Below are 96,718 nucleotides of genomic sequence, written 5' to 3'. Positions count from 1 at the left end.
TCTCACCCCAAACCCTAGGGCAAAACCCAGACACAAGCGGCTTCAGCCGCGAAGCTTCTCGCGAAGAGCTTCGCGGCTGAAGCCGCTCCTACAGGATAGCCGGCGGGAGCCGGCACGCGGATGGCGGGTGGGCGCCCGCGAACGGGCGCCCGTGCCTCAGGTCTGCGGCATCGGGCCGCCGAGCGGCGCGGCCGGGCCCGGGTCGTCCTTGGAGAGGCGGCCCGACTTGGCCCAGTCGGCCGGCGGGCCCGGGCGGCGGCCTTCCATGATGGCGTCGATCTGCTGCGCGTCGATGGTTTCGTAGGTCAGCAGGGCCTCGGCCATGACGTGCAGCTTGTCGAGGTTGTCGGTGAGGATCTGCTTCGTACGACCGTAGGCGCGGTCGAGGATGCCGCGCACGACCTCGTCGATCTTGCGGGCGGTGTCGTCCGAGACGTTCTTGTGCTGGGTGACCGAACGGCCCAGGAACACCTCGTCCTCCTCCTCGCCGTAGGCGATCGGGCCGAGCTCGTCCGACAGGCCCCACTTGGTGGCCATGTTGCGGGCCATCTTGGTGGCGCGCTCGATGTCGTTGCTGGCGCCGGTGGTGACCTTGTCGGCGCCGAAGATCAGCTCCTCGGCTACGCGGCCGCCATACAGCGAGCACAGCATCGATTCGATGGCGGTGCGGTTGAAGCTGTACTTGTCGCCTTCCGGCAGGTACATGGTGACGCCCAGCGCGCGGCCGCGCGGGATGATGGTGACCTTGTACACCGGGTCGTGCTCGGGCACGACGCGGCCGACGATGGCGTGGCCGGCCTCGTGGTAGGCGGTCAGGCGCTTCTCGTCCTCGCTCATGGCCATCGAGCGGCGCTCGGCGCCCATCAGGATCTTGTCGCGGGCGCGGTCGAAGTGCTCCATGCGCACGGTCTTGGCGTTCTCGCGGGCGGCGAACAGGGCGGCCTCGTTGACCAGGTTGGCCAGGTCGGCGCCGCTGAAGCCCGGGGTGCCGCGGGCGATGGTGGCCGGCTCGACGTCGGTGTCGAGCGGCACCTTGCGCATGTGCACCTTCAGGATCATCTCGCGGCCGCGCACGTCGGGCAGGCCCACGGTGACCTGGCGGTCGAAGCGGCCCGGGCGCAGCAGCGCCGGGTCGAGCACGTCGGGGCGGTTGGTGGCGGCGATGACGATCACGCCCTCGCCCCCCTCGAAGCCGTCCATCTCGACCAGCAGCTGGTTCAGGGTCTGCTCGCGCTCGTCATGGCCGCCGCCCAGGCCGGCGCCGCGGTGGCGGCCGACGGCGTCGATCTCGTCGATGAAGATGATGCAGGGCGCGTGCTTCTTGGCGGTGTCGAACATGTCGCGCACGCGGCTGGCGCCGACGCCGACGAACATCTCGACGAAGTCCGAGCCGGAGATCGAGAAGAACGGCACCTTGGCCTCGCCGGCGATGGCGCGGGCCAGCAGGGTCTTGCCGGTGCCCGGCGGGCCGACCATGAGCACGCCGCGCGGGATCTTGCCGCCCAGCTTCTGGAACTTGCCCGGGTCGCGCAGGAACTCGACCAGCTCGCCCACTTCCTCCTTGGCTTCGTCGCAGCCGGCGACGTCGGCCAGGGTGACCTTGATGTCGTTCTCGCCCTGCAGCTTGGCGCGCGACTTGCCGAAGCTCATGGCGCCCTTGCCGCCGCCCTGCTGCATGTTGCGCATCATCCAGAACCAGAAACCGATGATCAGGGCCACCGGCAGCAGGTTGAACAGCAGCGAGAGCATCATCGAGCGCTCGGCCGGCGTTTCCTGCGTGGTGCTGACGCCGTTCTCGAACAGCGTGTCCACCAGGCGGTTGTCGCGCGGGTTCGACGTGGTGAAGCGGCTGCCGTCCTTGCGGGTACCGGTGATGGCCAGGCCGTTGTCGGCGATGGTCACCTCGGACACGCGGCCGTCCTTCACCTCGTTGATGAACTGGTTGTAGGTCAGCTCGGTGCTGGCGGCCCCCGGCGTGGAGAAGCTGTTGAACACCGCCATCAGCACGACGGCGATGACCAGCCAGAGCAGGAGGTTTTTAGCCAGGTCGTTCATCAGTTCGTTCCTCGGCGCTTGCCGGTGGCCAGCGCATAGACTTCGTTCGAGCGGCGCCGTGACGCCGCGGGCTTGCGGATCACCAGCTTGTCGTAGCGGGTCCTGAGGTCCTTGACGTAGGCATCGAAGCCTTCGCCCTGGAACAGCTTGATCAGGAAGGTGCCACCGACCTTCAGGTGCTTGTCCGCGAAATCGCGGGCCAGTTCCGAGAGGTACATCGCCCGGGCCTGGTCCACGGTATCCACGCCGGTCATATTGGGGGCCATGTCGGAAAGCACAAGGTCCACCGGGGTGCCGCCCAGCAGGGATTCCAGCTGGGACAATGGTCCGTCCTCTCTGAAATCGCCGTGAATAAACTCGACCCCGGCGATGGGGGGCATGTCCAGGATGTCCAGGGCCAGCACCCGGCCGCGGTCGCCCAGGTCGCGGCGCACCACCTGCGACCAGCCGCCCGGGGCGGCGCCCAGGTCCACCACCACCATGCCCGGCTTGAGCAGGCGGTCGCGTTCGATCAGCTCCTCGAGCTTGTAGGCCGCGCGCGAGCGCATGCCCTCGGCCTGCGCCTTCTTCACGAAGGGGTCGTCGAAGTGTTCCTTGAGCCAGCGGTGGCTGCTGCGGCTGCGGGCCATGGGGCGCGTGTGACCGGGAGGGGGAGTCGGGGGCCATGATACCCTAGACCCCCTTTTCGCCCCGTCCGGAACGTCATGGCCGCCGCACTTTCCAATCCCCAGAAGCGCTACCTGCGCGGCCTGGCCCACGACCTCAAGCCGGTGCTGCTGGTCGGCGCCAAGGGCATCACCGACAACCTGGTGGCCGAGGCCGGCATCGCGCTCGAACACCACGAGCTGATCAAGGTGAAGGTGGCCGCGGGCGACCGCGAGCTGCGCGACCAGTGGCTGGCCGAGCTGTGCGAGCGCGCGGACGCGGCGCTGGTCACCCGCATCGGCAACATCGGCGTGCTCTACAGGCGCAGCCAGGACAAGCCGCTGATCGTGCTGCCCAAGGGCTGAGCCCCGCCGTGCAGCTGTCGCAGGAAAACCCGGACTTCACCTACGTCCTGCGCGGCGCCAGCGCCGGCGGCGTGCTGGTGAACCAGCAGTTGCTGGAACGCAGCTTCCTGCTCTCGCCCAACCGCCTCGTCGAAGGCTGGCGCCCCGCCTCGGCGGCCGACCTGCTGCCCGAAGACATGGACGCCGTGCTCGCGCTGCAGCCCTCCGTGGTGCTGCTGGGCACGGGGCCGCGCCAGCGTTTCCCCAGCGCCGCGGTGATGGCCGCGATGCTCACGCGCGGCGTGGGCATGGAAGTGATGGACAACGCCGCCGCGGCGCGCACGTTCAACGTGCTGGCGACCGAGGGGCGCACGGTGGTGGGGGCGTTTTTGCTGCCGGGGTGAGGCTTCGGGGCGCAAAGCTTCGCGGCTGAAGCCGCTCCTACAAAGCGGGATCAGGGGCGTGGGAGGACCTGCAGCGGGTCCACGGGCTTGCCGTTGCGGCGCACCTCGAAATGCAGCATGTCGCGGCTGGTGCCGGTGCGGCCCAGTTCGGCGATCTGCTGGCCGGCCCTCACCTGCGCGCCCTCGCCCACCAGGCGGCGGCGGTTGTGCGCGTAGGCCGACAGCCACTCGTCGCTGTGCTTGACGATGATGAGTTCGCCGTAGCCCACCAGGCCCGCGCCCGAATACACCACCACGCCGTCGGCCGCCGCCAGCACGGGCTGGCCGGCGTTGCCGGCGATGTCGATGCCCTGGCGCTTGGGGTCGCCGGCGACGAAGCGGCCGATCAGCTGTCCCTGGGCCGGCCAGCGCCAGCCGGCGGCACTGACCGCGGCCGGCACGGCGGGCGCCGGCGCAGGCGTAGCCGGCGCGGGCGTGGCCGCGGGCGGTGTACCTGCCGGCGAAGCCGCCGGGAGCGTGCCCGCGGCCGTGCCCGCCGGCGGCGCGCTGGCCACGGCGGGCGAAACCTCGCGCGGCGCATTCGCGCCGGGGCGATTGGACACGGTGCCGGTGGTGCCGCTGCGCGGCGGCGGCATGCCCGTCACCGGGCGCGCCGGCGCGGGCGCTGCGGCCCGCACCGGCCCGCGGGCCGGCGCGGCACCCTTCAGGCGCAGGCGCTGGCCCGGGTAGATGGTGTACGGCGGCGGGATGCGGTTCCATTCCGCCACTTCGCGGTAATCCAGGCCGTGCCGGAAGGCGATGCCGTAGAGCGTGTCGCCGCGGCGCACCTCGTAGCTGCCATCGCGCGGCACCGAGGCCGCGGCGGGCCGCGGCGGCGCCGGGCGCGAGCCCTCGCGGCGCACCACGCGCGACTGCCCGCAGGCCGCCAGCAGGGCCAGCACCAGGGTCGCGACGACGAGGCGGGCGAAGGCGGACCGCATCAGAGCGTGCCCGGCAGCAGGGGCACGAACACCACGGCGCCGAGGTCTTCCTGCACCAGTTCGCTGTTGATGCGGCGCAGGCGCAGCAGGCGCTGGCCCGAGGGGCCGCCGATGGGCGCCACCAGGGTGCCCCCTTCCGCGAGCTGGTCGAGCAGGGCCTGTTCCATGGCGGCGGCGCCGGCGGTGACGATGATGCCGTCGAAGGGCGCGTATTCCGGCCAGCCGGCGCGGCCGTCGTCGTGGCGGGTGCGCACGTTCAGGCCCTGGTGGCGGAAGCGGCGGCGGGCGATGCGCAGCAGTTCCTCGATGCGCTCGACGCTGTAGGTTTCCAGGCCCAGCGTGGCCAGCACCGAGGCCTGGTAGCCCGAGCCGGTACCCACTTCCAGCACGCGGCCGGGCATGCCGTGTTCGATCAGCGCCTCGGTCATGCGCGCCACCACCCAGGGCTGGGAGATGGTCTGGCCGTTGCCGATGGGCAGCGCGGTGTCCTCGTAGGCGCGGCTGGCCAGCGCCTCGTCGATGAACAGATGGCGCGGCACCGTGCGCATGGCGGTGAGCACGCGTTCGTCGGCGATGCCGCCTTCGCCGCGCAGGCGTTCGATCATGCGGTCGCGGGCCCGCTGCGAAGTCATGCCCAGGCCCTTCGCCTCGGGCTGGGTGAGGTAACGGGGCATCATGCGGGGCGCGTCATCCCTTCGCGCAGGCCGCCCACCCAACTGGCCACCTTCTCCAGCGCCTGGTAGCGCGTGAGGTCGACGTGGATGGGGGTGATGGAAATGTGGCCGGTGCGCACGGCGTGGAAGTCGGTGCCGGGGCCGGCGTCCTGCTCGGGGCCGGCCGGGCCGATCCACCACATGGGGCGGCCGCGCGGGTCCACCTGCTCGATGCAGGGCTCGGCGCGGTGGCGGTGGCCCAGGCGGGTGACCTCGTAGCCGCGCACTTCGGCCCAGGGCAGGTCGGGCACGTTGACGTTGAGGATGGTGTCGGCCGGCAGCGGGTCCACCAGCAGGCGCGCGGTGATTTCCAGCGCGGCGCGGGCGGCGGTGTCGTAGTGGCGGCCCGAGTTCTCGTCGGTGACCAGCGACATGGCGATGGCGGGCAGGCCCAGGAAGCGCCCTTCCATCGCCGCGGCGACGGTGCCCGAGTAGATCACGTCGTCGCCCAGGTTGGCGGCGGTGTTGATGCCGGAGACCACGATGTCCGGGTCGCGCTCGAGCAGGCCGGTGAGCGCCAGGTGCACGCAGTCGGTGGGCGTGCCGGAAACGCGCCAGGTGCGCTCGCCCAGCGGCTTGACGCGGATGGGACGGTCCAGCGTCAGCGAATTGCTGGCGCCGGAGCGGTCGCGGTCGGGCGCCACCACCGTCACCTCGTGGCCGGCGGCGCGCAGCCCCTCGGCCAGGACGCGGATGCCGGGGGCTTCCACGCCATCGTCATTGCTCACCAGTACGCGCATCGGGGGTCCTGCAGTAAGGACCCCATGATAACGGATGCGCCCACCGCGGCATCACCCGTCCCGGGTTAGTCTTTCGCGCATGGCCAAGCGCAAGCCACCCGTTCCGGTCGTCAGCGAGGACGACGCCGCCCTGTTCCGGGAGGCGATCGGCGGGGTGCGCCCGCTGGAAGCGCCGCCGCCCGCACCGGAAAAGCCCCGCCCGGCCCCGGTGCCGCGCATGCGCGCGCTGGACGAGGCCGAGGCGCTGGCGCAGTCGCGCGGCGCCGGCTGGTTCGAAGCCACCATCGAGGCCGCCGAAGCCCTGGCCTACCGCCGCGACGAGGTGCCCGAGAAGGTGCTCAAGGCGCTCAGGCGCGGCCAGTACAGCGTCGGCGGCGAACTCGACCTGCACCAGATGCGCGCCCCCGAAGCCGAGCGCTGGCTGCGCGAGTTCCTGGCCGAGTCACGCGCCGGCGGCCACGCCTGCGTGCGCATCATCCACGGCAAGGGGCTGCGGGCCGCCGCCGGCGGCTCGGTGCTCAAGGCCCTGGTGGACCGGATGCTGCGCCAACGCGCGGACGTACTCGCCTTCGCCTCCGCACCGGAAGCGATGGGCGGCACCGGCGCGGTCCTGGTGCTGCTGGCCCGGAAACGCCCGGGCGAGCAGCTTCCCGGCACCGGCTGAGCTCAGTCTTCGCCGCGCTTCTTGGGCGGGTGCACCCAGACCACGCGCACGCCGGCCGGCTTGGCCTTCTGTTCGACGGCAAGCACGTAGGCGATGTCGGTGTCGATGCTGGCCTTGCTGCCGGCGAGGGCGGCGGTGTCGGTGCTGGCGCAGGCGGGCAGCAGCAGGGACGCGGCGGCAAGGGCGAGGCACTTGCGGGCGGTAACCATGGCGACCTCCTAGGTAGGAAAACCGCAGCGCCAGATTACGCCTGCCTCCGCCCCGTGCAAGTGCCGCCTCAGCCGGCCCGGCCGGCCTCCCGCACCTCGCCCAGCTCGGCCAGCAGGCCGGTGGCGTAGGCGCCCGGCGGCAGGGTGAAGGCCAGCGCCAGCACGCCGTCGGAGGGCCAGTGCCAGGCCAGGTCCTGCACGCGCACGCGCAGGGCGCGGCGCTCCTGCTTCAGGCCGGCGGCTTCCAGGCCGGCGCGCAGGTCGGCGAAGGGTTCCAGCGCGGCCAGCTCGAGCTCCCGGGTGGCGCTGGTGCAGCGCAGCTCGCCGGTGCCCCAGAGCGGGCCGGTGGGGTGGATGTCCATGCGGGCGGCGCGGGCGGCCAGTTCTTCCGTGGCCGGCTCGGGGCCGAACACGCTCTGGGTGCCGTCGAGCATCCACACTTCGCCCTCGCGGCCCGTGGCCCAGTCGCCGGCGGCGATGCGCGCGGCCAACACGGCGTTGAACATTTCCGAACGCGCGGCCGAGAGGTAGATCGAGCGCTGGTCGCGGTGCACGCGCTGGCCGGCGAACATGCGCCGCGCGGCCTCGACGTTGTCGCCCTCGCGGCCGAAGCGCTGCACGCCGAAATAATTCGGCAGGCCGCCGGCGGCGATGGCGGCCAGGCGCCGGCCGATGGCATCCGCGTCGCCCGCCACCTCGCGCAGCACCAGTTCGAAGCGGTTGCCCTTGAGCGCGCCGCGCGGCAGCTTGCGGTTGTGCCAGGCGCTGTCGAGCACGCGCAGTTCCTCGTCCTGCAGCGCGGCCAGGTCGGGCGCCACGCGCTTGGGCAGGTGCACGGAAAAACGCTGGCGGGTGACCGCGTGGCGGTCCTTCAGGCCGGCGTAGCCCACGCCCATTTCCGGGATGCCGGCCCAACGCGCCAGGCGCTTGGCGATGTGCGCGGTGTTGGCGCCGCGCTTCTCCACGGTGAGCAGCAGGTGTTCGCCCTGCCCCGTGGCTTCAAAGCCCGGGATTTCGTTTACCACGAAATCCTCGGGCGTGGCGCGGTAGAGCGCCGACAGCACCGGCGCGCCGAAGCCGCCCGGCAGCGCGCTCACGCGCGCACCAGCAGCGCCACGGCCATGGCGGCCAGGCCTTCGCCGCGGCCGGTGAAGCCGAGCTTTTCCGACGTGGTGGCCTTGACGCTGACCGCGTCGACGGCGATGCCGAGGTCGGCGGCCAGGTTCGCGCGCATCGCCGGCGCGTGCGCGGCCACCTTGGGCCGCTCGCAGACCACGGTGACGTCGGCATTGCCCACGCGCCAGCCGCGTTCGGCCAGCAGGGCCTGGCAGTGGCGCAGGAACACGCGGCTGTCGCAGCCCTTCCAGCGCTCGTCGGTGGGCGGGAAATGCACGCCGATGTCGCCCAGCGCCAGCGCGCCCAGCAGCGCGTCGCACAGCGCGTGGATCACCACGTCGCCGTCGGAATGCGCCAGCACCCCGCGCTCATGCGCGATGCGCACGCCGCCCAGCACCACGTGGTCGCCCTCGCCGAAGGCGTGCACGTCGTAACCCTGGCCGATTCGAATGTCTGTCATATTTAATTTTTGCCACGGATGACACGGATAAGAGCCGATAAACACGGATAAAGCGGAATAGAAGGGTAAGACACAAACGCCGGACGCCGATTCTGAACCCAAACCGCTCTATCCGTGTTTATCGGCTCTTATCCGTGCAAATCCGTGTTCAAGCTTTTTAAGCCCCACGCGCCAGGAGGAATTCGGCCAGGGCGAGGTCGGCCGGCGTGGTGATCTTCAAATTGTCTTCGCTGCCTTCGACCAGGCAGGGCTTGAGGCCCAGGCGCTCCATGGCCATGGCCTCGTCGGTGACCTTGAGGCCGGCGCCGAGCGCGGCCAGCAGGGCGCGGGTGAGGCCGCCGCGGCGGAACAGCTGCGGCGTGAGCGCGCGCCAGAGCCATTCGCGCGGCTCGGTGGCGGCGCTGCGGCCGGCCTGGTCGGCGCGCTTGAGGGTGTCGCGCACGGGGGCCGCCAGCAGCGCGCCCACCGGGTCGCCCTGCCCCACGGCCAGCAGGCGCGCCAGGTCCTGGCGGCGCAGGCAGGGGCGCGCGGCGTCGTGCACCAGCACCCACTGGTCGTCGCTGACCGAGGCCGGCAGCGCCTGCAGGCCCGCCAGCACCGAATCGGCGCGTTCGCCGCCGCCGATGCAGGTGATCACCGGCTTGCCGCCGATGTCGCGCCAGCCCGGCCAGTCGTGGTCGTCGGCGGCCAGGGCCACCACCACGCCGTCCACGTCGTCGTGGTCGAGCACGGCGCGCAGGCTGTGTTCGATGACCGGGCGGCCGGCCAGCATCAGGTATTGCTTGGGGGTTTCGGCGCCGAAGCGGGTGCCGCGGCCCGCGGCGGGCACCACCGCCCAGGTCACGGACGGGGCTCCTGCTCGACCGGCGGCACCGACACGGTGGGCGGCGCGCCATCGGGCCCGGCGGGCTCGACCACGCGGTAGAAGGTTTCGCCGGGCTTGATCATGCCCAGCTCGCTGCGCGCGCGGTCCTCGACCGCGGCCTCGCCCGACTTCAGGTCCTCGACCTCGGCCGAGAGCGCGTCGTTGCGCTGCTGCAGCCGGGCGTTCTCGCGCCGCTGGTCCTCGACGCGCACTTCAAGCTGGCGCGCCTCGCGCATGCCGCCGTCGCCCCACCAAAGCTTCGCCTGCAGGCCCGCGAAGGCCAGCAGGAGCAAGGCATAGAGCCACCAGCGACGCAAGGGCGTGGCTCAGCGCTTGAGGCTGGTGAAGGCGTCGCGGCCGGCGTAGCGCGCCTTGGCGCCCAGCGCTTCCTCGATGCGCAGCAGCTGGTTGTACTTGGCCACGCGGTCGCTGCGGCAAAGCGAGCCGGTCTTGATCTGGGTGGCGGTGGTGGCCACGGCGATGTCGGCGATGGTGGTGTCCTCGGTCTCGCCCGAACGGTGCGAGACGATGGCCGCGTAGCGGGCGCGGTCGGCCATGGCGATGGCCTCGAGCGTCTCGGTGAGCGTGCCGATCTGGTTCACCTTGATCAGGATGGCGTTGGCCACGCCCTGGTCGATGCCCTCCTTGAAGATCTTCGGGTTGGTGACGAACAGGTCGTCGCCCACCAGCTGCACCTTGCCCGAGAGGCGCTCGGTGAGCAGCTTCCAGCCGGCCCAGTCGTGCTCGGCCATGCCGTCCTCGATGGTGATGATCGGGTACTGCGCGCTCCAGCCGGCCAGGAAGTCGACGAACTGCTCGGGCGAGAGGCGCTTGCCCTCGCCCACCAGGTTGTACTTGCCGTTGTCGAAGAACTCCGAGCTGGCCACGTCCAGGCCCAGCAGCACGTCTTCGCCGGCCTTGTAGCCGGCCTTGCCGATGGCCTCGAGGATGACCTCGATGGCTTCCTCGTTGCTCTTGAGGTCCGGCGCGAAGCCGCCTTCGTCGCCCACCGCGGTGCCCAGGCCCTTGCCCTTGAGCACGGACTTGAGCGAATGGAAGATCTCGGTGCCCGCGCGCAGCGACTCGGCGAAGCTGTCGAAGCCCACCGGCAGCACCATGAATTCCTGCATGTCCACGTTGTTGTCGGCGTGGGCGCCGCCGTTGATGATGTTCATCATCGGCACCGGCAGCACGGCCTCGCGGCCGGCGGCCAGGTGCGCCCACAGCGGCATGCGCTTCGAGGCGGCGACGGCATGCGCGTTCGCCAGCGACACGCCCAGCAGCGCGTTCGCGCCCAGGCGGCCCTTGTTCTCGGTGCCGTCGAGGTTGATCAGCTTCTTGTCGAGGCCGGCCTGGTCGGCGCCGTCGAAGCCCTTGATGGCCTCGGCGATGGTGGTGTTGACGTTGGCCACGGCCTTGCGCACGCCCTTGCCCAGGTAGCGGCTCTTGTCGCCGTCGCGCAGCTCCACGGCTTCCTTGGTGCCGGTGGACGCGCCCGAGGGCACCATCGCGCGGCCGAAGCTGCCGTCGGCGAGGGTGACCTCGGCTTCGAGCGTGGGGTTGCCGCGGCTGTCGAGGATTTCGCGGGCGTGGACGTGGCTGATCGTGGTCATGTCGGCTCTTGGCAAGGTTTCAGGGGGTTTCCTGCATCTCGAGGAAGCCGGCGCGCTTGGTGGCGCGGTCGAGTTCGAGCAGGGTTTCGAGCAGGGCGGCCATCTTCGGCAGCGGCCAGGCGTTGGGGCCGTCGCTGAGGGCCTTCTCCGGGTCCGGGTGGGTTTCCATGAACAGGCCGCTGATGCCCACCGCCACCGCCGCGCGCGAGAGCACCGGCACGAATTCGCGCTGGCCGCCGCTCTTGCCGCCGGCGCCGCCGGGCAGCTGCACGCTGTGGGTGGCGTCGAACACCACCGGGCAGCCGGTGTCGCGCATCACGCTCAGCGAGCGCATGTCGGAGACGAGGTTGTTGTAGCCGAAGCTGACGCCGCGCTCGCAGGCCATGATCTGCTGGTTGCCGGTGGCGCGCGCCTTTTCGGTGACGTGCTTCATCTCCCAGGGCGAGAGGAACTGGCCCTTCTTGATGTTCACCGGCCTGCCGGCGCTGGCCACCTTCTGGATGAAGTCGGTCTGGCGGCACAGGAAGGCGGGCGTCTGCAGCACGTCCACCACCGCGGCCACTTCGTCCATCGGGGTGTATTCGTGCACGTCGGTGAGCACCGGCACGCCGAGCTGGCGCTTCACTTCCGCCAGCACCTTCAGGCCGCCCTCCAGGCCCGGGCCGCGGAAGCTGGTGCCCGAGGTGCGGTTGGCCTTGTCGAAGCTGGACTTGAAGATGAAGGGAATGCCGAGCTTGCCGGTGATTTCCTTCAGGCGGCCGGCGGTTTCCATCTGCAGCTCGAGCGACTCGATGACGCAGGGACCGGCGATGAGGAAGAAGGGCTGGTCGAGCCCCACCTTGAAACCACAAAGTTCCATCAGGCCTGGGCCTCCTTCAGGAGCCGGCCGCCGGCCTTGTGCTCGCGGGCGGCGCGGATGAAGCCGGTGAACAGCGGGTGGCCGTCGCGCGGCGTGGACAGGAATTCCGGGTGCGCCTGGCAGGCCACGAACCACGGGTGGCCCGGCAGCTCCACCATCTCCACCAGCAGGTCGTCCATGGACTTGGCGCTGATCACCAGGCCGGCGTCCTCGAGCTGGGTGCGGTAGCGGTTGTTGAATTCGTAGCGGTGGCGGTGGCGCTCGCCCACCACGTCCTTGCCGTAGAGCTCGCGCGACTTCGTGCCGGGCTTCAGGCGCTGCTCCTGCAGGCCCAGGCGCATGGTGCCGCCGAGGTCGGAGTGCTCGTCGCGGCGTTCGATTTCGCCGGTGGCGGTGCGCCATTCGGTGATAAGGCCGATCACCGGGTGGGCGCAATTGCGGTCGTTCTCGGTGCTGTTGGCGCCGGCCAGGCCGGCCACGTGGCGGGCGTAATCGACCACCGCGGCCTGCATGCCGTAGCAGATGCCGAAGTACGGGATGCCGTTCTCACGCGCGTGTTTCGCCGTGAGCACCTTGCCCTCGAAGCCGCGGTCGCCGAAGCCGCCGGGCACCAGGATGGCGTCCACGCCGGCCAGAATGCCGGTGCCTTCCTTCTCGACCTGCTCGGACTCGAGCCACTTGAGCTTCACGCGGGTGCGCTGGCGCAGGCCGCCGTGCTTGAGCGCCTCGGACAGCGACTTGTAGGCGTCCTGGTGGTCGATGTACTTGCCCACCACGGCCACCGTGACCTCGTCCACCGGGTGCTCGACCGCGTCCACCACGGCCTCCCACTCGGAGAGGTCGGCGGCGCGCGCCTTGTCCTCGAGCCGCAGGCGTTCGACCGCGATCTCGTCCAGGCCCTGGCTGTGCAGCCACAGCGGCAGCTTGTAGATGTTGTCCACGTCCACGCAGCTGATGACGGCCTTCTCGGGCACGTTGGTGAACAGCGCGATCTTGCGGCGCTCGCCGTCCGGCAGCGGCTTTTCGCTGCGGCAGACCAGGATGTCGGGCTGGATGCCGATCGAGCGCAGTTCCTTCACGGAATGCTGGGTGGGCTTGGTCTTGAGCTCGCCGGCGGCGGCGATGTACGGCACCAGGGTGAGGTGCATGAAGATGGCCTGGTCCGGGCCGCGCTCGGTGCGGATCTGGCGGATGGCCTCGAGGAACGGCAGCGACTCGATGTCGCCCACGGTGCCGCCGATCTCGACCAGGCCCACGTCGAAGCCGTCGGTGGCCTCGAAGATGCAGCGCTTGATCTCGTCGGTGATGTGCGGGATCACCTGCACGGTGCCGCCCAGGTAGTCGCCGCGGCGCTCCTTGCGGATCACGTTTTCGTAGATGCGGCCGGTGGTGACCGAGTTCTTGCGGCTCAGGCGAACGCGCAGGAAGCGCTCGTAGTGGCCCAGGTCGAGGTCGGTTTCGGCGCCGTCGTCGGTGACGTACACCTCGCCGTGCTGGAACGGGCTCATGGTGCCGGGGTCGACGTTGATGTAGGGGTCGAGCTTCATCATGGTCACCCGCAGGCCGCGGGCCTCCAGGATGGCCGCCAGCGAAGCCGCGGCGATGCCCTTGCCAAGCGAGGACACCACGCCACCGGTAACAAAGACGAGACGGGTCATGGGATTTGGGGGCGCTGGAAAACCGTATTCTACCGGCTCGACCGCCCGGACGCGAATTACCGCCCCTTATCAAGCACTTGCGCGGCCCCGGGGCGCGCCGACGCGCCGGGCTTGATGGAACCGGGGCGGCCCGCCATTCTGGGCGACCCGCCGACACCCCCGAACCGCAGGCCCCCGGAACCGAATGAACACCCGCTACAACGCCGCCGACATCGAAGTGCTCTCGGGCCTGGACCCGGTCAAGCGCCGCCCCGGCATGTACACCGACACCACCCGCCCGAACCACCTGGCCCAGGAGGTGATCGACAACTCGGTGGACGAGGCCCTGGCCGGCCACGCGAAGACGGTGGAAGTGGTGCTGCACGCCGACGGCAGCGTCGAGGTGGCCGACGACGGCCGCGGCATGCCGGTGGACATCCACCCCGAGGAGAAGATCCCCGGCGTCGAGCTGATCCTCACGCGCCTGCACGCCGGCGGCAAGTTCAGCGGCAAGAACTACACCTTCTCCGGCGGCCTGCACGGCGTGGGCGTGAGCGTGGTGAACGCGCTGTCGAAGAAGGTCGAGGTGCTGATCCGCCGCGAGGGCCAGGAACACCGCATGGAGTTCCGCGACGGCGACCGCAGCTCGCCGCTCGAGGTGGTGGGCACCGTGGGCAAGCGCAACACCGGCACCCGCCTGCGCTTCTGGCCGGACCCGAAGTACTTCGACACGCCCAAGATCGCCGTGCGCGCCCTGCGCCACCTGCTGCGCGCCAAGGCCGTGCTCTGCCCCGGCCTGACCGTGAAGCTGTTCGACGAGGCCAGTGGCGAGCGCAACGAGTGGTTCTACCAGGACGGCCTGCGCGACTACCTGCGCGGCGAACTGGCGGGCCGCGACCTGCTGCCGGCCGAACTGTTCGTGGGCCACCTGTCCAAGGACACCGAGGTGGTGGACTGGGCCGTGGCCTGGGTACCGGAAGGCGAGCTGGTGCAGGAAAGCTACGTCAACCTCATCCCCACCGCCCAGGGCGGCACCCACGTGAACGGCCTGCGCTCGGGCTTCACCGACGCGCTGCGCGAGTTCTGCGACTTCCGCAACCTGCTGCCGCGCGGCGTGAAGCTGGCGCCCGAGGACGTCTGGGACCGCGTGAGCTACGTGCTGAGCCTGAAGATGACCGACCCGCAGTTCAGCGGCCAGACCAAGGAACGCCTGAGCTCGCGCCAGGCCGCCGCCTTCGTCGAGGGCGCGGCGCACGACGCATTCTCGCTGTGGCTCAACCAGCACGTGGAAACCGGCCTGCAGATCGCCCAGCTGGCCATCGATCGCGCCGCGGCGCGCCTGAAGACCGAAAAGCAGGTCACCCGCAAGAAGATCACCCAGGGCCCGGCCCTGCCCGGCAAGCTGGCCGACTGCATCAGCCAGGACCTGGGCCGCACCGAGCTGTTCCTGGTGGAAGGCGACTCGGCCGGCGGCAGCGCCAAGCAGGCCCGCGACAAGGAATTCCAGGCCATCCTGCCGCTGCGCGGCAAGATCCTGAATACCTGGGAAGTGGAATCGGGCGGCGTGCTGGCCTCGAACGAGGTGCACGACCTGGCCGTGGCCATCGGCTGCGACCCGGGCGTGGAGGCCATCGACGGCCTGCGCTACGGCAAGGTCATCATCCTGGCCGACGCCGACTCCGACGGCCTGCACATCGCCACCCTGCTCTCTGCCCTGTTCCTGCGCCATTTCCCGGCGCTGGTGCGGGCCGGGCACGTGTTCGTGGCCATGCCGCCGCTGTTCCGCGTGGACGTGGGCAAGCAGGTGTTCTACGCCCTGGACGAAGAGGAAAAGCGCCTGCTGCTCGACAAGATCGAGCGCGAGAAGATCCGCGGCCAGGTCAGCGTCACCCGCTTCAAGGGCCTGGGCGAGATGAACCCCTCGCAGCTGCGCGAGTCCACCATCCACCCCGACACCCGCCGGCTGGTGCAGCTGACCGTGGACGACGCCGAGCAGACCCGGGCCCTGATGGACCTGCTGCTGGCCAAGAAGCGGGCCGGCGACCGCAAGGCCTGGCTGGAGGCCAAGGGCGACCTCGCCTCGCTCGAGGTGTGAATGAAGACGCCGGCCGGCCTTCGGCTATAGTCCGGCGGCAAGGGGATCAACCGGGGAGCCGTTCGTGGAACTGACCGCATTTCTCAGCCTGATGGCGCAGAAGAACGCCTCGGACCTGTTCCTGAGCGCGGGCGCGCCGCCGAGCATCAAGATCGAGGGCCACACCCGGCACATCGGCAACCAGATGCTCACCGGCGAAGAGGTCCGGAACATGGCCTATTCGGTCATGAACGAGCGGCAGATGAAGGACTTCGAGGCGAACTGGGAGATGAACCTGGCCATCGCCCTGGGCGAGATGGGGCGCTTCCGCGTGAACGTCTACCGCCAGCGCGGCGAGATCGCCATGGCGGTGCGCTTCATCACCAACAAGATCCCGTCGATCGAAAGCCTGAACCTGCCGCAGATCCTCAAGGAAATCATCATGATGCCGCGCGGGCTGGTGCTCGTGGTCGGCTCCACCGGCTCGGGCAAGTCCACCACCCTGGCCTCGATGATCGACTACCGCAACGAGAACCGCACCGGCCACATCCTCACCGTCGAGGAACCCATCGAATACGTGCACACGCACAAGATGTCGGTGGTGGACCAGCGCGAGATCGGCCTGGACACGCAGAGCTACGCCAACGCGCTCAAGAACGCCATGCGCGAGGCGCCGGACGTGATCATGATCGGCGAGATCCGCGACCGCGAGACCATGCAGGCCGCCATCGCCTACGCCGAGACCGGCCACCTGTGCCTGGCCACGCTGCACGCCAACAACGCCAACCAGACCCTCGACCGCATCATCAACTTCTTCCCGGAAACGGCCCGCCACCAGCTGCTGATCGACCTGTCGCTCAACCTCAAGGCGGTCATCGGCCAGCGCCTGCTCAAGGGCGTGAAGACCAAGCGGGTGCCGGCCATCGAACTGCTGCTGTCCTCGGCCTACATCTCCGACCTGATCGAGAAGGGCGAGATCGCCACCATCCGCGAGGCCATGAAGCAGGGCAACGAACAGGGCATGCAGACCTTCGACCAGGCCCTGTACAAGCTCTACGCCGCCGGCGAGATCACCTACCAGGAGGCCCTGGAGAACGCCGATTCCCGCACCGACCTGTCGCTGCGGGTGCGCCTGGAAGGCCCCGCGCCCCAGGGTGGCGACGCCGCCGGCCTGCGCCTGGAAGACCTGCAGGACATGCTGGTGGACCCCAGCCACAAGCACTGGAAGGGCTGAGCCCCAAGGGCCGCTCCGGCCCCTCCCCGGCCGAAACTGTGACCTGCCGCCCGGAAATGTGACGCTGCGCGTCACAATTCTGCCCCGCATCGTCCCCGCCTGACCCGGAAAAGCGGCCGCCCGTCGGCCGGACGGCCGGTAAGCGCCCCGGTTTGCGTCGGCCCGGGCCTTCACATACTGTGACGTAGTGCGCAATTCACGGCGTTTACGCGCCCGTCACCGACCTGAACCCCCGGGTTGGCACGGTTCATGCATTTGACTCCCTGCCCGCTGTTTGCGTGCCCCTGGTCGGTGAGCCGGCCCGGAATGTCTACCCAACAATCCAGTCGTTTCACCCTGCAAACAACACCTTAGGAAACCTGCTCATGAAGAACGTCCGTGCTTTCCGAGGCCTCGCCCTCACCGGCGTGGCGGCCCTCGGCCTGATCGCGATGACCCCGGCCATGGCCGAGTCCGATTTCGTCACCGGCAACGGCGCCATCGCCGCCAACGCCGCCGTTGACTTCGAGATCAACGTTCCCCGCTTCATCCGCTTCCAGGTCGGCAGCAACGGCGCCACCCAGGACCTGGTGAGCTTCGACGTCCCGGCCGCCACCATGGGCGACGACGCCGACATCGCCGCCACCTCCAACGGCACCCTCGCGGTCTCCCTGCTGGGCAACGTCGGCGACATCAGCCTCGACGCCACCACCACCGGCCCGCTGAGCAACGGCCCCGACACCCTGTCCTGGGCCGAGATCCTCGCCACTTCCGACGACGCCGCCCTGGACGTCCCGGCGATCGTCGACGGTGCCACCGGCGCCGCCGAGACCATCACCGCCAACGTCGGCAACAGCGTCGTCAACCGCAGCGCCGACTGGACCTTCGCCTACAGCAACACCGACATCATCGGCGCCGGTACCTACACCGGCTCGGTGACCTTCACCGCCTCGAACCCGTAACCGGGCCCCGGCGTTGAATGCGCGGGGCGGGCCCAGGCCCGCCCCGCGACCCCCACCCCCTGCACGCCCGCCCATGACCCCTGTCCGCGCGACCACCGCCGTGCTCCTGTTGGCCGCCCTGGCCGGGGCCGGCGAGGCGCATGCGTACATCGTCACCATCAACAGCGGCGACCGGGCGGTCTACCTCCGGGTGGGCGACGGCCGTTTCTCCGGCCGCTACTCCAATGGCGGCACGCCGCTGTCCGGCGGCGCCATCTCCCGCGTCGCGGTCACGGTGCCGGCGGCACAGGTCGGCAACGGCACCTCCCTGCCGATGGCGGCCAACGGCCGCACCACCAGTGACTGGGACGGCTACCAGTTCTGCAACGCCGGCCAGCTCTATGTCGGCGGCTTCTTCCGCCGCCCGGGCAACGCCCAGGGCGGCAGCCTCGACGCCATCCTGACGGTCACCGCCCCGGCGACGCTGACCAATGCCAACGGCGACACCATCCCCATCTCCGAGATCAGCTGGACCAGCAGCGGCAACGGCGACGGTGGCGCCACCCAGCCGGTCCTCGCCGGCACCTTCCAGGGCGGCCAGCAGACGCTGCAGACCAACTTCTTCCGCAACACCTGGCGCGAAAGCTGCCTGAGCTTCCGCTACGCCAACAGCCAGATCGTCGGCGCCGGCACCTACACCGCCCGTATCACCTACACCCTCACCGCGCCATGAGCCGCGCCCTCGCCTTCCTCCTGCTGCTGGCCGCGCTGGTCGCGCCGCTCCCGGCGATGGCCCAGGCCCAGCGCGTGGACGACAGCGCCAGTCAGGTGCTCAGCCCGCTGGTGCGCATGAAGTGGGAAGACCTGGCCCCGGGCGGCTCCGACGACCTCGTCGGCCAGGTCACCGTGCTGGTGCGCCTGGACGTCTCGCCCTGGCGCGGCCGCAACGCCCGCATCTACCACGTGCTGGCGCCGCAGCCGCAGGGCCGCGTTCTCGCCAGCTGGACCACCCGCGGCGTGCTGCTCGCCGGCGCGGTGCGCGACGGCGAGCGCACGCTGGTGTACTCCGGCCCGATCACCACCGACCTGCTCGAAGACACCTTCGTGATGCAGCTGCGCGCCGATGGCGACCAGATGGTCCGCCCGGAGCAGCTCGAGTTCTCGTTCGAAATCGAAGCGGAGGGCACCTGATGCGGCTGTCGGCGTGGCTTCTCGCCCTCTTCCTGCTCGCCCCGGCGCCCGCGCTCGCGCAGGGCTTCTCCGCCCAGATCATGCCGCCGCGCTTCGAGGAACGGGCGCAGCCGGGTGGCGTCTTCCGCGACGTCATCGAAGTCTCGAACATCTCGCCGGTGGCCTCGCGCATGAAGGTGAGCACGGCCGACTGGGTGCTGGACGAGAAGGGCACGGCGCAGTTCTCCTCCGCGCTCGCGCCCGGCAGCTGCCGCCCCTGGACCGCGCTCGAAGCGACCGAGATCGAAGTCCCGCCCAACGGCCGGCGCCGCTTCCGCTTCGAAGTGCGGGTGCCCGCGGATGCCCCCGACGGCCAGTGCCGCTTCGCCATCATGTTCGAGGGCGAGCCGACGCCGGTGCCGGGCATGGTGCTGCCGGTGGCGGGCCGCATCGGCATCATCGTCTACCTCGACATCGGCAAGGGCGCCGCGCGCCTGCGGCTGGCCGGCAGCGGGGTCACCGAACTCAACGGAGTGGACGTGCCGTACCTGCGGGTGCGCAACGAGGGCAACGCCCACGGCCGCCTCGACGGCTTCGTCGACGGCGTCGACGCCGAGGGCAAGCGCTGGACGCTGGCCCCCACCAGCGCGCCCATCATGCCCGGGCTGGAGCGCGAGATCGCGCTCTATCCCATCGTCAACGAAGGCGAGCCGGTCCGCATTTCCTTCCCGGTCCAGCTCAAGGGCCGCCTCGACTGGCGCACCGAGCGCCTCGACATCGACCTCGCGGCGGGGCGCTGACCGTGGCGGGCGCGCCTCCCCACCGGCGACTGGCCGCCAGCATCGCCGCGGCGCTGCTGTTCGCCCCGTCCCTGGCGCTGGCCGCGCAGGATCCGGTGACGGGCGAGGAAGAAGAGGCCTGGCAGGACCAGGTGATCGCGCCCGACCAGCTGGCGCCGCTGCCGCCCGACGAGAGCGAGGGTTTCGACGCCACCGGCCTGCCGCGCTCCTTCCGGCTCGAGGCCCTGCTCAGCCGCACCGAACGCGGTGACGAGACCTTCAACGAGGGCGGCCTCAGCTTCAGCGGCTTCCGGGAAACCGAGGCCTACGGAAACCTCTCGCTCGACGCATCCCTGATCCACTCCAACCGCAACACCGGGGGCGAAGGCGCCATCGGCGGCATCGCCACGCTCTGGCAGCGCGGGCTGTTCATGGGCGGCGGCTGGCGCGGCAACAACGGCCTGGGCGTGCTCAACACGCCGTCGCCGGACCTGGCGCGCGAGCAGTTCCGCTTCTTCCTGCCCAGCGTGCCCTTCGCCGGCGCCAGCACCGAGTGGCGGCAGTCCGAGCGCGGGCTGCAGCTGCAGGCGGCGCTGGGTCGCGCCGGCGTGTTCGAAGGCGCGCGCGTGGTCGGTTTCGACCTGGCCGACGGCAATGTCGGCGCACTGGGCGCGCAGTGGAAGTGGTCGCGGCACTGGCGGGGCGCGGTGTCGGCGCTGGCCACCGACGGCCGCCTGCTCCCCGACGACCTGGGTGGCACGCTTTACCAGGACGCCCGCACCGAGGCCGTGCACTTCGCCACCGGCTGGGAGGCGGGCAAGCACGCCCTGAACTTCAACCTGCAGTCCAGCGACGGCGACCTCGGCGGCGCCTGGGGCGCCTGGGCCGACGGCCGCCTGCAGCAGGGCCGGATTACCCACCGCTACGGCGTGTTCAACCTCGAGCCGGCCCTGGCCTGGGGCGCCCAGCCCATCGCCAACGACAGCCGCGGCGCCTACTACCGCGCCGCCTACCAGCACGCGCGCTGGAACTGGAGCGCGGGCATCGACCGCATCACCAGCATTTCGGGCAACAGCTTCGACGGCTGGTACGGCACCGGCTACGCGCGCTACCAGGCCACGGCGACCACCGGCTACGGCGGCAACCTGGCCGTGCGCCGCTCGGGCTCCGCCGAAACCTTGTCGGGCCAATGGTTCATGGACCGCGGCAGCCGCTGGGGCACGAGCCGGCTGCAGTTCGAGCACACCAGCAGCCGCGGCGCCGACCAGGGCGACGACAGCTGGCGCGTCACGCTCGACCAGGCCCTGCCCATGCGCCGCGGCCAGCGCCTGTCGCTCAGCGCGGCCTATGGCGAGCTCGCCTACGACGGCCTGCCCGCCACCGGCGTCGCCACCCTGTCGGCCTATGGCGGCTTCGACATCGGCAGCCGCCTCACCATCGACGGCACCGCGCGCTGGAACCGCAGCAGCGGCGGCGACGAATTCCGCGGCACCGACCTCAACCTCAACCTGGCCTGGCGCGTCGCCAACCGCTGGTGGCTGGTGGCCACGGTGTACGAGAACCAGGGCACGCGCCGCTCGCCCTTCATCATCGACCCGCTCGCCACCGAACAGCCCTTCGTGGCGCTGCCGCGCGACCGCGCCATCTTCCTGAGCCTGCGCTACGAGCGCGAAGCCGGCACCAGCGCCGGCGTGCTCGGCGGCGCGCCGGGTTCGGCCTTCGGCAGCATCACGGGCAGCGTCTTCCTGGACGAGAACGGCGACGGCGAGCGCGCCGCCTCCGAGTTGCCCGCGAGCAACGTCACCGTGCTGCTCGACGGCCGCTACTCGGTGCGAACCGACAGCCAGGGCAATTTCGAATTCCCGCGCGTCGCGGTGGGTGCGCACACCATCGAAGTGGTGCCCGACAACCTGCCCCTGCCCTGGTTCCTCGACGAACAGGGCGACCGCCGTGCGGTCGAGGTGCAGGTGCGCGACGCGGCGCGCGTGGACATCGGCGCGAGGCGCCAGCGATGAAGCCGCGCATCCCGCACCCCAAGGGCATCGTCCTGCGCCTGGCCGGCCTGGTGGTGGCGGCCGCGCTCGCGGTGGGCCTTCAGGCCAGCGAGGGCCGCGCCGCGAACTCGCCGGCGCCGGCCGCCAAACCGGCCCCCGTGCTGCCCGAAGCCTGCGGCGAGCCGGCCGCCGCCCGCGCCGCCCGGGTGCTCAGGCACCCGGCGCTCGTCCCCGCGGCTCAGCCCAGCGCGGCGCGCAGCAGCGCTTCCAGCAAGCCCTGCAGCCTGCCCGCGCGCTCGCGGTCGTAACGCCCCGTCGCTTCGTCCATGTAGGTGGACTGCGCCAGCTCGAGCTGGATCGCCTCCACGCCCGTCGCCGGCTGGCCGTAGTGGCGCGTGATGTAGCCGCCCTTGAAGCGGCCGTTGCACACGTGGGTGTAATCGCCCTGCCCCGCCAGCACCGCCTCCAGCCGCGCCTGCGTGGCCGGTGTGCAGCTGGCGCCGCCGGCGGTGCCGAGGTTGAGGTCGGGCAGCCGGCCCTCGAACAGGAAGGGCACCACGCTGCGGATGGAGTGGCCTTCCCACAGCACGGCGCGGCCATGCGCCTGCTTCAGGCGCGCGAGTTCGCCGGCCAGCGCGTCGTGGTAGGGGCGCCAGTAGCGCTGCACGCGCGCCGCCACTTCGTCCGGGCCGGGCGCCTGGCCCTCGAGGTACACCGGGTCGCCGCTGAAGCGCACCGCGGGGCACAGGCCGGTGGTGTTCTGGCCCGGGTACAGCGACACGTCGTCGGGCGGGCGGTTGAGGTCCACCACGTAGCGCGAGTACTGCGGCACCAGCACCGAGGCGCCCAGGCCGCGCGCGAAGTCGTACAGGCGGCTGACGAACCAGTCGGTGTCGGGCACGCCGCGGGCGGCGTCGGTGACGCGGACGGCGATGTCCTCGGGCAGCGCGATGCCGTCGTGCGGCAGACTGATGAGCAGCGGCAGCGAACCGCGGTGCAGCGTGTAGACGTCGTCCATGCCCCGAGTCTAGCCGGCGAAGCGGGCGGGCGCGTACGGCGCCGGGTCGATCGCCGGCGCGCGGCCGGTGACCAGGTCGGCCAGCAGGCGGCCGGTGCCGGCGCTCATGCCCATGCCCATCATGCCGTGGCCGGTGGCCAGGAACAGGTTGTTGAAGCCGGGCGCGCGGCCCAGCAGCGGCAGGTCGTCCCAGGTCATGGGCCGCCAGCCGCACCACTCCTCGCGCTTGGCCGGACCCACCGGTTCGAGCAGGTATTCGCCGGCGCCGCGCTCGAGCGCGTCCAGGCGCGCGCGGTTGAGGCTGTCGTCGTAGCCGCTGAATTCCATGGTGCTGCCCAGCCGGTAGCCGTCGCCCCAGGTGGTGACGCAGACGCTGCGCTCCTTGAGCACCAGCGGCCGGCGCGGCGGCGCGGCCGGGCGGTCGTAGGTGATCGAATACCCCTTGCCCGGCTGGATGGGGATCTGCAGGCGCAGCATCTGCGCGAATTCGGTGGACCAGGCGCCCAGCGCCATCACCACGCGCCCGCCGGTGCGGCGGCCTTCGCTGGTGTGCACCGCCTCGATGCCGTTGCGGCCACGCTCGAGCCCGGTGACGCGCACACCCTCCTCGATCACGCCGCCGTCGGCGCGCACCACGCGGGCCAGCTCGGCGGTGTAGCGGTCGGGCCGCAGCTGGGCGTCGCCCGGGAAGAACACCGAGCCGGCCAGACCCGGCCGCAGCGCCGGTTCGTCGGCGGCCAGCGCGGCGCCATCGAGCACGCGGGCGGGGATGCCGAGCTCTTCGAGCAGGGGCAGGTCGCGGCGCTGCTTCTCCAGCGCGCGTTCGGTGCGGAACACGTAGTGCAGGCCGCCGGCCTCGAAGCCGCAGTCCAGGTCCTGGCCGTAGACGAGGTCTTCGATGAGCGCCCGCGAATACTTCAGCAGCGCGCCCTTGGCCAGGCCGCTCTCGCGCCAGTCGCGGCGGTTGCAGCGGCCGGCCACCTTCGCCAGCCAGCGCATCAGCGCCGGGTCCCAGCGCGGCTTCACGTACAGCGGCGCCGAGGGGCTGAGCATCCAGCGCAGCGCCTGCCCCACCATGCCCGGCGCCGCCAGCGGCGCGGCGTGGCTGGGCGTGAGCGTGCCGCAGTTGCCCCAGGAGGTGGCGGCGCCGACGCGCCCGGCCTCGAGCACGCGCACCGAGCGCCCCTCGGCCAGCAGGTAATGGGCGCAGGCGAGGCCGATCACGCCACCGCCGAGGACCAGCACATCCGCATCTTGGCTCATGCGGCGATTCTACCCGGCGGCCGCGCGGGCGGCGCGGCTCAGCGCCGCATCGGCGGCAGGCTGCCGTAGGTGGCCGCGCGCCAGAGCCATTCGGCCGGGCCGAAGCGGAAGCGCGCCAGCCACCAGTGGCTCAGCGCCACCTGCACGGCGAAGAAGCCCAGCACCAGCAGCGGCTGCCAGGCGCGCGGCAGCTGGTCGAAGCAGCCCAGGCCGTAACCGAAGAACACCGTGGTCATCACCAGCGACTGCATCAGGTAGTTGGTGAGCGCCATCCGCCCGGCCGGCGCCAGCAGATTCAGCCAGCCCGCCACGGCGGGGCAGCCCAGCCCGCGCACCACCCAGCCCAGGTAGCCCAGGGCCATCACCGCGCCACCCAGCATCTGCAGCACCTGGGCCGTGGAGGCACGCAGGTCGAGGCGCCCGAAGTCCAGCGTCGGCTCGAGCCAGAACGACACCAGCACCATGGCTATGCCCACCGGCAGCGCCACCCAGCGCAGCCGCCAGTGCACCCGTTCGAATTCGCCGGGGCGCGCGATGGCGCCGCTGCGCGCGAACCAGGCGCCCACCAGGAACAGGCCCAGGATGAAGGCGCCATAGATGAGGATGAAGCCGATCATGCTGGTGAAGTCGTGCAGGCGCTGCACGGTGGCCTCGGCGAAGCTGCCGCTGCCGTAGGCCTGGCGCTGCGAGTCGATTTCCGCCGCCATTTGCACGGCCTGCTGGGCCATGGCCTGGTCGAAGCTGGCGCGCGCCTCTTCCGGCATCGCCTGCATGGCGCTGCCGAGCAGGCCGAACGACAGCGTCAGCACGGTCGGAACCAGCATCAGCGCCACGCCCCACTTCGGCAGCCGCGACTGCGGCGTGCGCCGAAAGAACAGCAGGAGCAGGAAACCCATCAGCGCGTAGGTGACCAGGATGTCACCCGACCACACCAGCAGCGCATGCGCCAGGCCGATGGCCAGCAGCGCCAGCACGCGGCGCAGGTACAGGCCGAAGAACGGCCGTTGCGCCGCCTCGGCGCGCATCAGCATGACGGTGAAGCCCATGCCGAACAGCAGCGAGAACAGCGGGAAGAACTTGCCCTGCACCAGCAGGTAGATGGCGCCGTCCACCCAGCGGTCGGCGCCGGTGAGCTGCGGGTCGAGGCCGGTCATGGAGGCCATCAGCGGCCCGGCCATGCCCTCGATGTTCATCAGCAGGATGCCCAGCAGGGCGAAGCCCCGGACGACGTCCAGGGCCTGGATGCGTTCGACGCCGGTGACCGGCGCCAGCGAAGCGGGTTCGTTCATGGCCCGGGGCCTCCCCGCCCCGGCGCCACTTTACCTAATTCAGTGCTGCACGCCGCCGTCGCCGTGCACGTGGCCATGCTCGATCTCGACCGGCTCGGCCGCGCGCACGCCCACCACTTCCACCTGGAACTGCAGGGTCTTGCCGGCCATGGGGTGGTTCAGGTCCACGTCCACCACGGTGGCGCCCACCTTCATGACGGTGACCGCGCGCGGGCCCATCGAGGTGTTGATGATGACCTGCTGGCCCGGCTTGAGGCGGGTTTCGCGGATGTGCTTCTTGGGCACGCGCTGCACGAAGCCCTCGCGGCGCTCGCCGTAGGCCTCTTCCGGGCCGACGGTCACTTCGAAGCTGTCGCCCTCGGATTTGTCCATCATCGCGGCCTCGAGGCCCGGGATGATGTTGCCGTGGCCGACCAGGATGGCCAGCGGCTCGCGGTCCTTCGAGGTCTCGATGGCCGGCTGGCCCGGCTCGGAGACGGTGTAGTGGAAACGGACGACGTGGTTCTTCTCGATCTTCATGGGGATTCCGTGGAGGGGCCGGTGACGCGACCGGCGGGATGGGGCACACTCGGCCCGTGACAGCGAAAGCGCATTATCCCGGCCCCTCCCGCCCGGCGCCAGTTCCCCGGGGCCGGTTCGCACTCCCCCTGCTGCTGGCCCTGCTGGCAGGGTGCTCCTCAAGCCCCGAACGCCCCGCCGCACAGGCCGCCGCGCCGCGCGCGCTGCAGGTGGTGGACGTGGCGCCCGCCGACCCGCTGCGCGCCAACGACGTGCTCATGCGCGCGCTCGGCCTGGTGGGCACGCCCTACCGCTGGGGCGGCAACACGCCCGACGGCGGCTTCGACTGCAGCGGCCTGGTGGGCTACGTGTTCCTCGACGCGGCGAAGGTCTACCTGCCGCGCACCACCCGCGAGATCGCGAAGGTGGAAGCCCGGACGCCGCCGCGCGACCGGCTGGCGCCGGGCGACCTGGTGCTGTTCGGCGACCGCGGCGCCATCTTCCACGTGGGCATCTACGTCGGCGAAGGCCGCTTCGTGCACGCGCCCAGCACCGGCGGCACCGTGCGCCTGGACCGCCTGGACGGGCCCTACTGGGGCCGGCACTACGCCGGCGCCCGCCGCGTGCTCGACTAGTTCGCCGGCGGCTCCGGCCGCAGCCACAGCCAGGTGCCCACCACCGCCATGATGGCGGTGCCGGTGGCGGCCATCCACCATTTCGGCGCGGTGGCGAACATCAGCAGGCTGCTGGCGGCCATGGTGCCGATGGCCCACTGCTTGGCGCGCCGGTTCACCGAACCGGTGGCCTGCCAGTCGCGGATCATCGGGCCGTAGACGCGGTGCGCCAGCAGCCAGTCATGCAGGTGCCGGGAGCCGCGCGCGGCGGCGAAGGCCGAGAGCAGCACGAAGGGCGTGGTGGGCAGGCCGGGCACGAAGATGCCGATGATGCCCAGCGCCAGCGCGGCGTAGGCCAGCAGCAGCCACATCCAGCGGCGGACGTGGACGAGCGGGCTCATCCGGCCGGCGCGGTGGCCGCCTTGGCCGCGGCGGCGACCATGGCCTCGCGCACCCGGCGCCGGCGCATGCGCGCGTGCAGGCGCTCGCGGGTGCGGGCCAGGGCCCGGGCCAGGGCGATGCGTTCGTCGCCGCCGCCGGCGTCGGGCTGGGCGCCGCGGGCGGTGCAGAACTCGGCATAGGCCGCCACCACGTGGCGGATCTGGCGCAGCAGCAGCTCGAGCATGATGGCGTCGTCGAGCAGGCCTATCACCGCCACGTCGTCGGGGATCAGGTCCTCGGGGTCGCTGAAGTAGGCCAGCAGCTTGAGCACCTCGGCGCGCTCGACCTGCGGCAGGGCCCAGGCTTCGTCCTCGAGCATGTCCACCAGCCGGGCCACCTCCTGCATGCGCCGGCGGATGTAGCCGGGCGCGCAGTCGATGGGCAGGGTCTCCAGGCTGTGCCGGGCAGCGGCCACGATGTCGCACTCGTCGGCGCTGGCCACGCGCCGGTCGGCCCGCTCCAGGGCCTCGTGGAAGCGTTCGATGTCGCCGGGCTCGAGTTCGAAGGTGATTCGCATGGCCGCCATCGTACGCCAGCCTGAACACGATATTCACGCCGCCTGCACGCGAACTGGCCGGCGGGGCGGATTTCGCGTAGAGTGCACGGCGTTTGCTGCACCGGCTGACCGTTTTCCCCCGGTATGCCCCGCCGCCAGGCCCCGAGCCCCGCTCCCGTCCTGCGCCAGGCCCCACTCCGCACGCCTTTCGCTGCGCAAACCCGCCAGGCCCATCCGGCCCTGGCGTCAAAACTTGAAGCACTACTCGCAGCGCGGTTTCAGGGAACGCTCCGGGTTACACAACGGAGCAAAACTCATGTCTTTCCAGTCCCTTGGGCTCGCGCCCGAGCTCGTCCGTGCGCTGTCGGACGTCGGCTACACCACTCCCACCCCGATCCAGGCCGAGGCGATCCCGCTGGCCCTGGCCGGCCATGACCTGATGGGCGGCGCCCAGACCGGCACCGGCAAGACCGCCGCCTTCGCCCTGCCCCTGCTGCACCGCCTGGCCCAGGCCGGCCCGCAGCGCGGCCCGCGCAAGCCGCGCGCGCTGGTGCTGGTGCCCACCCGCGAACTGGCCGTGCAGGTCAGCGACAGCCTGCGCGCCTACGGCAAGCACCTGCGCCTGAGCGTCGCCACCGTGTACGGCGGCGCCGGCATGCAGCCGCAGGTCGAAGCCCTGCGCCGCGGCGTCGACATCCTGGTGGCCTGCCCGGGCCGCCTGATCGACCACCTGCAGCAGCGCACCGCCGACCTGTCGGCGGTCGAGGCGTTGGTGCTCGACGAAGCCGACCGCATGCTCGACATGGGCTTCCTGCCCGCGATCAAGCGCGTGCTGGCCAAGGTGCCGCCGCAGCGCCAGACCATGCTGTTCTCGGCCACCTTCGAGGACGCCATCAAGAAGCTCGCCATGGAGTTCCTGCGCGACCCGCGCGAGGTCCAGGTGACCGTGCGCAACGCCGTGGCCACCAGCGTCACCCACGTGGTGCACCCGGTGGACGCGTCGCGCAAGAAGGACCTGCTGATCGAGATCCTGAGCAAGCGCTACCAGGACCAGATCCTGGTGTTCGGCCGCACCAAGCACGGCTGCAACCGCCTGGCCGAGCAGATCGAGAAGGCCGGCATCAACGCCGTCGCCATCCACGGCAACAAGAGCCAGTCGCAGCGCCTCAAGGCCCTGCGCGACTTCAAGTCGGGCCAGGCCCGCGTGCTGGTGGCCACCGACGTCGCCGCCCGCGGCCTCGACATCCCGCTGCTGCCGCTGGTGATCAACTTCGACCTGCCGATGGTGGCCGAGGACTACGTGCACCGCATCGGCCGCACCGGCCGCGCCGGCGCCAGCGGCGAAGCCGTGTCGCTGGTGGGCACCGACGAGGGCGGCCTGCTGCGCGCCATCCAGCGCCTGCTCAAGGCCGACATCGCCCTGGTCGAGGTCGAAGGCTTCGTGCCCAGCCGCGGCATCCGCATGGGCAACGACAACGCCTCCAACGGCCGCCCGTCGGGCAACCGCCCGCCGCGCCGCGACGGCGACCCGCGCCAGGGTCGTCGCCCGCACGCCGGCGGCGATGACCGCCACGCGCACGCCGGCCCGAAGGGTACCGGCGGCCGCGGCGGCGAGCGTCGCCGCGAGGCCACCGCGGCGCGCTGAACAGCACCCGCTGCAAATGAGAAGGGCCGCCCCAGGGCGGCCCTTTCCATTTCAGGTCGCGCACGGCGCCGTCACCTGGCTTCGGTGAATTCGCCGTAGTCCGCCAATTGCTCCATCACCGCCTTGTCGCCCACCACCACGATCGACTGCTGCGCCGGCACGAAGTACTTCGCGCCCATCGCCTGCACCTGCTCCGCGGTGACCGCGCGCACCTTGGGCACGTACTCGCCCAGGTATTCGGGCGGCAGGCCCACCAGCCAGTTCGAGGCCAGGCTGCCGGCCACCGAGGCCTGCAGCTGGTTCGACACCAGGTAGCTGCCGGCGACGTAGCGCTTGTTCATCTCCAGCTCGACGGCCGGCACCGGTTCGCGGCCCAGGCGCTCGAATTCGGCGAAGAACTCCTTCAGCGCCGCGCCGGTGACCTCGTTGCGCACATCGGCATTGGCCACCAGCGCGCCGCCCGCCGCCAGGCTGCGCTGGCCCAGGCCGGCGCCGTAGGTGTAACCCTTCTCCTCGCGCAGGTTCTGCATCAGGCGGCTGCTGAAGCTGCCACCGAGCACGGTGCTGGCCAGGCGCAGCGGGATGGCGTCCTCGTGCGTCGCCGGCACCGCCGGGCGGCCCAGGCGCAGCGTGGACTGCACGCTGCCGGGACGGTCGAGGTGCACGCGCGCGGGCGGCGCCTCGGCGCGCGACGGCGCCGTGGCGGCCAGCGGTTCGCCTTCGGCCTTCCAGTCGCCGAAGTGGCGCTCGGCAAGCGCGAAGGCGTCGTCGGCGCTGATGCGGCCGGTCACCACCAGCAGGCCGCGGTCGGGCCGGATGCGGCGTGCGTATTCGGCCTGCAGGCGCGCGCGGTCCACCGCGGCAATGCCGGCCTCGGTGGACTGGGTGCGCGAATACGGGTGGTCGCCGTACAGCGCCGCGAGCATGGCGCGCTCGGCGCGGAAGCCCGGCTGCGCCTCGGCGGCCTTCAGGCCCTGCAGCGCGTTGGCCTTGGCCAGGCGCACTTCCTCCTCGGGGAAGGCGGGCGAACGCGCCACGTCGGCCAGCAGGCCGGCCATGTCGGCCGACTTCGAGGCCAGGGCATTGGCGCTCAGGCTCAGGCCGTCGTTGCTGGCGAAGGCGCCGACCGAACCGCCGAAGGACTGCGCGGCTTCGGCGATGGCGCGCGAATCACGCGTCGCCGTGCCTTCGGGCATCAGGCCGGCGAGCATGGACGCGAAGGCCGGCGTGGCCGGGTCGTCGGCGGCCAGGCCGGCGCCGCGGAAGGCCAGCACGAAGTCCACGCGCGGCACACCGTCGCGCGGCACCACCCACACCTGCAGGCCGTTGGCGAGCGTCTTGCGCTCCACCTGCGGCACCGGCAGCGGTTTGTCGGCGGCGAAGGCCGGCAGGCCGGCGGGCATGGCGGGCGGCTCGGCGGCGGCCAGGGCCAGCGGCGCGAGCGCGGCGGAAACGAACAGGGCGATCAGGGTCTTGGTCATGGTCGTCTCCTCACTTGCCCGCGTCGGCGGCGGGCGCGGCCAGCATGGCGGCGGGCTTGCGGTCGATCACGGTGCGGTTGGCCACCGTGAGGTAGGTGCGCGCGACGCGCTGCAGGTCCTCGGAATCCACGGCCTCGATCCAGCCGGGGATGCGGTTGGCCACGGTGGCGTCGCCCCAGATCGCCTGCAGGCGCGCCAGCGTGTCGGCGCGGCCGAGGTAGCTTTCCATGCCGTTGTTCCAGTCGGCCAGCATGCGGGTCTTCACCCGCGCCAGCTCCTCGTCGCCAACGCCATCCCTGGCGATGCGGGCGATTTCCTCGTCGAGCGCGGCCAGCACCTGGTCGGCGTCGTACTGCGGCTTGTAGAGCGCGAACAGCGTCAGCAGCGTGGGGCCGTCGAACTCCCAGGGGCTGGTGAGGCCGAACAGGTACTCGCCGTTGATGGCCATCTCGCGGCCCTTCACCAGGCCCTGGTAGACGCGCGAGGCGTCGCCGCCGGCCAGCACTTCGGCCAGCACGGCGGCAGGCGCGTGGTCGGGGCTGCCGCGCTCGGCGATCTTCCAGCCCACCGCGAGCGCCGGCACCTGGGCCAGCGCGTCGGGCTGGGTGACGCGGATCTCCTTCGTGTTCAGCGGCTCGGCCACGTCCGGACGCGGCGGCGTGGGACGCGCGGCGACCTTGCCGAAGTATTTCTCCGCCAGCGCGAAGCCCTGCTCGGGCGTCACGTCGCCGGCGATCGAGAGCACCGCGTTGTTCGGGCCGTAGTAGTCGCGGTGGAAGGCGGCCACGTCGGCGACGGTGGCGCCCTCGAGGTCCTCGAAGCTGCCGTAGCCGTCGTGGTTGTTCTCCCACTTCGAGAAGGCGGCCTGGTTGATGTCGAGCCACATGAAGCCGCCATAGGGCTGGTTCTTCACGTTCACGCGGATCTCTTCCTTCACCACGTCCTGCTGGTTGCGCAGGGTGCGCTCGTTGAAGTCGAGCGTGGTCATGCGGTCCGCCTCGAGCCACAGGATGGGCTCGAGCGCCGAGGCCGGCGCGACCTCGATGTAGTTGGTGAAGTCGGGGCGGGTGGATCCGTTGTTGCGGCCGCCGCCGGAGGTGATCACCTTGTCGAACACGCCCTCGCCCGCCACCGGCGTGCCTTCGAACATCAGGTGCTCGAACAGGTGCGCGAAGCCGGTGCGGTTGCGCGGCTCCTGGCGCATGCCCACCTTGTAGACCACGCTCACGCCCACCACCGGCGCGCTGGGGTCGGGCGAGACCACCACGGTCAGGCCGTTGTCGAGGGTCTTCACCGACACCGGGATTTCCCAGCGGTCGGGGTTGTCGGCGAAAGCCGGCGCGGCCAGCAGCAGGCCGAGCCAGAGCAGTCGGCGGTTCATCGTTCGCATGGGGCGTCCTCGCAGCGGGTAAGCCCCCGAGGCTACCGGTCCCGGGCGCGGGCTCCCACCGTGCAGGAAGTCATGGGTCGCGGCCGGCCCGCACGCTCAGCCAGGCGCCGAGCAGCAGCAGGAACACCGCCACGGCCTGGGTCCAGTGCGGCTGGGCGCGGCCGAAGGCCAGCAGCAGGCCGGTGGACAGCAGCGGTGCCGCGTACGACAGCGTGCCCAGCACGGCGATGTCGCCGCGCTTGGTGCCGATGTCCCAGAGCCAGAAGGCGACGCCCGTGGGCCCCAGGCCCAGCGCGACGATGGCCAGCCACTGCACGGCCGTCGGCGCCACCGTGGTTTCGACCGCGGCATGCGCCGCCGCGCCCAGCAGGCCCACCGCCAGGCAGGCGCCGGCCATGGCGCTGCTGGGCACGGCCTCGAAGCGCCGGTTGAGCACCGAGTACAGCGCCCAGATCACCGCCGCGCCGAGAGCGGCGAGGTAGCCGGCCAGGTGCGCCGGCGCCAGATCGAGGCGGCCGCCGCGCAGCACCAGCAGCGCCGCCGCGGCCAGGCCCAGCAGCGTGCCCAGCCACTGCCCCGCCCGCACGCGCGCGCCGCCCAGCAGCGCCGCGAACACCACGATCAGCAGCGGCCACAGGTAGTTGAGCAGGTTGGCTTCCACCACCGGCGCGCGCTTGAGCGCGAGGAAGAACAGCGCGTGGTAGCCGAACAGCGCGCCGATGCACAGCACGCCCGCCGCCAACGGCTGCCGCAGCGCCGCCAGCCCCGGGCCGCCGGGCCGCAGCAGCAGCGCCACGCCGGCGACGCCGGCGATGCCGAAGCCGAGGGCGAGCAGCTGGAACGGCGGGATGCCGTCGGTGGCGGTGGTGAGCACCGCCAGCGAGGACCACAGCAGCACGGCGGCGAAACCCGCCGCGGTGGCGCGCGTGCGCGGCGTCATCGCGGGTCCCCGGCCTCCAGGCCGACGTTGCTCGGCGCGGCGTCGTACACCGCCTGGTCGAGCAGGCCGCTCTCCTTCGCCACCAGCACCGGCACCAGCACCTGGCCGGTGACGTTGGTCATCGTGCGCATCATGTCGAGCACGCGGTCGATGGCCAGCAGGTAGCCCAGCCCTTCCAGCGGCAGGCCGGCGGCGCTGAGCACCACCGTGGCCATCACCACCGCCGTGCCCGGCACGCCGGCGGTGCCGAAGCTGCCCAGCACCGAGGCCAGCAGGATGATGAAGTACTGCGAAACGCTGAGCTCGATGCCGAAGTACTGGGCGACGAACAGCGAAGTGAGCGCCGGGTAGATGGCGCCGCAGCCGTCCATCTTGATGCTGGCGCCCAGCGGCACCGCGAACGCGGCGTACTCCTGGCGCACGCCCAGGTTGTGCACGGCCGCGCGCAGCGACACCGGAAGGGCGCCGAAGCTCGACGCGGTGGCGAAGGCCACCTGCATCGCCGGCGCCGCGCCGCGGAAGAACTTCAGCGGATTCAGGCCATGCGCCAGCAGCAGGCCGCCGTAGACCACCACGATGTGCAGCGCGCAGGCCAGGAAGATCGCCGCCACGAAGCCGCCCAGCGGCAGCAGCCGCTCGAAGCCGTAGGTGCCGACCAGCGCCGCGATGAGACCGAAGGTGCCGATCGGCGTGAACTCGAGCACGAAGCGGGTCACCTGGATCATGGCGTCGCTGGCCTCCGCGGCCAGCGCGCGCAGCTTCGCGGTCTTCTCGCCCAGCTTCACCAGCGCGAAGCCGAGCAGGCCGGCGAAGAAGATCACCTGCAGGATGCGTCCCTCGGCCAGCGCCGCGAACGGGTTGGCCGGCACCACGTCCAGCAGCACCTGCACCGGGCCCGGCACCTGGCGCACCTGGTAGTCGGCGGCCATGGCCAGCGCACCCAGGCCTTCGCCGGGCTTGAGCAGCAGGCCGACGCCCAGGCCCACGCCCACCGCCAGCGCCGCGGTGGCCGCGAACCACAGGAAGGTGCGGCCGCCCAGCGCGGCGATGGAGCGCTGCCCGGCCAGGCCGGACACGGCGTTGATGACCGCGAAGAACACCAGCGGCGTCGCGATCATCTTGATCAGCGTGACGTAGAGCGTGCCCAGCGGCTGGAACCAGGTGGCCGCGGCGCCGCCCAGGGCCCAGCCGGCCAGCGCGCCCAGCGCGAAGCCGGCGAGCACGCGCTGCCAGAACGGGATGCGGAACCAGGCGGACACCAGGGCCATCGGCGGACTCGGGGGTGGGACGAAGGCCGACGATAGCGGCCCCCCGCCCCCCGGTCACGCCTTTCGTCACCGGCGGAAACACACCGTTGCGTGATAATGGCGGCCTGCCCCGGAGACCCCATGACCCTCGTCCTTTTCCTGGCCGGCCTGGCCCTGCTGATCGTCGGCGCCGACCTGCTCGTGCGCGGCGCCTCGCGCCTTTCCCTGCGCCTGGGCATCGCCCCGCTGGTGGTTGGCCTCACCGTGGTCGCCTTCGGCACCAGCGCGCCCGAACTCGCCATCTCGCTCAAGGCGGCCTTCGACGGCCAGACCGACCTGGCCCTGGGCAACGTGGTGGGCAGCAACATCTTCAACGTGCTCTTCATCCTGGGCGTCTCGGCCCTGCTGGCGCCGCTGGTGGTGGACCGCCAGCTGGTGCGCCAGGAAGTGCCCATCCTGATGGGACTGAGCCTGCTGGTCGCCTGGATGGCACTCGACGGCGGCATCTCGCGCGCCGACGGCCTGCTGCTGGTGGCGCTGCTGGTGGCCTACACCGTGCTGCTCTACCGCCAGGGCACGAAGGCGGCACCTGCCGAGGTGGCGGACACGCTGGTGACCGAGCCGCCTTCGCCCTGGCTGTCGCGGCTGCCGGTGCAGCTGGCGCTGATCGTGGTGGGCCTGGCGATGCTGGTGCTGGGCTCGCGCTGGCTGGTCGAGGCGGCCACGGTATTCGCCACGATGCTGGGCGTGAGCCCGCTGGTGATCGGCCTGACCATCGTGGCCGCGGGCACCTCGCTGCCGGAAGTGGCCACCTCGGTGATCGCCGCGCTGCGCGGCGAACGCGAGATCGCCGTGGGCAACGTGCTGGGCAGCTGCATCTTCAACCTGGTGTGCGTGCTGGGCTTCAGCGCGGTCGTCGCCAAAGGCGGCCTCGGGGTGCCGGGCCCGCTGATGGCCTTCGACCTGCCGGTGATGGTGGCGGTGTCGGTGGCCTGCATGCCGGTGCTGTTCACCGGGCACATGGTGGCGCGCTGGGAAGGCGCGCTGTTCCTGGCCTACTACGTCTTCTACACCGCCTACCTCGTGCTTTACGCCCAGGAGCACGATGCCCTGGACGAGTTCACGCTGGTGATGCGCACGGTGGTGATCCCGCTCACCGTGGTCACGCTTTCCGTGGTGGCCTGGCGCGAACTTCGCACCCGGCGGCGCGGGTGAAACTCAGAACGGCTTGAAGTAGACCAGCCACAGCACCGGGATCGCCAGCAGCAGCGGCACCTCGTTGAACCAGCGCAGCGTCGTCGGCGACGGCAGCGGCGCGCCCGTGCCGGCGCGCTTGATCCAGCGGCCGGTGAAGATGAAGTGCGCCAGCATCAGCGCCACCAGGGTGAGCTTGGCGTGTACCCAGCCGCCGCTGCGGTCGAAGTGCAGCCACAGGGTCAGGCCCAGCAGCAGGGCGAAACCGAACATCACGTGGCCGAAGCGGTAAAGGCGCCGGCCCATCAGCGCCAGCCGGTCGCGCACGGCCGGCTCGGCGCCGGCTTCGGCCAGGTTCACCAGGATGCGCGGCAGGTAGAACACCGTGGCCATCCAGGAAATCACGAACAGCACGTGGAAGAGCTTGGTCCAGAGGTACATGGGAAGTCCTTTTCGGGGCCGCGTCAGCGGCAGTTGGGCTTGCGGCCCGCGGCGCGGGCCTGGTCGTAGGTGGCCTGCAGGCCCGGCGCGGCGGCCTTGAGCGAAGCGATGCGCTGCTGCGGGTCGGGATGGGTGGACAGCCAGGTCGGCGTGCGGCTGCCGCCCGAGGCGCGGATCATGTTCTCCCACAGCGTCGCGGCGGCGTGAGGCTGGAAGCCGGCCTGGGCCATGTAGCGCTGGCCGAGCACGTCGGCCTCGCTTTCATGCTTGCGCGAGAACGGCAGCAGCACGCCGGCCTGGGTGCCCACGCCGAGCAGGCCCAGCAGCTGGCGGCGCTCGCCGCCGGTGGCCGAGTCCAGCGCCCGCAGCGCCGTCTCGGCGGCGAACTGCTGCGAGACGCGCTCGGCGGCGTGGCGCGAGATGACGTGGCCCAGCTCATGGCCGACCACCGCGGCCAGCTGGTCCTGGTCGGTGGCCACCTTCAGCAGGCCGGTGTGCACGCCCACCTTGCCGCCGGGCAGCGCGAAGGCGTTGGGGGTGTCGTCGGCGATCAGCACCACTTCCCAGGCCTGGCGGCGCGAGGATTCGGGCAGCACGGCGATCAGCGCGTCGGCGACGCAGCGCACGTAGCGGGCCCTGGCCGGGTCGTTGGCGAGCTTGCCGCCGGCCTTGATCTGGTCGAAGGCGCTGGCGCCCATCTTGTCCATGTCGCCGTCGCTCACCAGGATCAGCTGGGAGCGCCCGGACGGGGCGGTGGCGCAGGCGGCCAGCAGCAGGCCGGCCAGGGCGGTCGTGAGGCTCGCGTGGATGGCGCGCATCGTCGTTCTCCTCGGCTCGCGGGGCCCCCATGATTCCGGCATCGGGCCGGGGCCGCAATACCGTTGGGGTTCAGGCGCTTGCGTCCGTTCTGGGGTACAATAAGCGCGTTTCCTTCGTGTCCGTGGTGTGCCGGCATGCGAAGCGCCCCGAATTCCACCGGAACTCCCATGACCGACCCCACGAACGTGGCGCCGAACGCGCCCCTGCTTTTCCGCGACCTCGACCTCGGCGAAGGCCTGCTCAAGGCCCTGGCCGACGTCGGCTACGAGTCGCCCTCGCCGATCCAGGCCGCGACCATCCCGCACCTGCTGGCCGGCAAGGACGTGCTGGGCCAGGCCCAGACCGGCACCGGCAAGACCGCCGCGTTCGCGCTGCCGCTGCTGGCCCGCCTCGACCCGGCGGTGAACTCGCCCCAGGCCCTGGTGCTCTGCCCCACCCGCGAGCTGGGCATCCAGGTCGCCGAGGCCTTCCAGAAGTACGCCGCGCACCTGCCGGGCTTCCGCGTGCTGCCGATCTACGGCGGCCAGGGCTACGGCCCGCAGCTGCAGGCGCTGCGCCGCGGCGTGCACGTGGTGGTGGGCACCCCGGGCCGCATCATCGACCACCTGGACAAGGGCTCGCTCGACCTTTCGCACCTGCGCACCCTGGTGCTCGACGAAGCCGACGAAATGCTGCGCATGGGCTTCATCGACGACGTCGAGGCCATCCTCAAGAAGATGCCGGCGGTGCGCCAGACGGCGCTGTTCTCGGCCACCATGCCGCACGCCATCCGCCGCATCGCCCAGACCTACCTCAAGGACCCGGTCGAGGTCACGATCGAGGCCAAGACCCGCACCGCCGACAACATCCGCCAGCGCAGCTGGGAAGTCAGCGGCCTGCACAAGCTCGACGCGCTCACCCGCATCCTCGAGGCCGAGCCCTTCGACGCCATGATCGTCTTCGCCCGCACCAAGCAGGCCACCGACGAGCTGGCCGAGAAGCTGCAGGCGCGCGGCTTCTCCGCCGCCGCCATCAACGGCGACGTGGCGCAGGCGCAGCGCGAGCGCACCATCGAGCAGCTCAAGACCGGCAAGATCGACATCCTGGTCGCCACCGACGTGGCCGCCCGCGGCCTGGACGTGGACCGCATCAGCCACGTCGTGAACTACGACGTGCCCTACGACACCGAAAGCTACGTGCACCGCATCGGCCGCACCGGCCGCGCCGGCCGCAGCGGCGAGGCCATCCTGTTCATCGCCCCGCGCGAGCGCAGCATGCTGCGCGCCATCGAGCGCGCCACCCGCCAGCCGATCACGCCGATGGAGCTGCCCACCGTGGCGGCCGTGAACGACGTGCGCATCGCCAAGTTCAAGCAGCAGATCACCGACACGCTGGCCTCGGGCGAGCTGGCCGAGTTCCGCAAGCTGATCGAGGACTACGAGCGCGAGATGAACGTGCCGGCCATCGAGATCGCCACCGCCCTGGCCAAGCTGGCCCGCGGCGACGTGCCGCTGCTGATGGAGCCGCCGAAGTTCGAGGCGAAGAAGCGCGCCTTCGAGCGCGACGTGCAGGCCGCCACCGACAAGTTCGCCAAGCCGGCGCGCTTCGAGCGCGGCGAGCGCCCGGAGCGCCCCGAGCGCCCGGCCTTCCCGAAGAAGGAGCGCGTGGCGCGCGCGCCCGACGAAGGCAAGCAGACCTTCCGCATCGAGGTGGGCTATGACCACGGCGTGAAGCCGGGCAACATCGTCGGCGCCATCGCCAACGAGGCCGGCCTGGACGCCAAGCACATCGGCCGCATCGAGATCTTCGAGGACCACACCCTGATCGACCTGCCCGAGGGCATGCCGCAGGACGTGATGAGCCACCTCAAGACCGTCTGGTGCGCCGGCCAGCAGCTGCGCATCACCCGCGACGGCGAGCCGCCGGACACCGCCGGCAAGGTGCCGGGCAAGAAGCCCTTCGGCGGCAAGAAGCCGTTCGGCCCGAAGAAGGACTTCGGCGACCGCAAGTCGTTCGGCGCCAAGAAGCCCTTCGCCGGCAAGAAGCCGCACCGCAAGGGCCCGCGCCCCGAGTAAGCGGCCTCAGGGCGCCAGCGGCAGGGCGCCCAGGGTTTTTTCCAGCAGCGGCAGGTGCGGGCGCAGCAGCGCCGCGTTGTGGCGCGCCGCGGCCATGGCCTGCTCGTCGTCCGGGTCGGGCGCGCCGACGGAAGGCAGGCCCGGCAGGGCCGGCGCGGCCGGCAGTTCCACCAGCAGCGGCATCGCCGCCAGCGCCTGGCGACGCACCCAGGCGTATTCCTCGCGCGACAGGCCCACTTCGTTCACGCCCTTGGCCTGGGCGATGCGCCAGCGCGAGAGCAGGCCCGAGAGTTCCTGGTAGGCCTGGCCCACGTCCTGCAGTGACGGCCCGCCGCCGTTGGCCCGTTCCGCCGCCGCGGCCTGCGCGCGCCGGCCCATCAGCGCGAGGTCCGCGCCCATCTCCCGCGCCACCACCGACTGCACGCGCACGAACGCGTCCACCTGCGCCGGCGTGAGCTTGCCGTCGGGCGGCGCGGCGTAGGCCGCCTGGTTGACGATGTCGTCGCCCAGGTCGACCGCGCTCGCCCACTCGCGCGCGCCCTCGACCAGGCCGCCGCCGGCCTGCCACATCGGCCTGAGCACGAACTGCCAGGCCAGGCCCGCGACTGCCACCGCCAGCAGCAGCACCACCAGGCAACCGGTCAGCAGCTTCTTCGCGGCCATGGTCTTCCCCCTCGTCCGATGGCCCGAGGATAGTCGGCCACCCGGCGAGCGGCTACAGTCCGCGCCATGGAATCGGATGTGCTGGTGATCGGCGGCGGCGCCGCCGGGCTGATGTGCGCGCTCACGGCGGGACGCCGCGGCCGCCGCGTGCGCGTGCTCGAACACGCCAACCGCTGCGGCAAGAAGATCCTGATGTCGGGCGGCGGCCGCTGCAACTTCACCAACACCGGCACCACGCCGGCGAATTTCCTTTCCGCCAACCCGCACTTCTGCAAGTCGGCGCTGGCGCGCTACCGGCCCGCGCAGTTCATCGACATGGTGGAGGCGCACGGCATCGCCTGGCACGAGAAGGAGCTGGGCCAGCTGTTCTGCGACGAGTCCTCGAAGCAGATCGTGGCCATGCTGCTCGACGAATGCGCCGACGCCGGCGTGCAGGTGGAAACCGGGTGCAGCGTCGAGGCCGTCGACGCCCTGCCCGGCGGCGGCTTCCAGCTGCGCACCACGCGCGGCACGATGCAGGCGCCGTCGCTGGTGGTGGCCACGGGCGGCCTTTCCATTCCCTCGATGGGCGCCACCGGCTTCGGCTATGAACTCGCGCGCCGTTTCGGCCACGAGGTGCTGCCCACGCGCGCCGGGCTGGTGCCGCTGACGCTGAGCGGCAAGCACCAGGAGCACTACGCCGACCTCGCCGGCGTGGCCTTTCCCGTCTCGGCGCGCTGCGGCAAGGCGCGCTTCGACAACGCCCTGCTCATCACCCACCGCGGCCTGAGCGGCCCGGCCATCCTGCAGATCTCGAACTACTGGGAGCCGGGCAAGGAACTGCTGCTCGACCTGCTGCCCGGGCTCGACGCCGAAGCCTTCCTGCTCGAACGCCAGCGCGCCCAGCCCAATGCCGAACTGCGCACCGTGCTGGCCGACGTGCTGCCGCGGCGCTTCGCCGAGCGCCTGTGCGAAGCCTGGTTCCCCAGCAAGCCGATGCGCCAGTACACCCATCGCCAGCTGCCCGACCTGGCCCGCCAGCTGGCGAACTGGCCCATCGTGGCCAGCGGCACCGAGGGCTACCGCACCGCCGAGGTGACCCTGGGCGGCGTGGACACCGACGGCGTGTCGTCGACCACCATGGAATCGAAGCTGCAGCCGGGCCTGTTCTTCGTCGGCGAAGTGCTGGACGTGACCGGCTGGCTGGGCGGCTACAACTTCCAGTGGGCCTGGGCCTCGGGCCACGCGGCGGGAAGCGCCGCCTGAGGCGTTCACCCGGCCCGTACGCACAGGTATGGTAGAGTCGGGCCTCCCCAAGAGCACCGGCCACGCCCCATGCCCCACTACACCGCCCCGCTGCGCGACATGCGCTTCGTGCTGTTCGACCTGCTGCAGGCCGAGGCCGAACTGGCCGCCCTGCCCCGCCACGCCGGCCTGGACCGCGAGACCATCGAGGCGGTGCTGGAGGAAGGCGCGAAGTTCGCCAGCCAGGTGATCCAGCCGCTCAACGCGGTGGGCGACCGCGAGGGCTGCACCTTCCACGGCGACGGCGTGGTGACCGCGCCGGCCGGCTTCAAGGAGGCCTACCGCCAGTTCGTCGACGCAGGCTGGCCCTCGGTGGCCTGCGACCCCGCCTTCGGCGGCCAGGGCCTGCCCACGCTGGTGAACAACCGCCTGTACGAGATGTGGAACTCGGCCAACCAGGCCTGGCTGATGTACGCCGGCCTCTCGCACAGCGCCTACGAATGCCTGCTGGCCTTCGGCAGCGACGAGCAGAAGCAGGTGTACCTGACGAAGATCGTCTCGGGCGAATGGACCGGCACCATGTGCCTCACCGAGCCGCACTGCGGTACCGACCTGGGCCTGCTCAAGACCAAGGCCGAGCCGAACGGCGACGGCAGTTACGCGCTCAGCGGCACCAAGATCTTCATCAGCGCCGGCGAACACGACCTGGCCGGGAACATCCTGCACCTGGTGCTGGCCCGCCTGCCCGACGCGCCGGCCGGCACCAAGGGCATCTCGCTGTTCCTGGTGCCCAAGTTCCTGCCCGACGCCAACGGCGGCGTCGGCGCGCGCAACGCCATCAAGGCCGGCTCGATCGAACACAAGATGGGCATCCACGGCAACGCCACCTGCGTGATGAACCTCGACGGCGCCACCGGCTGGCTGATCGGCGAGGCCAACAAGGGCCTGGCGGCGATGTTCGTGATGATGAATTCCGCGCGCCTGGGCGTGGGCATGCAGTCGCTGGGCCAGGCCGAGGTGGCCTACCAGAACGCCGCTGCCTACGCGAAGGACCGCCTGCAGGGCCGCGCGCCCGCCGGCGCCGCGTCGCCGGAGAAGCCGGCCGATTCGATCCTGGTGCACCCCGACGTGCGCCGCATGCTGCTCACGGCCCGCGCGTACAACGAAGGCGGCCGCGCCCTGGCCACCTGGAGCGCGCTGCTGCTCGACCGCGAGCATTCGCACCCCGACCCCGCCGTGCGCGAGGAAGCCAGCGAACTGATGGCCCTGCTCACGCCGGTGGTGAAGGCCTTCCTCACCGACAACGGCTGGGAAACCACCACGCTCTGCCAGCAGGTGCTGGGCGGCCACGGCTACATCGCCGAATGGGGCATGGACCAGTTCGTGCGCGACGCGCGCATCAACATGATCTACGAGGGCACCAACGGCATCCAGGCGCTCGACCTGCTCGGCCGCAAGGTGCTGATGGACGGCGGCGCGAAGTTCGGCCGGTTCGCCAAACTCATCCAGGGCTTCCTGAAGGAAAACGCCGGCCGCGCCGAGCTGGCGGAGTTCACCGCGCCGCTGGCGAAGCTGCTGGCCGACACCGTGGCGCTGACGCAGGAGATCGGCGCCAGGGCCAAGGCCGACCCGAACGAGGTGGGCGCGGCCTCGGTGCCCTACCTGCGCATCGTTGGCCACCTGTGCTTCGCCTGGCTGTGGGCGCGCATGGCGGCGCTGGCGCTGGGCAAGGACGACGAGTTCCACGCCGCCAAGCTGGCCACCGCGCGCTTCTACTTCGCCTGGCTGCTGCCGGAAGTGGAGCATCGTTTCCGCGAGGCCCGCGCCGGCGCGCCCACGCTGATGGCCCTGCCCGCCGACGCGTTCTGAGCTACTTGCGCCAGAGCGCCTTCCAGCCCTCGGGGCCCAGCTTGCGCAGGGCCTCGATGTTGGCTTCGTAGATGCGGTCGGCGTCCGGGAAGGCCGCCACCGCCTTGTCCACGCTGTCCTCGCGCAGCAGGTGAAGCGTGGGGAACGGCGCGCGGTTGCTGAAGTTGCCCATGTCGTCCGGGTCGCTGTCGGCGAACTGGTAGCGCGGGTGGAAGCTGGCCACCTGCAGCACGCCTTCCAGCCCCACTTCCTCCACCGCCGCGTCGGCGATGTCGAGGAAGTCGTTGTAGTCGAGGAAATCGGCCAGCACGTAGGGGTGGATCAGCAGCGTGGTCTCGATATCGCCCGGGTCGGCCGAGGCCAGCAGCTGCAGTTCGTGCAGCAGGTCGTCGAGCAGGCCTTCCTCGTCGGTGGCCTGGCTGACCACGTAGCGCACCTGCCGCTTCACGTGCACGGCCTTGGCGAAGGGGCACAGGTTCAGGCCGATCACGGCCTTCTCCAGCCATTCGCGGGTGGCGGCCACCACGGCTTCGTCGGTCATGGGCTCGTCGCCGTGCAGGGGGTCGTGGGTCATGGCGTGCCTCCTTGGCGCCGCAGCGCGGCGGCGCGCGTCAGGTCGTTCCACCAGTATCGCGCGAAGGAGCGCACCATGCCGCGGCGCGGCTCGATCGGGCGGCCGTCGGCCAGGCGCTCCATCTGGTGGTAGTACCAGCCCTGGGCGCCGAGCACGTTCACCATCTTGGCGGCGAGCCAGGGGCTGGCCGGCGACAGGCGGCCGCGCGGGCGCAGGTGCAGCTGGTGCTCGAAGGCCGGCAGTTCGTCGATCTCGCCGGCCAGCAGGCGGCGCGCCACGTCGGGGTGGGTGCAGAAGGGGCGGCCGATGCCGATCACGTCGGTGTCGCCGCTGGCCAGCGCGGCCTCCATGCCGGCGCGGGTCCGGAAGCCGCCGGTCACCATCAGCGGCATCGTCGCCACGCGCCGGATGGCGGCGGCGTACTCGAGGAAATAGGCTTCGCGCACCCGCGTGCTGGCGCGCACCTCCACCGCGTCGCCGTCGCGGCCGGTGACGCCGAGCAGGCGCGGCTGTTCGTAGTTGCCGCCGGAAATCTCCAGCAGGTCGACGCCCTCGCCGTTGAGCAGCTGCACCACGCCCAGGCAGTCGGCGTGGCTGAAGCCGCCCTTGCGGAAGTCGTCGGAATTGAGCTTCACCGACACCGGGAAATCGGCACCGACCGCCTTGCGCACTGCGTGCACCACCTCGAGCAGGAAGCGCGCGCGGTTTTCCAGCGGCCCGCCCCAGGCGTCGGTGCGCCGGTTGGTGACCGGCGAGAGGAAACTCGACAGCAGGTAGCCGTGCGCGCCGTGCACCTGCACGCCGGTGAAGCCGGTTTCGCGGGCGATCACGGCCACCCTGGCAAAGCGCTGCACCAGGGCCAGGATCTCGTCCTCGCGCAGCGCCCGCGGCCGGGCGTAGTTGCCCAGCAGGTCGAGCTGCACGTCGGACGGGCCCACCGGCTGGCGCGTGACGTAACGCGGCGACTGCCGGCCGGCGTGCGACACCTGCATCCACAAGGCGTTTCCGGCGCGGGTGCCGGCGGCGGCCCAGGCGCGCAGCCGGGCGCGGGCCTCGGCATCCACGCTGGGCGCGAAATCCGGATTGATGGCGACGTTGCCCGGGCGCTCGAGCACGCGGTGGTCGACCATCACGTTGCCGGTGACCAGCAGGCCGGCGCCGCCTTCGCTCCAGGCTTCGTAGAGGCGTTCGTGGCGGGCGGTGGCGCGCAGGCGCGCGTCGCCCAGGCCTTCGGTCATGGCCGCCTTGCACAGGCGGTTTTTCAGCACGGCGCCGCAGGGCAGTCGCAGCGGCTGGGCCAGGGGATCGGACATCGTCGGCCTCCGGTGTCGCGGTCAGGCGGACACCCTACCGCAATCGGCTACAGTGCGCGCTCGCCCACCGCGGAGCCCGCCATGCATCCCCTCGTCGCCCTCGTCACCGTGCTCACCGTGCTGCTGCTGATGACCACCATGGGCCTGGTCGGCCGGGCCCGCGGGCGCCACGGCGTGAAGGCGCCGGCCACGCAGGGGCCGGAAGGCTTCGAGCGCGCCTTCCGGGTGCAGATGAACACCCAGGAGTCGGCGCTGATGTTCCTGCCGGCGCTGTGGGCCGCCGCGGCCTTCGGCGCGCCGTGGCTGAGCGCCGCGTTCGGCGCCGTCTGGCTGCTGGCGCGGGCCTGGTACGCGGTGGCCTACCTGGATCCGGCCGGCAACCGCGGCCCGGCCTTCGCGCTGTCCTCGCTGTCGATCCTGGCCCTGGTGGTGCAGGCGCTGTGGGGCCTGGGCTGGACCCTGGCGACGGGCTGACGCACCATCGGGCGCGGACCCCGCCGAAGGAGGACGCCCATGCGCCTGATCGCCCTGCCCCTGCTCGCCGCCGCGCTGGCCGCGGCCCCGGCGTTTGCCACCGACGACTGCCCCGGGAAGCTTTACGGCAAGGGCAAGCGCGCCATCTGCCTGCCGCTGGGCGCCGCCTCGTTCGCCGACGCCGTGGTGTCGTCCGCGCCCGGCGAGCGGCCCTCCTCGGGCGTGTTCGCCGAACCCGGCTACACCCTGGGCGAGCCCGACTACGTGGCCACCTCCAAGCCAGGCTTCCTGTCGCTGGGCTGCGACGGCGAGGTGGTGCTGCGCTTCGACGACAACGTGCTGGTCGACGTCGACGGCCCCGATCTTTACGTGTTCGAAGTGGGCCCGATGGTCGAGACCACGCGCCTGTCGATTTCCCGCGACGGCCGCGAGTGGCTGGACGTGGGCCAGATCGAAGGCGCGCGCTCGGACGTGGACATCGCCGGGGTGGCGGAACCCGGCGACAGCTTCGCCTTCGTGCGCCTGGCCAATGCCAGCAAGCAGTGCGGCGGCCGCCACTCCGGCGCCGACATCGACGCGGTGGCCGCGGTGGGCGCAGCGATGCGGCTTTCGCTCGACAGCGCGGTGCTGTTCGACGTGGGCCGCGCCACGCTCCGACCCGAGGCAGCGGCCGCGCTGGACGAACTTGCGGCGAAGGTGAAGGCCCTGGGCCCGGCGCGCCTGGCCATCGAGGGCCACACCGACGCCACCGGCGGCGACGGCGACAACCAGGCGCTTTCGGAGGCGCGCGCCGCGGCCGTTTGGGAGGCGCTGCGCGCGAGGCTGGCATTGCCCGCCAACGCGGCCACCGTGGTGGGCCACGGCGAGCGCAAGCCCATGGCCACCAACGACACCGAGGAAGGCCGCGCCCTGAACCGGCGGGTGGACATCCTGGCGCGCCCCGGCGCGCGCTGAGCAGCGGCGCCGCGCGCGCCTCCGCATCAATGCTGGGCGGTCTTCACCAGCAGGTGCTTGGCCAGCTGGCCGTGCAGCATGCCGATGCCGCGCGCCACGTGCAGGGTGACGAACAGGCCCAGCACGCCCACCAGCACCAGCAGCGGAAGCACGCCCGGCCACGGGGTGACGATGACGCCGTCCACCAGCATCCAGTCGCCCGGCACGCCGGCCACGTGCAGCAGCCCGGCGATGCCGCCGAACACCAGGCCCAGCGAGACCGACAGCGCCGTCACCACCAGGGTGAAGTACACCGTGCCCAGCGGCATCATCAGCAGCATGTAGAGCATGGTGGACCAGGTGCGCGGGTCGGTGAACATGGCGCCGATGCGCGCCAGCCAGGGCTGGCCGCGGCCCACGTACAGCGGGCGGCGCGGCATGCGTTCGCCCAGCAGCACTTCGACGATGCGGCCTTCCACCAGCGACAGCAGCCGCACCAGGCCGATGAACAGGATCACCACCGGGATGCCGATGACCAGGATGGCGAAGCCGGCCGAGACGCTGATGCCCGTCACCACCGTGGTGAAGTAGACGATGCCGGTGGCCAGCGAGAGCAGCATGTAGAACATGGCCGTCCACGCCCGCGGGTCGGCGGCGACGCCGAAGAACTGGCCCAGCAGTCCGCGCCGCGGCCGCGGCGGCGGCGTGCGCAGGGCCTGGCTCACCTGCACCTCGGTGTCGCGGTAGATGTCGGCCACTTCCTCCGGCGCGCCGTAGCTGGTGGCGATGTTGGCCAGCAGGGTGGCCTCGTCGGTGCCGGGGTTTTCGGCCAGCTCCGAACGCAGGTATTCCTCGGCATCGTAGAGCGCGTCCTGCACCAGCGCCGGGTCGGCGTTGCGCAGCGCGACGCGCAGCTGCTCGAGGTACTCGGGGATGGTCTTCGGGGTGGCGGCGGTCATCGCAGGTTTCCTTCCAGCACGGAATCGACGGAGTCGCGGGTGGTGCGCCAGGCGCCGGCCCATTCGGCCAGCACCTGCCTGCCCAGGGTGGTGATGCGGTAGTAGCGGCGTGGCGGGCCGCTGACGGAAGGCTCCACGTGGCTCTCGGCCAGGCCGGCGGCGCTGAGGTTGCGCAGCACCGGGTACAGCGCGCTCTGCTTGCCGCCCAGCAGCGGGTCGCCGGTCTGCTCGAGCCGCTTGGCGATCTGGTAGCCGTAGAGCGGCTCGTCCGAGCGCGCCAGCACGGCCAGCAGGACCAGGGACACGGTCCCGGCGCTGAGCTCCTTGTGGAATTTCTTCAGGTGCGGCTCGGTCTCGTCCATCGCCCTGTTCCGGTGTCGGTAGTACCCGCTTGCTGTGGATACTGTGGAGTCAATAATAGCGAGGCCAACGAACCCGGGGAGTGCCGCAAGTCATGGCGCTTGCCGGGCGCCCGGCGGGGCCGGCTTGATTCCCTCGCGGCCTTGGGTACTGTGGGGGCCAAGCCCAATCCGCGGAGTTGTCCTCGATGAGCGCTGCGTCCATGCCTGGCCCGATGCCCGTGCTGTTCCTCGGGCACGGATCGCCCATGAACGCCATCGAGGACAATGCCTGGCGGCGCGGCTGGCAGGCCCTGGGCCGGCGCCTGCCCCGCCCGAAGGCCATCCTGTGCATCTCGGCGCACTGGGAAACCCAGGGCGTCTACGTCGGCAGCGCCGAGCACCCCGAGACCATCCACGACTTCCGCGGCTTCCCCAAGGCCCTGTTCGACGTGCGCTACCCGGCCCCGGGCAGCTCGGAACTGGCCCACCGGGTGGCCGAACTGGTGCGCACGCCGCGCGTGCACTTCGACTCGCACCGAGGGCTCGACCACGGCGTCTGGAGCGTGCTGCAGCCCATGTACCCCGAAGCCGACATCCCGGTGGTGCCGCTGAGCCTGTCGAGCCTGCAACCCGGCGCCTGGCACTACGACCTGGCGCGCCAGCTCGGCCCGCTGCGCGACGAGGGCGTGCTGGTGGTGGGCAGCGGCAACATCGTGCACAACCTGCGCTACTGGCGCATGGGCCAGACCGAGCCGCTGGACTGGGCGCAGCGCTTCGACGAGGACATCGCCGGACGCATCGCCGAAGGCCACCACGAAGGCATGATGGGCTACGAAACCCTGGGCCCCGACGCCCTGCTGGCCGTGCCCACGCCCGAGCACTACCTGCCGCTGCTCTACGTGCTGGGCCTGCAGCGCGAGGGCGACGCGGTGGAGTTCTTCAACGAGGACGTGGTCGGCCCCATCTCCATGCGCTCCGTGCTGATCGGGGCCTGAGCCCCGTGGCCGACAACCCGCTGCTGGTGCTGCTCCTGCCGCTGGCGCTGGCCGTGGTGATGGCCGGCCTGGGCCTGCACCTGACCCTGGCCGACTTCCGCCGCGTGCTGGCCCTGCCCAAGGCCGTCGCGGTGGCGCTGGCGGTGCAGGTGCTGGTGCTGCCGCCAGTGGCCTTCGCGCTGGCGCGCGGCTTTGGCCTGCCCGGCGAACTGGCCGTGGGCCTGGTGCTGCTGGCGGCCTCGCCGGGCGGCGTCACCGCCAACCTCTTCAGCCACCTGGCGCGTGGCGACGTGGCGCTCAACATCAGCCTCACCGCCATCAACAGCCTGCTGGCCCTGCTCACGCTGCCGGCCTGGACCGCGCTGGCGCTGTCGTCCTTCCTGGGCTCCGGGGCCAGCGTGCCGCCGCCCACCGGCAAGGTGGTGGAAGTGGCGGTGCTGGTGATCGTGCCGGTGGCCCTGGGCATGGCGCTGCGCGCCTGGCGCCTGGCGCCCGGCGCTGGCGGCGGCGGCGGAAAAGCCCGTGCGGCACCTGTCCTCGCTGCTGCTGGGCGTGCTGATCGTGATGGCCTTCGTGTCCGAGTGGGCGCTGGTGCGCGCCTACGCGCCGGTGGTGGGCGCGGCCTGCGTGCTGTTCAACCTGGCCAGCCTGCTCTCGGGCTACTTCGCCGCGCGCCTGGTGCGCCTGGCCGAGCCGCAGGCCATCGCCATCGCTTTCGAGATCGGCATCCACAACGGTACCCTTGCCATCTTCATCGCCATCGAAGTGCTGGGCCGCGCGCAGGCCAGCATCGCGCCGGCGGTCTATGCACTGAGCATGTACCTGACCGGGGCGCTGTTCGCGGCCTGGCTGCTCCACCGCCGCAAGGAACGCACGCCGTGAACAAGGTCTACGACCGCCGCTACTTCGACACCTGGTACCGCCAGCGCGACCTCGGCGGCCCCGCGGCGCTCGGCCGCAAGGTGGCGCTGGCCGTGGCCCTGGCCGAATACCACCTGGGCCGGCCCATCAAGTCGGTGCTCGACGTGGGCTGCGGCGAGGGCGCCTGGCGCGCGCCGCTGCTGAAGCTGCGCCCGCGCCTGCGCTACATGGGCCTGGACAACAGCGACTACGCGATCGAGCGCTTCGGCCCGCGCCGCAACCTGCACTGGCTGCCCTTCGGCGACCTGGCGGCGCTGCCGCCCGCGCCGCCGGTGGACCTGCTGGTGTGCTCGGACGTTATGCATTACCTGGAGGAAGAAGAACTGCTGCGCGGCCTGCGCGAGTTCTCGCGCCTGTGCCACGGCGTGGCCTTCCTGGAGGTGTTCGCCGAGGGCGACGAGATCATCGGCGACCTCAAGGGCATGTTCCGCCGCCCCGCGGCCTGGTACCGCAGGGCCTTCGCGCGCGCCGGTTTCCGCGCCGCCGGTTCGCACTGCTACCTCAGCGACGCGCTCGCCATCCGGGCCACCAAGCTCGAGCTGCCCTGACGTGGGCGCGAGCGCGCCGTGAGCGACACGCCCTACGCCGACCTCGACCCCGACCGCATCCTCGACGCGGTCGAATCGCTGGGCCTGCACGCCGACGGCCGCGTGCTGGCGCTCAACAGCTACGAGAACCGCGTCTACCGCATCGGCATCGAAGGCGAGGCGCCGCTGGTGGCGAAGTTCTACCGCCCGGGTCGCTGGACCGACGCCGCCATCCTGGAAGAACACGCCTTCGCGGCCGAACTGCTGGCCGCCGACCTGTCGGTGGTGGCACCGCTGCAACACGCCGGCGCCACCCTGCACGCCTTCGGCGGCCACCGCTTCGCGCTGTTCCCCATGCGCGGCGGCCACGCGCCCGAGCTGGGCGACCGTGCCGTGCTCACCCACCTGGGCCGCGTGCTGGGCCGCATGCACGCGGTCGGCGACGGCCAGCGCTTCGCGCACCGCGGCCGCATCGGCATCGAAAGCCACGGCGAGGACGCCGTGCACTACCTGCTGGAAAACCGCTGGCTGCCGCCCGACCTCGAAGGCAACTTCGAACGCCTGGCCGAAGCCCTGTTCGACGCCATGGACGCCTGCGCCGACCGCGCCGGCGACGTACGCGAACTGCGCCTGCACGGCGACTGCCACCCCGGCAACATCCTGTGGCGCGACGGCCAGGCGCATTTCGTCGACCTCGACGACTGCCTCACCGGCCCCGCCGTGCAGGACCTGTGGATGCTGGCCGGCCGCCGCGAGGACTGCGCGAAACCCTGGGCCTGGCTGCTGGAAGGCTACGAGCAGTTCCGCCGCTTCGACCGCCGCGAGCTGCATCTGGTGGAAACCCTGCGCACCCTGCGCCTGCTGCACCACAACGCCTGGATCGCGCGGCGCTGGCACGACCCGGCCTTCCCCGCGGCCTTCCCCTGGTTCGAGGCGCCGCGGCACTGGGAATCGGTGATCACCCAGATGCAGGAACAGCTGGCCGCCCTGCACGAACCGCCGCCCGAACCGGCCTGAGCGCGCCTGCGCTACCCTGCTTCCCCGACCCGCGCCACCAAGGACCCCGCATGACCCTGCGCCCCGCCCTGCTCGCCACCGCCGTCCTGCTCGCGCTGCCGCTGGCCGCCTGCGTGCACGCCCCGGCCGCCACGCCCGCCGCGAAGCCGCTGACCACGCAGGAAGTGCTGGACGCCTCGAAGCCGGAGGACTGGCGCCCGCTCGACCCGGAGAACACCCTTTACGTTCAGCTCGAGAGCGGCATGGTGGTGATCGAACTGGCGCCGCAGTTCGCGCCCGAACACGTGGCCAACATCCGCACGCTGGCGCGCGGCCACTACTACGACGGCCTGTCCATCAACCGTTCGCAGGACAACTTCGTGGTGCAGTGGGGCGACCCGGCCGGCGACGAGCTGGCGCTGCGCCGCCCGCTGGGCGAGGCGAAGCAAGCGCTGCCCGCCGAATTCAGCCGCGCCGCCGAGGGCCTGGCCTTCACCGCCCTGCCCGACGTCGACGGCTGGGCGCCGCAGGTGGGCTTCGTGGACGGCTTCCCGGCCGCGCGCGACCCCAAGGCCGGGCGCGCCTGGCTGGCGCACTGCTACGGCGTGGTCGGCGCCGGCCGCGCCATGGCGCCCGACAGCAGCAACGGCACCGAGCTCTACGTCGTCACCGGGCAGTCGCCGCGCCAGCTCGACCTCAACATCACTACCGTGGGCCGCGTCATCGTCGGCATGGAACGGCTGAGCGTGCTGCCGCGCGGCTCCGGCCCGCTGGGCTTCTACACCGAGCCCGCGCAGCGCGCACCCATCCTGGCGGCGCGCCTGGCTTCGGACGTGGCGCCGGAAGCGCGCGCCAACATCGAAGTGCTGCGCACCGACACCGCCACCTGGCAGGCCCTGGTGGAGTCGCGCCGCAACCGCCGCGACGAGTGGTACGTGCACCCGGCCGGCCACGTGGACGTATGCAACCTCACCGTCCCGGTGCGCGCCGTGGAGCGCAAGCCCGCCGCGCCCTGAGCCGCGCTAGGGAATGGCGCGCAGTGCCGCCGCCACCGGCGGCAGGCGCGCGCGCAGGCCGTCGTCGCCGCTTTCGGCCAGGCCGGCGTAAAGCGCCAGCAGGAAGCTCCTGGCGTTGTGCCGCCGCGCGAGCGCGGCTTCGGACCCGAAGGCCGCGGACCAGTCCGCCATCGGCGCCGGCGACGTTGCGTCTGCCAGCCAGGCCGTCCACGCCGCGTCGTCGTGCAGGCCCCGCTGCAGCGCGAACAGCACGGGCCGGGCCAGGCGCCCGGGTTCGCCATGCACGAACGGCGGCGCGCCCACCGGCGCCACCTGCGCCGCCACCGCGGCCAGCACGCGGTCGAGCTGGCCGCGGTCGAGCGCGGGATTGAGCGCCAGCTGCATCAGCAGGTCGGCGCCATGCGCCAGGCCATGCCGCCAGCCTTCGCCGTCGGTGAAACCGCGGTAGTCGCGCAGGTCGCGAACGTAGCCGGCCGCGGCGGCCACCAGCGCCTCGCGCTCGGCGGGCGACATCCACGGCGAGATGCGGTCGGTGCGCGCCACTTCCGACAGCACCAGCGCCGCGAAGGGCGCCCGGAACCCGCCGGCGTCGGCCTCCGCCGGGGCCAGCCAGCCCAGCAGGCGGTCGCGCAGCAGGCGCCGGGTTTCGGGGTCTAGCGCGTCGGCACGCAGCCAGGCGGCGAGCGTTTCGTAGGCCAGGCCGTCCCGCAGCGCCGGGTCGGGGTGGCCCAGGCAGCCGGCCAGGGCCAGGGCGAGCGACTGGCGCCCGGCCGCCGCCTCCCGCGAGCCGGCGGGCCCGGCGGCCTGCACGCGTGCCTTCATGGCGGGGCCGTCGTCGCAGCCGGCCGGCGGCGGCGCGGCGGACACGGCCGCCGGCAGGAGCAGCAACAGCAGCAGTGGCGAACGCGCGGCGCGGTGCATGGCAGGCTCCCCCGGGATTCCTTCCGGATGCTACGCCAGCGGCAGCCGGCCGGCGTGGGACAATGGCCACCATGGACCCCACCCCCGCCCGCTGCGACCAATGCCAGGCCTGCTGCTGCCAGCTGCCGGTGCGGGTGCTGCCGGGCGACGCGCCGCCGGAGCACATGCTCGACGAGGACGAAGACGGCTACCTCATCATGGCCAAGGCCGACGACGGCTGGTGCGTGGCGCTCGACCGCGAGCGCATGTGCTGCGGCATCTACGAACAGCGCCCCTTCGTCTGCCGCGAGTTCGCCATGGACGGCGACGACTGCCGCGAGGTCCGCACCGACTGGCGCCGCATCGCCCTGAGCCTGCGCTGATGCCCTGGTTCGTCTACCTGCTCGAATGCGCCGACGGCAGCATCTACACCGGCGTGGCCGTGGACGTGGACAAGCGCTACGCCGAGCACGTGGCCGGCAAGGGCGCGCGCTACACCCGTTCGCACCCGCCGCGCCGGCTGCTGGCGCGCTTCGAGCACCCCGACCGTTCGGCCGCGCTCAAGGCCGAATACGCCATCAAGCAGCTCTCCCCCACCGACAAGCGCGCGCTCGCGCAGGGCACGGATACCGCATGACACCGAACACCAAGGCGCTCTGGCAGATGCACTTCTGCGTGCTGCTGTGGGGCTTCACCGCCATCCTGGGCAAGGCCATCACGCTGCCGGCGATGGCGCTGGTGGTCTGGCGCATGGGCCTGGTGGCGGCGGCGCTGCTGCTGTTCCCGCGCGTCTGGCGCGGCCTGCGCGCGCTGCCGGCGCGGCTGTGGGGCATCTACGCCGGCATCGGCGCGCTGGTGGCGCTGCACTGGCTCACCTTCTACGGCGCCATCAAGCTGGCCAACGCCTCGGTGGCGGTCACCTGCCTGGCGCTGGCCACGGTGTTCGTGCCCCTGGTGGAGCCCTGGGTCACCGGCAAGCGCTTCGAGCCGCGCGAACTGCTGGTGGGCGTGGCGGTGGTGCCGGGCGTGGCCCTGGTGGTGGGCGGCGTGCCCGACGGCATGCGCGCCGGCATCGTGGTGGGCACGATCTCGGCGGTGCTGGTGGCCTTCTTCGGCGCGCTCAACAAGCGTTACGTCGAACACGCCGACCCGCTCACCGTCACCGGCGTCGAGCTCGGCGCGGGCGGCCTGATCCTGGCGCTGCTGGCGCCGGCCCTGCCCTGGTTCGGCTCGCCGCTGGTGCTGCCGGGCTGGCAGGATGCCGGCCTGCTGCTGGTGCTGGCCATGGCCTGCACGCTGCTGCCGTTCGCGCTGTCGCTGGTGGCGCTGCGCCGCATGAGCGCGTTCTCGGCGCAGCTGGCGGTGAACCTGGAGCCCATCTACGCCATCGTGCTGGCCATCGTGCTGCTGGGCGAACAGCGCGAGCTCGGGCCGGTGTTCTACGCCGGCGTGGCGATCATCCTGGCCGGCGTGTTCTCGCACCCGCTGCTCACCCGGCAGCCGCCGCACAAGCCCGACCCGGCGATGCTGGGCACCGCCGAGGCCAAGTCGCTCGACTAGCCGTCGCGGCGGCGCCAGCGCGGGCTGATCTCGAGCGTGCCGGCGGCGTCCACCCACTGCAGCACGCCGTCCTGCACCATCACCTGCACGTCCATGCCGCGGGCGATGCGCGCGGCCAGCGCCTTGCCGTCCTCCGCGGAAATATCCACGACCGAAAGGTTTCGGCAGCGGGCCAGGGCCGCTTCGTTCTTCTCCCACCACAGGTCGGCGGCGCGGCCGCCGTAGGTGAGCACCACCACCTCGCCGGCGCGGCCGCAGGCCTTGCGCACGCGTGATTCGTCGGGCTGGCCCAGCTCGATCCACTGCTCCACCGCGCCGGTGAGGTCCTTGCGCCAGAGCGCCGGCTCGTCCTCGGTGCTGACGCCGCCGCCGAAGGCCAGGCGCTCGTCGGCGAACAGGGCGAAGGCCAGCAGGCGCAGCATCAGCCGCTCCTCGGTTTCCGAGGGATGCTGGGCGAGCACCAGTTCGTAGCCGGCGTAGTGGTGCCGGTCCATGTCGCTGACCTGCAGCGTGGCCTTGTACACGGTTGCCTTGGGGGCCATGGGCGCTCCGGGCGCGGGGGTGGGCCGCGCAGCCTGCGCGAGCCGGCGGGCGCTGTCCAGCCCCGGCCGTTTGCCAGCGGCCGCGCCGGCGTGGACACTGTGCGCCGGGGAAATCCAGGGGAAGCGCCAAGTTGGACGTCTACGAGAAGATCAAGCGCCTGTTCGGCTGGGGCAGGAAGCCCGCGCCGGTCGTGGCGCCGGCCGCCGGCGAGGCCGAGGCCACGCCCGCCAATCCCGCCGGCCCCGAGCGCCGCGGCAAGCCCCGCACCAACGCGCGCTCCGGCACCCGCATGCTGGTGATCGACGATTCGGCCACCATCGTCGCCCTGCTCTCGCGCATGCTGCGCCAGAACGACTACCACGTGCTCGAGGCCGGCGACGCCGAGCAGGGCCTGGAGATCGCCCGCACCCAGTCGCCGGAGCTCATCTTCCTCGACATCGTGCTGCCGGGCATGGACGGCTTCGCCGCCCTGCGCCAGCTGCGCCGCGACCCGTACACGCGCGACATCCCGGTGATCATGATCAGCGGCAACGAGCAGGCCACCGAGCAGTTCTACGTGCACCGCATCGGCGCCGACGACTTCATGAAGAAGCCGTTCTCGCGCGCCGAGGTGTTCGCCCGCATCGAGCGCCTGCTCGACGCCCAGCGCGTGCCGCGGCGCCTGCCCGCCGGCGCCCGGGCGGGCCAGGACGATGAAGAAACCGCCTGAGCGCGCCGCTCAGCGCTTGCGCGCGAATTCGGCGATGAACCCGGCCGCCGGCTGCGGCCGGCCGATGCCGTAGCCCTGGGCCAGGTTGCAGTTGAGGTCGGCCAGGGCCTGCAGGGTGTCGGTGTCTTCCACGCCTTCGGCCACCACGCGCATGCCCAGGGTGTGGGCGAAGCCGATCATCGCCTTCACCAGCTGCATCGAGCGCAGGTCGCCCAGCATGTGGGTGACGAAGGACTGGTCGATCTTCATCTCGGTGGCCGGGAATTCCTTGAGGTAGGCCACCGAGGCGTTGCCGACGCCGAAGTCGTCGATGGAAACGCGGATGCCCTCGGCGTTCAGGCGCTTGAGTTGGGTGGCGCCGCGCCTGAGGTCGGCGACGATGGCGGTTTCGGTCACTTCCACCACCAGGTCCTTGGGCGAGGCGTCCCACAGGCGCAGCGCGCCGAGGATCTGCTCCACCAGTCCGCGTTCGGCGAAGGCGGTGGCCGAGAGGTTCATCGAAATGGCCAGCGCCAGGCCCTGCGCACGCGCTTCGGCGGCGTGCTGCAGGCTGGCATTGATGGCCCAGCGGGTGAACTGGCTGATCATGCCGGAGTTCTCGGCCACCGGCACGAACACCGCCGGGCTGACCGGACCGCGCTGCGGGTGGGTCCAGCGCGCCAGCGCCTCGGCGCCGATGATGGCCTTGCGGCGGATGTCGAGCACCGGCTGCAGGTGCATTTCCAGCTGGCCGCCGTGGATGGCCTCGAGCAGGTCGGCCGGGTCGATGCCCGGCGCCACCAGGCAATCGCCGCACAGGCGCATGCGGTCGGGTTCCTGGCGCGCCATCAGCATGGCCTGCTCGGCCTGGCGGCACAGGCGCTCGGGCTGGTCGGCGTGCTCCGGGCACATGGCGATGCCCACCGCCACCGACGCCAGCACGGGCTGGCCGTCGGCCAACACCGGCTGCTCGAACTGGCGCAGCAGGCGCGCCGCGGCCAGCAGCGCGTGCTGGCCGTCGCGCAGGTTCGGCAGCAGCACGGCGAAGTCGCCGCGGCCGAGTTCCACCACTTCGTCGCCGGGGCGCAGCGCCTCGCGCAGCAGCGCGCCGGCGCGTTCCACCAGCTCGCCGGCGGCGGCGTAACCACTGCGGATGCGCAGCTCGCGCAGGCCCTGCAGGCCCACCATGAGCAGGCCCAGCGGCGCGCCCTGGCTGCGGCTGGCGTCCACCAGCGGGCCGAGCTTCGCGAGCAGGCCGCTGTCGATCACCATGGCCGCGGCGCGCTCACAGCAGGAACAGGTCGGCCGGGTCGAGGCCGTAGGCGCCGGGCTCGAGCGCGCTGCGGATCTTGACGCTGCCCTCGGCCATGTCCGGGTCGCCGGCCATCAGGTCGACGTCGCGGTAGGGCTGGTAGGGCTGCTTGTTGCCGTCGAGCAGCAGCATCACGCGCGGGCGCAGGCGGCGCACCTGGTTCTGCGCCATCACGATGCCCACTTCGCCGGTGCTCAGTTCCACCAGCGAGCCGGTGGGATAGACGCCCAGGCACTGCAGGAACTGTTCCACCACCTCGGCCTGGAACAGGCGGTCGCGGGCGCGGTAGAGCGTCTGCAGCGCGCCGTGGCGGGAGTCGCCGGTGCGGTGCGGGCGGTCGCTGCGCAGCGCGTCGTAGGTGTCCACCACCGCGCCCATGCGCGCGGCCAGCGGAATGCGGTCGCCCACCAGGGCCTGCGGGTAGCCGCTGCCGTCGTGGCGCTCGTGGTGGCCGGCCACCAGTTCGCGCGCCCACTTGCCGGTGACGCCGGCCTGGTCGAGCACGTCCATGCTGCGCTGCACGTGGCTGCGCATGAGCTGCACGGCTTCGCCGTCGAGCTTGCCGGTGTGGCGGGTGAGGTCGTCGGGCAGCGTGACCATGCCGGCGTCGAGCAGGAAACCGCCGGTGGCCAGTTCCACCAGCACCTCGCGCGGCAGCGCCAGGTGGCGGCCGAAGGCGGCGGCCAGGGCGCTGCAGTTCACGGCGTGGCTGTAGGCGTAGTCGTCGCGCTTCATCAGCGCCATCAGCCAGAACAGCGCGTCGGCGTTGCGCAGCAGGCTCTCCACCATCGGCTCGACGGCTTCCTGCACCACGCCGGGTTCGAGCCGGCGGCCGGCGCGCACGTCGTCGGCGATGCGCTCGGCCAGCTTGTGCAGCCCGGCGTGCGCCTCGCGGGCGCGCGGCACTTCCTCCTGCACGGCCACGATGTTGACGTATTCGGGGCCGCGCTTGGGGAAGACCTGGCGCGAGCCGGCGCTGGCGATGCGCATCGAGAGCCGGCTGGGCGCCGCGCTCTTCTCGACGTCGATGAACACGCTGGTGCAGTACAGGCCCAGCAGTTCGATGTCTTCGTCGCTGGCGATCACGAAGCCCTGGAAGGGAAAGGGCGTGCCGACCCAATCGCGGTCGAGGCGATTGACGTACATGCCCTTCTCAAGCAGACCCACCAGCATCTGCCGTTCTTCGACCGCCATCCCCGACCCCCTCCCTGTGCCCTTGGGAATTTACCACGGGTCCCCCCTGACCACCGGCAGGGGCGACTGGACAAGGCGTTAACGTAGCCTGCGGGACGATCCGGGCACCCCCAGCCGACCGAGGTCCCCCGCCATGGCCAACCGCCGAGAATTCCTGAGCGCCGCGATCGCCGCCGCCGCTGCCGCGGCACTGCCCGCCGCAACCGCCTTCGCCGCGGGCAACCCCGCCCCGCGGCCGATCGCGCGCCGCGCCATCCCGGCTTCCGGCGAAACGGTGCCGGTGATCGGCATGGGCACCTCCGGCAGCTTCGAGGTGGACGCCGCCGGGCGCGAGCCGCTGCGCGAGGTGCTGCGCCGCTTCGTCGCCGGCGGCGCCACCGTCATCGACACCTCGCCCAACTATTCCAACGCCGAGGACGTGCTGGGCGACCTGATGGCCGAACTGGGCCTGCGCGAGCGCATCTTCCTGGCCACCAAGCTCGCCGCCGACAGCCGCGCCGCGGGCGAGGCGCAGTTCGCCGATTCGCTGCGCCGCCTGCGCACCGACAAGGTGGAACTGCTGGCCGTGCACAACCTGCGCGACTGGAAGACCCAGCTGGCGCTGGCGCGCGAGCTCAAGGCCCAGGGCAAGGTGAAGTACGTCGGCCTCACCCATTACCTCGACAGCGCCCACGACACGCTGGCCGACATCGTCGCCGCCGAGAAGCCCGACTTCGTGCAGATCAACTACTCGGTGTCGGCTGCGAATGCCGCCAAGCGCGTGCTGCCGGCGGCCGCCGACAACGGCGTGGCGGTGATGGTGAACCGCGCCTTCGACGACGGCCGGCTGTTCGCCCGCGTCGCCGGCAAGCCGCTGCCGGGCTGGGCGGCCGAGGCGGGCGTCACGTCCTGGGCGCAGCTGTTCCTGAAGTTCACCCTGGCCCACCCGGCCGTGACGGTGGTGATTCCCGCCACCGGCAAGCCCGACCGCCAGGACGACAACCTGCGCGCCGGTTTCGGCCCCACCCTGACGGCGGCGCAGTGCGCCGAGCTCGTCGCGATGTTCACCTGAGGAGCCCCCGATGCCGGGACCCGTTTCGCGTTTCCTGTCCCGGCTGTTCGGCGTCGCGCCCGACGAAGCGCCGGCCGTGCTGGCCGGCGTGGCGATGTTCCTGCTGCTGTTCGCCGGTTATTTCATGCTGCGGCCGGTGCGCGAGACCATGGGCATCGCCGGCGGCGTGGACAACCTGCAGTGGCTGTTCACGGCCACCTTCGTGGCCACGCTCGCCGCCATCCCGCTGTTCGGCCTGCTGGCCGCGCGGGCCCGGCGCCGGCGCATCCTGCCCTGGACCTACGGCTTCTTCGCGCTGAACCTGCTGGCCTTCGCCGCCGCGATCGCCATGGCACCGGACAACCCCTGGGTGGCGCGCGGTTTCTACGTGTGGCTGTCGGTGTTCAACCTGCTGGCGATCTCGGTGGCCTGGAGCGTGCTGGCCGACCTGTTCGCCGCCGCGCAGGCCAAGCGGTTGTTCGCGCTGGTGGCCGCGGGTGCCAGCGCCGGCGGCCTGCTGGGGCCGCTGCTGGGCGTGCTGCTGGTGGGGCCGCTGGGCCACGCCGGGCTGATGGTGCTGGCCACCGCGCTGCTGCTGGCCTCGGCCGGCGCGGCGGTGGCGCTGCAGCGCTGGCGCGACCGCCACCCGCTGCGCGCGGAAGAAACCGTGGCGCGGCGCGAACCGCTGGGCGGCAATCCCTTCGCCGGCCTGACCACGGTGTTCTCCTCGCCCTACCTGATGGGCATCGCCACCTTCGTGGTGCTGCTGGCCAGCGTCACCACCTTCCTGTACTTCGAACAGGCGCGGCTGGTGGAGCTGCACTTCCCCGACCGCGAGGACCAGACGCGGGTGTTCGGCCTGCTCGACTTCATCGTGCAGTCGCTGGCCATCCTGACGCAGCTATTCCTCACCGGCCGCATCGTGCAGCGGCTGGGGCTGGTGGTGCTGCTCACCGCGGTGCCGGTGGTGATGGCCCTGGGTTTCCTGTGGCTGGCGCTGGCGCCCACCTTCGCGGTGTTCGCGGTGGTGATGGTGACGCGCCGCGCCGGCGAGTACGCGCTGGCCCGGCCGGGCCGCGAGATGCTGTTCACCGCGGTGCCGGCCGAGGCCAAGTACAAGGCCAAGAACGTCATCGACACTGCCGTCTACCGCGGCGCCGACGCCGTGAGCGGCTGGGTGAAGACCGGCGTGGACGCCATCGCCGGGCACCCGGCGGTGGTGGCCGTGGCCGGCGCGGCGCTGGCCCTGGGCTGGGCATTCACGGGCTGGTCGCTGGCGCGGGCGCATGGCCGCCGCGAGCGCGAGGCGGCGGGCGTTCCGTCGACCCGGTGACAGCATTGCTGCCCCCGAAAGCATAACTAGCCAAAGCTTGTCCGGATTTGCTGCGCGGTTGGGGCGCCCAGCGGCATTTTCGCGGGCGGAAAGTGAAGACGTTAGTGTATGTGAGCAGACCAGCCTGCCTTTCCTTCCCGGGCGGCCTTGCCGGCCCGGCGCCGAAAGTGGTCCAGTGGCCCTGCGCCGGCCCCCCCCCTCTCCTCGTCGAGGCTCCCGGCAGTCAATTTGAAGTCAACCGCCCCCTGGCGTTGACACCCTTTGGCAGGGCTAACGGCTGTTTTCGGGACAGGCGGCCCTGCCATTTTTTTGCCCTTCTCCCAGGCCCCCAGGGACACGGCTTTGGTTTCGGCGGCATCCATCCGGTGCCGTCCCCACCGCGGAGGTGAAGGTCTCCTCCTGCTCAGTGAAGCCTCTTATTTCGCAGGAGGAGACCTTCACCTCCACGGCGGCGCCGGTGCATTACATCCGGTTTCGTGACGAAGGGCAGATAGCGCGCGCTGCGATGCTTGCGCGTCCCGACCCGGGCCGCAGGGAACGATTTCTCTTGCCGATCAGGTGGGTTGAACTGGTCCGCGTACTTGCCGCCAGCACGTGCACGCCTGCGTGTCCCTTCGGACACTTGATGCGGCGGCAGGGCCAGCGTGGAAGGTGGCCAGCGTGAGAGTCCTCGCCGCCCGGCGGCGGGTGCGGGGCTGAGGCGAAGGGCTCGTCGCCAACCCGGATAGTCTGCTCAGATGCCGGAGGCTTCGGTGTGCCCGCCGCGAACCCACACCCGCCGCCGGGCGGCGAGCCGGTTCGCACTGGCCGTCTTCCGCGCTGGCGAAGCAGCCACACCCCGCGTCCGGAGGGACGCGAACGACGAGGCGCGCTGTGGTTCGCGCCTGAACCGAGTTAGCCCAACCTGATCAGCAAGAAAAATGTGCCGTCTTGGCCCCCGAGCGTGATGCGCAAGCATCGGAGCGGGCAGACACGGGCCTTTCGTCCAGCCAACCGGGCGCCCCGTACCGGACGCGCCGTGAAGGCGAGGGTCGCTTCCTGCGAGATAAAGGCTTCACCGAGCAGGAAGCGACCCTCGCCTTCGCGGTGGGGCCGGCGCCGGACGAATGCCGACGCCTTCCTTGCCGCGCGCCGGGCGCGGCTTGCCCTCAGCGGCTGCGCTGGCTGATGGCCACGCTGCCCAGGATCAGGCCGCAGGCGATGCCCATGGGCCAGGTGAGCGCTTCGCCCAGCAGGCCCCAGGCCCAGGCCACGGCGGCCAGCGGCACCAGGTAGGTCACCGTCACCGCGCGCGCCGCGCCCACGCGCGAAATCAGCCTGTAGTACATGGCGTACGCCCAGCCGGTGCTGAGCACGCCCACCGCCACCGCCGAACCCCAGGCCGGCGCCGAAATGGGCTGCGCCGGCCACTGGGCCAGCGCGAACGGCAGCGTCAGCAGCGAGGCGCAAACCAGCGTGGCCGCGGCCACCGCCACCGGCGGCAGGCCGGCGAACCAGCGCGGCACCAGGTTGGCGCCGATGCCATACAGGAAGGCCGCGAAGGTGCCGGCGGCTGCCGCGGGGCCGATGTCGCCGCCGCCGGTCTTGTCGCTGGCCAGCACCACCACGCCCAGGAAACCCACCGCCAGCGCGATCCACTTGCGCAGCGCGATGCGCTCGCGGAAGAACAGGAAGGCCACCAGCGCCGTGAACAGCACCGCCATGGCGTTGGTGATGGCGCCCACGCCCGCCGGCGCGCGCTGGGCGCCCCAGGCGAACAGGGTGAAGGGCACCGCGGTGTTGATGGCCGACACCAGCGCCAGCCGCGGCCACAGCCGCCACGGCAGCTTCGCCCGCGCCAGCCAGAGGAAGGGCAGCAGCACCAGCGCGCCGAAGGCCAGCCGCAACTCCACCAGCGGCGCGGCGCCGAACTCGGGCGCGGCCACGCGCTGGAACAGGAAGGAGGCGCCCCAGACGCCGGCCAGCAGGCCCAGTTCAAGCGGCGTCAGCCAGGCCGGCACGCCGGCGGGCAGGACGGAGGCGGGGGTCGGGGCGGGATTCTTCATGGCAAACCTGGCGCGTGGCTGGACGTGATTATGGGCCGCGACAAGAGCCACACAAGCGAGTACTTTCCTCGCAAGCCACAAATCCTGCTCATGCATATGGCAACCCTGCGTTCGGACTGGCTGCCGGCCCTGGCGGCCTTCGAATCGGCGGCCCGGCACCAGAATTTCGCCCACGCCGCCGAAGAGCTGCACCTGACCGCGAGCGCGGTGAGCCACCACGTGCGCAAGCTCGAGGCCCGGCTGGGCGTGGCGCTGTTCCAGCGCCATGCGCGCGGCGTCAGCCTCACCGCCGAAGGCCGCCAGCTCGCCGACGCGGCCGGCAATTCGCTGGCCGAACTCGACGGCACCCTGCGCGCGCTGCGCGCCAGCCGCGACCAGGCGCCGCGCGTGCGCATCACCACCCTGCATTCGCTGGCGCACACCTGGCTGCTGCCGCGGCTGCCGCGTTTCCTGGAGGCCAACCCCGGCATCGGCCTGGCCTTCGACACCGAACTGGCGCTGGCGCGCTTCGACGAGGGCGGGCCGGACCTGGGCATCCGCCACGGCCCCGGCGACTGGCCCGGCCTGGCGGCGATCCCGCTGATGGACGACACCCTGGTGCCGGTCGCCTCGCCCGCCCTGCCCGGGATCGACGCCGTGCGCGAACCGGCCGACCTGCTGAGGCTGCCGCTGATCGCCGACAAGGCCCGCCATGGCTGGCCCGACTGGTTCCGCGCCGCTGGCGTCACCGCCGCGCTGCCGCCGGAGCGCCTGCAGTTCGCCGACAGCACCGACGCGCACCTGGCGGCGGCCCTGGGCCTGGGCGTGGCGCTGGCGCGCGAGCGCATCCTGGCCCCGTTCCTGGTCGACGGCCGCCTGCGCCGGCTGCCGCTGCCGCCGATGCCGGCACGCTGGCAATACTGGGTCATCTACCCGGCGCATCGCCGGCTGGCGCCACCCGCGCGCGCCTTCGTCGACTGGCTGCTGGCCGACGTGGCGCGCTTCGGACCCTGAGCCCGGCGCGTTATCCTGCCCGCCCTTCCTCCGAAGCCCGCCGATGCACATCTGGGTCGACGCCGACGCCTGCCCCAACGTGGTCAAGGACATCCTGTTCCGCGCCGCGGAGCGCACGCGCGTGCCGGTGACCCTGGTGGCCAACAGCTGGGTGCGCACGCCGTTCTCGCGCTACATCCGCTCGGTGCAGGTGCCCGCCGGGCTGGACGTGGCCGACAGCGAAATCGTGCGCCGCTGCGGCCCGGGCGACCTGGTGGTCACCGCCGACATCCCGCTGGCCGCGCTGGTGCTGGAAAAAGGTGCGCTGGCGCTGAACCCGCGCGGCGAGCTCTACACCCCCGACTCCATCGCCCAGCGCCTGTCCATGCGCAATTTCATGGACGAACTGCGCGGCGCCGGCGTGGACACCGGCGGCCCCGGCGGCTTCCACGCGCGCGACCGCCAGGCCTTCGGCAACGCCCTCGACCGCTGGCTGGCGAAGCAGCCGCGCCCGCCCGAACCTTCCCAGGAAACGCCATGAACCGCATTGAATTCGAACTCGACCGCGAGTTCGTCGCGCTCAACGACCTGCTCAAGCTGGCCGGCGTCTGCGACAGCGGCGGCATGGGCAAGGCCCTGGTGGCCGCGGGCGAAGTGAGCGTGGACGGCGAACTGGAGCTGCGCAAGACGGCGAAGATCCGCGCCGGCCAGGTGGTGCGGCTGGGCGATGTCGAAATCCGCGTGGTCGCCGCAGGCTGAACCCTAGCGGCCGCCGCCGCTGCGCCAGATGGTCCACAGCAGCCATAGGCTGCCGGCCACCGCGCCCAGGAAACCCAGCAGGCCGAACAGCGGCAGGCCCAGCAGCGTGGGCCCGCCTTCCACCGTCATCACGATCGAGGAGCCGACGATCAGCGCGGCGACGACGATGCCCACGGTGAGCCGGTTGGCGGAATGGTCCACCTGCTCGCCGAAACGCTGCAGGCGCTCGACGTCGAGGTTGATGTTGACGCGGCCACGGCGCAGCGCGCGCAGGCCCTGGCGCAGCTGGGCCGGCAGCGACGCCAGCAGGCCCACGGTGTCGCCCACGGCGCGCCGGCCGCGGTGGGCCAGCGCGCGTGGCGCGTAACGCGCCAGCATCACCCGGCGCAGGAAGGGCGCGGCTTCGCCGGCCATGTCGAAATCGGGGTCGAGCCGGCGGCCCACGCCTTCCAGCGTCACCAGCACCTTCACCATCATGGCCAGGTCGGGCGGCAGCATGACGCGGTGCTCGCGCAGCAGCGCGGTGATCTCGGCGAGCATGGCGCCCAGGTGCAGCTCCTTCAGCGGCACGCCGTGGTAGTGGTCGATGAACTGCTCCACTTCCTCGAACAGCGCGCTTTCGTCCACGCGTTCGTCGGCCGACCACTCCAGCAGCACCTCGCCCACCTGGGCGGCGTCGCGGCGCACCAGGCCGTCGAACAGGTCCACCACCTGGCCGCGGCGCGCCGGGGACAGGCGGCCGACCATGCCGTAGTCGAGCAGCGCCAGGCGGTTGCCGGGCAGCCAGAACACGTTGCCCGGGTGCGGGTCGGCGTGGAAGAAACCGTCCTCGAACAGCATTTTCATCTCGATGCGCGCGCCCAACCGCGCCACCCGCACCAGGTCGGCGCCGGCGCCCAGCAGCGCGCCGGTGTCGCCCAGCGGCACGCCGGAAATGAACTCCTGCACGTTCATGCGCTCGCTGGTGGCGGGCCAGTGCACGCGCGGCACCACCAGCGCCGGCTCACCGGCGAAGTTGGCGGCGATGCGCTCGGCGTGCCGGCACTCCGCGGCCAGGTCGAGCTCGCGCGAGAGCGAGGCCTGCAACTGCCGCACCAGCGCGCGCGGCTGGTAACGCGCCAGGTCGGGCGATTCGCTTTCGACGATGCGCGCCAGCCGCTGCAGCAGGCGCATGTCGGCCTCCACCAGCGGGCGGATGCCGGGGCGGCGCACCTTCACCGCCACCTCGCTGCCGTCGAGCAGCACGGCGCGGTGCACCTGGGCGATGGACGCGGCGGCGATGGGCTCCGGGTCGAAACCCGCGAACACGGTGCCGATGGCGCCGCCGAGGTCTTCCTCGACCTGGGCGCGGATGGCCTCGAAGGCCACCGGCGGCACCTGGTTCTGCAGCTTCTCGAATTCGGCGATCCACTCGGGCGCGAACAGGTCGACGCGGGTGGCCAGCAGCTGGCCCAGCTTCACGAAGCTCGGGCCCATTTCCTCCAGCGCGCGGCGCACGCGCTCGGGCGGCGGCAGCGTGGCCAGCTCGGCCACGTGGTCCTTGTGCAGCAGCCGGCCGGCGCGTTCGAGCGCGCCGGCCAGGCCCACGCGCCGCACCACGTCGCCGAACCCGTAGCGCACCAGCACCGAGGCCACCTCGTGCAGGCGGCCCAGGTCACGCGCGGCGCTGAGGGTTTCCCAGAGCATGTCCCGGGGCTCAGTGGCCCATGCAGAAGAAGTTGAGCTTGTTGCCGTCGATGTCGCGGAAGTAGCCGGCGTAGAAGCCCTTGAAGCGTTCGCCCGGCGCGCCCTCGTCGGTGCCGCCCAGGGCCAGCGCCTTCGCGTGCATGGCGTCCACCTGGGCCGGGCTCTTCACCACCAGCGACACCATGGTGCCATTGCCGCGGCAGGCTTCCTTGCCGTCGAAGGGCTTGATCACGCCCAGGCTGGGCGACTGCGGGCCGGTGCCCCAGGCGACGAAGCGCTCGCCCTCCATGATGCGCTTCGCGCCAAGTTCGCCCAGCAGGGCGTCGTAGAAGGCGCAGGCGCGCGCCATGTCGTTGGTGCCGAGGGTGACGTAACCGATCATGGGGTGGGCTCCGGTGAAGTGGACTCCATCATCGTGGCTTGCCGGAAGCTTCGCCAGTGGGGCCTCCGCCGCGCCTGTCGGATTCGGCCCGGCTCAGCGGCGGCGCGGCTTGGCGAACGGCAGGCCCTGGAAAAGGAAGTCGCGCAGCTTCTGGCATTCGTCGGCCGGCCGCTCGCACAGGATGCCGAGACGGACGACGGGCTCGCCGCCCTCTTCGACCAGGCGGTAGCGGGCGATGGCGGCCGTGATGGTGCGTGCGGCAGGCTCGACCGGCGACGCCGGCGGCGCGGGCTGGATGAGGTATTCGAGCCAGAACACCGAGGGGTCTGCCTTGTCGGGCGCCATCACGGTGCGGAACACTTCGCCCGTGTTGGCTTGCACCATCCCGTAAGGCTCGCGATAGAAATGACTGGTGTCGCCCCGGGGTGCCGCCTTGAACGCGGCGATGTCGTCGAAGCCGACCGCCTGGTCGTCAGGCAGGTAGCGCGGCTTGCGGTGCGAACGCGGCCAGGGAACGTCGCGCGGCACCACGTCGCGGAAGCCGCCGAACTTCACCGGCGCCTGCACCCAGCCGTCGAGGGCCTTCGCACGCTGCGCTTCGGACAGGACGTAGCGGGCCACGGATTCGCGCGCGGCGGCGTCGAAGAGCGGCTCGCCGGAGCTTTCGTCCACGCGGGTCTCGATGACCCGCCCGCAGTCGTCGAAGCGCGCGCCGACCAGCACGGTTCCGGTCTTGTTCGCGCGCGCCAGCTTCACGGGATAACGCGGCTGGATCCTGACCGGCGCCGGGCACGCCCCGGCTTCCGGGCCGGCACTGGCCTTTTCCGCCGACGCGCCGGACACCGCCAGCGCCGCCGCCAGCAGCGCGGCGATCACCGGCCGCTGTCCAGCATGGGCAGCTGCAGGCCCTTCTCGCGGGCGCAGGCCTGGGCGATGTCGTAGCCGGCGTCGGCGTGGCGCATGACGCCGGTGCCGGGGTCGTTCCAGAGCACGCGGCCCAGGCGGGCGGCGGCGGCGTCGGTGCCGTCGGCCACGATCACCACGCCGCTGTGCTGGCTGTAGCCCATGCCCACGCCGCCGCCGTGGTGCAGCGACACCCAGGTGGCGCCGCCGGCGACGTTGAGCATGGCGTTGAGCAGCGGCCAGTCGGACACGGCGTCGGACCCGTCGAGCATGGCCTCGGTTTCGCGGTTCGGGCTGGCGACGGAGCCGGAATCGAGGTGGTCGCGGCCGATCACGATGGGCGCGCTCACTTCGCCGTTGCGCACCATTTCATTGAAGGCCAGCGCCAGCCGGTGGCGGTCGCCCAGGCCCACCCAGCAGATGCGCGCCGGCAGTCCCTGGAAGGAAATGCGCTCGCGCGCCATGTCCAGCCAGCGGTGCAGGTGCGGGTTGTCGGGGATGAGTTCCTTCACCTTGGCGTCGGTCTTGTAGATGTCCTCCGGGTCGCCGCTGAGCGCGACCCAGCGGAAGGGACCGATGCCGCGGCAGAACAGCGGCCGCACGTAGGCCGGTACGAAGCCCGGGAAGTCGAAGGCATCCTCGCAGCCGACGTCGAAGGCCATCTGCCTGATGTTGTTGCCGTAGTCGAAGGTGGGCACGCCCATGTCCTCGAAGTTCAGCATGGCCTCGACGTGGATGCGCATCGAGTGCTTGGCCGCGTTGATGACCTTCTCGGGGTTGTTCTTCTGCTCGCTGAACCACTCCTCCAGCGTCCAGCCGGCCGGCAGGTAGCCGTGCAGCGGGTCGTGGGCGCTGGTCTGGTCGGTGACGGCGTCGGGGCGCACGCCGCGGCGCACGAGCTCGGGCAGGATCTCGGCGGCGTTGCCCAGCAGCGCGATCGAGACGGCCTTGCCTTCCGAGGTGTACTTCTCGATGCGCGCCAGGGCGTCGTCGAGGTCCTTCGCCTGCTCGTCCACGTAGCGCGTGCGCAGGCGCATGTCGATGCGCGACTGCTGGCATTCGATGGTGAGCGAGCAGGCGCCGGCCAGCGAGGCCGCCAGCGGCTGCGCGCCGCCCATGCCGCCCAGGCCGGCGGTGAGGATCCAGCGGCCGGCCCATCCCTCACCATTCGCGCCGCCGTAGTGCTGGCGCCCGGCTTCGGCGAAGGTCTCGTAGGTGCCCTGCACGATGCCCTGGGTGCCGATGTAGATCCAGCTGCCGGCCGTCATCTGGCCGTACATCATCAGGCCCTTGGCATCGAGCTCGTGGAAGTGCTCCCAGGTGGCCCAGTGCGGCACCAGGTTCGAGTTGGCGATCAGCACGCGCGGCGCGTCGGGATGCGTGGGGAACACGCCCACCGGCTTGCCGGACTGCACCAGCAGGGTCTGGTCGTCGCGCAGGGTGCGCAGGGTTTCCAGGATCCTGTCGTAGCACTCCCAGTCGCGCGCGGCGCGGCCGATGCCGCCGTACACCACCAGTTCGGCCGGGTTCTCGGCCACGCCGGGGTCCAGGTTGTTCTGGATCATCCGGTAGGCGGCTTCGGTGAGCCAGGACTGGCAGCTGAGCTGGCTGCCGCGCGGGGCGGCGATGCGGCGGGACGGGTCTTTGCGGCTGGCGGGCATAACGGGCTCCCAAAGGCAGGCGCCCAGTATAAGCCGACCCCCTGTCGGGGCGGCTCAGTCGGCGCGCATCCGGTAGGCTTCGTTGAGGGGGATCAGGCCCTGCCTGGCGAGCTCGACGGCATGCCGCGGCAGCGGCACCATGCCGTCGGCCTCGGCCTGGGCGTTGATGGCGTCGGAGTCGGCCTCGTCCACGATCAGCTGGCGCATCGCCGGCGTCACGAACAGCAGTTCGTAGGTCATGCGCCGGCCGCGGGTGCCGGTGCCGTTGCAGGCCGGGCAGCCCTGGCCGGCGAAGAACACCTCGTGCCCGCCCAGGCCCATGGCCTCGCGCAGGCTCGGGTCCACCGGCTCGGGCGCCTTGCAGTCGGGGCAGATCATCCGCACCAGCCGCTGCGACAGGATGCACAGCAGGGTGGCGCGGATCAGGTAGGCCTCCACGTCCATCTCCAGCAGGCGCGCGATGGTGGCGGCGGCGGAGTTGGTGTGCAGCGTGCTCAGCATCAGGTGGCCGGTGAGCGCGCTTTCCACCGCGATCTTCGCGGTTTCGTGGTCGCGGATCTCGCCCACCATGATCACGTCCGGGTCGTGGCGCAGGATGTTGCGCAGCACGCGCGAGAAGGTGAGCCCCACCTCGGCGTTGATCGGCACCTGCTCGACGCCGGGGATGTGGTACTCCACCGGGTTCTCGACCGTGATGATGTTGACGTTGCGCTGCAGGATCGTGTTCAGCGCCGCATACAGCGTGGTGGACTTGCCCGAGCCGGTGGGGCCGGTCACCAGCACCATGCCCTGGTTGCGTTCGCAAGCGTCGGCCAGGCGCGCGGCGTCCTGCGGCGACAGGCCCAGGTCGGCGATGGACTTCATGGCGATCGAGGTGTTGAGCAGGCGGATCACCACGCTTTCGCCGTGGATGGTCGGGATGGTGGAGATGCGCAGGTCCACCATGCGGCCGTTCACGCCGATGCGCGCCTGGCCGTCCTGCGGCAGCCGGCGCTCGGTGATGTCCATGCCGCCCAGGATCTTGATGCGCCCCACCACCATCGGCAGCAGCGACTGCGAAAAGGTGCGGATGGGCACCAGCACGCCGTCGATGCGGAACACCAGGTCCACGTCGGCTTCGCCGGGGCGGATGTGCACGTCGGAAGCGCCGCGGCGCACCGCCATCGTGAGGATGTGCGCCACCAGGCGCACGATCGGCCGCAGCATGTAGCGCTGCTCGTCCGGCACCGAGGGCCGCGCCGTGGCCTGCGGCGTCTCGATGATCTCGTCGTCCTTGCTCACCTCGAACAGGTCGGCGCCGTGGCTGTCGCCGTAGTGGCTGGCGATGGCGCGGTCGAGGTCGGCGCGCGCGGCCACGAACAGCTGCAGGCGCTTGCCGGCCAGGAACTGCAGCAGGTGGATGGTGTCGGCGTCGGCGGGGTCGGCCAGGGCCACGCGCAGCACGTCGCCGTGCACGTCCAGCGGCAGGATCGAGCGCGCGTAGGCCAGTTCGGCCGGCACCATGGCCAGCGCCTGCGAGGAAGGCTGCTTGCCGGCCAGCGTGATGAAAGGCAGGCCCAGTCGCTGGGCCAGCACCTGCTCCACCGTGGCCGCACCGGGCGCCGGCGCGGCGCCCTGCGGCGAGGCCTCAGCCATGGGCGTCCCCCGCGAGCAGCGAGGCCAGGGCGCGGCGGTAGCGCGCGGCGATGGCCTCGGCGTCGCGGTGGCGGCCACCGGCCACCACGCGCTGCCCGGCCACCCAGGTTTCGCGCACCAGCGGGCGGTTGCCGGCGAACAGGAAGCGGTCCATCAGGTCGGCCTCGCGCGCGCCGGCCAGCGCGGCGGCGTCGCCGTCGAGCTGCAGCCAGTCAGCTTCGGCCGCCTCGCCCTGGAAGCAGGCGCGCAGGCCGCCGTCGAGCGCTTGCGAATAAAGCAGCTCGCCGGTGCTGGGCACCCCGGCGCTGACGGCGATGTTGCGGTGGCGCGTGGCCAGGCGCTGGCCGTACTCCAGCCAGCGCAGCTCTTCCACCGGCGACACCGACACGTGCGAGTCCGAACCCACGCCCCAGCGGCCGCCGGCGGCGAGGTAGTCGCGCAGCGGGAACAGGCCGTCGCCGAGGTTGGCTTCGGTGGTGGGGCAGATGGCCACGGTGGCGCCACTGGCGGCGATGCCCTGCACTTCCGCCGGCACCAGGTGGGTGGCGTGCACCAGGGTCCAGCGCGCGTCCACGTTGGCGTTGGCCAGCAACCATTCCACCGGGCGGGCGCCACGCAGGGCTTCGCAGTCATGCACCTCGCCCACCTGCTCGGCGATGTGGATGTGGATGGGCAGCGGCGCGTCGCCCACGGCCGCCAGCAGTTCGCCCATGGCGTCGGCGGGCACGGCGCGCAGGCTGTGCAGGGCGATGCCCACGCGCAGGTTTTCACCTTCGAGCGCGCGCAGCGACTGCAGCAGCGCCAGGTAGGCGTCGAGCGAATGGCCGAAGCGGCGCTGCCGCTCCGACAGCGGCCGGCCGTCGAAGCCGCCGGTCATGTACAGCACCGGCAGCAGCGTGAGCCGGATGCCGGTGTCGCGCGCCGCGGCGATCAGCGCCTGCGACATCGCCGACGGATCGTCGTAGGGCCGGCCGTCCGGCTGGTGGTGCAGGTAGTGGAATTCGCAGACGGTGGTGAAGCCGGCTTCCAGCATCTCGGCGTAGAGCTGGGCCGCCACCGCGTACTGTGTGTCCGGGTCGAGCCGGCCGGCGAAGCGGTACATCAGCTCGCGCCAGGTCCAGAAGCTGTCCTCGGGGTGGCTCTGGCGCTCCGCCAGCCCGGCCATGGCGCGCTGGAAGGCGTGCGAATGCAGGTTGGGCAGGCCCGGCACGCGCCAGTGCCCGTCGGTGTCGGCGCGGGGCCGGCGGCTGGCCGGGAAGGCGGAAAGCGGGGTGGGCGGCATGCGGGCGAGTTTCGCATGGCGCCGGGCGGGCCGCATACAATCCCCGGCCATGAGCGCGCTCTCCGGCATCACCGTGCTTGAACTGTCCCGGGTCCTGGCCGGGCCCTGGTGCGGCATGACCCTGGCCGACCTGGGCGCCGACGTGATCAAGCTTGAATCCTTCGACGGCGACGATACCCGCGGCCTGGGCCCGCCCTTCCTGGACGGCATGTCGGCCTACTTCGCCTGCTGCAACCGCAACAAGCGCTCGCTGGCCGTGGACCTGCGCGCGCCGGCGGCGCGGCCGCTGCTCGAAGCCCTGGTGCGCAAGGCCGACGTGCTGGTGGAAAACTTCCGCACCGGCGGCGCCGAAGCCCTGGGCATGGGCCATGACGCGCTGTCGGCGATCAACCCGCGGCTGGTGTACTGCTCGATCTCGGGCTACGGCCGCGACGGCCCCGGCGCGAACCGCCCGGGCTACGACTACGTGGTGCAGGCCGAGGCCGGCCTGATGGCCATCACCGGCCCCGCCGACGGCGAGCCGCACAAGGTGGGCGTGGCCGTGGCCGACCTGGCCACGGGCCAGAACGCCGCCACCGCCATCCTGGCCGCACTGGTGCAGCGCGGGCGCACCGGCCTGGGCCAGCGCATCGACGTGTCGCTGTTCGACACCCAGCTGGCGCTGCTGGCGAACGTGGCCTCGAGCACGCTCTTCACCGGCCACGACGCGCCGCGGCAGGGCAACGCCCACGCCAGCATCGTGCCCTACCAGGCCTTCCACGCCCGCGACCAGGCCTTCGTGCTGGCGGTGGCGAGCGAAAAACTCTGGGCGCAGCTGTGCGACCTGCTGGGCCGCGACGACTGGCGCCAGGACCCGCGTTTCCACAACAACGCCGCCCGCGTGGAAAACCGCGACGCGCTGTGCGGCGAACTGGCCGCGCTGTTCGCCACCCGCGACGCCGCGCACTGGCTGGCCCTGTTCGACCGCGCCGGCGTGCCCGCGGCGCCCATCAACACCGTGCGCCAGGCGCTCGACCACCCCATCGCCGCCGCCCGCGGCATGCGCATCGAAATGGACGGCATTCCCATGGTCGGCAGCCCGCTCAAGCTTTCCGCCTCCCCCGCCCGCCTCGACCGGCCGCCGCCGCGCCTGGGCCAGCATTCCGACGAAATCGCCCGCGCCTGCGGCTTCGACCCCGAAGCGCTGCGCGCGGCCGGGGCCCTGCGATGATCGGCCGACTCGCCCCACCCTGGGACCGCCTGCTGCTCGACGCGCGGCTGGCCACGCTGCGCAACGACCTCGGCGCCTACGGCGTCATCGAGGACGCCGCCCTGGCCTGGAAGGACGGGCTGATCGCCTTCGCCGGCCCGCGCGGCGAACTGCCGGGCGAACCGGCGGCGCTGGCGGCCCGGGTGGAATCGGCCGAGGGGCGCTGGATCACGCCGGGCCTGGTCGACTGCCACACCCACCTGGTGTTCGCCGGCGACCGCGCCCAGGAGTTCGAGCGCCGGCTGCAGGGCGCCAGCTACGAGCAGATCGCCCGCGAGGGCGGCGGCATCCTCTCGTCGGTGCGCGCCACCCGCGCGGCCAGCGAGGACGAACTGCTGGCGGCCTCGCTGCCGCGCGCCCGCGCCCTGCGCGCCGACGGCGTGACCACGCTGGAAATCAAGTCCGGCTACGGGCTCGACTTCGATTCAGAACGCAAGATGCTGCGCGTGGCGCGCCGCATCGGCGAGGAACTCGGCCTCACCGTGCGCACTACGTTCCTGGCCGCGCACGCGCTGCCGCCGGAATTCGCCGGCCGGCCCGACGACTACATCGCCGCCGCCTGCGAATGGCTGCCGCGCCTGCACGCCGAAGGCCTGGTGGACGCGGTGGACGCCTTCTGCGAAGGCATCGGCTTCACGCCGGCGCAGACCCGCCGCATGTTCGAGGCCGCGCGCGCGCTCGACCTGCCCGTGAAGCTGCACGCCGACCAGCTCAGCAACCTCGGCGGCGCCGCGCTGGCGGCGGAGTTTGGCGGCCTCTCGGCCGACCACATCGAATGGACCGACGAAGCCGCGGTGCGCGCCATGGCCGCCGCCGGCACCGTGGCGGTGCTGCTGCCCGGCGCCTTCCACGTGCTGCGCGAAACCAAGCTGCCGCCGCTGGCGGAACTGCGCGCGCACGCGGTGCCGATGGCCGTGGCCACCGACCTCAACCCCGGCACCTCGCCGCTGCAGTCGCTGCGGCTGGCGATGAGCCTGGCCTGCACGCACTTCCGGCTCACGCCCGAAGAAGCCCTGCGCGGCGCCACCGTGCACGCCGCGCATGCGCTCGGCCTGCACGACCGCGGCCGCCTGCTGCCGGGCCAGCGCGCCGACGTGGTGCAGTGGGAAGTGGCGCACCCGGCCGAACTGGCCTATTGGCTCGGCGGCGACCTGGTGCATTCAGTGCACGTGGCCGGCCGCCGCGTGGACTGAAACCGGGCGCCGGAAACGACGAAGCCCCGCCGGGGCGGGGCTTCGTGCAAGCAACGCGCCGGGCGCGATTACTTGGCGGCGGCGGCCTTCTTGGCCGGGGCCTTCTTGGCCGGCGCCTTCGCGACCGGGGCCTTCACCGTGGCCGCCTTGCCGGCCGTCGCCTTCTTGACGGTCTGCGAACGGGCATTGCCGTGGCTGCTGGCGAAACGCTTGCCCTTGGCGGTTTTCTTGTCGCCCCTACCCATGGTGATTCCTTGAATTTGTGATTGCGTTGGGCGCGTAGCCTACCACCGCCGGCCGCGCCGACCAAGATGGCCGGGCCGGCGCCTAGTGGCTGTGGCCGTAGGAGAGGCGCAGGTTGACCAGGTGCGCCACGCCGATCAGCACGCCGCCCACCGCCATGGCCACGGCATGCGGCACCGCCGAGTGGTGCAGCGGCGGATACAGCAGCGCGAACCAGATGATGGCCAGGCCCGGGCTCACCCACAGCCAGGCGTGGTAGGCGCGGTGGCCCCGGTAGCCGAGGTAAAGGCTGATCACCGCCAGCACCGTGGCGAAACCGGTGAAGGCCCACTCGACGCCGTGCCAGGCCACCAGGCCCAGGCCGACGGCCGGCAGCAGCCCCAGCGCGACGGGGATAAGCGCGCAGTGCAGCGCGCATACGAAGGCGCCGAACGCACCGAGCCGATCCGCCCAGGAAGGCAGGTGGACGCGGTGCGGCTTCATGAGGCTGGCCATGGCTTCGGGGGACTTGCCAACAAGGTGAAACAATATAACATTCCGTTATTCGCCACCGCAACCGAACGACCATCATGCCCCGGAAGCCGCGCCCCGCCCGCCTCGCCCTTGCCGTCCTGCTGGCCCTGCCGGCGCTCGCCCTCGCCCAGGCCGAGCCCGCGGACCAGGACGAGCACGACCACGAGACCCCGCGCACGCTGGACACCCTGGAAGTCACTGCCTCGCCCCTGCGCGGCTCCATCGACGACCTCGTCCGCCCGGTGGACGTGCTGGGCGGCGAGGCGCTGGACGCCCGCAAGGCCGGCACGCTGGGCGAGACGCTGGAGCGCCAGGCCGGCGTGCAGTCCTCGTATTTCGGCGCCGGCGTCGGCCGCCCCATCCTGCGCGGCCAGGACGGCGCGCGCGTGCAGGTGCTGAGCAGCGGCACCAGCGCCATGGATGTTTCCACCGTCAGCGCCGACCACGCCGTCGGCATCGAACCCTTCCTGGCCGACCAGATCGAAGTGCTCAAGGGCCCGGCCACCCTGCTCTACGGCAGCGGCGCCATCGGCGGCGCGGTGAACGTGGTGGACGGCCGCGTGCCGACCCTGCAGGTTGGCCGCACGGTGTCCGGCCGCGCCGAGATCCGCCATGGCAGCGTCGACGACCAGAACACCGGCATGGCCCGCGTGGACGCCGACGCCGGCGCGCTCACCCTGCACGCCGACCTGTTCCGCCGCGACGCCGGCGACTACCGCATCCCCGGCTACGCCTTCTCGCCCGAACTCGTGGCGGAAGGCCTGGCCGAAGGCGAAGACCCGGAGCACTTCGCCCGCGGCCGCCTGCCCAACAGCCACCTCAGCACCGAAGGCGGCGCGCTCGGCGGCAGCTGGTTCGGCGAACGCAGCTGGTTCGGCATGGCCGCCAGTACCTACCGCAGCAACTACGGCATCCCTCCCGGCGCGCATGCGCACGAGGGCGAGGAAGACGGCCACGAGGGCGAGGACCACGAGGGCGAGGAAGCCGAAGTGGTGCGCATCGACCTGCGCCAGGACCGCTTCGAAACCCGCGGCGGCGTGCGCGATTTGGGCCTGTTCGAGGAAGTGAACTGGCGCCTCACCCGCAGCCTGTACGAGCACACCGAGCTCGAGGGCGACGCCGTGGGCACCCGCTTCGACAACGACGGCCTCGAAGCCCGCATCGAAGCCGTGCAGCGCGAGCGCAACGGCTGGCGCGGCGCCTTCGGCCTGCAGTTCGGCCACCGCGACTTCTCGGCGGCGGGCGACGAGGCCTTCGTGCCGCCCTCGGTCACCCGCGACCTGGGCGTGTTCGCGCTGCAGGAAAAGGACTTCGGCGACTTCAAGCTCGAGCTCGGCGCCCGCCACGACCGCGTGCGCACCGACCCCGACGGCGACGCGCCCACCGCCAGCATCGGCGCCACCAGCCTGGCGGCCGGCGGCCTGTGGCGCTTCAGCGAATCCCTGCACCTGGGCGTGAACCTCAACCGCGCCGAGCGCGCGCCCACCGCCGAGGAGCTGTTCTCCGACGGCCCGCACGTGGCCACCCAGAGCTACGAGCTCGGCGACGCCGCGCTCGACAAGGAAGTGGCGCTGAGCGGCGAACTGGGCCTGCACCTGCACCACGGCCGCTTCGACGGCTCGGTGTCCGTGTTCCGCACGCAGTTCACCGACTACATCTACCTGGCCGACACCGGCAGCGAAATCGACGGCCTGCCCGCCCGCGCCTGGGTCCAGGGCGACGCCGTCTTCTCGGGCTGGGAAGCCGAGCTCGGCGTGGAACTGGCCGACAACGCCAGCGGCCTGTGGCAGCTGCGCCTGTTCGCCGACCACGTGGACGCCAGCCTCGACGACGGCGGCCGCCTGCCCCGCATCGCCCCGGGCCGCGTGGGCGCCGACCTCGACTGGAACCGCGGCGCCTGGCGCGCCCGCGTGGGCGTGGTGCGGGTGTCGAAGCAGGACGAAGTGGCGCTGATGGAAACCCCCACCGACGGCTACACCCTGGTGGACGCCGGCCTCACCTACCACTGGGACGTGGGCAGCGCGGGCTGGGAAGCCTTCCTCGAGGGCCGCAACCTGGGCGACCAGGAAGCACGCGTGCACACGTCCTACCTGAAGGATTTCGCGCCGCTGCCCGGGCGCAACGTGATGGCCGGCCTGCGCGTCGCGTTCTGAGCGGGGCCGGCGCGGCGGGGACTACCTATTCGTAGTCCTCGCCCTCGTTGAGCTCGGGCGCTTCGGGCCGCTCTTCCGGGTCCGGGTCTTCGGCCACCGGGTCGGGCGAATGCGGCGCGGCGGCTTCACGCACGGCCTGCTGTTCGCTGGTTTCGGTGCCCAGGTGGAAGGCGGCGTAACCAGGCAGCACGGCCTGGTTCTGCGCCATGCCGATGATGCGGCCGGCCACCGGCGCCAGGATGTAGCGCTCGACGTTGCTCAGCGGGTCGATCACGCGGCCCAGGCGCTGGCCCGACTGCACGCGCTGGCCCAGGGTCACGTCGCTGATGAGCAGTCCGCCGGAATTGGCGCGCACCCAGCGCGAATCGAGGAAGATCGGCGCCGGTTCCGGATGGGCCACGCCGATGGCGGCCGGGTCGGGCACCAGCGCCGCATCCTCCGCGGCCTCCGGATCTTCGCGCATGCCGCTCTGCTGCATCAGCCGCTCGATGGCGGCCACAGCCTGGGCGATCTCGGTGGGCTCAAGCCGCGTCGGCGCGCCGGCTTCGAAGGTGACCGCCGGGATGCCCACCGCGGTGGCGGCGACGCGCAGCATGCCCTTGTTGCCCGGGCTGTGCAGCACGACGGTGTTGCCGAAGCTGCGGCTGAATTCGATGACGTCCGGGTGGGTCAGGTCGGCGCGCACCTGCGGCAGGTTGCTGCGGTCGAAGCTGCCGGTGTGGAAATCGACCAGCATGTCGCAGTGGCTGACGATGTCCTGGAAGAAGGCGTTGGCGATGCGCGAGGCGATCGAGCCGTTGCGCGTGCCGGGGAAGAAGCGGTTGAGGTCGCGGCGGTCCGGCAGGTAGCGGGTGCCGCGCGAATACCCGTGCACGTTGACGATGGGCACGCCGATGACCGTGCCCGACAGGCGCGTCGGGTCGACCGAGTGCGACAGCCGGCGCACGATTTCCACGCCGTTGATCTCGTCGCCGTGCACGCCGGCCACCAGGCACAGCACCGGGCCGGGCTTGGCGCCGCGGGTGACCACCACCGGGCTGGGGATTTCGTTGGCGCTGATGCCGCCGCCGGGGCGCCATTCAAGCTGCATGCGCGTGCCGGGCACGACCAGGCGGTCGAGGATGGCCAGCGGCGTGACCAGCTCGGCCAGCGGCGACAGGAACTCCTGCGGCGAGGCCAGCGTTTCCGGCGGCGTGGTGCCGGCCGCGGGGCCGGCGCCCGCGGGCGGGTCGACCGGGAAGTCCTGCGCGGCCAGCGGGCCGGCGGCCAGCAGCGCCGACAGCGTGAGCAGGCGCAGGCGGTTCATGCGGCGGCGCAGGCGGCGCACAGGCCGTGCACTTCCAGGGTCTGGGCGCGCGGCGCGAAGCCCAGCGCCCGCGCCTGCTGGTCGAGCAGGGTGCAGATGCGCTCGTCCTCGAGTTCGATGGCCGCGTGGCAGTTGTCGCAGATCAGGAAGGGCACCGAGTGGCGCTCGTTCGGGTGGTGGCAGCCGACGAAGGCGTTCACCGAGGCCAGGCGGTGGATGAAACCCTGCTCGAGCAGGAACTCGAGCGCGCGGTACACGGTGGGCGGCGCGCTCGAGCCGTTTTCTTCCTTCATGGCGTCGAGCAGGTCGTAGGCCTTCACGGGCTTGCCGGCGGCGGCGATCAGGCCCAGCACCTGGGCGCGCAGCGGCGTGAGGCGCAGGCCGCGGTCGGCGCAGGCCTGCTCGACGGCCTGCACGTAGGCGCCCGCGTCGTGCACGTGGTGCGTCGGGTCCGTGCAGTCGTGGCCGTGCTGGTGTGCGGTTCGGACCATGGGGCTAGGTTGCGGCCTGCCCGGCGTGAAATCAATCCGCATTCCCGGCGTTCACGCCGGGATGCGGGCGATCGCGGCGTCGATGCGGGCCAGCGCCTCGGCCTGGCCGGCCAGGAACACCGTGTGGTCGATGGACGGGCTCACCTGCGTGCCGGTGATGGCCACGCGCAGCGGCTGGGCGATCTTGCCCAGGCCCAGGCCCAGGGCCTCGGCGGTGGCCTGCAGCGCGCCGTGCACCGATTCGGCGCTCCACTCGCCCAGTGCGGCCAGGCGCGTGCGCACCTCGGCCAGCGGCGCGCGCGCGGCGGCGACCAGGTGCTTGGCCACGGCGGCCTCGTCGTACTGCTCGAGCGGGCAGTACCAGACGTGGGCGCGCTCGGCCATCTCCTTCAGCGTCTGCACGCGGTCGCGCAGGGCCACCACCACGTCGGCCGGCTTCGGGCCCTTCGACAGGTCGTAACCGTGGGCGCGCAGCTGCGGCTCGAAGTGTTTCGCCACCTCGGCCGGGTCGTCGTTCTTGAGGTAGTGCTGGTTGAGCCAGCCCAGCTTGGCCGGGTCCAGGCGCGAGGCCTTCTGGTTCACGTCCTCGATGGCGAACAGCGACTTGAGCTCGTCGCGGCTGAAGATCTCCTGGTCGCCGTGCGACCAGCCCAGGCGCGCCAGGTAGTTCACCAGCGCGTGCGGCAGGTAGCCCTCTTCCTTGTACGACATCACGTTGGCCGCGCCCGAGCGCTTCGAGAGCTTGGCGCCCTCGGGGTCGAGGATCATGGGCATGTGCGCGAAGTGCGGCACCGGCGCGCCCAGCGCCTTGTAGATGTTGATCTGGCGCGGGGTGTTGTTGACGTGGTCGTCGCCGCGGATGACGTCGGTAATGCCCATGTCCAGGTCATCGACCACCACGGCGAAGTTGTAGGTCGGGTAGCCGTCGGAGCGGAAGATCACCAGGTCGTCGAGCTCGTCGTTGCTCCACTCGATGCGGCCCTTGATCTTGTCGTCGAACACCACCGTGCCGCCGATCGGGTTCTTGAAGCGGATGACGCGGTTCGGGTCGTCGCGGTACGGCTCGTTGCGGTCGCGGTAGAAGCCGTTGTAGCGCGGCTTTAGGTTGGCGGCCATGGCGGCCTCGCGCATGGCCTCGAGCTCTTCCTTGGTTTCGTAGGCGTAGTAGGCGGTGCCGGCGGCCACCATCTGCTCGGCCACCTCGCGGTAACGGTCCAGGCGCGCGGTCTGGAAGATGGGGCCCTCGTCGTACTCCAGGCCCAGCCAGTCCATGGCTTCGAGGATGGCGTCGATGGCGGCCTGGGTGCTGCGCTCGCGGTCGGTGTCTTCCACGCGCAGGATGAACTGGCCGCCGCGGCGGCGCGCCTCCAGGTAGCAGTACAGCGCCGTGCGGGCGCCGCCGATGTGCAGGAAACCGGTCGGGCTGGGGGCGAAGCGGGTGCGGCAGGTCATCGTGGGGGCCGGGTTGGGGCGGTGGGCCGCGCATTTTACGGCAAAACCCGGGCCGGGCCGGGCGCCTGCGCTACCATGGGCTAGTCCCCTGCCCGACCCTGCCCGGATGCCGTCGCGCCTGTCCCTGCTGCTTGCCCTGCTGCTGCCCCTGTCCGCCGCCGCCAGGGTGGCCGCGCCCACCGCGGTGCCGGCGCCCGCCGAACCGCCCGCGCCCGCGCCGGCCTCGCCGCGCGTGCTGCTGGTGACCTCGATGGGCGAGATCACGCTCGAACTCGACGCCGCCGCCGCGCCCCGCACCGTGGAAAACTTCCTGGCCTACGCCCGCGACGGCCACTACAACGGCACCGTCTTCCACCGCGTGGTGCCGGGCCTGCTGGTGCAGGCCGGCGGCTTCACGCCCGACCTGCAGCCCAAGCCCAGCCGCGCGCCGGTGCCCAACGAGGCCGCCAACGGCCTGTCCAACCGCCGCGGCACCGTGGCCGCCGCCCGCGACCGCGGCGTCGCCGATTCGGCCACCACGCAGTTCTTCATCAACCTGGTGGACAACCCCAAGCTCGACTTCCAGTCCGCCGACAGCCCCTACACCGCCGGTTACGCGGTGTTCGGCCGCGTGGTGCAGGGCCTCGAGGTGGTGGACCGCATCGCCGCGGTGCCCACCGGCGCGCAGGGGCCCTTCCCCGCCTGGGTGCCCACCGCGCCGGTGGTGATCGAACGCGTGCAGCTGCTCGAACCGGTGGCACCATGACCGTGCTTCTGGTGTCAGACCTGCACCTGGACGCGTCGCGCCCCGCCACCACCCGCGCCTTCCTCGACCTGCTCGCCGGCGAGGCGCGTTCGGCCGAAGCGCTCTACATCCTCGGCGACCTGTTCGAGGCCTGGGTGGGCGACGACGACCCGGGCGAGCCCGGCGCCAGCGTGTGCGCGGCGCTGAAGGCGCTGTCGGAGTCCGTCGTGCCGGTGTACCTGATGCGCGGCAACCGCGATTTCCTCTACGGCCCACGCATGGCCGAGCGCTGCGGCGCCACGCTGCTGCCCGACCCCTGCGTGGTGGACCTGCACGGCACGCCCACCCTGCTGATGCACGGCGACCTGCTGTGCAGCGACGACGCCGCCTACCAGGCCTTCCGCCGCCAGGTGCGCAGCCCCGAATGGCAGGCGAATTTCCTGGCCCAGCCGCTGGCCGCGCGCCAGGCCTTCGCCGCGCAGGCGCGCGCCGCCAGCCGCGAACACCAGCAGGGCGTGGCCGAAGCCATCACCGACGTCACGCCGGCCACGGTGGTGGAAACGATGGCCCGCTACGGCGTCTCGCGCCTGGTGCACGGCCACACCCACCGCCCGGGCCTGCATTCGCTCGAGGTGGATGGCCGCCGCGCCCAGCGCATCGTGCTGGGCGACTGGTACGACCAGGGCAGCGTGCTGCGCGTGGAAGCCGAAGGCCTGTCGCTCGAGTCCCGCGACGTTCTTCCGTAGGAGCGGCGCCTTATTTCAGGTGGCGGTCGGCGTTGAAGCCAGCCACTTCGAAGCGGAACTGCGGCTGCAGGTGGGCGCCGGCGGGCAATTCGATGCGCACCTGCTTCGCTTCGCGCATGGCGGCCAGGAAACGGTCGCGGTCGACGATGAACAGCGCCGGGCCGGTGCCGGTGTCGGCCGGGTCGCCTTCGAACACCTGCGGCTCGCCGTCGTCGAAGCGGATGCGCAGGCGGCAGGGCGGGCCGCAGGCCAGGTCGCTCTGGGCCAGCACCAGGTAGGCGCTTTCGCCCCACTCGGGATGCCGGCGCAGGATCAGGCGCGCGTCGGGAATGGGCGCGGGGGCGCCTTCTTCCTCCGACATCGGCTCCACCTGGCTGTAGATGGCCGCGGTGTGCTGGGTGCCGCCCTCCACGGGAATGTCCTGGTAATCCCACAGGCCGATCAGCCGGCGGTTCTCGCGCATGGCCTCGGCTTCCGCGCGCACCTCGGCGACGGTGCGGCGCATGGTGGCGGCGGCCTCGGTTTCGCCGTGGCGCTGGGCGAGCTCGTTGGCGTGCATCTCGGCGATCTCGAAGTCGGCGTCGGCGCGCGCGGCCTCGTACTTCGCCAGCAGCGCGGCGCCCTTCTCCTCGTCGAAAGCCGGGTCCACCGGGGCGGGCTGGCAGGCGGCGAGCAGCAGGGCGAACAGCAGCGGCAGCAGTCGGGGCATCGGATCACTCCAGGGATTCGAGCAGGCGGATCTCGTCGTCGTCGAAGCCGGCGGCCAGGCGCGCCGGCCGGTTGAAGGGCCCGCGCACGCCGCCGCGCACGGCCTCGCGCACCAGCCGGATGAATTCGCGCACCGGCGCCAGGCCCTCGCGCTCGCAGTGCCAGTGGAACCAGCGGCTGCCGGCGGCCACGTGCGCCACTTCCTCGCGCAGGATCACTTCGAGGATGTCGGCGGAGACGTTGTCGCCGTTCGAGCGCAGGCGGGCGATCATGCCCGGCGTCACGTCCAGGCCACGCGCCTCGAGCACGCGCGGCACCAGGGCCATGCGCTGCAGGCCGCTGCCGGCGGTCTTCCCGGCCATTTCCCACAGGCCGTTGTGGGCGTCGAAATCGCCGTAGCCGAAGCCCAGCTCGGCGAGCCGGCCCGAGAGCAGCGCGAAGTGCCGCGCCTCGTCGTCGGCCACGCCGACCCAGTCGGCGTAGTACTCCGCCGGCAGGCCGCGAAAGCGGTACACGGCGTCCCAGGCCAGGTTGATGGCGTTGAACTCGATATGCGCGATGGCATGCAGGAACGCCGCGCGCCCCTCCACGCTGCCCAGCCCGCGCTGCGGCACGTCCCGCGGCAGCACCAGCCGCGGCCGCCCGGGCCGCCCGGGCGCCCCGATCGGCAGCGGCGCCGGCGCATCCTCACGCGGCACCAGCCCACCACGCCGGAACGCCGCGGCCGCCGCATGCGTCAGCCGCAGCTTCTCGGCGGGCTCGCAGGCCGCGATGCAGTCCGCCGCGGCCTGGAACAGGTCGGCAGTGGTGGGGGTTTCTTCTTTCAACACGGATCAAATCTGATTGAAGCGGATGAACACAGATAGAGCGGGAATGAATTGGCCGAGGCTACTCGCGGGTAAAGCGGGGAGCACATCCAAAGTGCTTTTGCCTTATCCGTGTTCATCCGCATCAATCAGATTTGATCCGTGTTCAAAACCAATCCCTCAAGCACCGCGGCGCTTGCGCTTGGCGGCATCCGACCGGAGCTGCTTGATGTGCTCGAAGTAGGAGGCGTCGATGCCGGTGACGTATTCGCCGCTGAAGCAGGAGCTGTCGAACTTGCGGCCCGGGAACTTGGGGCCGGCGACGGCGGCCTCGAGGTCGGCCAGGTCCTGGTAGACCAGCCAGTCGCAGCCCAGCAGCTTCTCGATCTCTGCCTCGGTGCGGCCGTGCGCCACCAGCTCTTCGGCCGAGGGCATGTCGATGCCGTAGACGTTCGGGTAGCGCACCGGCGGCGCCGCCGAGGCCAGGTAGACCTTGCGCGCGCCGGCCTCGCGGGCCATCTGCACGATCTGCTGGCTGGTGGTGCCGCGCACGATCGAGTCGTCCACCAGCAGCACCACGCGGTCCTTGAACTCCAGCGGGATGGTGTTGAGCTTGCGGCGCACCGATTTCACGCGCTCGCCCTGCCCCGGCATGATGAAGGTGCGGCCGACGTAGCGGTTCTTGACGAAGCCCTCGCGGTACTTCACGCCCAGCACGTTGGCGATTTCCAGCGCGGCGTCGCGCGAGGTGTCGGGGATGGGGATCACGGTGTCGATGTCGTGGTCCGGGCGCAGGCGCAGGATCTTCTGGCCCAGCGTGACGCCCATGCGCATGCGCGCCTTGTGCACCGAGATGTTTTCGATCATCGAGTCCGGGCGGGCGAAGTACACGTATTCGAAGATGCAGGTGGCGTGCGGGTGCGGCGCCGCGCAGACCTCGGCGTGCAGCTCGCCCGAAGGCGTGATCACCATGGCCTCGCCGGGCTGCACGTCGCGCACGCGCACGAAGCCCAGGATGTCCAGCGCCACGCTCTCGGAGGCCACGGCGTATTCGGTGCCGCTGGCGCCCTCGCGCTTGCCCAGCACCAGCGGGCGGATGCCGTGCGGGTCGCGGAAGGCCACCAGGCCCAGGCCCATCACCATCGTCACCACCGCGTAGCCGCCGGTGCAGCGGCGGTGCACGCCGGCCACGGCCGCCACCGCGGCCTGCGGCGTGAGCGCGCCCTGCGACTGCAGCTCGTGCGCGAACACGTTCAGCAGCACCTCGGAATCGGACTCGGTGTTGATGTTGCGCTTGTCCTGCTCGAACACCAGGCGCCGCAGCGCGTCGGTGTTGGTGAGGTTGCCGTTGTGCGCCAGCGCGATGCCGTAGGGCGAATTCACGTAGAACGGCTGCGCCTCGTCCGAACCCTCGGAGCCCGCGGTGGGGTATCGGCAGTGGCCGATGCCGACGCGGCCGGTGAGCAGCGACATCGAATGCTCGTCGAAGACTTCCTTCACCAGCCCGTTGCCCTTGTGCAGGCGCAGGCGGTCGCCGTCCATGGTGGCGATGCCGGCCGCGTCCTGGCCGCGGTGCTGGAGCACCGTCAGGCCGTCGTACAGGGCCGCCGCGACGTCGCTGGCGCCGGCGATTCCGATGATGCCGCACATGGGTCAGGTCTCCGAAACGGTCGCGGCGGCCGCGTCTTGCGGCGCGCCATCAGGGGGCAAGGCAGGCGCGGGTGGCGCCGGCTGGAAATCGAGTTCGGCGGCCGCGGCCGGCGGCAGGAAACCCGCCATCCACTCCGCGCCGCGCTGCACGCCGGGCAGCAGGCGCGACTGGCTCCACCAGGCGTCCTTGGGCAGCGGCGTGAAGCCCAGCAGCAGCACCGCCACGCAGGCCAGCACCAGGCCGCGGGCCAGGCCGAAGCCCAGGCCGAGCACGCGGTCGGTGGCCGACAGCCCGGTGTTGGCGATGACCTTGCCGATGGCCCAGGTGAGCAGGCCGCCGGCGATGAGCACGCCAAGGAAGACGCCGGCGTAGCCCAGGAACAGACGCGCCGAAGCGGACTCCACGCCGGTGAAACGCGCGGCCAGGTCGGCGCCGAAGGCCACCGACAGCCAGAACGCGCCGACCCACACGGTGAGCGACAGCACTTCGACCACGAAGCCACGCCACAGGCCGATGCCCATCGACACCGCCAGGACCAGCAGCAGCGCGTAGTCGGCCCAGTTCAGCATCGGCGTCAGGGGTGCGGGACGATGATCGCGTCGCGCAGGCCCAGCTTGGCCGCGACGCCGTCGCGCAGGCGCTCGGCCGCGGCGCGGTCGGCCTCGGGGCCCACGCGCACGCGCCAGACCACGCCGCGCTCGGTGGCGATGCGCTGGTGGAAGGCGGTGAAGCCGGCGGCACGCGCCCGGTCGCGCAGCGCGGTGGCGTCGGCCTCGTTGCTCAGCGCACCCAGCTGCACCGCGAAACCCACGCTGGCGGCGGCCGGCGCGCGGGTGGCGGGCGCGGGCGCCGAAGCGGCCGGCGCGGCGGCGTCGAGCGCGATCACGGCGGCGCCACCGCCGGTGACCGATTCGGCGCGCAGGCGCGCGGCCTCGGCCAGGGCGCGTTCGGCGTAGGGGCCGACGCGCAGGCGCATGGCCGGCTTGCCGTTCACGTCCACCGACTCGCTGGTGACGGGCAGGCCCTGCGCGCGCAGCTTGTCGGCCAGGGTGCGGGCATTGGCCTGGTTGGAGAAGCTGCCCACGTTCACCGCGTAACGGCCGCCGGCGGCGGTGGCCGGCAGCGGCGCGGCAGGGGCCGGCGTGGGAGCCGGTGCGGCAGGCGTGGGCGTGGGCGCCGGCGCGGCGGGCGCGGGTTCGGTGGGGGCCACCGCGGGCGCGGCGGGCTGCGGCTGGCCGGTGGCGGCGTCGACCGCCTGCAGCGGCGCGCCGTCGTCGGCGGGCTCGGTGGGTTCGGTGAAATCAACGCGCGGCGCGGCTTCGGTGCCGGCCTCGACCGTGGCCACCGCGTTCGGGTCGTCCGGCGCGGCCGGCACGCCCAGCACGGCCTCGCCCTCGCCCGGCGGCTCGGGCGCGGCCAGCGGCAGTTCGCGGGTTTCGAATTCCTGGTCGGGCGCGTCCGGCATGGACAGCGGCACCTGGGCGGCATCCGGCTCGCGGACGTCGGGGCCCTGCAGCAGCATGGGCAGGAAGATCATCGCCAGCGCCACCAGCACGGCGGCGCCGATCAGGCGCTGTTTCAGGGCGGAATCCATCGGGGCTTCGGTCCGGCCGGAGGGGTGGCGCGAATTATAGCCGGTGTGGCCGCCCGGCCGGTTCAGGCTTCGGCGAGCGCGGCGGCCACGGTGTGGAAGGAACCGAACACCAGCACGCGGCCGTCCGGGCCGGCCTGCACCACGGCGGCGGCCAGGGCCTCGGCCAGGCTGCGGTGCGGGTGAAGGATTTCGGCCGGCAGGTGTTCGGCCAGGCGCCGGGCCAGTTCGTCCACCGGCAGGCCGCGCGGGCCGGCGTCGGTGATCGGGCCCAGGTGCCAGGCGCGCAGGTGCGGCGCCACCGGCGCCACGATGCCGCCCAGGTCCTTGTCGGCCAGGGCGCTGAACACCGCCACGGTGGGCTTCGGGTGCGCTTCGAGCCATGCGGCCAGCTGGCGCGCGCCCTGCGGGTTGTGGGCCACGTCGAGCACGCGCTCGGGCGAACCCGCCAGCCGCTGCAGGCGGCCCGGCAGCCGGGCCTCGCGCACGCCGGCGCGGATGGCCTCGTCGGGGATGGGCAGGCCGAGCGCGCGCAGCGCGGCGATGGCGGCGGCCGCATTGCCGCGCTGCGCCGGTGCCGACAGCGCCGGCTCCGGCAGTTCGATCTCGTAGCCCGGCTCGCGCCAGCGCCAGTGGTCGCCCAGGTCGTCGACCAGGTAGTCGGAATGGCCGCGGATGGCGAAGGCGCCGATGGCGTAGGCGCGGCGCAGCACCGACGACGGCGGGTCCTTCTCGCCCAGTACGCAGGGCTTGCCGGCACGCAGGATGCCGGCCTTCTCGGCGCCGATGCTCTCGCGGTCGTCGCCCAGGTAGTCCTGGTGGTCCAGGTCCACGGTGGTGATGACGGCCACGTCCGGGTCGATGAGGTTGGTGGCGTCGAGCCGCCCGCCCAGGCCCACTTCAAGGATGGCCAGGTCCAGGTCCGCGGCCTCGAACAGCATCAGCGCCGCCAGGGTGCCAAATTCGAAGAAGGTCAGCGGGATCTCGCCGCGCGCCGCCTCGATGCGCTCGAAGGCGGCCACCAGTTCGGCGTCCGAGGCCTCGGCGCCGTCGATGCGCACGCGTTCGTTGTAGCGCAGCAGGTGCGGCGAGGTGTAGGCGCCCACCCGTAGCCCCGCGGCGCGGGCGATGGCCTCCAGGAAGGCCACGGTGGAACCCTTGCCGTTGGTGCCGCCCACCGTGGCCACGAAGCGCCCGGGCCGGCCCAGGCCGAGCCGGCGGGCCACCTCGCCCACCCGTTCCAGGCCCATGTCGATGGTCCGGGGGTGGACGGTCTGCTGGTAGTCCAGCCACTGTGCGAGGGTGCGTTCCATGCGGCGATTATCCGCCGGCGGGCGGCCGGTAGGGTAATCTGGCGGGCAGACAACCAAGGATTTCCGTGGCCAAGCCCAACTACTCGTTCGAAAAGCGCCAGCGCGAGCTGGCCAAGCAGAAGAAGAAGGCCGAGAAGGAGGCCGAGAAGGCCGCGCGCAAGCGCGCCGCCCAGCCGGCGGCCGAAGCCGCCGGCGAGGAAGACGCGGCGCCGCCGCCTGCCGACGACTGAGCGCCCCGCCCCGCCGGGCGCCCTAGAGCGCCCGGTGTACCGCTTCGCCGAACAGCGCGGTGTGGTGGTTGCAGTCGTTGAGCCGCACCACCTCGAGCGCGTTGGCCGAGGGCCCCTCGAGCAGGTTGATGGTGGTGGGCGCCTGCCGGAACGACCACAGCCGCGACAGCGGCAGCCCCAGCACGCGGGCCAGGATGACGCGGTTGACCGCGTCGTGCGCCACCACCAGCAGCGTGTCGTCCGCGCCCAGGCCCTCGCAGGCCCGGGCGAAGGCCGGCCAGGCGCGATCCAGCACCTCCACCAGCGATTCCCCGCCACCCGGCATCTGCACGGTTTCCGGCGCCTCGCGCCAGGCGCGCAGGCGGATCGGGTCGCGTTCGCGGATTTCGGCGGCGAGCAGGCCTTCCCAGTCGCCGTGGGCGATTTCCTGCAGGCCCTGGTCGAGCCGAAGTTGGGCGGCGCGCGCTTCGCCGAGCGCCAGTTCGGCGGTGCGCCGCGCGCGCGACAACGGCGACGACACCGCGCGCTGGATGGGCACGTCGGCCAGGCGCTGGCCCAGCAGGCGGGCCTGGCCTTCGCCGACCTCGGACAGGGCGATGTCGCGCTGGCCCTGGTAGCGGCCTTCGGCGTTCCACGGCGTTTCCCCGTGGCGGGCAAGCAGGATGCGCATCAGGGCTGCTCCATCGAAAGGATGCCCGGGATGCCGCGCAGCGAGGCCAGCTGCGGCGCCGGCACTTCGCGGTCCACGGTGATGGCGGCGATGGCGCCGCCGTCGCCGGTGGCGCCGAGCGAGAAGTTGACGATGTTCACGCCGGCCGCGCCCAGGTGCGAACCGACCAGGCCGATCACGCCGGGCTTGTCCTCGTTGCGCATCAGCAGGATGTGCGCCAGCGGGTCGAAGTCGAGCTCGACGCCGTCCAGGCGCACCACGCGCGGGCCGCGGTGCAGCGTGGCCTCGATCTCGCGCACCTGGCCGCCGCCCTGCACGCGGATGCGCAGCAGGCGGTCGAAGCCGTCGCCGTCGCCGCCGAGGGTTTCGGCCACTTCCAGCCCGCGCGCGGCGGCTTCGTGCAGCGCGTTCACCGGCGTCACGCGGCCCGAGGCCGGGCCCATCAGCGCGGCCACCAGCAGGCGCGTCAGCGGGCGGGTGTCCAGGCCCTCGGTGCGGCCGGCGTAGGTCACCTGCAGCTTCACCGGCGCCGGCACCAGGCGCGCGGCCAGCTTGCCCAGCGCGCTCATCAGCGGCATCCACGGGCCCACCTCGCGCGCCGTTTCCGGTGTGAGCGGCGGCAGGTTCACGCAGCCCGCCACCGCGCCGGTGGCGACGAAGTCGATGATCTGCCGCGCGAGGATGGTGCTGACCGCCTGCTGCGCCTCGCCGGTGCTGGCGCCGAGGTGCGGCGTGAGCACCAGGCGCGGGTTGGCGCGCAGCGGCGAGTCCTTGGGCAGCGGCTCGGTGGCGAAGGTGTCGAGTGCCGCGCCGGCCAGGTGGCCTTCGTCGAGCAGCCGCAGCAGCGCGTCCTCGTCCACCAGGCCGCCGCGCGCGGCGTTGACCAGGAAGGCGCCGCGCTTCATGCCGCGCAGCCGGCTTTCGTCGAGCAGGTTGGTGGTTTCCTTGGTGCGCGGGATGTGCAGCGTGACCACGTCGGCCCAGGCCAGCAGCTCCTCCAGCGACATCAGCGGCACGCTGCCCTTGCCGGCGGCGGACGCGGGCAGGAAGGGGTCGTGGGCCGCCACTTCCATGCCGATGCCCTGGGCCTTGCGCGCCACCGTGGCGCCGATGCGGCCCAGGCCGATCACGCCGAGGCGCTTGCCTTCGAGCTCGAAGCCGGTGAGCCCGGCCTTGGGCCATTCGCCCGCCTTCATGCCGGCGTCGGCGCGCGGCACGTGCCGGGCCATCGCGAACAGCAGCGAGAGGGCGTGCTCGGCGGCGGCCAGCGTGTTGCCGTCGGGCGCGTTCATCACCGCGATGCCGCGCGCGGTGGCGGCCTCGACGTCGATGGTGTCCACGCCCGCGCCGGCGCGGCCGATCACGCGCAGCTTCGACGCATTGGCCAGCGCCTCGGCCGGCACCTGGGTGGCCGAACGCACCAGCACCGCGTCGAACCCTTCCAGCTTCGCCGCCAGGACCTGCGGGTCCTTGATCGGCTCGCTCACCTCGACCGTCCATCCCGCCTGGCGGAACAGGGCCAAACCATCCTCGTGGATGCCATCACAGGCCAGAACACGCATCACCGCTCTCCTTTTTCACGACGGGGGAGACCGGCACGCCGCCCGCTGCCGGGCGTCCGCGCCAGGCTCGGGTTCAGGCCCTGGAAACGCCGGCGGCCGCAGGAGCGGCGCGCGTAATGCCTTGGGAAACCACCGTCTGCCGCTGCGCCGTGGCGCGGGCAAGGAGCACCGGCGCCGAACGGCGACCGGAACGCGCGATTGCGCTGTGACCTTCAGAAAGCCGATGCGGGACGACAACAGCGGCGTGACTGCGGGTCTGGAGACGGGGCTTCTTGAGCATGGGAGTCCAGGACCAACGAGTTCACCTTACCCGCAAACGAGGCCAAAGGAAATCGGCCCGTTATGGCCCTCCCCAGGTAGCGAGGTCAGCCCTTCTTCGGCAACGCCGAAGCCTTCACACCCCCAAAACCATGACCAATGGCCTACTCCCCCGCCACCCGCTTGCCCTAGGCTCGACCCCTTCGTTTCCCGTCCCGAGACCCGCCCATGACCCCACGCCTGAAGCCGCTCGCCCTCGCCCTGTCCGCCACCTTCGTGCTCGCCGCCTGCCAGAAGGCCGAGGCCCCGGCGGAAACCGCCGCCGCGCCGGAAGCGCCGAAGCTCACCGTGGACCTCTCGCAGGTCGCGCAGCAGCCCATCTCCTTCAAGGCCGAAGACCTCGACACGAGCATCGAGGCCTGCCAGGACTTCAACGGCTTCGTGAACTCCAAGTGGCTCGCTGCCAACCCGGTGCCGGGCGACCGCACCACCTGGGGCGCCTTCCCGGCCCTGGGCGAACGCTCGCTGCAGGTCCAGCACGAGATCGCCAAGGCCGCCGCCGCGGGCCAGTGGCCGGCCGGCAGCATGGAGCAGAAGGTGGGCGACTTCTTCGCCGCCGGCATGGACGAAGCCGCCATCGAGGCCGCCGGCCTGGCGCCGATCCAGCCCGAACTCGACCGCATCGCCGCGCTCACCGCCACCAGCGACATCCCGGTCTACCTGGGCCAGGCCTACGCCTCGGGCCAGGGCATGCTGTTCGGCTTCTTCGCGATGGCCGACTACAACGACTCCAGCACCAACATCGCCTACGCCATGCAGGGTGGCCTGTCGCTGCCCGAGCGCGCCTACTACCTGGAAGACCGCGAGGACTACAAAGCCGCGCGCGTCGCCTTCGTCGAACACGTCGCGAAGCTGATGCAGCTGGCCGGCGCCGACGAGGCCACCGCCAAGGCGCAGGCGCAGCAGGTGATGGACTTCGAGACCCGCCTGGCCAAGGCCTCGCTGGGCCGCCTCGAGCTGCGCGACCCGGCCAGGCGCTACAATCCGGTGGCCCTGGCCGAGGCTGACGCCGCCACGCCGAACTTCAGCTGGACCGCCTTCTTCGCCGCGCTCGACGTGCCGGCGCCGCAGACCTTCTCGCTGGCCACGCCGGACTTCTTCAAGGAGTTCGATGCCATGCTGGCCGACGTGCCGCTGGAGCAGTGGCAGACCTGGCTGCGCTTCCGCGCCATCGACGGCGCCTCGCCCTACCTGGGCAGCGCCTTCGAGCGCGCCAACTTCGAGTTCTACCGCCAGACCCTGGCCGGCCAGAAGGAAATGCCCGAGCGCTGGAAGCGCGTGCTGGGCGCCCTCAACGGCGCGATGGGCGAAGGTTTCGGCCAGCTCTACGTGGCCCAGGCCTTCCCGCCGGAGTCCAAGGCCAAGATGGAGCAGCTGGTCGGCAACCTGATGCAGTCGCTCAAGCACCGGCTCGAGGGCCTGGCCTGGATGAGCGAGGAAACCAAGGCCAAGGCGCTGGAGAAGTGGTCGTCCTTCACCCCGAAGATCGGCTATCCGGACAAGTGGCGCGAATGGGACGGCCTCGACGTCTCGCGCGAGGGTTACGCCGCCAACGTGATGGCCGCGTCCGCCTTCAACATGCGCTACATGCTCGACAAGATCGGCAAGCCGGTGGACAAGACCGAGTGGGGCATGAGCCCGCAGACGGTGAACGCCTACTACCGCGCCACCGCCAACGAAATCGTGTTCCCGGCCGCCATCCTGCAGCCGCCGTTCTTCGACGCCAACGCCGACGACGCGCTCAACTACGGCGGCATCGGCGCGGTCATCGGCCACGAGATGCTGCACGGCTTCGACGACCAGGGCAGCAAGTTCGACGCCAACGGCAACATGGCCAACTGGTGGACCGACGAGGACCGCGCCAAGTTCGAGGCCGCGGCCGCCAAGCTTGCCGACCAGTACAGCGGCTACGAGGCGCTGCCGGGCCTGTTCGTGAACGGCAAGCTGGGCCTGGGCGAGAACATCGCCGACCTCGGCGGCACCACCGTGGCCTACGACGCGCTCAAGCGCGCCCAAGGCGAGGGCTTCACCGACCCGATGATCGACGGCTACAGCCAGGACCAGCGCTTCTACATGAACTGGGCCACGGTCTGGCGCATCGCCTTCACCGAGGCGCAGCTCAAGCAGCAGATCACCGTCGGCCCGCACTCGCCGGGCATGTTCCGCGCGATCGGCCCGCAGTCGAACCAGCCGGCCTTCGCCGAGGCCTTCGGCTGCAAGGAAGGCGACAAGATGGTGCGCTCGGGCGAGGACCGCGTCGTCATCTGGTAACCGCCGCGGCGACCCCGCGACCCCGACCCCGGGCAGCCCCGCTGCCCGGGGTTTTTTCTTGCACGCAAGTCCGTGAAGTCCGTCACAGTCCGTATATGCTTGGCAAGTCCGGCACACCGGACCGCCGGTAGGGGAACACCGGGGGACGCGGGCCTGACCAGCACCGCCGCGAGGCGGATTTTTATTGCCATCGATCCGTTACAGGGGATTCCAGCATCGTGAGCACCTCCAACCGCAAGCAGCGCCTGCGCGCCCTCGTCGTGGCCACCGCCCTGGCCTTCGGCGCCACCCCGGCCTTCGCCGGCCTGGTGAACACCGGCGGCCTTGAAGAAAACCAGCAGTACGACCGATTCATCATCAAGCTCAAGGCCGACGCGATGGCGAAGTCGGCCGCCGAGGGCCGCCTCGACGGCGTGCTCGCCACCGCCAACCTCGCGCTGCAGGCCCTGGGCCCGGCACCGGGCGGCGTGGTCGCCAAGTCCTCGGCCGGCGGTGCGCAGCACCTGCGCACGATGTCCCTGGGCGCCGACGTGGTGAGCGCGGGCCGCCAGCTCGACGCCGCGCAGGCGCTCGCCGTGATGGAAGCGATCGCCGCGCTGCCCGAGGTCGAGTCGGTCGAGGTCGACGCGCTGATGCAGGCCGACTTCGTCCCCAACGACACCTATTACTACCTGCAGTGGGGCTACAACGACGCCGACGCCGGCATCCGCGCCGACGCGGCCTGGGACATCGCCAACGGCGAGGGCATCGTGGTGGCCGTGCTCGACACCGGCATCACCAACCACAGCGACCTCAACGCCAACATCCTGCCCGGCTACGACATGATCTGGGACCCGGAAGTCTCCGTCGACGGCGACGGCCGCGACGCCGACCCCAGCGACCCGGGCGACTACTGGGCTGGCCGCCCCACCAGCAGCTGGCACGGCACGCACGTGGCCGGCACCATCGCCGCCGTGACCAACAACGCCAAGGGCGTGGCCGGTACCGCGTGGGGCGCCAAGGTCATGCCCGTGCGCGTCCTGGGCCGCTACGGCGGCTACACCTCCGACATCGCCGACGGCATCACCTGGGCTTCGGGTGGCAACGTCCCGGACGTGCCCTCGCTCGAACCGGCGCGCGTGGCCGACGTCATCAACATGTCGCTCGGCGGCAGCGGCGCCTGCGGCATCTACCAGGAGGCCATCGACGGCGCGAACGCCCGCGGCACCACCGTGGTGGTTTCGGCCGGCAACGACAACTTCGATGCCATCAACAAGCGTCCGGCCAACTGCGGCGGCGTGATCTCGGTCGCCTCGATCACCAGCGCCTCGGCCCGCTCGGGCTTCTCGAACTACGGCGCTTCGGTGGACATCGCCGCGCCGGGTTCCACCATCGCCTCGACGCTCAACGCGGGCGCCACGGTGCCGGCGGGCGAGGGCTACGCCTACTACAGCGGCACCTCGATGGCGGCCCCGCACGTCGCCGGCGCCATCGCCCTGGCCCAGAGCCGGCGCCTGACGCTGGGCCTGCCGCTGTGGACCCCGGCCCAGGCCGAGGCCCAGGTGAAGGCCACGGCCTACGCCATGGCCGTGCCCTGCCCCGAAGGCTGCGGCGCGGGCATCGTCAACGCCCACGCCCTGGCCCTGGCGGCCGGCGGCGGCCCGCTGCAGGCCGAACTCGGCGCCTACCTGTCGGAACGCCCCGCCGCCATCACCTATGGCCGCGAAGCCACCTTCGGCATCCAGGTCCGCAGCCGCGGCCCGGAGGTCGCGCCCGGCACCCGCCTGGACGTGGCCGTGAGCAACCGCGTGCAGTCGGTGGAACCGATGGCGCCGGCCGGCTGGAGCTGCTCCGAGCTCGAGCCCTCCCGCACCATGCGCAATTTCCGCTGCGAGTTCGGAGGCGCCTACCCGGACGGCCGCAACGACACGCTGCGCTTCAAGGTCCGCACGCTGCGCTCCACCACGGTGGCCATGGAGGGCCGCGTGTCGAGCGAAGCCGTCGACGACCGTCCGACCAACAACCGGGTGGCCATGACCTTCATCGTGGGCCAGGGCAGCTACTGAGCTCATTCGTTGGACCCGAGGGGGCGCGGCCACGGCCGCGCCCCCTTTTCTTTTGGCCGCCACCGGGCCAACCGTGACCTCCGGCCTATACCCCGGGGGGAACGAGGGAGGACAATCGGGGGCGACCGCCGCTGTGCCGGTGGCCCACCCTTCCCGACCCACCCTGCCCCCTCGCCGGGGGCCCGGAGATGCCCGTGACCTTCCGCAACCTCAAGCCCCTGACGCTGGCGCTCGCCGTCACCGTCGCCCTTGCCGCCTGCCAGAAAGCCGAGGCCCCGGCCGACACCGTCGCCGCGCCCGAGCCGGCGCCGGCCCCGCTGGTCGACCTGGCCACGCTCAAGACCCCGCTGATCTCGCTGCAGGCCGGCGACCTCGACACCAACGTCTCGGCCTGCACCGACCTCAACCAGTTCGTCAACGCCAAGTGGCTGGCCGCCAACCCGGTGCCGGCCGACCGCACCACCTGGGGCAGCTTCGAGCTGCTGGCCGAGCGTTCGCTCGAGATCCAGCAGAAGCTGGTCGAGAACCTGGCCGCGCGCACCGACGCCAGCGGCACCGCCAAGCTGATCGGCGACGTCTGGGCCACCGGCATGGACGAGGCCGCCATCAACGCCGCCGGCCTGGCGCCGATCCAGCCGATCCTCGACTCCATCGCCGCGCTCGACTCCGGCGAAGCCGTGGCCGAGTGGCTGCGCACCAGCTACGCCAAGGGCCAGGGCTACGTCTTCGGTTTCGGCCCGAGCCCGGACTTCAAGAACTCGGCGCTCAACATCGCCTACGCCGGCCAGGGCGGCCTGGGCCTGCCGGACAAGGGCTATTACTTCGACGAGCAGCACGCCGCCATCCGCGAGGCCTACGTCGCCCACGTCGCCAACATCCTGAAGCTGGCCGGCGCCGACGAGGCCACCGCGGCCGAGCAGGCCAAGGCCGTGATGGAGTTCGAGACCCGCCTGGCCAAGGTGTCGATGTCGAGCGAGGAGCTCTCGCGCGACGTCTCCAAGTACTACAACCCGGTCACCGTGGCCGACGCCGACGCGCTGGCCCCGAACTTCCCGTGGTCGAAGTTCTTCGAGGCCCAGGGCATCGCCGCGCCCGAGATGTTCTCGCTGGCCCAGCCCGACTTCCACAAGGAAGTGAGCGCCATGCTGGCCGACGTGCCGGTGGCCACCTGGCAGGCCTACCTGCGCTACCAGTCCGTGGACAACGCCGCGCCCTTCCTGGCCGATGCCTTCGCCCAGGAGAACTTCAACTTCTACGGCAAGACCCTGCGCGGCCAGCAGGAAATGCAGCCGCGCTGGAAGCGCGTGCTCAACACCATCAACGGCCAGATGGGCGAAGCCCTGGGCCAGGAGTACGTGCAGGTCGCGTTCTCGCCGGAAGCCAAGGCGCGCATGCAGCAGCTGGTGGGCAACCTGTCCGAGGCGCTCAAGGCGCGCATCGAGAACCTCGAGTGGATGGGCGAGGACACCAAGGCCAAGGCGCTGGAGAAGTGGGCCGCCTTCACCCCGAAGATCGGCTACCCGGACAAGTGGCGTGACTGGAGCGGCCTGCAGACCAGCCGCGACAGCTACGTCGCCAACCTGATGGCGGCCAACGCCTTCAACTACCAGTTCAACCTGGCCAAGATCGGCCAGCCGGTGGACAAGACCGAGTGGCAGATGAGCCCGCAGACGGTCAATGCCTACTACAACCCGCTGGCCAACGAGATCGTGTTCCCGGCCGCCATCCTGCAGCCGCCGTTCTTCGACGCCAACGCCGACGACGCCCTGAACTACGGCGGCATCGGCGCGGTCATCGGCCACGAGATGATCCACGGCTACGACGACCAGGGCAGCCGCTTCGGCGCGTCCGGCAACTTCGAGAACTGGTGGAGCGACAAGGACAAGGCCGGCTTCGAGGAGCGCACCGGCAAGCTGGTGGCGCAGTTCGACGGCTACGAGTCCATCGACGGCCTGCACGTGAACGGCAAGCTGACGCTCGGCGAGAACATCGCCGACCTCGGCGGCCTGGCCGTGGCCTACGACGCCCTGCAGCGCGAACTCAGCACCAAGAAGGTGGCCGAGATCGACGGCTACACCCAGGACCAGCGCTTCTTCATGAACTGGGCCACCGTGTGGCGCCGCAACTTCAAGGACGAAGAGCTGAAGGTGCGCCTGCAGACCGACCCGCATGCCCCGGCGGCGTTCCGCGCCATCGGCGCCCCGTCGAACCTGCCGGTGTTCGCGGCCGCCTTCGGCTGCAAGGAAGGCGACGCCATGGTCCGCCCGGCCGACACCCAGGTGGCGATCTGGTAAGCGCCCCCGGCCCACGTGCCTGAACGACGGCCCGGGTTCGCCCGGGCCGTTTTTTTTTGGCTCTTTTCCCAAGCCCGGGACCGGCGCCGTCGTCACGGCGGAAGCGAGGGTCGCGCCCCACGAAGGGCAGGCGGGGCCTCGCTCCGATGCTTGCGCGTCTCGACCCGGGCCGCAGGGAACGATTTCTCTTGCCG

Annotated in this window: 96 protein-coding genes and 1 pseudogene; 43 read left to right on the top strand and 54 right to left on the bottom strand. The window is 71.7% G+C overall.

The annotated features are described in order from the left end of the window. Positions 1-156: 156 nt before the first annotated feature. On the bottom strand, positions 157-2,055 hold the full coding sequence (gene ftsH / locus ACE3Q2_RS04020; RefSeq protein WP_374472962.1) for an ATP-dependent zinc metalloprotease FtsH: 1,899 nt from the start codon (positions 2,053-2,055) through the stop codon (positions 157-159). After that, complete coding sequence (gene rlmE / locus ACE3Q2_RS04015) at positions 2,055-2,684, bottom strand: 23S rRNA (uridine(2552)-2'-O)-methyltransferase RlmE (RefSeq protein WP_231695770.1); 630 nt, start codon at positions 2,682-2,684, stop codon at positions 2,055-2,057. Before rlmE ends, ftsH begins: the two co-directional genes overlap by 1 nt. Before the next feature lie 75 nt (positions 2,685-2,759). On the opposite strand from rlmE, the gene yhbY reads away from it, so the two are divergent. Next, positions 2,760-3,065: a ribosome assembly RNA-binding protein YhbY gene (gene yhbY / locus ACE3Q2_RS04010; RefSeq protein WP_374472959.1), complete on the top strand. Its 306-nt coding sequence runs from the start codon at positions 2,760-2,762 to the stop codon at positions 3,063-3,065. Between the two features lie 8 nt (positions 3,066-3,073). Further along, positions 3,074-3,448 carry an Mth938-like domain-containing protein gene (locus ACE3Q2_RS04005; RefSeq protein ID WP_231695772.1) on the top strand — a complete coding sequence of 125 codons (375 nt, stop codon included), beginning with the start codon at positions 3,074-3,076 and terminating at the stop codon, positions 3,446-3,448. A 50-nt stretch (positions 3,449-3,498) separates the two neighbouring features. Here ACE3Q2_RS04005 and ACE3Q2_RS04000 read toward each other — a convergent pair whose 3' ends face one another. The 3 genes from ACE3Q2_RS04000 to surE are packed head-to-tail and all read right to left on the bottom strand — an operon-like array spanning position 3,499 to position 5,881. Further along, positions 3,499-4,428: a peptidoglycan DD-metalloendopeptidase family protein gene (locus ACE3Q2_RS04000; RefSeq protein WP_374472956.1), complete on the bottom strand. Its 930-nt coding sequence runs from the start codon at positions 4,426-4,428 to the stop codon at positions 3,499-3,501. Further along, entirely contained in the window at positions 4,428-5,105 is a 678-nt protein-coding gene (locus ACE3Q2_RS03995; RefSeq protein WP_231697581.1) for a protein-L-isoaspartate(D-aspartate) O-methyltransferase, read from the bottom strand. Before ACE3Q2_RS03995 ends, ACE3Q2_RS04000 begins: the two co-directional genes overlap by 1 nt. After that, positions 5,102-5,881, bottom strand: coding sequence for a 5'/3'-nucleotidase SurE (surE, locus tag ACE3Q2_RS03990; protein ID WP_231697582.1), 780 nt, complete (start codon positions 5,879-5,881; stop codon positions 5,102-5,104). The genes ACE3Q2_RS03995 and surE overlap by 4 nt, the downstream gene beginning before the upstream one ends. Positions 5,882-5,960: 79 nt before the next feature. Here surE and ACE3Q2_RS03985 point away from each other — a divergent pair, with 79 nt between their 5' ends. Beyond that, positions 5,961-6,545: a Smr/MutS family protein gene (locus tag ACE3Q2_RS03985; RefSeq protein ID WP_374472953.1), complete on the top strand. Its 585-nt coding sequence runs from the start codon at positions 5,961-5,963 to the stop codon at positions 6,543-6,545. A gap of 2 nt (positions 6,546-6,547) precedes the next feature. On the opposite strand, the gene ACE3Q2_RS03980 is transcribed toward ACE3Q2_RS03985, so the two are convergent. The 8 genes from ACE3Q2_RS03980 to ACE3Q2_RS03945 form a co-directional block, all read right to left on the bottom strand. Continuing rightward, positions 6,548-6,754 carry a hypothetical protein gene (locus ACE3Q2_RS03980; RefSeq protein ID WP_231697584.1) on the bottom strand — a complete coding sequence of 69 codons (207 nt, stop codon included), beginning with the start codon at positions 6,752-6,754 and terminating at the stop codon, positions 6,548-6,550. Positions 6,755-6,822: 68 nt separating this feature from the next. Further along, on the bottom strand, positions 6,823-7,851 hold the full coding sequence (gene truD, locus ACE3Q2_RS03975; protein ID WP_231697585.1) for a tRNA pseudouridine(13) synthase TruD: 1,029 nt from the start codon (positions 7,849-7,851) through the stop codon (positions 6,823-6,825). Next, positions 7,848-8,330: a 2-C-methyl-D-erythritol 2,4-cyclodiphosphate synthase gene (ispF, locus tag ACE3Q2_RS03970; protein WP_374472951.1), complete on the bottom strand. Its 483-nt coding sequence runs from the start codon at positions 8,328-8,330 to the stop codon at positions 7,848-7,850. The genes truD and ispF overlap by 4 nt, the downstream gene beginning before the upstream one ends. A 157-nt stretch (positions 8,331-8,487) precedes the next feature. Then, the gene (gene ispD, locus ACE3Q2_RS03965; protein WP_231697586.1) at positions 8,488-9,174 is read right to left on the bottom strand and encodes a 2-C-methyl-D-erythritol 4-phosphate cytidylyltransferase; all 687 of its coding nucleotides are present in this window, start codon (positions 9,172-9,174) and stop codon (positions 8,488-8,490) included. Then, positions 9,171-9,512 carry a cell division protein FtsB gene (ftsB, locus tag ACE3Q2_RS03960; protein WP_374472948.1) on the bottom strand — a complete coding sequence of 114 codons (342 nt, stop codon included), beginning with the start codon at positions 9,510-9,512 and terminating at the stop codon, positions 9,171-9,173. The genes ispD and ftsB overlap by 4 nt, the downstream gene beginning before the upstream one ends. A 9-nt stretch (positions 9,513-9,521) precedes the next feature. Continuing rightward, positions 9,522-10,808, bottom strand: a complete 1,287-nt coding sequence (gene eno / locus ACE3Q2_RS03955) for a phosphopyruvate hydratase (protein ID WP_231697588.1) — start codon at positions 10,806-10,808, stop codon at positions 9,522-9,524. Between the two features lie 19 nt (positions 10,809-10,827). Beyond that, on the bottom strand, positions 10,828-11,667 hold the full coding sequence (kdsA, locus tag ACE3Q2_RS03950; protein WP_231697589.1) for a 3-deoxy-8-phosphooctulonate synthase: 840 nt from the start codon (positions 11,665-11,667) through the stop codon (positions 10,828-10,830). Next, on the bottom strand, positions 11,667-13,325 hold the full coding sequence (locus ACE3Q2_RS03945; RefSeq protein WP_374472946.1) for a CTP synthase: 1,659 nt from the start codon (positions 13,323-13,325) through the stop codon (positions 11,667-11,669). The genes kdsA and ACE3Q2_RS03945 overlap by 1 nt, the downstream gene beginning before the upstream one ends. 184 nt (positions 13,326-13,509) lie before the next feature. On the opposite strand from ACE3Q2_RS03945, the gene parE reads away from it, so the two are divergent. From parE to ACE3Q2_RS03905, 8 genes are all read left to right on the top strand, one after another. Then, a complete protein-coding gene (gene parE, locus ACE3Q2_RS03940) occupies positions 13,510-15,399 on the top strand; it encodes a DNA topoisomerase IV subunit B (protein ID WP_231697591.1) in 1,890 nt (629 codons plus the stop codon). A gap of 64 nt (positions 15,400-15,463) precedes the next feature. Beyond that, positions 15,464-16,612, top strand: coding sequence for a PilT/PilU family type 4a pilus ATPase (locus ACE3Q2_RS03935; protein ID WP_231697592.1), 1,149 nt, complete (start codon positions 15,464-15,466; stop codon positions 16,610-16,612). Positions 16,613-16,977: 365 nt separating this feature from the next. Next, complete coding sequence (locus ACE3Q2_RS03930) at positions 16,978-17,553, top strand: hypothetical protein (protein WP_374472943.1); 576 nt, start codon at positions 16,978-16,980, stop codon at positions 17,551-17,553. 73 nt (positions 17,554-17,626) lie between these two features. Further along, the gene (locus ACE3Q2_RS03925; protein ID WP_374472941.1) at positions 17,627-18,265 is read left to right on the top strand and encodes a hypothetical protein; all 639 of its coding nucleotides are present in this window, start codon (positions 17,627-17,629) and stop codon (positions 18,263-18,265) included. Next, the gene (locus ACE3Q2_RS03920; RefSeq protein WP_231697595.1) at positions 18,262-18,723 is read left to right on the top strand and encodes a hypothetical protein; all 462 of its coding nucleotides are present in this window, start codon (positions 18,262-18,264) and stop codon (positions 18,721-18,723) included. Before ACE3Q2_RS03925 ends, ACE3Q2_RS03920 begins: the two co-directional genes overlap by 4 nt. Then, entirely contained in the window at positions 18,723-19,502 is a 780-nt protein-coding gene (locus tag ACE3Q2_RS03915; RefSeq protein ID WP_374472938.1) for a hypothetical protein, read from the top strand. Before ACE3Q2_RS03920 ends, ACE3Q2_RS03915 begins: the two co-directional genes overlap by 1 nt. A 2-nt stretch (positions 19,503-19,504) precedes the next feature. Then, on the top strand, positions 19,505-21,496 hold the full coding sequence (locus ACE3Q2_RS03910) for a hypothetical protein (protein ID WP_374472936.1): 1,992 nt from the start codon (positions 19,505-19,507) through the stop codon (positions 21,494-21,496). After that, positions 21,493-21,783 carry a hypothetical protein gene (locus ACE3Q2_RS03905; RefSeq protein WP_374472934.1) on the top strand — a complete coding sequence of 97 codons (291 nt, stop codon included), beginning with the start codon at positions 21,493-21,495 and terminating at the stop codon, positions 21,781-21,783. Before ACE3Q2_RS03910 ends, ACE3Q2_RS03905 begins: the two co-directional genes overlap by 4 nt. Here the strand turns inward: ACE3Q2_RS03905 and hutG are convergent. From hutG to ACE3Q2_RS03885, 4 genes are read right to left on the bottom strand one after another with little or no spacing between them, the layout of a single operon-like run. Continuing rightward, complete coding sequence (gene hutG / locus ACE3Q2_RS03900; RefSeq protein ID WP_374472932.1) at positions 21,714-22,493, bottom strand: N-formylglutamate deformylase; 780 nt, start codon at positions 22,491-22,493, stop codon at positions 21,714-21,716. The genes ACE3Q2_RS03905 and hutG overlap by 70 nt on opposite strands. A 9-nt stretch (positions 22,494-22,502) precedes the next feature. Next, positions 22,503-23,756, bottom strand: coding sequence for an NAD(P)/FAD-dependent oxidoreductase (locus ACE3Q2_RS03895; protein WP_374472930.1), 1,254 nt, complete (start codon positions 23,754-23,756; stop codon positions 22,503-22,505). A gap of 38 nt (positions 23,757-23,794) precedes the next feature. After that, the gene (locus ACE3Q2_RS03890; protein WP_374472928.1) at positions 23,795-25,045 is read right to left on the bottom strand and encodes a DUF418 domain-containing protein; all 1,251 of its coding nucleotides are present in this window, start codon (positions 25,043-25,045) and stop codon (positions 23,795-23,797) included. 39 nt (positions 25,046-25,084) lie between these two features. Next, positions 25,085-25,564, bottom strand: coding sequence for a peptidylprolyl isomerase (locus tag ACE3Q2_RS03885; protein WP_231697602.1), 480 nt, complete (start codon positions 25,562-25,564; stop codon positions 25,085-25,087). Positions 25,565-25,602: 38 nt separating this feature from the next. Between ACE3Q2_RS03885 and ACE3Q2_RS03880 the strand changes: the two genes are divergently transcribed. Continuing rightward, complete coding sequence (locus ACE3Q2_RS03880) at positions 25,603-26,178, top strand: C40 family peptidase (RefSeq protein WP_374472925.1); 576 nt, start codon at positions 25,603-25,605, stop codon at positions 26,176-26,178. Here the strand turns inward: ACE3Q2_RS03880 and ACE3Q2_RS03875 are convergent. Beyond that, the gene (locus ACE3Q2_RS03875) at positions 26,175-26,558 is read right to left on the bottom strand and encodes a YbaN family protein (protein WP_231697604.1); all 384 of its coding nucleotides are present in this window, start codon (positions 26,556-26,558) and stop codon (positions 26,175-26,177) included. The two genes, ACE3Q2_RS03880 and ACE3Q2_RS03875, sit on opposite strands and share 4 nt — an antisense overlap. Continuing rightward, positions 26,555-27,115, bottom strand: a complete 561-nt coding sequence (locus tag ACE3Q2_RS03870) for a YkvA family protein (RefSeq protein ID WP_374472923.1) — start codon at positions 27,113-27,115, stop codon at positions 26,555-26,557. The genes ACE3Q2_RS03875 and ACE3Q2_RS03870 overlap by 4 nt, the downstream gene beginning before the upstream one ends. Positions 27,116-27,410: 295 nt before the next feature. Here ACE3Q2_RS03870 and ACE3Q2_RS03865 point away from each other — a divergent pair, with 295 nt between their 5' ends. After that, complete coding sequence (locus tag ACE3Q2_RS03865) at positions 27,411-28,739, top strand: DEAD/DEAH box helicase (protein ID WP_374472921.1); 1,329 nt, start codon at positions 27,411-27,413, stop codon at positions 28,737-28,739. A 71-nt stretch (positions 28,740-28,810) separates the two neighbouring features. Here ACE3Q2_RS03865 and ACE3Q2_RS03860 read toward each other — a convergent pair whose 3' ends face one another. From ACE3Q2_RS03860 to ACE3Q2_RS03845, 4 genes are all read right to left on the bottom strand, one after another. Beyond that, complete coding sequence (locus tag ACE3Q2_RS03860) at positions 28,811-30,220, bottom strand: M16 family metallopeptidase (RefSeq protein WP_374472919.1); 1,410 nt, start codon at positions 30,218-30,220, stop codon at positions 28,811-28,813. 10 nt (positions 30,221-30,230) lie between these two features. Continuing rightward, on the bottom strand, positions 30,231-31,610 hold the full coding sequence (locus ACE3Q2_RS03855) for a M16 family metallopeptidase (protein WP_374472917.1): 1,380 nt from the start codon (positions 31,608-31,610) through the stop codon (positions 30,231-30,233). A gap of 70 nt (positions 31,611-31,680) precedes the next feature. After that, positions 31,681-32,550: a DMT family transporter gene (locus tag ACE3Q2_RS03850; RefSeq protein WP_231697609.1), complete on the bottom strand. Its 870-nt coding sequence runs from the start codon at positions 32,548-32,550 to the stop codon at positions 31,681-31,683. Next, complete coding sequence (locus ACE3Q2_RS03845; RefSeq protein WP_374472915.1) at positions 32,547-33,818, bottom strand: dicarboxylate/amino acid:cation symporter; 1,272 nt, start codon at positions 33,816-33,818, stop codon at positions 32,547-32,549. Before ACE3Q2_RS03845 ends, ACE3Q2_RS03850 begins: the two co-directional genes overlap by 4 nt. 120 nt (positions 33,819-33,938) lie before the next feature. Between ACE3Q2_RS03845 and ACE3Q2_RS03840 the strand changes: the two genes are divergently transcribed. Then, on the top strand, positions 33,939-35,012 hold the full coding sequence (locus ACE3Q2_RS03840; protein ID WP_374472913.1) for a calcium/sodium antiporter: 1,074 nt from the start codon (positions 33,939-33,941) through the stop codon (positions 35,010-35,012). A 3-nt stretch (positions 35,013-35,015) separates the two neighbouring features. Here the strand turns inward: ACE3Q2_RS03840 and ACE3Q2_RS03835 are convergent, their stop codons facing one another. Beyond that, positions 35,016-35,432, bottom strand: coding sequence for a CopD family protein (locus ACE3Q2_RS03835; RefSeq protein ID WP_231697612.1), 417 nt, complete (start codon positions 35,430-35,432; stop codon positions 35,016-35,018). Between the two features lie 23 nt (positions 35,433-35,455). Continuing rightward, a complete protein-coding gene (locus tag ACE3Q2_RS03830) occupies positions 35,456-36,250 on the bottom strand; it encodes a M48 family metallopeptidase (protein WP_374472910.1) in 795 nt (264 codons plus the stop codon). A 168-nt stretch (positions 36,251-36,418) separates the two neighbouring features. On the opposite strand from ACE3Q2_RS03830, the gene ACE3Q2_RS03825 reads away from it, so the two are divergent. Beyond that, the gene (locus ACE3Q2_RS03825; RefSeq protein WP_374472908.1) at positions 36,419-38,305 is read left to right on the top strand and encodes a DEAD/DEAH box helicase; all 1,887 of its coding nucleotides are present in this window, start codon (positions 36,419-36,421) and stop codon (positions 38,303-38,305) included. A gap of 6 nt (positions 38,306-38,311) precedes the next feature. Here the strand turns inward: ACE3Q2_RS03825 and ACE3Q2_RS03820 are convergent, their stop codons facing one another. Continuing rightward, positions 38,312-38,968 (bottom strand): hypothetical protein, encoded by a 657-nt coding sequence (locus tag ACE3Q2_RS03820; RefSeq protein ID WP_374472906.1) that lies wholly within the window; start codon positions 38,966-38,968, stop codon positions 38,312-38,314. Positions 38,969-39,034: 66 nt separating this feature from the next. On the opposite strand from ACE3Q2_RS03820, the gene ACE3Q2_RS03815 reads away from it, so the two are divergent. Then, complete coding sequence (locus tag ACE3Q2_RS03815) at positions 39,035-40,213, top strand: NAD(P)/FAD-dependent oxidoreductase (protein WP_231697616.1); 1,179 nt, start codon at positions 39,035-39,037, stop codon at positions 40,211-40,213. Between the two features lie 69 nt (positions 40,214-40,282). After that, the gene (locus ACE3Q2_RS03810) at positions 40,283-42,061 is read left to right on the top strand and encodes an acyl-CoA dehydrogenase C-terminal domain-containing protein (RefSeq protein WP_374472904.1); all 1,779 of its coding nucleotides are present in this window, start codon (positions 40,283-40,285) and stop codon (positions 42,059-42,061) included. Between the two features lies 1 nt (position 42,062). On the opposite strand, the gene ACE3Q2_RS03805 is transcribed toward ACE3Q2_RS03810, so the two are convergent. Continuing rightward, positions 42,063-42,635, bottom strand: a complete 573-nt coding sequence (locus ACE3Q2_RS03805; protein ID WP_374472902.1) for a DUF1415 domain-containing protein — start codon at positions 42,633-42,635, stop codon at positions 42,063-42,065. Then, positions 42,632-43,948 (bottom strand): NADH:flavin oxidoreductase/NADH oxidase family protein, encoded by a 1,317-nt coding sequence (locus tag ACE3Q2_RS03800; protein ID WP_374472900.1) that lies wholly within the window; start codon positions 43,946-43,948, stop codon positions 42,632-42,634. The genes ACE3Q2_RS03805 and ACE3Q2_RS03800 overlap by 4 nt, the downstream gene beginning before the upstream one ends. 81 nt (positions 43,949-44,029) lie before the next feature. Here ACE3Q2_RS03800 and ACE3Q2_RS03795 point away from each other — a divergent pair, with 81 nt between their 5' ends. Together ACE3Q2_RS03795 and ACE3Q2_RS03790 are read left to right on the top strand one after the other, a co-directional pair. Beyond that, on the top strand, positions 44,030-44,422 hold the full coding sequence (locus ACE3Q2_RS03795; RefSeq protein ID WP_231697620.1) for an MAPEG family protein: 393 nt from the start codon (positions 44,030-44,032) through the stop codon (positions 44,420-44,422). Positions 44,423-44,461: 39 nt separating this feature from the next. After that, positions 44,462-45,376: an OmpA family protein gene (locus ACE3Q2_RS03790; protein ID WP_374472897.1), complete on the top strand. Its 915-nt coding sequence runs from the start codon at positions 44,462-44,464 to the stop codon at positions 45,374-45,376. A 26-nt stretch (positions 45,377-45,402) separates the two neighbouring features. Here the strand turns inward: ACE3Q2_RS03790 and ACE3Q2_RS03785 are convergent, their stop codons facing one another. Next, positions 45,403-46,314: a sensor domain-containing protein gene (locus ACE3Q2_RS03785; protein ID WP_231697622.1), complete on the bottom strand. Its 912-nt coding sequence runs from the start codon at positions 46,312-46,314 to the stop codon at positions 45,403-45,405. After that, positions 46,311-46,676: a PadR family transcriptional regulator gene (locus tag ACE3Q2_RS03780; protein WP_231697623.1), complete on the bottom strand. Its 366-nt coding sequence runs from the start codon at positions 46,674-46,676 to the stop codon at positions 46,311-46,313. The genes ACE3Q2_RS03785 and ACE3Q2_RS03780 overlap by 4 nt, the downstream gene beginning before the upstream one ends. A 185-nt stretch (positions 46,677-46,861) precedes the next feature. Here ACE3Q2_RS03780 and ygiD point away from each other — a divergent pair, with 185 nt between their 5' ends. From ygiD to ACE3Q2_RS03750, 6 genes and pseudogenes are all read left to right on the top strand, one after another. Then, positions 46,862-47,650, top strand: a complete 789-nt coding sequence (ygiD, locus tag ACE3Q2_RS03775) for a 4,5-DOPA dioxygenase extradiol (protein ID WP_374472894.1) — start codon at positions 46,862-46,864, stop codon at positions 47,648-47,650. A 5-nt stretch (positions 47,651-47,655) separates the two neighbouring features. Then, positions 47,656-48,126: pseudogene (locus tag ACE3Q2_RS03770) on the top strand (bile acid:sodium symporter family protein); the annotation flags it as partial. A 46-nt stretch (positions 48,127-48,172) separates the two neighbouring features. Continuing rightward, positions 48,173-48,532, top strand: a complete 360-nt coding sequence (locus ACE3Q2_RS03765) for a hypothetical protein (RefSeq protein ID WP_374472967.1) — start codon at positions 48,173-48,175, stop codon at positions 48,530-48,532. Next, entirely contained in the window at positions 48,529-49,119 is a 591-nt protein-coding gene (locus ACE3Q2_RS03760) for a class I SAM-dependent methyltransferase (protein WP_231697626.1), read from the top strand. The genes ACE3Q2_RS03765 and ACE3Q2_RS03760 overlap by 4 nt, the downstream gene beginning before the upstream one ends. Positions 49,120-49,137: 18 nt before the next feature. Further along, on the top strand, positions 49,138-50,115 hold the full coding sequence (locus ACE3Q2_RS03755) for a serine/threonine protein kinase (RefSeq protein ID WP_374472893.1): 978 nt from the start codon (positions 49,138-49,140) through the stop codon (positions 50,113-50,115). Positions 50,116-50,165: 50 nt separating this feature from the next. Then, positions 50,166-51,110 carry a peptidylprolyl isomerase gene (locus ACE3Q2_RS03750; protein ID WP_231697628.1) on the top strand — a complete coding sequence of 315 codons (945 nt, stop codon included), beginning with the start codon at positions 50,166-50,168 and terminating at the stop codon, positions 51,108-51,110. 6 nt (positions 51,111-51,116) lie between these two features. Here the strand turns inward: ACE3Q2_RS03750 and ACE3Q2_RS03745 are convergent, their stop codons facing one another. Further along, a complete protein-coding gene (locus ACE3Q2_RS03745; protein WP_231697629.1) occupies positions 51,117-52,031 on the bottom strand; it encodes a DUF2785 domain-containing protein in 915 nt (304 codons plus the stop codon). 71 nt (positions 52,032-52,102) lie between these two features. On the opposite strand from ACE3Q2_RS03745, the gene ACE3Q2_RS03740 reads away from it, so the two are divergent. The 3 genes from ACE3Q2_RS03740 to ACE3Q2_RS03730 are packed head-to-tail and all read left to right on the top strand — an operon-like array spanning position 52,103 to position 53,570. After that, positions 52,103-52,393, top strand: a complete 291-nt coding sequence (locus tag ACE3Q2_RS03740; RefSeq protein WP_374472890.1) for a YkgJ family cysteine cluster protein — start codon at positions 52,103-52,105, stop codon at positions 52,391-52,393. Beyond that, positions 52,393-52,647, top strand: coding sequence for a GIY-YIG nuclease family protein (locus ACE3Q2_RS03735; RefSeq protein ID WP_231697631.1), 255 nt, complete (start codon positions 52,393-52,395; stop codon positions 52,645-52,647). Before ACE3Q2_RS03740 ends, ACE3Q2_RS03735 begins: the two co-directional genes overlap by 1 nt. Next, positions 52,644-53,570, top strand: coding sequence for a DMT family transporter (locus ACE3Q2_RS03730; protein ID WP_231697632.1), 927 nt, complete (start codon positions 52,644-52,646; stop codon positions 53,568-53,570). Before ACE3Q2_RS03735 ends, ACE3Q2_RS03730 begins: the two co-directional genes overlap by 4 nt. Here the strand turns inward: ACE3Q2_RS03730 and ACE3Q2_RS03725 are convergent. Beyond that, entirely contained in the window at positions 53,567-54,112 is a 546-nt protein-coding gene (locus ACE3Q2_RS03725) for a YaeQ family protein (protein WP_374472887.1), read from the bottom strand. The two genes, ACE3Q2_RS03730 and ACE3Q2_RS03725, sit on opposite strands and share 4 nt — an antisense overlap. A gap of 131 nt (positions 54,113-54,243) precedes the next feature. Between ACE3Q2_RS03725 and ACE3Q2_RS03720 the strand changes: the two genes are divergently transcribed. Beyond that, positions 54,244-54,822 (top strand): response regulator, encoded by a 579-nt coding sequence (locus ACE3Q2_RS03720; protein ID WP_231697634.1) that lies wholly within the window; start codon positions 54,244-54,246, stop codon positions 54,820-54,822. 9 nt (positions 54,823-54,831) lie between these two features. On the opposite strand, the gene ACE3Q2_RS03715 is transcribed toward ACE3Q2_RS03720, so the two are convergent. Both ACE3Q2_RS03715 and ACE3Q2_RS03710 read right to left on the bottom strand, forming a co-directional pair. Continuing rightward, positions 54,832-56,073, bottom strand: a complete 1,242-nt coding sequence (locus tag ACE3Q2_RS03715) for a GGDEF domain-containing phosphodiesterase (protein ID WP_231697635.1) — start codon at positions 56,071-56,073, stop codon at positions 54,832-54,834. Positions 56,074-56,086: 13 nt separating this feature from the next. Next, on the bottom strand, positions 56,087-57,307 hold the full coding sequence (locus ACE3Q2_RS03710) for an HD-GYP domain-containing protein (protein ID WP_231697636.1): 1,221 nt from the start codon (positions 57,305-57,307) through the stop codon (positions 56,087-56,089). 133 nt (positions 57,308-57,440) lie between these two features. On the opposite strand from ACE3Q2_RS03710, the gene ACE3Q2_RS03705 reads away from it, so the two are divergent. Both ACE3Q2_RS03705 and ACE3Q2_RS03700 read left to right on the top strand, forming a co-directional pair. After that, positions 57,441-58,358, top strand: a complete 918-nt coding sequence (locus tag ACE3Q2_RS03705) for an aldo/keto reductase (protein WP_374472884.1) — start codon at positions 57,441-57,443, stop codon at positions 58,356-58,358. 10 nt (positions 58,359-58,368) lie between these two features. Next, positions 58,369-59,670 (top strand): NTP/NDP exchange transporter, encoded by a 1,302-nt coding sequence (locus ACE3Q2_RS03700; RefSeq protein WP_374472882.1) that lies wholly within the window; start codon positions 58,369-58,371, stop codon positions 59,668-59,670. 1,148 nt (positions 59,671-60,818) lie between these two features. Here ACE3Q2_RS03700 and ACE3Q2_RS03695 read toward each other — a convergent pair. Then, positions 60,819-61,715: a DMT family transporter gene (locus tag ACE3Q2_RS03695; protein ID WP_374472880.1), complete on the bottom strand. Its 897-nt coding sequence runs from the start codon at positions 61,713-61,715 to the stop codon at positions 60,819-60,821. A 96-nt stretch (positions 61,716-61,811) separates the two neighbouring features. Between ACE3Q2_RS03695 and ACE3Q2_RS03690 the strand changes: the two genes are divergently transcribed. The 3 genes from ACE3Q2_RS03690 to ACE3Q2_RS03680 are packed head-to-tail and all read left to right on the top strand — an operon-like array spanning position 61,812 to position 63,446. Continuing rightward, positions 61,812-62,708 carry a LysR substrate-binding domain-containing protein gene (locus tag ACE3Q2_RS03690; RefSeq protein ID WP_374472875.1) on the top strand — a complete coding sequence of 299 codons (897 nt, stop codon included), beginning with the start codon at positions 61,812-61,814 and terminating at the stop codon, positions 62,706-62,708. Positions 62,709-62,751: 43 nt separating this feature from the next. Further along, on the top strand, positions 62,752-63,228 hold the full coding sequence (locus ACE3Q2_RS03685; RefSeq protein WP_374472873.1) for a YaiI/YqxD family protein: 477 nt from the start codon (positions 62,752-62,754) through the stop codon (positions 63,226-63,228). Further along, positions 63,225-63,446: an RNA-binding S4 domain-containing protein gene (locus tag ACE3Q2_RS03680; protein ID WP_043802608.1), complete on the top strand. Its 222-nt coding sequence runs from the start codon at positions 63,225-63,227 to the stop codon at positions 63,444-63,446. Before ACE3Q2_RS03685 ends, ACE3Q2_RS03680 begins: the two co-directional genes overlap by 4 nt. Before the next feature lie 3 nt (positions 63,447-63,449). Here the strand turns inward: ACE3Q2_RS03680 and ACE3Q2_RS03675 are convergent, their stop codons facing one another. The 6 genes from ACE3Q2_RS03675 to ACE3Q2_RS03650 all read right to left on the bottom strand — a co-directional run bounded on the left by ACE3Q2_RS03675 (position 63,450) and on the right by ACE3Q2_RS03650 (position 70,995). Continuing rightward, positions 63,450-65,132 (bottom strand): ABC1 kinase family protein, encoded by a 1,683-nt coding sequence (locus ACE3Q2_RS03675; protein WP_374472871.1) that lies wholly within the window; start codon positions 65,130-65,132, stop codon positions 63,450-63,452. Positions 65,133-65,142: 10 nt separating this feature from the next. After that, positions 65,143-65,514: a VOC family protein gene (locus tag ACE3Q2_RS03670; protein WP_374472869.1), complete on the bottom strand. Its 372-nt coding sequence runs from the start codon at positions 65,512-65,514 to the stop codon at positions 65,143-65,145. A gap of 93 nt (positions 65,515-65,607) precedes the next feature. After that, on the bottom strand, positions 65,608-66,390 hold the full coding sequence (locus tag ACE3Q2_RS03665) for a TonB family protein (protein WP_374472867.1): 783 nt from the start codon (positions 66,388-66,390) through the stop codon (positions 65,608-65,610). Further along, positions 66,387-68,078 (bottom strand): urocanate hydratase, encoded by a 1,692-nt coding sequence (gene hutU / locus ACE3Q2_RS03660; RefSeq protein ID WP_374472865.1) that lies wholly within the window; start codon positions 68,076-68,078, stop codon positions 66,387-66,389. Before hutU ends, ACE3Q2_RS03665 begins: the two co-directional genes overlap by 4 nt. Before the next feature lie 54 nt (positions 68,079-68,132). Further along, positions 68,133-69,713, bottom strand: coding sequence for a GspE/PulE family protein (locus tag ACE3Q2_RS03655; RefSeq protein WP_374472863.1), 1,581 nt, complete (start codon positions 69,711-69,713; stop codon positions 68,133-68,135). After that, a complete protein-coding gene (locus tag ACE3Q2_RS03650; protein ID WP_374472861.1) occupies positions 69,706-70,995 on the bottom strand; it encodes a formimidoylglutamate deiminase in 1,290 nt (429 codons plus the stop codon). The genes ACE3Q2_RS03655 and ACE3Q2_RS03650 overlap by 8 nt, the downstream gene beginning before the upstream one ends. A 49-nt stretch (positions 70,996-71,044) precedes the next feature. On the opposite strand from ACE3Q2_RS03650, the gene ACE3Q2_RS03645 reads away from it, so the two are divergent. Further along, the gene (locus ACE3Q2_RS03645) at positions 71,045-72,205 is read left to right on the top strand and encodes a CaiB/BaiF CoA transferase family protein (protein ID WP_374472858.1); all 1,161 of its coding nucleotides are present in this window, start codon (positions 71,045-71,047) and stop codon (positions 72,203-72,205) included. Beyond that, positions 72,202-73,437 (top strand): imidazolonepropionase, encoded by a 1,236-nt coding sequence (gene hutI, locus ACE3Q2_RS03640; RefSeq protein ID WP_374472857.1) that lies wholly within the window; start codon positions 72,202-72,204, stop codon positions 73,435-73,437. The genes ACE3Q2_RS03645 and hutI overlap by 4 nt, the downstream gene beginning before the upstream one ends. A 68-nt stretch (positions 73,438-73,505) precedes the next feature. On the opposite strand, the gene ACE3Q2_RS03635 is transcribed toward hutI, so the two are convergent. Together ACE3Q2_RS03635 and ACE3Q2_RS03630 are read right to left on the bottom strand one after the other, a co-directional pair. Next, complete coding sequence (locus ACE3Q2_RS03635) at positions 73,506-73,697, bottom strand: 30S ribosomal protein THX (protein WP_374472964.1); 192 nt, start codon at positions 73,695-73,697, stop codon at positions 73,506-73,508. Between the two features lie 67 nt (positions 73,698-73,764). Then, on the bottom strand, positions 73,765-74,175 hold the full coding sequence (locus tag ACE3Q2_RS03630) for a MerC domain-containing protein (protein ID WP_374472855.1): 411 nt from the start codon (positions 74,173-74,175) through the stop codon (positions 73,765-73,767). A 74-nt stretch (positions 74,176-74,249) separates the two neighbouring features. Here ACE3Q2_RS03630 and ACE3Q2_RS03625 point away from each other — a divergent pair, with 74 nt between their 5' ends. Beyond that, on the top strand, positions 74,250-76,346 hold the full coding sequence (locus ACE3Q2_RS03625; RefSeq protein ID WP_374472853.1) for a TonB-dependent receptor: 2,097 nt from the start codon (positions 74,250-74,252) through the stop codon (positions 76,344-76,346). Positions 76,347-76,371: 25 nt separating this feature from the next. Here ACE3Q2_RS03625 and ACE3Q2_RS03620 read toward each other — a convergent pair whose 3' ends face one another. Genes ACE3Q2_RS03620 through gltX form a run of 3 tightly spaced genes read right to left on the bottom strand, consistent with a single transcriptional unit; the run spans position 76,372 to position 79,595 of the window. Next, a complete protein-coding gene (locus tag ACE3Q2_RS03620; RefSeq protein ID WP_374472851.1) occupies positions 76,372-77,652 on the bottom strand; it encodes a succinylglutamate desuccinylase/aspartoacylase family protein in 1,281 nt (426 codons plus the stop codon). Next, the gene (locus ACE3Q2_RS03615; RefSeq protein ID WP_231697656.1) at positions 77,649-78,143 is read right to left on the bottom strand and encodes a transcriptional repressor; all 495 of its coding nucleotides are present in this window, start codon (positions 78,141-78,143) and stop codon (positions 77,649-77,651) included. The genes ACE3Q2_RS03620 and ACE3Q2_RS03615 overlap by 4 nt, the downstream gene beginning before the upstream one ends. A 51-nt stretch (positions 78,144-78,194) precedes the next feature. After that, on the bottom strand, positions 78,195-79,595 hold the full coding sequence (gene gltX, locus ACE3Q2_RS03610; RefSeq protein ID WP_231697657.1) for a glutamate--tRNA ligase: 1,401 nt from the start codon (positions 79,593-79,595) through the stop codon (positions 78,195-78,197). Positions 79,596-79,701: 106 nt separating this feature from the next. Between gltX and ACE3Q2_RS03605 the strand changes: the two genes are divergently transcribed. Both ACE3Q2_RS03605 and lpxH read left to right on the top strand, forming a co-directional pair. Continuing rightward, a complete protein-coding gene (locus ACE3Q2_RS03605; protein WP_374472848.1) occupies positions 79,702-80,340 on the top strand; it encodes a peptidylprolyl isomerase in 639 nt (212 codons plus the stop codon). After that, a complete protein-coding gene (gene lpxH / locus ACE3Q2_RS03600; protein WP_231697659.1) occupies positions 80,337-81,065 on the top strand; it encodes a UDP-2,3-diacylglucosamine diphosphatase in 729 nt (242 codons plus the stop codon). Before ACE3Q2_RS03605 ends, lpxH begins: the two co-directional genes overlap by 4 nt. 10 nt (positions 81,066-81,075) lie before the next feature. Here the strand turns inward: lpxH and ACE3Q2_RS03595 are convergent, their stop codons facing one another. The 6 genes from ACE3Q2_RS03595 to folC form a co-directional block, all read right to left on the bottom strand. Then, positions 81,076-81,774 carry a hypothetical protein gene (locus ACE3Q2_RS03595; RefSeq protein ID WP_374472845.1) on the bottom strand — a complete coding sequence of 233 codons (699 nt, stop codon included), beginning with the start codon at positions 81,772-81,774 and terminating at the stop codon, positions 81,076-81,078. A gap of 4 nt (positions 81,775-81,778) precedes the next feature. Beyond that, a complete protein-coding gene (locus ACE3Q2_RS03590) occupies positions 81,779-82,600 on the bottom strand; it encodes a ferritin-like domain-containing protein (RefSeq protein WP_374472843.1) in 822 nt (273 codons plus the stop codon). 159 nt (positions 82,601-82,759) lie between these two features. After that, positions 82,760-84,229: an amidophosphoribosyltransferase gene (gene purF / locus ACE3Q2_RS03585; RefSeq protein WP_374472841.1), complete on the bottom strand. Its 1,470-nt coding sequence runs from the start codon at positions 84,227-84,229 to the stop codon at positions 82,760-82,762. 3 nt (positions 84,230-84,232) lie between these two features. Then, complete coding sequence (locus ACE3Q2_RS03580; RefSeq protein WP_374472839.1) at positions 84,233-84,799, bottom strand: CvpA family protein; 567 nt, start codon at positions 84,797-84,799, stop codon at positions 84,233-84,235. 5 nt (positions 84,800-84,804) lie between these two features. Beyond that, positions 84,805-85,824, bottom strand: a complete 1,020-nt coding sequence (locus ACE3Q2_RS03575) for an SPOR domain-containing protein (RefSeq protein ID WP_374472837.1) — start codon at positions 85,822-85,824, stop codon at positions 84,805-84,807. Between the two features lie 62 nt (positions 85,825-85,886). Next, entirely contained in the window at positions 85,887-87,134 is a 1,248-nt protein-coding gene (gene folC, locus ACE3Q2_RS03570) for a bifunctional tetrahydrofolate synthase/dihydrofolate synthase (RefSeq protein ID WP_374472835.1), read from the bottom strand. A gap of 65 nt (positions 87,135-87,199) precedes the next feature. Between folC and ACE3Q2_RS03565 the strand changes: the two genes are divergently transcribed. After that, entirely contained in the window at positions 87,200-87,364 is a 165-nt protein-coding gene (locus ACE3Q2_RS03565) for a hypothetical protein (protein ID WP_374472833.1), read from the top strand. A 22-nt stretch (positions 87,365-87,386) separates the two neighbouring features. On the opposite strand, the gene ACE3Q2_RS03560 is transcribed toward ACE3Q2_RS03565, so the two are convergent. After that, positions 87,387-88,034, bottom strand: coding sequence for a histidine phosphatase family protein (locus ACE3Q2_RS03560; RefSeq protein ID WP_374472831.1), 648 nt, complete (start codon positions 88,032-88,034; stop codon positions 87,387-87,389). Beyond that, complete coding sequence (gene serA, locus ACE3Q2_RS03555; RefSeq protein WP_374472829.1) at positions 88,034-89,596, bottom strand: phosphoglycerate dehydrogenase; 1,563 nt, start codon at positions 89,594-89,596, stop codon at positions 88,034-88,036. Before serA ends, ACE3Q2_RS03560 begins: the two co-directional genes overlap by 1 nt. 486 nt (positions 89,597-90,082) lie before the next feature. Between serA and ACE3Q2_RS03550 the strand changes: the two genes are divergently transcribed. The 3 genes from ACE3Q2_RS03550 to ACE3Q2_RS03540 all read left to right on the top strand — a co-directional run bounded on the left by ACE3Q2_RS03550 (position 90,083) and on the right by ACE3Q2_RS03540 (position 96,524). Continuing rightward, positions 90,083-92,185 carry a M13 family metallopeptidase gene (locus ACE3Q2_RS03550; protein ID WP_374472827.1) on the top strand — a complete coding sequence of 701 codons (2,103 nt, stop codon included), beginning with the start codon at positions 90,083-90,085 and terminating at the stop codon, positions 92,183-92,185. Positions 92,186-92,403: 218 nt separating this feature from the next. Then, the gene (locus ACE3Q2_RS03545) at positions 92,404-94,230 is read left to right on the top strand and encodes a S8 family peptidase (RefSeq protein WP_374472825.1); all 1,827 of its coding nucleotides are present in this window, start codon (positions 92,404-92,406) and stop codon (positions 94,228-94,230) included. Positions 94,231-94,424: 194 nt separating this feature from the next. After that, positions 94,425-96,524, top strand: coding sequence for a M13 family metallopeptidase (locus ACE3Q2_RS03540; RefSeq protein ID WP_374472823.1), 2,100 nt, complete (start codon positions 94,425-94,427; stop codon positions 96,522-96,524). The last annotated feature ends 194 nt before the right edge of the window (positions 96,525-96,718 follow it).

Origin of the sequence: Arenimonas sp. (assembly GCF_041913985.1) — a bacterium.
Lineage (GTDB): Bacteria > Pseudomonadota > Gammaproteobacteria > Xanthomonadales > Xanthomonadaceae > Arenimonas.
Note: the sequence above shows the minus strand (reverse complement) of the source record. Positions and strands in the feature narration are given on the sequence as shown.

Coding starts and splice junctions, on each gene's coding strand:
- rlmE (WP_231695770.1), bottom strand. CDS start 2,684: ATGGCCCGCAGCCGCAGCAGCCACCGCTGGCTCAAGGAACACTTCGAC.
- ACE3Q2_RS03625 (WP_374472853.1), top strand. CDS start 74,250: ATGCCCCGGAAGCCGCGCCCCGCCCGCCTCGCCCTTGCCGTCCTGCTG.
- ACE3Q2_RS03715 (WP_231697635.1), bottom strand. CDS start 56,073: ATGGTGATCGACAGCGGCCTGCTCGCGAAGCTCGGCCCGCTGGTGGAC.
- ACE3Q2_RS03905 (WP_374472934.1), top strand. CDS start 21,493: ATGAAGCCGCGCATCCCGCACCCCAAGGGCATCGTCCTGCGCCTGGCC.
- ACE3Q2_RS03840 (WP_374472913.1), top strand. CDS start 33,939: ATGACCCTCGTCCTTTTCCTGGCCGGCCTGGCCCTGCTGATCGTCGGC.
- ACE3Q2_RS03605 (WP_374472848.1), top strand. CDS start 79,702: ATGCCGTCGCGCCTGTCCCTGCTGCTTGCCCTGCTGCTGCCCCTGTCC.
- ACE3Q2_RS03575 (WP_374472837.1), bottom strand. CDS start 85,824: ATGGATTCCGCCCTGAAACAGCGCCTGATCGGCGCCGCCGTGCTGGTG.
- ACE3Q2_RS03780 (WP_231697623.1), bottom strand. CDS start 46,676: ATGGACGAGACCGAGCCGCACCTGAAGAAATTCCACAAGGAGCTCAGC.
- purF (WP_374472841.1), bottom strand. CDS start 84,229: ATGTGCGGCATCATCGGAATCGCCGGCGCCAGCGACGTCGCGGCGGCC.
- ACE3Q2_RS03885 (WP_231697602.1), bottom strand. CDS start 25,564: ATGAAGATCGAGAAGAACCACGTCGTCCGTTTCCACTACACCGTCTCC.
- ACE3Q2_RS03865 (WP_374472921.1), top strand. CDS start 27,411: ATGTCTTTCCAGTCCCTTGGGCTCGCGCCCGAGCTCGTCCGTGCGCTG.
- ACE3Q2_RS03880 (WP_374472925.1), top strand. CDS start 25,603: ATGGGGCACACTCGGCCCGTGACAGCGAAAGCGCATTATCCCGGCCCC.
- ACE3Q2_RS03680 (WP_043802608.1), top strand. CDS start 63,225: ATGAACCGCATTGAATTCGAACTCGACCGCGAGTTCGTCGCGCTCAAC.
- lpxH (WP_231697659.1), top strand. CDS start 80,337: ATGACCGTGCTTCTGGTGTCAGACCTGCACCTGGACGCGTCGCGCCCC.
- ACE3Q2_RS03690 (WP_374472875.1), top strand. CDS start 61,812: ATGGCAACCCTGCGTTCGGACTGGCTGCCGGCCCTGGCGGCCTTCGAA.
- ACE3Q2_RS03670 (WP_374472869.1), bottom strand. CDS start 65,514: ATGATCGGTTACGTCACCCTCGGCACCAACGACATGGCGCGCGCCTGC.
- ACE3Q2_RS03620 (WP_374472851.1), bottom strand. CDS start 77,652: ATGAACCGCCTGCGCCTGCTCACGCTGTCGGCGCTGCTGGCCGCCGGC.
- ACE3Q2_RS03925 (WP_374472941.1), top strand. CDS start 17,627: ATGACCCCTGTCCGCGCGACCACCGCCGTGCTCCTGTTGGCCGCCCTG.
- ispF (WP_374472951.1), bottom strand. CDS start 8,330: ATGACAGACATTCGAATCGGCCAGGGTTACGACGTGCACGCCTTCGGC.
- ACE3Q2_RS03800 (WP_374472900.1), bottom strand. CDS start 43,948: ATGTCCGATCCCCTGGCCCAGCCGCTGCGACTGCCCTGCGGCGCCGTG.
- ACE3Q2_RS03740 (WP_374472890.1), top strand. CDS start 52,103: ATGGACCCCACCCCCGCCCGCTGCGACCAATGCCAGGCCTGCTGCTGC.
- ACE3Q2_RS03920 (WP_231697595.1), top strand. CDS start 18,262: ATGAGCCGCGCCCTCGCCTTCCTCCTGCTGCTGGCCGCGCTGGTCGCG.
- ACE3Q2_RS03915 (WP_374472938.1), top strand. CDS start 18,723: ATGCGGCTGTCGGCGTGGCTTCTCGCCCTCTTCCTGCTCGCCCCGGCG.
- ACE3Q2_RS03725 (WP_374472887.1), bottom strand. CDS start 54,112: ATGGCCCCCAAGGCAACCGTGTACAAGGCCACGCTGCAGGTCAGCGAC.
- ACE3Q2_RS03830 (WP_374472910.1), bottom strand. CDS start 36,250: ATGCGCGCCATCCACGCGAGCCTCACGACCGCCCTGGCCGGCCTGCTG.
- yhbY (WP_374472959.1), top strand. CDS start 2,760: ATGGCCGCCGCACTTTCCAATCCCCAGAAGCGCTACCTGCGCGGCCTG.
- ACE3Q2_RS03700 (WP_374472882.1), top strand. CDS start 58,369: ATGCCGGGACCCGTTTCGCGTTTCCTGTCCCGGCTGTTCGGCGTCGCG.
- ACE3Q2_RS03985 (WP_374472953.1), top strand. CDS start 5,961: ATGGCCAAGCGCAAGCCACCCGTTCCGGTCGTCAGCGAGGACGACGCC.
- ACE3Q2_RS03645 (WP_374472858.1), top strand. CDS start 71,045: ATGAGCGCGCTCTCCGGCATCACCGTGCTTGAACTGTCCCGGGTCCTG.
- ACE3Q2_RS03790 (WP_374472897.1), top strand. CDS start 44,462: ATGCGCCTGATCGCCCTGCCCCTGCTCGCCGCCGCGCTGGCCGCGGCC.
- ACE3Q2_RS03655 (WP_374472863.1), bottom strand. CDS start 69,713: ATGGCTGAGGCCTCGCCGCAGGGCGCCGCGCCGGCGCCCGGTGCGGCC.
- ACE3Q2_RS03675 (WP_374472871.1), bottom strand. CDS start 65,132: ATGCTCTGGGAAACCCTCAGCGCCGCGCGTGACCTGGGCCGCCTGCAC.
- ACE3Q2_RS03945 (WP_374472946.1), bottom strand. CDS start 13,325: ATGACCCGTCTCGTCTTTGTTACCGGTGGCGTGGTGTCCTCGCTTGGC.
- ACE3Q2_RS03810 (WP_374472904.1), top strand. CDS start 40,283: ATGCCCCACTACACCGCCCCGCTGCGCGACATGCGCTTCGTGCTGTTC.
- ACE3Q2_RS03785 (WP_231697622.1), bottom strand. CDS start 46,314: ATGACCGCCGCCACCCCGAAGACCATCCCCGAGTACCTCGAGCAGCTG.
- ACE3Q2_RS04000 (WP_374472956.1), bottom strand. CDS start 4,428: ATGCGGTCCGCCTTCGCCCGCCTCGTCGTCGCGACCCTGGTGCTGGCC.
- parE (WP_231697591.1), top strand. CDS start 13,510: ATGAACACCCGCTACAACGCCGCCGACATCGAAGTGCTCTCGGGCCTG.
- ACE3Q2_RS03825 (WP_374472908.1), top strand. CDS start 36,419: ATGACCGACCCCACGAACGTGGCGCCGAACGCGCCCCTGCTTTTCCGC.
- ACE3Q2_RS03735 (WP_231697631.1), top strand. CDS start 52,393: ATGCCCTGGTTCGTCTACCTGCTCGAATGCGCCGACGGCAGCATCTAC.
- ACE3Q2_RS03730 (WP_231697632.1), top strand. CDS start 52,644: ATGACACCGAACACCAAGGCGCTCTGGCAGATGCACTTCTGCGTGCTG.
- ACE3Q2_RS03795 (WP_231697620.1), top strand. CDS start 44,030: ATGCATCCCCTCGTCGCCCTCGTCACCGTGCTCACCGTGCTGCTGCTG.
- ACE3Q2_RS03595 (WP_374472845.1), bottom strand. CDS start 81,774: ATGCCCCGACTGCTGCCGCTGCTGTTCGCCCTGCTGCTCGCCGCCTGC.
- ACE3Q2_RS03685 (WP_374472873.1), top strand. CDS start 62,752: ATGCACATCTGGGTCGACGCCGACGCCTGCCCCAACGTGGTCAAGGAC.
- ACE3Q2_RS03890 (WP_374472928.1), bottom strand. CDS start 25,045: ATGAACGAACCCGCTTCGCTGGCGCCGGTCACCGGCGTCGAACGCATC.
- ACE3Q2_RS03630 (WP_374472855.1), bottom strand. CDS start 74,175: ATGGCCAGCCTCATGAAGCCGCACCGCGTCCACCTGCCTTCCTGGGCG.
- hutI (WP_374472857.1), top strand. CDS start 72,202: ATGATCGGCCGACTCGCCCCACCCTGGGACCGCCTGCTGCTCGACGCG.
- ACE3Q2_RS03820 (WP_374472906.1), bottom strand. CDS start 38,968: ATGGCCGCGAAGAAGCTGCTGACCGGTTGCCTGGTGGTGCTGCTGCTG.
- hutU (WP_374472865.1), bottom strand. CDS start 68,078: ATGCCCGCCAGCCGCAAAGACCCGTCCCGCCGCATCGCCGCCCCGCGC.
- ACE3Q2_RS03580 (WP_374472839.1), bottom strand. CDS start 84,799: ATGCTGAACTGGGCCGACTACGCGCTGCTGCTGGTCCTGGCGGTGTCG.
- ACE3Q2_RS03710 (WP_231697636.1), bottom strand. CDS start 57,307: ATGGCGGTCGAAGAACGGCAGATGCTGGTGGGTCTGCTTGAGAAGGGC.
- ygiD (WP_374472894.1), top strand. CDS start 46,862: ATGAGCGCTGCGTCCATGCCTGGCCCGATGCCCGTGCTGTTCCTCGGG.
- ACE3Q2_RS03895 (WP_374472930.1), bottom strand. CDS start 23,756: ATGAGCCAAGATGCGGATGTGCTGGTCCTCGGCGGTGGCGTGATCGGC.
- ACE3Q2_RS03855 (WP_374472917.1), bottom strand. CDS start 31,610: ATGCGAACGATGAACCGCCGACTGCTCTGGCTCGGCCTGCTGCTGGCC.
- ACE3Q2_RS03980 (WP_231697584.1), bottom strand. CDS start 6,754: ATGGTTACCGCCCGCAAGTGCCTCGCCCTTGCCGCCGCGTCCCTGCTG.
- ACE3Q2_RS03850 (WP_231697609.1), bottom strand. CDS start 32,550: ATGACGCCGCGCACGCGCGCCACCGCGGCGGGTTTCGCCGCCGTGCTG.
- ACE3Q2_RS03930 (WP_374472943.1), top strand. CDS start 16,978: ATGAAGAACGTCCGTGCTTTCCGAGGCCTCGCCCTCACCGGCGTGGCG.
- ACE3Q2_RS03845 (WP_374472915.1), bottom strand. CDS start 33,818: ATGGCCCTGGTGTCCGCCTGGTTCCGCATCCCGTTCTGGCAGCGCGTG.
- eno (WP_231697588.1), bottom strand. CDS start 10,808: ATGACCACGATCAGCCACGTCCACGCCCGCGAAATCCTCGACAGCCGC.
- ACE3Q2_RS03650 (WP_374472861.1), bottom strand. CDS start 70,995: ATGCCGCCCACCCCGCTTTCCGCCTTCCCGGCCAGCCGCCGGCCCCGC.
- ACE3Q2_RS03875 (WP_231697604.1), bottom strand. CDS start 26,558: ATGAGCCCGCTCGTCCACGTCCGCCGCTGGATGTGGCTGCTGCTGGCC.
- ACE3Q2_RS03860 (WP_374472919.1), bottom strand. CDS start 30,220: ATGACCAAGACCCTGATCGCCCTGTTCGTTTCCGCCGCGCTCGCGCCG.
- ACE3Q2_RS03805 (WP_374472902.1), bottom strand. CDS start 42,635: ATGACCCACGACCCCCTGCACGGCGACGAGCCCATGACCGACGAAGCC.
- ACE3Q2_RS03615 (WP_231697656.1), bottom strand. CDS start 78,143: ATGGTCCGAACCGCACACCAGCACGGCCACGACTGCACGGACCCGACG.
- folC (WP_374472835.1), bottom strand. CDS start 87,134: ATGGAACGCACCCTCGCACAGTGGCTGGACTACCAGCAGACCGTCCAC.
- ACE3Q2_RS03870 (WP_374472923.1), bottom strand. CDS start 27,115: ATGCGAATCACCTTCGAACTCGAGCCCGGCGACATCGAACGCTTCCAC.
- ACE3Q2_RS03745 (WP_231697629.1), bottom strand. CDS start 52,031: ATGCACCGCGCCGCGCGTTCGCCACTGCTGCTGTTGCTGCTCCTGCCG.
- ACE3Q2_RS03695 (WP_374472880.1), bottom strand. CDS start 61,715: ATGAAGAATCCCGCCCCGACCCCCGCCTCCGTCCTGCCCGCCGGCGTG.
- hutG (WP_374472932.1), bottom strand. CDS start 22,493: ATGGACGACGTCTACACGCTGCACCGCGGTTCGCTGCCGCTGCTCATC.
- ACE3Q2_RS03815 (WP_231697616.1), top strand. CDS start 39,035: ATGGAATCGGATGTGCTGGTGATCGGCGGCGGCGCCGCCGGGCTGATG.
- ACE3Q2_RS03560 (WP_374472831.1), bottom strand. CDS start 88,034: ATGCGCATCCTGCTTGCCCGCCACGGGGAAACGCCGTGGAACGCCGAA.
- ACE3Q2_RS03835 (WP_231697612.1), bottom strand. CDS start 35,432: ATGTACCTCTGGACCAAGCTCTTCCACGTGCTGTTCGTGATTTCCTGG.
- ACE3Q2_RS03705 (WP_374472884.1), top strand. CDS start 57,441: ATGGCCAACCGCCGAGAATTCCTGAGCGCCGCGATCGCCGCCGCCGCT.
- kdsA (WP_231697589.1), bottom strand. CDS start 11,667: ATGGAACTTTGTGGTTTCAAGGTGGGGCTCGACCAGCCCTTCTTCCTC.
- gltX (WP_231697657.1), bottom strand. CDS start 79,595: ATGACCTGCCGCACCCGCTTCGCCCCCAGCCCGACCGGTTTCCTGCAC.
- surE (WP_231697582.1), bottom strand. CDS start 5,881: ATGCGCGTACTGGTGAGCAATGACGATGGCGTGGAAGCCCCCGGCATC.
- serA (WP_374472829.1), bottom strand. CDS start 89,596: ATGCGTGTTCTGGCCTGTGATGGCATCCACGAGGATGGTTTGGCCCTG.
- ACE3Q2_RS03995 (WP_231697581.1), bottom strand. CDS start 5,105: ATGATGCCCCGTTACCTCACCCAGCCCGAGGCGAAGGGCCTGGGCATG.
- ftsH (WP_374472962.1), bottom strand. CDS start 2,055: ATGAACGACCTGGCTAAAAACCTCCTGCTCTGGCTGGTCATCGCCGTC.
- ACE3Q2_RS03750 (WP_231697628.1), top strand. CDS start 50,166: ATGACCCTGCGCCCCGCCCTGCTCGCCACCGCCGTCCTGCTCGCGCTG.
- ACE3Q2_RS03550 (WP_374472827.1), top strand. CDS start 90,083: ATGACCCCACGCCTGAAGCCGCTCGCCCTCGCCCTGTCCGCCACCTTC.